Raw genomic sequence first — 115,343 nt, forward strand, 5'->3', positions numbered from 1 at the left:
GGCTTGACCGGGTGGGCGGGCTTGGCCGGGTAGGCGGGCTTCATCGGCTTGACCGGGTGGGCGGGCTTGGCCGGGTAGGCGGGCTTCATCGGCTTGACCGGGTGGGCGGGCTTGGCCGGGTAGGCGGGCTTCATCGGCTTGGCCGGGTATTCGGGTTTGACGGGCTTGGCGGGGTACGCGGGCTTGGCCGGGTATTCCGGCTTGACGGGCTTGGCCGGGTACGCGGGCTTGGCCGGGTATTCGGGTTTGACGGGCTTGGCGGGGTACGCGGGCTTGGCCGGGTATTCCGGCTTGACGGGCTTGGCCGGGTACGCGGGCTTGACCGGATACTCCGGCTTCACCGGCTTGGCGGGGTACGCAGGCTTGACCGGATACTCCGGCTTCACCGGCTTGGCGGGGTACGCAGGCTTGGCCGGGTATTCCGGCTTGGCGGGGTACTCGGGCTTGACCGGATAGGCGGGCTTCGCTGGGTAGTCGGGCTTCACCGGCTTGGCGGGGTACGCGGGCTTGGCCGGGTATTCGGGCTTGACGGGCTTGGCGGGGTACTCGGGCTTGACCGGATACTCCGGCTTGACCGGGTGGACGGGCTTGACCGGGTATTCGGGCTTCACCGGCTTGTCCGGGTACGCGGGCTTGACCGGGTGCACCGGGTACTCGGGCTTGACCGGGTGGACGGGCTTGGCCGGGTACTCCGGCTTCACCGGCTTGTCCGGGTACGCGGGCTTGACCGGGTGCACCGGGTACTCGGGCTTGACCGGGTGGACGGGCTTGGCCGGGTACTCCGGCTTCGCCGGCTTGACCGGGTATTCGGGCTTGACCGGCTTGACCGGGTATTCGGGCTTGACCGGCTTGACCGGCTTGACCGGGTATTCGGGCTTGACCGGGTGCACCGGGTAGGCGGGCTTTTCCGGGTGCACCGGATACGCCGGCTTGGCGCCGTGTGCCGGGTGTGCGGGCTTGGCCGGGTACGGCGGGTGCGGGGTGGTGTCGTCCTGGGCGTGGGCCGTGCCCGCGCTCGCCAGTGCGGCTGCGGCGAGCGCGGCAGCCATGGCGGCGGGTGCCAGAACAGATCGCCATTTCGGCGATGTCGTCATCTTCCACTCTCCTCGACTTGGTTCAGGGCCTCGTGACGGTTGGTCAGCACCAAGAGCCGGACAGTGGAATGAATAGGAAATACGGTGATATGAATAACGCCGTTGCGGTCATAAGCCACCGGATGGTGTAGCCCCCGGGGGCCAGTTGGCCCGGAGCCCGGCGAGGCGCAGCGTGGCCCCGGGCCACCGGAGGGAAGCCGGCCAGGGCGAGCGTCAGGACACCGGCCCTCGTCCGTCCCGCAACCCCTCGGCGAACGTCCGCGCGGCGGCCAGGTCCCCGGCGTTCGGCCGTTGCTTGTTGATGCCGCCGACGAGCTTGAAGGGCGTCCAGGTGTCGAACGCCCGGCACGAGAAGCTCCCGTCCACCTCGAAGCCCTTGCCTTGGAGAAGCTGGACGAGGGGGCGGGTGAAAGGCGCCGGCGCAATCTCGGGCAGCCCGCTGGTGGCGAACACGAACGCCCGGCCCCGTCCGGCGGGAAGTGCCTTGACGAACTCGGCCAGCCGGGGGTGGAGCCTGCCGTAGAAGACACCCGAGCCGAATCCCACGAGGTCGGCCCCGGCCAGCTCCGCCAGGTCGGCCTGCTCGGGCGCGACGACCTCCGCGCCGAGTACTTCGGCGATGCTGTCGGCGACACGACGCGTATTGCCGTGCGACACGGAGGCGCACACGATGACGGTCCTCATCCTCACGATCCCTTCCCTTCGCTCGCTTCAGTAGTGAGGACCACGCAGCGGCGCTCAGACGTGACAGCAAACAGAATGTGACGCAGCGTCATCGCCGCTACGACCGTGGCCGTGTGCGTGTTGAGCCTGCTGCTGAGGCGCTTCGAAAACCGGTGGCGCGGCGCTGCCGTGCGTCACTACCGTGCCGCTGATCCAAGTCATCCAGGCAAGGACGTGCCGTTGTACACCGTGTGAGACCCCCCGAGAGCTGATGTGTCGCGCGTCGCGCATGTGCGCCGCGCTCCTTTTTGCTGCGGACTTCTCACTGAAACCGGTGTACTGCTGTGCTCAATCGCTGGGTGGTCATGCCCACCTGCCTGCCGCTCGTTCTCCGTCGTTGCCACGCGTGCGCGTCCGAGCGCTTCCGGGCGAACGGCAAGTTTCGTGTCAACGCAAACCACAAGCTTCTCGACGCCTGGCTCCTCGTGCTCTGTACCGCTTGCGGGGAGACCGCGAAGCTGACGGTCCTGGAGCGGATGAACGTGCGTTCCGTACGACCTGAACTGCTGGACCGGATGCACGACAACGATCCCGGCCTGGCAGCCGAGTTGCTCCAGGATCCGGCGGTGCGGCGCCGTAATCGCATCGCCCTCGACTGGGACAACGCCTGGCGCCTCGACACCGGCGGATCGGATCATCTGGACCGTGAGGTGATCGACGTGTCGGTCCGTTTCGCGGCACGGATCCCCGTCCGGCCGGTACGACTGATCGCTGAAGGCTGCGATCTTTCGCGGGCCGAGGTCGAGAGACTGATCGCGGAGGGGAAGCTCGTTTCGGCGGTCCGGCTGAGCGGCAAGCTCTCCGGCGACTTCACCTTCACGCTCAAGCGCTGAGCCCTGCGGCGCGAAGTCGAGCATCTCCAGGGTCTGTCCGGCAAGCCGGCCGGACAGACCCTGTCCCGGCCCTCATCCAGACTGCGTCCGCGGCGCCGGCATGCTCTGACCACCCGTCACGCGGTGATCGCGGTGGTGTCGGCGGAGAGTCTTCATGGTGACGTAGCTGGTCACCGTGCCGGGCAGGCCGGCCACCTGGTCGGCGTGGAAGTCCTCGTATGCGGGCAGGTCGGGGACCTCGACCTGGAGCAGATAGTCGGAGTTGCCGGTGATGTGGTGGCTGTGGACCACCTCGGGCAGCCGGGTGACCGCACTCTCGAACGCGATCACGTCCGCGCGGGTGTGCCGCATCAGCCGCACCCCGGCGAACCCCCGCAGGCTGCGGCCGACCGCGGCGCGATCGATGAGCGCTCGGTAGCCGCGGATGACCCCGGCGTCCTCCGGTTGCCGCACGCGCCGCGGGCACGGTGACGGCGACAGCCCGACTGGCCGGAAGCGAGGTTCTAGAGCCAATCCCGCCGCTTGAAGATGACGTACAGACTTGTACAAACGACCCCCATCAGGGCGATCGCGAAGGGATATCCGAACGCCCAGTGCAACTCCGGCATGTGGTCGAAGTTCATGCCGTAGATCGTCCCCACCAGCGTCGGCGCGAACAGGATCGCCGCCCACGACGAGATCTTCTTGATCTCCTCGTTCTGCTCGAACCCCGCCTCCGCCAGCGCCCGCATCTCGGCGTTCTGCTGCTGCGTGACCAGCGTCGTGTTCACCGTGAGGATCTCGGTGAGGGCCTGGCGGAAGCCGTCGACGCGCTCGCTGGTGTGGGTGACATGGTCGGCGACGTCGCGCAGGTAGCGCTGGAGTTCCTCGTCCGTGCCGTACTTGGAGAAGCCGGCCATCAGGGCGTGCAGCATGCCGACGAGCGGGCGGGTGGCGCGCTGGAACTCGACCATTTCCCGGGAGAGTTCGTAGATGCGGCGGGAGACCTCGGGGTCGCCCCGGAAGACCTCCGTCTCGATCTCGTCGATGTCGTTCTGAACGCCCACCACCACCGGCTCGTAGCCGTCGACCACGGCGTCCAGTATCGCGTAGAGCACCGCCTCCGGACCGAGTTTGAGCAGTTCCGGAGTCTCCTCCATGCGTTGGCGTACCGCCGACAGATCGGGGGCCGCGCCATGGCGGACCGTGATCACGAAGTCGGGGCCGACGAAGACATGCAGTTCGCCGAAGTCGACCTCCTCGGGTGCGTCCAGGTAGCGGGCCGCGCGCAGGACCACGAAGAGTGTCTCGCCGTAGCGCTCCAGCTTGGGCCGCTGGTGCGCTTCCATCGCGTCCTCGACTGCGAGCGGATGCAGGTCGAACTCGGCAGCCAGGGAGAGCAGTTCCGCCTCCGTGGGACGGGCCAGGCCGATCCAGGCCATGCCGCAGGACTGGTCGCGCAGCTCGCGGTAGGTCTCGGCGAGCGTGGCGGGGGCGGACACCCGCACGCCGTCCCGGTACAGCACCGCCTGCACGACGCTCGCCACCTCGGAGGAGTCGGAGGCCGTGGTGCGCGCCGCGGGCGCCGGCTCCGGTTGCTCCGGTTGCGGCGGGGGAGTGACGGCTCGGCGCCAGGCGGACTTCACGGGATTCTTCGAGGCGGGGCGTGCGCGTCGCTCGGACATCGCGGCTGCCTCCCGGTCTGGACGACGACTGCGTGATCTCCGATGCAGGATATACGGGGCGAATGGCATCGGAGGGGTGAGGGGATCCGGGATTCCGTGAGAGTTGCGGACCGAAGGTGTCCGCAAGTCTCGCTAGCGTGCGGAGCATGACGAAGCGCAGCACAAAGAAGACGGCGGCCGCGGCCGGCCCCGTGCTCGGCACCCGCGCCCTCAACCGCGCCACCCTCGACCGGCAGTTGCTGCTGCGTCGCTCGCCGATGTCCGCCCTGGCGGCCGTGGAGCATCTGGTCGGCCTCCAGGCCCAGGAGGTCAAGCCGCCCTACTACGCGCTCGCCGCCCGCCTCGACGGCTTCACGCCCGGTGAACTGTCCGGCCTGCTGGCCGACCGCGCCGCCGTGCGGATGGTCACCATGCGCTCGACGATCCACCTGCACACCGCCGACGACAGTCTCACCCTGCGTCCGCTGGTCCAGCCCGCCAGGGACCGCGAGATCAACTACTTCCGCAAGGGCCTCGTCGGCGTCGACCTGGACCGGCTCGCCGCGCTCGCCCGCGACCTCGTCGAAATCGAGCCCCGCACCATGAAGCAGCTGCGCGAAGCCCTGATCGTCGAGTGGCCGGACGCCGACCCGCAGTCCCTGGCCGTCGCGGCCCGCTGCAAGCTCCCCCTCGTCCAGGTCACCCCGCGCGGACTGTGGGGCCGCAGCGGACAGGTCACTCTCACCACCGCGGAGAACTGGCTGGACCGTCCCGCCGAACCGGCCGCCTCACCCGATGCCACGGTGCTGCGCTACCTGGCCGCCTTCGGGCCCGCCTCCGTGAAGGACATGCAGACCTGGTGCGGCCTGACCCGGATGCGCGACGCCTTCGAACGGCTCCGCCCCGACCTGCTCACCTTCCGCGACGAGAACGGCGTCGAGCTCTTCGACCTTCCCGACGCCCCGCGCCCCGATCCGGACACCCCGGCCCCGCCCCGCTTCCTGCCCGAGTTCGACAACCTCCTCCTCTCCCACGCCGACCGCACCCGCGTGATCCCGCCCGCGAACCGTGGCCGTACCTGGCAGGTGAACACCGTCTACTGCCCGCTCCTCGTCGACGGCTTCCTCGTGGGCGTGTGGCGGATCGTCGGCGACGAGCTCGTCATCGAGGAGTTCACCCAGCTCACCATGGCTCAGCGCGGGGAGGTGACGGAGGAAGGGGAGCGCATGCTGAAGGTGATGCACCCGGACGCGGCGTACGACATCCGCTTCGGGACCGTGATCCCCTAGTCGGCAATCCCGGCCATGGGGCATCGGCATGAGTGTGGAGTCGGGTGCCGACGTGGATGCGCACATGGATAGGGGGCGTTGCGGGCCGCTCGTGGAGGCCCGCAACGCCCCCCGGTCTTTCACCTGGGGTGTGCTCAGGAGACCTGTTCGCTGACCTCGTCCGAGAACGTGGTCAGCCGGGTGTAGATGCCCGGGTACCCGGCTTGGGCGCAGCCCTCGCCCCAGGAAGTGATGCCTGCCAGGACGCCCCCGATGAGCAGGGGACCGCCGCTGTCGCCCTGGCAGGTGTCGACGCCGCCGGAGGTGTATCCGGCGCAGACCATGTCGGACGAGATGAAGTCCGCACCGTAGGAGCTCGCGCAGCTGGAGTTGGACACGATCGGCACGGTCGCCGTGCGCAGCTGGTTGGAGGAGCTGCCGCCCGAGGAGGTGGTGCCCCAGCCGATGATGCGGGCGGTGGCGCCGGTCGCGTACACGCCGGTGTCCGAGGAGTCGACGTACGAGGCCGGCGTGTACGGCATCGACGTGGACAGGGTCAGCACGGCGACGTCGTTACCCTCGGTGACGTCCGAGTAGTCCGGGTGGATCCATATGTCGCTGACCTGGCTGACGGTGCCGTTCGTGCCGTTGAGGTAGGTGCGCCCGCCGACGACGCGGACGCTGCCGTTGCTCTCGCCGACCATGCAGTGGGCCGCGGTGACCACCTTGGTCGCGGAGACCAGGGTGCCGCCGCAGAACTGGTTCTGCGAGGCGTCCGTGATCTGCATCATGAAGGGATACGAGGTCGTCGTGGTCGTCGTACCGCCCACGATGCGGGAGGACGCAGCCTCAGCGGTGGGGGCGCTGAGCAGTGCGGCCGCGGCGGCGGCAGCGGTCGCCGCGACGGCGGCGGTCTTTCTGGCACGGGTGAGCCCGAACATGAGACTCCTCATTGGGGGTTGCCGGTGGGGGGTCGCGCGGGTGTGGGGGGTATGCACGAGGGTCGCGGGACCGGCCCCCGTGTGCCCGAGCGAGCGGCACGAACTCAAGGTAGGTCCCGGAAACTTCCCTTCCCAATGAGGGAACCCCCTAAGGGAGTTGGGCAGGGAAAACCCTCGGTCCGCCCCGATAAACCCACGCGGACCGACAAAGACGGGTGAACTCACCTCGTACGGCGCCGAGATCCCACGTCGTACGGCGCCCCGACCTCAGGTCGTGCGGCGCCCCGCCGCCAGTCTGACGATGTCGACCCGCGATCGGATCCCCAGCTTGCGATAGACGCGGGTGAGCGTCGCCTCGACCGTCTTGACGCTGATGAACAGGCGTGCGGCGATCTCCCGGTTGGTCGCGCCCTCCATGACGAGCGCGGCGACCTGACGCTCCATCGAGGCGAGCCCGTCCAGGCCGTCGAGCCCGTCCGGGGCGGAGGCGGCGGGGGTGGGGGCCGCCTCCACGGGCCGCGCGGCCGCGGCGACCTCGACCTGCCGCAGCCAGGGCAGTGCCCGGCAGCGGCGGAACAGCCGGGCCGCCTCGTCGTACGACGTCGGGCCCGCGGTATCGGAGCGCAGCTGGGCCAGGGCGAAGGCGGCCCGCGCCTCTTCCAGGCTGTAGCCCAGCTTGCCGAGCCGGTCCTGGGCCGACGTCAACTGGGCCGCGGCGGCGTCGTGTTCGCCCCGTGCCGCACGGATCAGCGCCTCGGCCCGGTCCAGTACGGCCAGTACGCTCTCGCGGTCCAGCCGCAGCGCCGGCTCACGCGTGCCGTCGATGACGTCCTGCGCCTCCGCGATCTCCCCGCTGCGCACCAGGGCCTCGGCCAGGTCGCCGTGCCACCGGCCGCGCGCCGGGTCGGTGATGCCTAGGCCCTGCTCCACCTCCCGCACCCGGCGCAGCGAACGGACCGCCGCCGCCACGTCCCCGGCCACCAACTGGGCGTGCCCCAGGGCGGCCAGGGCACGCGACACGTACATCTGGTCGCCGTCCTCCTCGGCGTGCGCCACCGCTTCCCGCGCCAGCTCCAGCGCCCGGTCCACGTCCCCGCCCGCGGCCTCCGCGAGCGAGGTCAGCACCGCTGATGCCACCTCGCCGATCCCGGTGTCCCGGGCCAGCCGCAGGCTCTCGCGGGCCAGGTCGAGGGCGCGTGAGCAGTGCCCGGAGTGCAGTTCGGTCTCGGCCACCCCGCGCAGGAAGTGCACCTCGCTCTCGACCGACCCGCGCCGCCGCACCTCCCGCAGCAGGGCGGTGACCGTGGCGCGCGCCTCGGCCAGCTGGTCGCTCATGATCAGCCAGCGGAACCGGGAGTAGCCGGCGCCGTTGTGATGGCACGCCACCCTCGGGTCCTGGGGCTCTTCGAGTGCCCGCCTGATGGTCGCGGGAGCGTCCGGGTGGCCCATCAGGGTCTCGATCTGGGCCTGGAAGGCGAGCGCCATCAGCTCGGTGTACCGGTCGCCGGCCCGCGCGGCCAGCTCTGCCGCGTACGCCGCCTCGCCGCGGGCCTCGTCGAAGTCGCCCTCCACGAGCAGGGCGCGCCAGGTGAGTTGGTAGTGGACCAGGGCGAGCAACCGGGGGTCGTCGCCGGCGTCGGCCAGGGCCTGCGGGAAGATCTCGTCGACCTCCGTCATGGCGTGGCCCGCCGTGTCGATCACGATGATCCAGGCCCGCACCCGGTCCTCGGGCACGGTCGTGCGGCTCAGCACCTCACGGGCGATGTCCCGGGCGAGGTCCAGTTCCCCGGCGGTGATCGCGTCCTCGGCGGCGGCCAGGCGCATCAGTTCCGGGCTCGGGCGGCCGTCCGCCGGAGTGTGCCGGGCGGCGAGCAGCCCCAACTGCGCGGCCACCGACGGCGCTCCACGGTCCCGGGCCAGGGCGGCGGCCTCGGCGAGCCGGGCGGCGACCTCCGGGTCGGTGCCATGGGTCGCCAGGGCAAGGTGCCGGGCGCGCTCGATGGGGTCGGACGCGGCGGTGGACAGGGCGGCGTGCGCGGCCCGGCGGTCCTGCGCGGGCGCCTCCGCGTACAGCGCCGCGGAGATCATCGGGTGCGCGAACCGTACGGCGGGACCCTCGGGTTCGGTGGCGAGCAGTCCGAGTTCGGCGGCCTGGGCGGTCTCGGCCTCGGCGTCGGCACGGCCGGCCTCGTGCAACAGGGCCAGCGTGGGGCGGGCGCCCGCGCTCGCCACGAGGAGGGTGCGGCGGGCTTCCTCCGACAGCATCTCCAGGCGGTTCAGCACCAGGGCGCGCAGCGAGGTGGGCACCGGCAGGGGCTCGCCGGGGCGGGGCGGTGTGGGGTTCTCCGCGAGGGCGCGGCCCAGTTCGAGGGCGAACAGGGCGTTGCCGCCGCTGGTGCGGTGGATGTCGCGGACCGTGGAGCGGGGCAGGCCGGTGTAACCGCGGTGGTCCAGCAGGGCGGACAGCTGGGCGCGGGAGAGCGGGCCCAGCCGGACGGCGAGGGTGTCCGGCGGAGACGCGCGCAGGTGGCGGTCGTACTCCTCGCCCTCGGTCCGCACCGCGCACAGCATCCGCACCGGGGTGTCGCCGAGGCGCCGGGCGGCGAATCCGAGGAGTTCGGCGCTTGCCGGGTCGAGCCATTGAAGGTCGTCGGCGACGACGAGGACGGGTCCGGTGTCGGCGAGGGCGCGCAGGGCGGACAGCACCGCCAGGCGCAGGGCGAGGCCGTCGCGCTGGAGGGTGGACTCGCCGCGGCCGGTGAGGGCGGACTCCAGGGCGGTGCGCTGTGCGGCGGGCAGCCGCTCGGACACCTCGTCCAGGACCAGGCCGAGGAGGTCGGCCAGGGCGAGGAAGGGGAGGTGGGATTCCGACTCCGTGGGCGAGCAGCGCAACACGGTGCGTGCCGCGCCGCCGTATTCCCCGGCCAAAGCCCGCAGGACCGTCGACTTCCCAATTCCGGCAGGGCCGTGAAGCAGCACGCTGCCGCCCCGCCCGAGCTGCTCACGCGCCGCCGTGAACAGCTCCTCCCTGCCGATGACCTGGTCGGGGCGGCAGCCGGCAGGCTCCTTGAAGTCCCGTCGCACGGTCACCGCTCCCCTCCGTGTGTCGTGTTCGGGCCAATATTAGGCAACAGGTCTTTGAATTTCGGACCGACGACATGGTGAGGCAAATAACAGCGACGGGCATAGGGAAATTCAAAGCATGGATGAATGAATGGAGGGTCGTCGGGGTGGGCCGGCCTACGGCAGCAACCCCGCCCGGCGTGCCGCGACCACCGCCTCCCCGCGCGTGTGGGTGCCCAGCTTCCGCATGGCCGACCGCAGATAGCTCCTGACCGTCTCCACCCGCAGCCCCAGCCGCTCGCCGGCGACCGCGTTCGTCGAGCCGGCGGCCACGCACGCCAGCACGTCCAGCTCGCGCGGGGCCAGCCGGACGCCGCTCGGCGCACGCGCCGGGCCCTCCGCCAGCAGGCCGCAGGCGTCCAGCAGTTCCGCGCGCAGGGCGGGGTCGCCGATGCGCGGGGCCAAAGCCCGCAGCGCCGCGTGTGCCTCGCGGACCTGCTCCCAGTCGGCGCCCCGGTCGAGCGGCGTCTGCACCGGCGCCGCCTCCGCCCGTGCCGCCTCCAGCAGCCCCCGGACCTCGTCCCGCACCACCAGTGCCTGTTCGACGTCCCGCGCCGCCTCTACGGCCGCCGTCAGCGTGCGGTCGCCCAGAGGCTGGGCCGTGCGCAGGGCGCCGTACAGGACTCCGCGCACCCGGCGTCGTACGACGACCGGGACCGCCAGCACCGATCGCAGTCCCTCCACGGCGACGGCGGCGTCGTACTCATGGGTGATCTGCCGTGAGGCGGAGTAGTCCGTGACCGCGCACGGGCGGGCGAGGGCCACCGCCTTGCCGCCCAGGCCGTTGCCGGCGGTCACCGCGAGCCTGCTCAGGGACTCGGTGGCCGTGCCGTTCAGTTCGCTGATGCGCACGCGCGGACGCCCGGGCTCCACCAGGCCGCCGAAGGCGACCGGCAGCCCGGTCGAGCGGCGCAGGCGCAGCAGCGCGCCCCTTATCTCCACCGATGCGGCCGCGTCCACTGCCACCTGCTCGCCCTTTCCTGCGGCTTTCCCGAGCGCACACCCCCGTTCGGGGGTAGTGAGACCCACGTCACGGATTACACGATGGCAGAGGGCCGCCCGGCAAGGTTCCGGTAACCAGGAGGAAAGATGACGACGGGGACGGAGGAGTTCCGCAGTGCGCGGGACTTCCTGCTGGAGCACCGCGAGGACTACCCGACCGCCTACGAGGGCTTCACCTGGCCCCGGCCTAAGCGGTTCAACTGGGCGCTCGACTGGTTCGACGTCATCGCGGAAGGAAACGACCGCACCGCGCTGCACATCGTCGAGGAGGACGGCAGCGAGGTCCGTCTGTCCTTCGCCGAGATGTCGGAGCGCTCCGACCGCGTCGCGGGCTGGCTGCGGGCGCGCGGCGTCCGCGCCGAGGACCGCGTCCTCGTCATGCTCGGCAACCAGGCCGAACTGTGGGAGATCGCCCTCGCCGCCATGAAGCTGCGCGCCGTCGTCATCCCGGCCACCCCGCTGCTCGGCCCCGCCGACCTGCGCGACCGGGTGGAGCGCGGACGGGTGCGGCATGTGCTCGTGCGCGCCGAGGACACCGGCAAGTTCGACGAGGTGCCCGGCCGCTACACGCGCGTCAGCGTCGGCGGCGCACACGAGGGCTGGCAGACGTACGAGGACGCGTACGCCGCCCCGGCCGGCTTCACCCCCGACGGGCCGACCGCGTCCGACGACCCGCTGATGCTCTACTTCACCTCCGGCACCACCGCCCGCCCCAAGCTGGTCGAGCACACCCACGCCTCGTATCCGATCGGGCACCTGGCCACCATGTACTGGATCGGCCTCAAGCCCGGCGACGTGCACCTGAACATCTCCTCGCCCGGCTGGGCCAAGCACGCCTGGTCCAACCTCTTCGCGCCGTGGAACGCGGAGGCGACCGTCTTCATCCACAACTACACGCGCTTCGACCCGGCCCGCCTGATGGCCGAGATGGACCGCGCCGGCGTCACCACCTTCTGCGCCCCGCCGACCGTCTGGCGCATGCTCATCCAGGCCGACCTGAGCGCCCTGCGCACCCGCCCGCGCGAGGTGGTCGCCGCCGGTGAGCCGCTCAATCCCGAGGTCATCGAGCGGGTGCGCGAGGCGTGGGGCGTGACCATCCGCGACGGGTTCGGGCAGACCGAGACCGCGGTCCAGGTCTCCAACAGCCCCGGCCAGCCCCTGAAGACCGGTTCCATGGGCCGCCCCAGCCCCGGCTTCCGCGTGGAACTCCTCGACCCGGTCTCCGGCGCACCCGGCGCCGACGAGGGCGAGATCGCCCTCGACCTGTCCGGCCGCCCCGTCGGTGTGATGACCGGCTACCACGGCGACGCCGACCGTACGTCGGAGGCGATGGCCGGCGGCTACTACCGCACCGGCGACATCGGCTCCCGGGACGCCGACGGCTACATCACCTACGTCGGCCGCGCCGACGACGTCTTCAAGGCGTCCGACTACAAGATCTCCCCGTTCGAGCTGGAGAGCGCCCTGCTGGAACACGAGGCGGTGGCCGAGGCGGCCGTCGTGCCCGCGCCGGACGCGCTGCGGCTCGCGGTGCCGAAGGCGTACGTCGTCCTCGCGGAGGGCTGGGAGCCCGGCCCCGACACGGCCAAGGTGCTCTTCGAGCACTCACGGGAGGTGCTGGCGCCGTACAAGCGCATCCGCCGCCTGGAGTTCGCGCCGCTGCCCAAGACCGTCTCCGGCAAGATCCGCCGCATCGAGCTGCGCGAGGCCACGGCAGCCGGTTCGGACGCCGAGTACCGCGAGGAGGACTTCCGGTGAGCCCAGAGCTGTCGTACACGCACGGGACGAGCGACACCGCCCTGCTCGGGGACACGATCGGGGCCAACCTGGACCGGGCGGTCGCCGCGTGGCCCGACCGGGAGGCGCTGGTCGACGTGCCGTCCGGGCGGCGCTGGACGTACGCCCGGTTCGCCGCCGACGTCGACGAGTTGGCGTACGCGCTGCTCGCGAGCGGCGTCACCAAGGGTGACCGGGTGGGTATCTGGGCGATCAACTGTCCGGAATGGGTGCTGGTCCAGTACGCCACGGCCCGCGTCGGCGCGATCATGGTGAACATCAATCCCGCCTACCGCACCCACGAGGTCGAGTACGTCCTCAACCAGGCGGGAATCTCGCTCCTCTTCGCCTCCCTGAGCCACAAGACGAGCGACTACCGGGCGATGGTCGAGCAGGTGCGCGGAAAGTGCCCCCAGCTGCGGGAGACCGTGTACATCGGGGACCCGAGCTGGGAGGCGCTGATCGCGCGGGCCACACCTGCCCCGTTCGAGGAGCTGTCCTGCGACGACCCGATCAACATCCAGTACACGTCGGGCACGACGGGCTTCCCCAAGGGGGCCACCCTCTCCCACCACAACATCCTCAACAACGGTTATTTCGTGGGGGAGTTGATCGCGTACACCGAGCAGGACCGGGTCTGCGTCCCGGTGCCCTTCTACCACTGCTTCGGCATGGTGATGGGCAATCTGGCCGCCACCTCGCACGGCGCCTGCATGGTGATCCCGGCCCCGTCCTTCGACCCGAAGGCCACGCTGGAGGCCGTCCAGCAGGAGCGCTGTACGTCCCTGTACGGCGTCCCGACCATGTTCATCGCGGAGCTGAACCTCCCCGACTTCGCGTCGTACGACCTCTCCTCCCTGCGCACCGGCATCATGGCGGGCTCGCCCTGCCCGGTGGAGGTGATGAAGCGGGTCGTCGCCGAGATGCACATGGAGGAGGTCTCCATCTGCTACGGCATGACCGAGACGTCCCCGGTGTCCCTGCAGACGCGGCGGGACGACGACCTGGAACACCGCACGTCCACGGTCGGCCGCGTCCTGCCGCACATCGAGGTGAAGATCGTCGACCCGGCGACCGGTGTGACCCAGCCGCGCGGCACGGCGGGCGAACTGTGCACCCGGGGCTACAGCGTGATGCTCGGCTACTGGAACGAGCCCGAGAAGACCGCCGAGACCGTCGACGCCGGCCGCTGGATGCACACCGGCGACCTCGCGACGATGCGCGAGAACGGCTACGTCGAGATCGTCGGCCGCATCAAGGACATGATCATCCGGGGCGGCGAGAACATCTACCCGCGCGAGATCGAGGAGTTCCTCTACGCCCACCCCAAGATCGCCGACGTCCAGGTCGTCGGGGTGCCCCACGAACGGTACGGCGAGGAGGTACTGGCCTGCGTCATCCCGCGCGACGCGGCCGCCCCGCTGACGCTGGAGGAGCTGCGGGCCTTCTGCGAGGGGCAACTGGCCCACTACAAGATCCCGAGCCGGTTGCAGATCCTTGAGACCTTCCCGATGACGGTGTCCGGGAAGGTGCGGAAGGTGGAGCTGCGGGAGAAGTACGCGGACAGCAGGGGCTGATCACTCACCGGCCGTCCAGGGCGCGGCGCATGCAGACCCGGGGCCACCGGTCGAGGCCGAGCTCCGCCTCGCCGGCGCGGATCTTCCGCAGCCCCGGGGTGAGCTCGGCCTCGTCCAGTACGCGAAAGCCCAGGCGGGCGTAGTACGGCGCGTTCCACGGGACCTCGGTGAACGTGGTCAGGGTGAGGGCGGTGAGGTCCTGCTCGCGCGCGTGGTCGGCGGCGTACGTGAGGAGGGTGCGGCCCACGCCCCGGCGGGCGGCGACCGGGTGGACCGAGACCTGCTCGATGTGCAGGGCGCCGTCGACGGGCTCGCAGATCAGATAGCCGACCGGCCGGTCGCCCGCGTCGCAGGCGACCCAGGCGCGGCCCGCGCTGCGGTAGTGCTCCAGGACGTCCAGGGCGGGCGGCTCGTCGTCGGCGATCGCCGCCATGCCGAAGTCGCGGAAGACGGCTCCGGCGGCGCGTTCGATGTCCTGGAGGACGGGGAGGTCGTCGGCAGTCGCGGGGCGGATGCGCATGGGCCGAGTGTCCGTCGGCGGCGGCGTCGGGCGCGAGCCGATTACCGGGCGCCCGTGGCGTCCAGCTCGTCGGCGAGGCTGTTGACCGGCTGGGGCGTCCCCGTGAGGTCGAGGACGAAGAGGGGGACGCCCAGCCCGTCGGCGCGGACGCGGGCGTCGGGGGCGTACCCGGCGAGAGAGAAGTAGACGCAGGCCGCGGACTCGGACATGGCGGTCAGCCACAGGCACTCCACGTCCCGCAGGGAAGCCGGGCTGACCGTCGGGTCGATCTGCGCGAGCAGCCCGTGGGCGGCGATGCCGACCCCCGACGTGGGCCGCTGGTCGGCACGGCGGATGTCCCGGTAGCCGAGCCACCGCAGATAGACGGCGGCCGCGGTGACCGCGTCACGGGCGGTGCGGATCGTGACGGGCTGAAAGGCGCGGCGCGCCGCGGGCGGCGCCTCCGGCCGCTCGGCCCCCGCCTCCGCCACCGGCACCCGCACCGTCGTCCCGCAGGGGCATCCCACCTCCGGACGGGGCCAATGGCTCTCCCGGCCGCACGCCCGACAGCGCACACCGATCCACTCGTCGTCCCAGGCCCGATGCGCGACGGCCGTCGCGGTGCCGTGCGGATCGAGTTCCGGTGCGACGGGCGCCCCGCACGCGCACGGATAGGCGGGTGCCTCGTAGAGATGCTCGCGCCGGCAGGCCGGGCAGCGCACCGACACGCTCTCGGACATGGCCCACTCCAGGACGACCTCGCATCGGGACAGCGCTCCCATCGTCCTCCACGCGGTGCCCGGTTGTCCGCCCGTTGCCGGTCTTCGCCTCTTGACGCTCCTCAGCTGCCCCACTTACATTGCTTCCAGATAGTAGAAAACAGTTTCCGCTATGTGGAAGATGCAGGCGGAATCGACATCGTCACGGAATTGCTCACCGCGGGGCGCGACGGGAGTGCGAATCCGACAGCCGAAGCAGGAGTACTCAATGGCTCGTATGACCGCTGCCCGAGCGGCAGTCGAGATCCTCAAGCGCGAGGGCGTCAGCAACGCGTTCGGCGTGCCGGGCGCGGCGATCAACCCCTTCTACGCCGCGCTCAAGGCCTCCGGCGGGATCAACCACACCCTTGCCCGCCATGTGGAGGGCGCCTCGCACATGGCCGAGGGCTACACCCGTACGCACCCGGGCAACATCGGCGTGTGCATCGGCACCTCGGGCCCGGCCGGCACCGACATGATCACCGGCCTGTACTCCGCGATCGGCGACTCCATCCCGATCCTGTGCATCACGGGCCAGGCTCCGACCGCCGTGATCCACAAAGAGGACTTCCAGGCCGTCGACATCGCCTCGATCGCCAAGCCGGTCACGAAAATGGCGGTGACCGTCCTGGAGGCCGCCCAGGTCCCCGGCGTCTTCCAGCAGGCGTTCCACCTGATGCGCTCCGGCCGTCCCGGCCCGGTCCTCATCGACCTGCCGATCGACGTCCAGCTGACGGAGATCGAGTTCGACCCGGAGACGTACGAGCCCCTCCCGGTCTACAAGCCGGCCGCGACCCGCGCCCAGATCGAGAAGGCGATCGGACTGCTGAACGCGTCCGAGCGGCCGCTGATCGTCGCGGGCGGCGGTGTCATCAACGCCGACGCCGCCGACCTCCTCGTCGAGTTCGCCGAGCTGACGGGCACGCCGGTCGTCCCGACCCTGATGGGCTGGGGCCTGCTGCCCGACGACCACGAGCTGAACGCCGGCATGGTGGGCCTGCAGACCTCGCACCGCTACGGCAACGCGACCTTCCTGGAGTCCGACTTCGTCCTCGGCATCGGCAACCGCTGGGCCAACCGCCACACCGGCAAGCTGGACGTCTACACGGCCGGGCGCAAGTTCGTCCACGTCGACGTCGAGCCCACCCAGATCGGCAAGATCTTCGCGCCGGACTACGGCATCGCGTCGGACGCGAAGGCCGCGCTGGAGCTGTTCGTCGAGGTGGCCAAGGAGCTGAAGGCCGCCGGCAAGCTGCCGGACCGCTCCGACTGGGCGGCGTCCGCGCAGGAGAGGAAGGCGACCCTCCAGCGCCGTACGCACTTCGACGACATCCCGATCAAGCCGCAGCGCGTCTACGAGGAGATGAACAAGGCCTTCGGCCCGGAGACCCGGTACGTCTCCACCATCGGCCTCTCGCAGATCGCCGGCGCCCAGATGCTGCACGTCTTCAAGCCGCGGCACTGGATCAACTGCGGTCAGGCGGGCCCGCTGGGCTGGACGATCCCGGCCGCGCTGGGCGTGGCGAAGGCCGACCCCGAGGCGCAGGTCGTCGCCCTGTCCGGCGACTACGACTTCCAGTTCATGATCGAGGAGCTGGCGGTCGGCGCGCAGCACAGGATCCCGTACGTCCATGTCCTGGTGAACAACTCCTACCTGGGCCTGATCCGTCAGGCGCAGCGGGCGTTCGAGATCGACTTCCAGGTCAACCTGGAGTTCGAGAACATCAACTCGCCCGAGCTGGGCGTCTACGGCGTCGACCACGTCAAGGTCGTCGAGGGCCTCGGCTGCAAGGCGATCCGCGTGACCGACCCGAGCGAACTGGGCGCCGCCTTCGAGCAGGCCAAGAAGCTCGCTCAGGAGTACCGGGTCCCGGTGGTCGTCGAGGCGATCCTCGAGCGGGTCACCAACATCTCCATGTCGACCACGAACGACATCAGCAACGTCGTCGAGTTCGAGGAGATCGCGACGGAGCCGGGTCACTCGCCGACGTCGATCAGGACGCTGAAGGTCTGACGCGTCCAGCTAGTCCGCTCGCGGGCGAGGGGCGGTCCAACCGAAAGGTTGGGCCGCCCCTTTTTCGCGTGCCCCCGTGCGGTGCCCGCCGCCCCCGTGCCGGCGGGCACCGTGTGACGGGAATGTGCCCGCGCGAGGGTGCGGTTGAAGCCTCCCGGCGCCTGTTCAGAGGTTGATCTGAGGATTGCGTGGGCGACGTACGTCCGATGGCGTACGCGGCGCCTACGCGTCGTGGTGCTCCGACAGCCCCGGCCAGTCGTCGGGGCCGCCGCCCTGCCAGTCGATGAGGTCGCTCTCCGCCACGTCGGTGACGTACAGGTCGGCCAGGCGGAGGATCTCGCTCACGTCGTCCACGTGCGTGGCGATGCCCAGCGTGTCGTCGCCCTCGGTGACCCGCCGGGAGCCGTCCAGGGCCGGCGGGTGCACCACGACGTGCGGATGCTCGGTCGGATGTGCTGCCATGCCTTCAGCGTCCTGCGGACGGGCCGCTCCCGCACCCCGGAGGACGCCGAAGAGCGCCGGGCACAGGACCGTCCGTGCCCGGCGCTCTTCAGCCGGTGAGATATTCGGTTGTGGCCGTCCGACGGTGCGAGGCTGGGCGCGACAGGACGTTCGCGCCGCCGGACGGGGTCTGGAGGGGGTTCGGGACCGCGGCGGTTGCGACGGAACCGGATGCTCCTTCCCTCAGGTCGAAGAAGGAGACCGGGACCTTCACCACCGCACTGGCTCGCACGCCGCCGCGGTCCTCGTGTTGCCCGCGCCCGAGCCGATCGACCACCCCTCATCCGGGTCGATCGGCGTCGATGCGCGAGCGATGCGTCCGGCTCATGACCTCCCGTCAGGAGACGGACGCAGCCTCGGGGTTCAGTCCTCGCGCAGGGCGCGGACCGCCTCCTCCACGCGCTTGCCGTACTCCGGGTCGGCGGCGTGGAAGTGGGCCAGGTTCTTCTCGATCACGTCGTCGCGGGAGACCTGGGACAGGCCGCCGGCGATGTTCGCGATCAGACGGGACTTCTCCTCGGCGGACATCAGGCGGTACAGCTCGCCGGCCTGGAAGAAGTGGTCGTCCTTGGTGTGGAGCGGGGCCTCGTGGGCGCCCGTGTGGCCGGTCACCGCGAGCGGGGCGGACAGGGGGCGGCCGGTCTCGACCGGGCCGTCGTAGGAGTTCGGCTCGTAGTTCTTCGCCCCGCGGCCCTGGGAGTTGGCCGCCATGAAGCCGTCGCGGCCGTAGTTCTGCGCCGTCGTGGCCCTGGGGGCGTTCACGGCCAGCAGGGTGTGGTTGACGCCCAGACGGTAGCGGTGGGCGTCCGCGTAGGCGAACAGCCGGCCCTGGAGCATCTTGTCGGGGGAGGGGCCGATGCCCGGCACGAAGTTGTTCGGGGAGAACGCGGCCTGTTCGACCTCGGCGAAGACGTTGTCCGGGTTGCGGTCCAGGACCAGCCGGCCCACGCGCTGCAGCGGGTAGTCCTTGTGCGGCCACACCTTGGTGAGGTCGAACGGGTTGAAGCGGTAGTCGGCCGCCTCGGCCGCCGGCATGAGCTGGACGTAGAGCGTCCACGACGGGTGCACGCCCCGCTCGATCGCCTGGAGCAAGTCGGTCTGGTGGGAATTGGCGTCCTTGCCCGCGAGCTCGGCACCCTGCTCGGAGGACAGGCAGCGGATGCCCTGGTTCGTCTTGAAGTGGTACTTGACGAAGAAGGCCTCGCCCTCGGCGTTCGTCCACTGGTAGGTGTGCGAGCCGTAGCCGTTCATGTGGCGGTACGACGCCGGGATGCCGCGGTCGCCCATCAGCCAGGTCACCTGGTGCGTGGCCTCGGGGGCGTGCGCCCAGAAGTCCCAGACGTTGTCCGGCTCCTGCTTGCCGGTGAACGGGTCGCGCTTCTGCGAGTGGATGAAGTCGGGGAACTTGATCGGGTCCTTGATGAAGAACACCGGGGTGTTGTTCCCGACGAGGTCGTAATTGCCCTCGGCCGTATAGAACTTGAGCGCGAAACCGCGCGGGTCGCGCACCGCGTCCGCACCGCCGAGGCTGTCGGCCACGGTCGAGAAACGCAGGAAGACCTCGGTCCGCTTGCCCACCGCGCTCAGGAAGTCGGCGTGGGTGAAGCCGGTGACGTCGTCGGTCACCTCGAAGTGGCCGTACGCGCCGGAGCCACGGGCGTGCACCACGCGCTCCGGAATACGCTCGCGGTTGAAGCGCGCCAGCTTCTCCAGCAGGTGCTGGTCCTGGAGCAGGAGCGGGCCGCCGACGCCGGCGGAGGCTGAGTTCTGGTTGTCGGCGACCGGGGCGCCGGACTCGGTGGTGAGCACGCGCTTCGACATCGTGGACCTTCCGTGCGGGTGTCAGCGGAAAACTGTTTCCGCTTTGTGGAGCCTAGAAGTGGGGCGAGCGGGCGTCAACAGTTTGTTGAATTGAATCAACGTTTTGTTGAAGAGGATTCCGGGCCGCGGCGACGCCTGGGCGCGACAGGACAGGTGTCAGCGCCGCCGCGGCCCGGAAGTGTGGGGCGGGCCCGGATCAGACCTGGGCGCCGGACAGACGCTCCACGGCCCGCAGCAGGGCCGAGTGGTCCAGTCCGCCGTCGCCCTGCGCACGCAGCGACGCGACCAGCTGGGCGACCACGGCGCCGACCGGAAGGGCCGCGCCGACGTTGCGGGCGGCGTCCGTCACGATGCCCATGTCCTTGTGGTGCAGGTCGATACGGAAGCCGGGCTTGAAGTCCCGGTTCAGGAAGTTGTCCTTCTTCCGCGTCAGCACGGTCGAGCCCGCGAGGCCGCCGTTGAGCACGTCCAGCGCCGCCTGGAGGTTCACGCCGGACTTCTCCAGGAAGACCACGGCCTCGGCGCACGCCTGGATGTTCACGGCGACGATCAGCTGGTTGGCCGCCTTCACGGTCTGACCCGAGCCGTGCGGACCGCACAGCACGATGGTCTTGCCGAGGGCGTCGAAGATCGGCTTCGCCTGGTCGAAGTCGGCCTGCTCGCCGCCGACCATGATCGACAGTACGGCCTCGATGGCACCGGCCTCGCCACCGGACACGGGGGCGTCCAGGACGCGGATGCCCTTGTCCTTGGCCGCCTTCGCCAGGTCGACCGAGGTCTGCGGGGTGATCGAGGACATGTCGATCAGCAGCGCGCCGGACTTCGCGTTCTCCAGGATCCCGTCGGGGCCGTAGGAGATGGCCTCGACCTGCGGGGAGGCCGGCACCATCGTGAGGACGACATCGGCGTCCCGCACGGCCTCGGCGATCGAACCGGCGACCGTGCCGCCGGCGGCGGCCAGGCGGTCCAGCTTGTCCTGCTCCAGGGTGAAGCCGGTGACGTCGTAACCCGCCTTGATCAGGTTCTCGGACATGGGGGAGCCCATGATGCCGAGGCCGATCCAGGCGATCTTGGGAAGGTTGCTCATGATGGGGGTACCTCTCTGAACTGCTGTTGTGCGTCTAAGAGTTGGTGCCGGTCAGCGACAAATCAGCCCGTCCGGCGTTCGAGGACGAGGCCCGTTCAGGGCCGAAGCGGGGGTCTGGGGGCGGCGGCCCCCAGGGTGTTCAGCGGGCCGAGCGGTGTTCTGCCGGCAGCCACTCGAAGGACTCCGCGCTCGGCCTGTCGCCCGGCTTGTACTCCAGGCCGACCCAGCCCTCGTAGCCCGCCTTCGCCAGCTGGTCCAACAGGTCCTCCAGCGGCAGCGCCCCCGTGCCCGGCGCGCCACGGCCCGGGTTGTCGGCGATCTGGACGTGGCCGGTCTTCGAGGCGTACTGCTCGATCACCGCAGGCAGGTCCTCGCCGTTCATGGACAGGTGGTACAGGTCCATGAGGAACTTCGCGTTCCCCAGCCCCGTCGCCTCGTTGACCCGGTCCACGACGCCGACCGCGGCCGGTGCGCTGACCAGCGGATACAGCGGCGACTCCGGCTGGTTCAGCGCCTCGACGAGGAGAATCGCGCCGATCCGGTCGGCCGCCCGCGCCGCGAGGGCCAGGTTCTCCAGCGCGAGAGCGTCCTGCTCGGCCGGGTCCACGCCCTCGACGCGGTTGCCGTACAGGGCGTTGAGCGCCGTGCAGCCCAGCGAGGCCGCGAAGTCCGCCGCCACGTCGATGTTGGCGCGGAACCTCTCCGACTCCTCGCCCGGGACCGACAGGGCGCCGCGGTCGGGGCCGGGCAGCTGACCGGCGTAGAAGTTCAGGCCGGTGAGCTGGACGCCCGCGTCCTCGATCGCCTTCTTCAGGGCGTCGAGCTCGGACTGCTCGGGGGTGGGGGAGTCGATCCAGGGCCACCACAGCTCGACCGCGGTGAAGCCGGCCGCGGCGGCGGCCGCGGGGCGCTCCAGCAACGGGAGTTCCGTGAAGAGGATCGACAGGTTGACGTTGAAGCGCTGCTCTGCGAATCCCATGTCGCCGGCGCTCCCTTCCGTTGTCGAGATTCCATATAGCGGAAGTTAGTTTCTGCGTACTGGAAGATTGCCGTCGTGTGTCGTGGCTTGTCAAGGGGGCTCGTACCGTCGAAGAGGGGGCTGCCCGAACGTTCGCGCGCGCGTTAGGTTGAGCGCGTGCGATTGAGAGTGGAGTTCACGACCGAGCCCTTCGACCTCGACGAAGCGCCCGCGCATGCGGTGGTCGCCCGTGAGGTCGTCGAGGCTGCCGAGCTGGACGCGGTGGATGTCGGCCCGTTCGGCAACACGGCGGAGGGCGGCGCCGACGCCGTGCTCACCGCTGTGGACGCCCTGCTGCGCAAGACCCTGGAGGCAGGCGCCACCCGGATCTCGCTCCAGGTCAACGTGGTCGGGGAGGGCGAGGAGTGACCGGCACCGGGGACGAGCCCTTCATCGCGGCCGTGAAGCCGCTGGTCGACGCCATGGGTGGCGAGATACTCCCGCCCGACGAGGCCGGACCCGAGGACGTCGTGCTCTCCTGGGAGGGGGCCGACGTCGTCGCCGTACGCCTGCCCCAGCTGGCGGACTCCCTGGATCACATCCTGGCCGCCATGGAGCGCAGGCAGGGCAAGCCACTGGCCGACCTGGACCGCAAGGACAAGCAGGAGGTCGTGCGGATACTGGAGGCGCGCGGCGCCTTCTCCGTGCGGCACGGTGTGGAAACCGTGGCGAGCGCGCTCGGCGTCAGTCGCTTCACGGTTTACAACTACCTCAACCGTGAAAAGGGTGCCTGACGTGGCCTGACTCGGGAGACGGGGCGACTGCGGCGCCCCGCCCGGTTTCGGTACCGCGAATTTTCAACAAAGTGTTGACGTCTCGTCGTCGTAGGGCGTTAGCTATCGGCACGCCCGTTCAGTACGAAGGCCCTTCGCGGCCACGGAGGCTCCCGTGACGTCGAATTCCACGCCCCCGGGCCTGGCCCGGTTCAACGCCCTGGAGGAGCACGCGGCCCACGCCGCGCTCCATGAGGCGTGCGCCTCCAGCACCTGGGCGAAGCACCTGCTGGTCGCCCGCCCCTACGCCACCGCCGACGACCTCTACGCCGCCAGTGACGCCGCCATGGCCGAGCTGACCGCCGAGGATCTGGCCGAGGCGATGGCCGGGCACCCGCCCATCGGCCGCCCCAAGCCCGGCGACCCGACCTCGTCCCGGGAACAGCGCGGCATGGCCGGCGCCTCCGAGGAGCTCAAGGCGGAGATGCTGGAACTGAACCTCGCCTACCAGGAGAAGTTCGGCCACGTCTTCCTGATCTGCGCCACCGGCCGGACCGGTGAGCAGATGCGCGACGCGGTCAAGGAACGGATCGGCAACGCGCCGGAGCAGGAGCGGGAGATCGTCCGCACCGAGCTGGGCAAGATCAACCGTATCCGGCTCGCCCGGCTCGTCGACGAAGACTGATCTTCGAGGAAGACCGAAGAGGACGCCTGACCATGAGCACCAGCACCACCGCCTCCGTGTCCACCCACATCCTGGACACCAGCATCGGCCGCCCCGCCGAGGCCGTCGCCGTCCAGCTCGCAGCCCGCACCGGCCGCGGCGCGGACTGGCAGACGCTCGGCGGCTCCGCGACCGACGCGGACGGGCGGTGCAAGGACCTGCCGGCGCTGCCGGAGGGCACCACACACGTACGGCTCGACTTCGCCGTGGAGCCGTATTTCGAGAAGAAGCAAGCCGATGCGCAGCAGGACGCCCCCGCGAATCGGGACAGCGGTGCCGTGTTCTTCCCCGAGGTGGCGATCACCTTCGCCGTGAAGCCCGGGGAGCATTACCACGTGCCGCTGCTGCTCAACCCGTTCGGCTACTCCGTTTACCGAGGGAGCTAGCAGACATGCCCACGATCCTGGGACAGAACCAGTACGGCAAGGCCGAGAACCGAGTCGTAAAGATCACGCGGGACGGCGCCACCCACCACATCAAGGACCTGAACGTCTCCGTCGCTCTCTCCGGCGACATGGACGAGGTCCACTACTCCGGCTCCAACGCCAACGTCCTGCCGACCGACACCACCAAGAACACGGTGTACGCGTTCGCCAAGGAGTACGGCATCGAGTCCGCCGAGCAGTTCGGCATCCACCTCGCCCGCCACTTCGTCACCTCGCAGGAGCCGATCCAGCAGGCCCGGATCCGTATCGAGGAGTACGCGTGGGAGCGGATCGAGGCCGCCGACGCCAACTCTCGGTTCATCGGCTCCGACGAGGTCAAGCACTCCTTCGTCCGCAAGGGCCAGGAGACGCGGGTCACGCAGATCACCTACGACGGTGAGAAGTGGGAGGTCGTGTCCGGCCTCAAGGACCTCGTCGTGATGAACTCGACCAACTCCGAGTTCTGGGGCTACGTCAAGGACAAGTACACGACGCTCAAGGAGGCCTACGACCGCATCCTGGCCACCCAGGTCTCCGGTCGCTGGCGGTTCAACTGGACCGACGACGAGCAGCGGATGCCCAACTGGGAGAAGTCCTACGAGCAGACCAGGAAGCACATGCTCCAGGCCTTCGCCGAGACCTACTCGCTCTCGCTGCAGCAGACCCTGTACCAAATGGGCTCGCGCATCATCAACAACCGCAGCGAGATCGACGAGGTCCGCTTCTCCCTCCCGAACAAGCACCACTTCCTGGTGGACCTGGAGCCGTTCGGGCTGAAGAACGACAACGAGGTGTACTTCGCCGCCGACCGCCCCTACGGCCTGATCGAGGCCACCATCCTGCGGGACGGCTGTGAGCCGAAGATCCCCGTGGACCTCACCAACCTGTAAGCCAGCAAATCCATTTCGGCACCCGCGGCCGGAGGAGCGAGCCTGAGGACTCCCCGGCCGCGGTACTCAAATCCCCCAGGGTCCTGCCGTGCCCTCCGCTTCAGCACACCTCGTCGAAAAGGGACGAATCATGGCAGCAGCCCAGCGCATCGTCATCGAGAACTGTTCGATCGCGACGGTGGACGCGAACGACACCGAGTACGCCACGGGCCACCTCGTCATCGCGGACAACCGCATCGAGTCGCTCGGCGCGGGCAAGGCACCCGAGGGCCTGGAGAACGTCGTACGCCGCATCGACGCCACCGGGCATCTGGTCACTCCCGGCCTGGTCAACACCCACCACCACTTCTACCAGTGGATCACGCGGGGCCTGGCCACGGACCACAACCTCTTCAACTGGCTCGTCGCCCTCTACCCGACGTGGGCGCGCATCGACGAGCAGATGGTGCGCTCGGCCGCGCAGGGCTCCCTGGCGATGATGGCCCGCGGTGGCGTGACCACCGCCATGGACCACCACTACGTCTACCCGCAGGGCTCCGGCGACCTCTCCGGCGCCATCATCGGCGCCGCCCGCGACATGGGTGTCCGCTTCACCCTCGCCCGCGGCTCCATGGACCGCAGCGAGAAGGACGGCGGGCTGCCGCCGGACTTCGCCGTCGAGACCCTCGAAGGCGCGCTGGCCGCGACCGAGGAGACCGTCAAGCAGCACCACGACTCCTCCTTCGACGCGATGACCCAGGTCGCCGTCGCCCCCTGCTCCCCGTTCTCCATCTCCACCGAGCTGCTCAAGCAGGGCGGCGAGCTGGCCCGCCGGCTCGGCGTGCGCATGCACACCCACGGCTCGGAGACCGTGGAGGAGGAGAAGTTCTGCCACGAGCTGTTCGGCATGGGCCCGACCGACTACTTCGAGTCCACCGGCTGGCTCGGCGAGGACGTGTGGATGGCGCACTGCGTCCACATGAACGACTCCGACATCGCCGCCTTCGCCCGGACGAAGACCGGTGTCGCCCACTGCCCGTCCTCCAACGCCCGCCTCGCCGCCGGTATCGCCCGCGTCCCCGACATGCTCGCGGCAGGCGTCCCGGTCGGCCTCGGCGTCGACGGCACCGCGTCCAACGAGTCCGGCGAGCTGCACACCGAACTGCGCAACGCCCTGCTCATCAACCGCCTCGGCGCCCACCGCGAGGCCGCCCTGAACGCCCGGCAGGCCCTGCGGCTCGGGACGTACGGCGGTGCCCAGGTCCTCGGCCGCGCCGCCGAGATCGGCTCGCTGGAGCCGGGCAAGCTGGCCGACCTCGTGCTGTGGAAGCTGGACACGCTCGCCCACGCCTCCATCGCCGACCCGGTCACCGCGCTGGTCTTCGGCGCGGCCGCCCCGGTCACCGCGTCCTTCGTGAACGGCCGGCAGATCGTGGAGGACGGACGCCTGGGCACGGCCGACGAGGACGCGATCGCCCGCTCGACCCGCGCAGAGGCACAGCGCCTGGCGAGGATCGCCGCGCAGTAGCTCCGCGGCACCGGCTCCGAGTCACCGCGGAGTGCTCCGTATCGCCGATACGGCACCTGAACACCGGCCGGGAGGGACGGCTCCCGGCCGGCAGCCGTGGACCCGAGCGGGGTCCATGGCGGCCGTCTCCGGGGCGCACGCCCATGCGTGCGCTCCGGAACGGTCACCGTTTCCCCCGGAACGGGCCCGTCCCCGGTCCCGCACGACCGCGCACCACCTCCCTGAAACCCACGTCAGAGCCGCCGTGTAACCGACCGGAGGAGAGCCGCAGTGTCCGCCCAGTCCGTTCATCCAGTCGACGAGAAACTCCCCGCCCTGAAAATGGCGACCACCGGCCTTCAGCATGTGGCCGCCATGTACGCGGGAGTGGTCGCCCCACCCCTGATCGTCGGCGCGGCCATAGGCCTCTCCGCGACCGATCTGACCTTCCTCACCGGCGCCTGCCTGTTCACCGCGGGCCTCGCCACCTTCCTGCAGACCCTCGGGATCTGGAGGATCGGCGCCCGGCTGCCGTTCGTCAACGGCGTCACCTTCGCCGGCGTCGCCCCCATGACCGCGATCGTCGCCTCCACCGAGGACAAGTCCGACGCCCTGCCGATCATCTTCGGCGCGGTGATCGCCGCCGGCCTCCTCGGCTTTGTCGCCGCCCCCTTCTTCAGCAAGGCGGTGCGCTTCTTCCCACCGGTCGTGACGGGCACGGTCATCACCCTGATCGGCATCTCGCTGCTCCCCGTCGCCTTCGGCTGGGCGCAGGGCCCCAACCCGGTCGCGGACGACTTCGGTTCGGCGACGAACCTGGGCCTGGCGGGCGGGACCCTGCTGATCGTCCTGCTCCTGCGCCGGTTCACCACGGGCTTCGTCAAGCAGATCGCCGTACTGCTCGGCCTGGTGTCGGGCACGCTGATCGCGATCCCGTTCGGTGTCACGGACTTCGGGCCCGTCGCGGACGCGGCCGTCATCGGCTTCCCGACCCCGTTCCACTTCGGTGCCCCGCAGTTCCAGCTCGCGGCGATCATCTCGCTGTGCGTGGTGATGGTGGTGTCGATGACCGAATCGACCGCCGACATGCTGGCATTGGGTGAGATCGTCGACCGCCCGGCCGACGAGAAGACCATCGCGGCGGGCCTGCGCGCCGACACCCTCGGCTCGGCGATCAGCCCCCTCTTCAACGGCTTCATGTGCAGCGCCTTCGCGCAGAACATCGGCCTGGTCGCCATGACCAAGATCCGCAGCCGGTACGTCGTCGCCGCGGGCGGCGGCTTTTTGGTCCTGATGGGCCTGTGCCCGATGGCCGCGTCGCTCATCGCGGTCGTACCGCGCCCGGTGCTCGGCGGTGCGGGCGTGGTCCTGTTCGGCTCGGTGGCGGCCAGCGGCATCCAGACCCTGGTCCGGGCCGGCCTGGACCGGGACAACAACGTCCTGATCGTCGCCGTCTCCCTGGCCGTCGGCATCGTCCCGATCACGGCGCCGGAGTTCTACCACGCCTTCCCGGAGACGGCGCGGATCGTCCTCGACTCCGGCATCTCGACGGGCTGTGTGGCGGCGGTGGCGCTCAACCTCGTCTTCAACCACCTCGGCAGGGGCCGCGACGCGCAGGACGTCACCCACCCCATGGAGGCAGGGGAGGAGATCACCGGCGTGACCCGGGCCCCGGCCACGCCATGAGGTCGCCGAACAACTCGGCCTGCTCGACGGCGTCGTCCCACGCATGGTGCGTGTGACGCCGCCTCGACAGCGGCGGACCGCCCTGGCTGGCCACGCTGTACGCGCCCGGGCCCTCCCTGACGGAGGCCGTCGCCCGGCGTGGCCCGCTGCCGGTGCCCGCGGTGCTGTGGCTGATGGCGGGGGGTGGCCGAGGCGCTGCAGGCCATCCACGGCGCGGGAATCGTGGGTTCGTCGTGCACGATCCGGTACAGCACACCGGGCGCGGAACCCTCCCCGTAGAGCGGCCGGCCCAGCGCCGCGAACGCCGCCGTCTGGCCCAGCGCGAAGACATCAGTCGCAGCCGTGACCTCGCCGAGCGAGATCTGCGTCAAGGACTCCTCCGGGACATCGCGCTGCTCGTGGTCCAGACGAAGTCGACGGCGCTGCCGGAGCTCGCCTCGGTGAGTCTGGACATGACGGCCTGGAAGGACGCGGCCTGGTCGCCCCGTGGCGACATGCGATCGCCCCGGCAGAACTGCGGGAGTCCTGCCGGGGCGAGCGGTGTCCCTGCGGGGCCGGATCAGCGGGTGAAGGTCACCCGGTTCTCCTTCAGGGAACCGCAGTTGGAGCCGGTCACCTGCACGTACACGTTCTTGATGTGCCCGCCCCAGTCGACGCAGTGGCCCTTGCCGGTGACGTAGGTCGGTCCGGCGTACGACGTGAAGCTGCCGTTGTCCTCGTGGAACTCCTCGGTGTCGGGGACGTAGATCCACGCGGACATGTCCTGGACGGTGCCCGGGTTCTTGCGGATGGTCACGACACAGTTCTCGCCGTTGGAGGCGTTGTACGTCAGGTAGACGGTGCCCAGCGTGCCGACGGGCGCCGAGTTCACGGTCTTGTAGGCGCTGCCGCAGACCTTCTGCGGGGTGGTGTTGGGCGCCGCGGAGGCGGGCGAGGCCAGAGCGGCCGTGCTCCCCACCATCAGGGCCGCCACTGCGGCGCCGGACAGAACAGAACGGGTGTATCGCATATTTCCCCCTGGTAACCATTGGAGTTGGTTGCTCCTGCATGATGTGACCCACGGGGTATCCGAATGGTTGTGCTCAGTTCTGCCGCGATCGGAGGGCGACCGCCGCCAGTGCCAGCGCGCTGATCGCGATCAACGTCCCTACCTGGAAGGCGAGTTGATAGCCCGCTGCCGTGGCGGCCACCAGTTCCGTGCCGCGCTCGCGCAGGCCGTCGGTGCGGCTCGCGGCCAGGACCGAGAGCACCGCCAGGCCCAGCGAACCGCCCACCACCTGTGTGGTGTTGAAGAGCCCGGACGCCAGCCCCGCGTCCTCCTCGCGGGCACCCGACATCGCGAGCCCGGTCAGCGCGGGCATCGCCGCGGCGAAGCCGGCAGCGAGCAGAAGCAGCGGCGGGAGTACGTCGGTGAGGTACGAGCCGTCCACCGGCGCACGGCTCAGCAGCGCCATGCCCGCGACGATGAGGGCCAGCCCCGCCAGCAGGACCCGGTACGCCCCGTAGCGCTCGACGGTCCGCGCCGACAGGCCCAGCATCAGCACGCCGATGGCGATCGGCGCCGGCAGGAACGCCGTACCGGTCAGCAACTCGCCGTAACCCAGGACGCGTTGGAGGTACAGCGCGCCGATGAACTGGAAGCCGTACATCGTCGCGATCATCAGGATCTGCACGGCGTTCGCGCCGCTCAGCAGCCGGGAGCCGAACAGGCGCAGCCGCAGCAGTGGACGAGCCGCCCGTGCCTGACGGAGCGTGAACGCCACGAACAGGGCCAGGGCCAGGGCGGCCAGCAGCCAGGTGGCGGTCAGTTCACGGTCGCCGGCGCCGACGATGACGTACACCGTGAGCATCAGCGCGCCGGTGACCAGCGCCGCGCCCGGGTAGTCGGCACCCTTGCCGAGCCCGGCGCCGCGGTCCGGCTCCAGCACCCGTAGCGCCGCGAGCAACGCCACGATCCCGATCGGCAGGTTGATCAGGAAGATCCAGTGCCAGTTCAGAGCCTCGGTCAGCGCCCCGCCGAGGAAGGTGCCGAGTGCGCCGCCCGCCGCGCCGACCGCGCTGAACACCGCGATGGCGCGGGCCTGTTCACGCGGCTCGGGGAACAGCGCCACCAGCATGCCCAGCACCACGGCCGAGGTCATCGCCCCGCCCACGCCCTGCAGGGCGCGCGCCGCGATCAGCACGCCCTGCTCGGTCGCCACCCCGCACAGCACGGAAGCCGCGGTGAACACGGCGAGCCCCGCCGTGAACATCCGCTTGCGGCCGGCCAGGTCGCCGAGCCGGCCCGCCAGCAGCAGCAACCCGCCGAACGGGATCAGGTAGGCGTTGACGACCCAGGCGAGGCCCGGCCCCGAGAAGCCGAGGTCGGTCTGGACGGCGGGCATGGCGACCGTGACGATGTTGCCGTCCAGGATCGTCATCAGCGTTCCCGCGCACAGGACGACGAGGGACGCCCAGCGGGAGTACGTTCGGTGTGATGTCGGCGTCGGGGACTCGACGATGGCCGTCATGGCGGTCCTGCCTCCGGCTTCTCCAATGGTGCACGACTTGTAACGGGGTACATCGTGAGTGACCATGGGAGAGCGGCATAAGGAGGCAGTTGGATGTCCCAGAGGAACACCGGTGTAACCGTCCAGGCAGTGAACGCGCACGCGTGCCCGGTCCGCGAAGTTCTTGACAGGGTCTCCGGGAAGTGGAGCGTCCAGATCCTCGTCGCCGCCGCGCACGGACCCATCCGCTTCACCGAACTGGAGCGCAGCATCGAGGGCATCAGCCGCCGGATGCTGACCCTCACCCTGCGCAATCTGGAGCGCGACGGCCTCGTCACCCGCACCGTCCATCCGACGGTGCCGCCGAAGGTGGAATACGAACTGACGCCGGTGGCACGGGAGTTGCACGAGACCCTGCAGCGCCTGACCGACTGGGCCGAGCGGAACAGGGTCTACATCGCCGAGTCGCGTGCCACCTACGACGAGGAGCACGACAAGGAGCAGGTCTGACTACAGCCCGAACAGGCTCGGGTCCGTGGACAGTTCCTTGAAGTAGTCCTGCGGGTTCGCCACCAGCTTGCGCTCCTGAAGGTCCAGCAGCCCGCCGACACCCTTGAGTTCGGCCGCCACCGTGCCGTCGGCCTTGCTGATGGTCTGCAGGACACTGAACGTCCGGCCGCCCGACCACTCGAAGGCGCAGGTGATGTCCACCTCGTCACCGGCGAGGAGCTCACGCTTGTAGCGGATGGTCGTCTCCAGTGCGACGGGACCCACGCCCTTGCCTATCAGCCCCGTCTGGGTGATGCCCGCGGCCTGGAGCAGCGACCAGCGCGCGTGCTCGGCGTAGTTGATGTACACGCTCTGGTTGACGTGCCCCTGGGTGTCGGTCTCGTAGCCGCGGACGGTGACCCGGACGGAAAACTGCTCGCTCACTGCTTCCCCTTCTCGCCTTCGGTGCCCAGTGCACCGATCTTGGCACGCACGTCATGCCCGTCGTGGTGACGCAAGCAGATAGCGTGCCCTGGTGCGCGGCTCGGTGTGCTCGCCGACCTGCCAGCCCGCCTCTTCCAGTGTGGCCGCGCAGGCCCGCAGCCGCGCGCCGTCGCTCTCGTGCACGGCTGCGGCCTCCGGCTGCGGGGTTGCCCGCACCCGGTACCCGTCCGCGGAGTCCGGCCCGGCCGGAGGGTGGCCGGCCGCCTCCAGCGCAAGCGCGGCGGCCTGCACCAGATGCGTACGCTCCCAGCCGCACGGCCGGTCCACGGCCCCGTCCGGGCTGGTCATCCGGCGCAGCTCCAGCAGACCCTGCCAGGCCCCGCGCACCTCGCGCAGCCGGGCCGGGCCCGAGAGCGGGGCGTCCTCCTCACCGCCGATCCGCGCGGCGAACACGCCCCTGGCCGCGGTGTCCTCGGCCGGTGCGGGTGGTGCCGGCTCGGCCTCCCGTATCCGATGCCCCGCCGGCGTCAGAAAGTGGTCGTGCGGCGGCCGCGGGTGCCGGAAAGCGAGGCCCCGCTTCACCAGCGCCGCGAGCTGGGATTCCGTGCCCCTGAGCCGTCCCGTGTCGGGATCGGCGGCGTCGATGACACGCCGCTGGGCGGCGGTCGGCGGTCTGGTCACGGCGTGCTCCTCCCCGGGCGCTCGGGCTGCCCGCCCCGCCTGCCGGCCGGGCAGTCGGCCCCTCTGCTGGGAAGGCTACGACCCGGGTCTGACATTCCACCCGGCGATCACGGGCCGACCGTGCTCGGTACCCAGCCGGCAGAGCGTCCCCGTCGCCAGCTGGAACAGCGCCCCGTCCGCCGCCGGCAGCCCGAGCCGCCGGGCCGTGAGCACCCGCAGGAAGTGCCCGTGCGCCACGAGCACCACGCACCCCTCGGTGTTGGCGAAGGCGGCGTCCACCTTGGCCAGCATCCGGTCGGCGCGCTCCCCGACCTGTTCCGGACTCTCCCCGGGACGGTCGGGCGGCCCCGGCGCGACCCCGTCCGTGAACAGGAACCACCCCGGCCGCTCGCGCTGGATCTCGACGGTCGTGATGCCCTCGTACCCGCCGTAGTCCCACTCCCGCAGGTCGGCGTCGACCCGCATGTCGTGCAGTCCGATCAGCTCCGCGGTCTCCCGCGCCCGTTGCGACGGGCTGACGAACGCCGCCCCGATCCGATGCGAGCGGATCATCGGCACCAGCCGCCGCGCCTCCTCCCGCCCGTGCTCGGTGAGCGGTACGTCCGTCCAGCCCGTGTGCCGCCCGGACCGTGACCAGGCGGTCTCGCCGTGCCGGACGAGAAAGAGATCACTCATGTGTCCAGGCTAAGAGCCCAGCGCTCCAACTCCGCGAAGTCACGCTCGCGCAGCCCCTTGCGCGCGTCGACCGGTACGAGCAGCGCGGCCGCGTCATGGCGGGCCGCGACATGCCGTACGTCGAGGTCGGTGATCATGTCGTCGACCCAGACGAAGGGCCGTCCCGCCGCCCACGCGACCACGTGCCGGGTCTTCCAGTACAGCCCGTCGGGGTCCGTCCCGAACAGCTCGGGCCACTCGATGACCGGCAGCTCACCCGGCAGCCCGATCACCGGCCCGATCAACTCGTTGGCCTGGTGCTGCCAGGTGGTGGCCCAGGCCAGCTCGTACGGCAGGGCCAGCAGCCGCTCCCCGTGCCCCGGATGCAGGCGCACCTTCAGGCCCCGGCGCAACCGCCGGGACCCCGGAGTCTGCCGGGCGGACCAGTTGGCGGGGTGCAGCCGGCACGTCACATAGCCGCGATGGCGGAGGTACGGGGCGCGGAACGGGTTGAGAGGACCGTCCACGTCGAGCAGCAGCAGAGGGCGGGTACTCATGCACGGGTTCTACCCACCCTGGACGCTCAGGTCTGCCGATAGCCGCTGAGGAAACGTCCGATCCGCCCGATCGCCGCCTCCAGGTCGTCCGCGTACGGCAGGGTCAGGATCCGGAAGTGATCGGGGGCCGGCCAGTTGAAGCCCGTGCCCTGCACGACCTGGATCTTCTCCCGCAGCAGCAGGTCCAGGACGAACTTCTCGTCGTCGTGGATCTTGTGCACCTTGGGGTCGATGCGCGGGAAGGCGTAGAGCGCGCCCTTCGGCTTCACGCAGGACACGCCGGGGATCTCGTTGAGCTTCTCCCAGGCCACGTCGCGCTGTTCGTGCAGGCGGCCGCCGGGGGTGGTGAGCTCTCGGATGGACTGGCGGCCCCCGAGGGCGGCCTGGATGGCGTACTGGGCGGGCGCGTTGGCGCACAGCCGCATGGAGGCCAGCATCGTCAGGCCCTCCAGATAGTCCTTCGCGTGCTGCCTCGGGCCGGTGACGACGAGCCAGCCGGAGCGGAAGCCCGCCACCCGGTACGTCTTCGACAGGCCGCAGAAGGTGAGGACCACCAGGTCGGGGGCGAGGGTCGCGACCGAGTGGTGCACGGCGTCGTCGTAGAGGATCTGGTCGTAGATCTCGTCGGCGAAGACCATCAGACCGTGGCGGCGGGCGAGGTCGAGGATGCCCTCCAGGATCTCCTTGGGGTACACCGCGCCGGTCGGGTTGTTCGGGTTGATGATGACCACGGCCCGCGTGCGCTCCGTGATCTTCGACGCCATGTCGTCCAGGTCGGGGTACCAGTCGGCCTGCTCGTCGCACAGGTAGTGCACGGCCTTGCCGCCGGCGAGAGTCGTCACCGCCGTCCAGAGGGGGAAGTCCGGGGCGGGGATGAGGATCTCGTCGCCGTCCTCGAGGAGCGCCTGTACGGCCATGGAGACCAGCTCGGACACGCCGTTGCCGAGGAAGACGTCGTCGACGTCGACCTCCAGGCCGAGCGTCTGGTAGCGCTGGGCCACGGCCCGGCGGGCGGAGAGGATGCCGCGCGAGTCGGTGTAGCCGTGCGCCTGGGGGAGCATCCGGATCATGTCCTGGAGGATCTCCTCCGGCGCCTCGAAGCCGAAGAGCGCGGGGTTGCCGGTGTTCAGGCGCAGCACGCTGTGGCCCGCCTCCTCCAGCGCGTTCGCGTGCTCGATCACCGGACCGCGGATCTCGTAACAGACCTCGCTCAGCTTGCTCGACTGCCGGAACTCCATGCGCGCTCGCCCCTCCGGTTTCGTGTGTTGCTTGGTTTTACCAAGTTCACGCTTGGAAAGTCCAACAACATGTCTAGACTGCGTCGCATGTCACCTCGCCGAAGCTACGACCAGTACTGTTCCGCCGCCCGTGCGCTCGACGTCGTCGGCGACCGCTGGACCCTGCTGATCGTCCGGGAGCTGCTGGCCGGCCCGCGGCGCTACACCGACCTGCACGCCGACCTGCCCGGCGTCAGCACGGACGTACTCGCCTCGCGGCTGAAGGACATGGAACGGGACGGCATCACCACGCGGCGCAAGCTGCCCCCGCCGGGAGCGGCGTACGTGTACGAACTCACCTCGCGGGGGCGGGAGTTGCTGCCCGTTCTCCAGGCGCTGGGGCAATGGGGGCAGCCCGAGCTCGGCGAGCGGCGGGCCACCGACGCCGTGCGCGCGCACTGGTTCGCGCTGCCTCTGCTGAGGTCGCTGGAGGGGGAGGGCCTGGTCGAAGTGCGACTGGAAGAAGGCGACTTCCACCTGTACGTCGGCGCCGAGGCCGGGCCGGTCCACGGCGACGGGCCCGCCCCCGGTGAGCCCGACGCGCGGCTGGTCCTGGACTCCGCGACGTGCGAGGCGGTCGCGCGGGGGGAGTTGAGTGTGGCGGACGCCGTACGGGACGGCCGTATCGCGGTGAGCGGGGACGGGACCCTGGCCAAGGCCCTGCTGGACGTCTGACCACCGACAGGCCCGCCGTACGGTCATGTACGGCGGGCCTCGTCGATCGGCGTGACGAGCCGTCAGGCGCCCGGCGGCACCCGCGACGGCCGCCCCGGCCCGCGCGTCAGCGTGTACCCGCCGACACCCGCGAGCGCGGCCAGCGCGCCGCCGATCGCCGTCCACACCCAGCGGTCGGACCACCAGCCGGACGCCCAGCCGTCCTCGGGCTCGATGCTGGACAGCGCGGCCGAGGCGGACGAACCTGCCTCGTCGTCCTGCGACTTGACGGCGACCCCGGGCACGAGCGGCTGCGCCAACGCCCCGTCGACCGCAGCCGAACCGCCGATGTCCTCGGAGTCGACCCGTACCTCGGCGCCGACCGGCAGACCGAGGTCGGAGGTGGGCACGTCCACGACCGACAGACGGATGTAGTACGTACCCGGCAGCGGGTCGTTGGCCCAGGGCTCCGACCAGCCGCGGACGGTGCGCAGGACGCAGGCCAGCTCGACCGTGCCCGCGTTCGCCGCCGCGGTGCGCGTCTGCGCCCCGTACTGGCAGGCCTGACGGCGGCGCAGGCCGTCGTACACGTCGATCTGCCAGGACTCGGCGGCATGCGTGTCGGGCAGCTTCACGGTCGCCTTGACGGTGGGGCGCAGGCCCGCGTCCGCGGGGAACGACCAGTACAGGTAGTCGCCCGTGGAGGCTCCCCCAGAGGGGGGACCCCCAGCGGTGGCCGTCTGACCCTGCTCGATCTCGGTCGCGGTCCGGAAGGAGGTGCCCGCCTGGGTCGGCGCGCCGCCGTCCTCCGAAGCGCTGGGGGACGGAGAGGTGTCGGCGACCGCCGGGGTGACCGCCGGCCCGAGCATCAGCAGGGCCGTGCTCAACACACGTGTGATCCACATCAGTTGGTCCTCCAGACCGCGACGCGCCAGCGCGACAGCCAGCCCCAGACGAGACCGGCGAGGAAGCCGGTGAGGATCAGCGCGCCGAGCAGCCACCAGCCGCGCCCGAGGCCGAAGGAGGCCACGTCGCTCGACTGCGACGGCCCGTCCACGACGTCGATGGTCAGCTCCAGCGGCAGCCCTGGCGTGCTCTGCACGTCGGAGCCGGCCGAGAAGGAGTGGGTGACCTGGAGACACACGGCCTCGGCCGCGTCGGTCTCGTCCTCGTCGCCGGCCTCCGCCTTCGGGTAGCGCAGGCCGGTGGACACGACATCCGTACGGCCGTTGCCCGCTGCCTCGCCGCGCACGATCTCCCGGCCCGGTGCGGTCACCGCCCGCAGCAGGACGCCGTACGAGGGGTTCACGGCCCGGTCGGCCGCCACGCTCACCGAGGCGCGCAGCTCCTGGCCGGGCTCGACGTCCACCCGGTACCAGCGCTGCTGCCCGAACTCCGCGCGGTCGGTGTACAGGCCGGACTTCAGCGTCGGCGCCTTGGCGCACTCGTCCGCGCCCGTCGTTGCGACCGGCGTCACCACCGGATCGGCCGCCCGGTCCACCAACTGGTTGACCTTGTCGGTGAGTTCCTCGGTGTGCTCGACCGACGTGAACGTCCCGCCGGTCGCCTCCGCGATACAGCTGAGCTGCTGCCGCATCCTGGTGTTCGGGACCAGGCCGAGCGTGTCGATGGTCAGACCGATGCCCTTGGCGGCGATCTCCCGGGCCACCTCGCACGGGTCGAGCGGCGCGCAGGTGTCCTCGCCGTCGCTGATCAGCACGATCCGCTTGGAGCCCTCGCCGCCGTCGAGGTCGTCGGCGGCCTTCAGCAGCGCGGGACCGATCGGCGTCCAGCCGGTCGGCGTGAGGGTCGCCACCGCCGTCTTTGCCTCGGTGCGGTCCAGCGGGCCGACCGGGTAGAGCTGCGCGGTGTCCTTGCAGCCCGTCCTGCGGTCGTCGCCCGGGTAGTTGGCGCCCAGGGTGCGGATACCGAGCTGAACTTCTTCGGGCGTCGCGTCCAGCACCTCGTTGAAGGCCTGCTTCGCCGCGGCCATCCGGGACTTGCCGTCGATGTCCTTGGCCCGCATCGAGCCGCTCACGTCGAGGACGAGATCTACCTTGGGCGCCAACGCGCTGGTCTCATCGGCAACCGCCCCGGCCGGGAACGCCATCCCGGCCGCGAGCGCGGCGAGCAGGGCGCAGGCCCCGGTCGCCAGCCGTGTTCTTGTGATCATCGGCGGATCTTATTGATCAGAGGTGTCCCGCTTCAAAACGAGGTCAGAACACCTCGCCGACCAGCGGATTGGGCAGCTCCGCCCACTGATCCCCGGGCGTCCCGGGCGACAGCCGCATCAGCGTCAGCGCCTTCGTCGGCAGCGGCTCCTCGCACAGCGCGGCGAGATCCCCGGTGTCCGGCAGCTCCCGTACGACCGCCTCCAGTGCCCCGCGCAACGCCGCGCCCGAGCCCGCCGTACCCGCCAGCGCCCCGGCCACCAGCGAGCCGAACAGCTTGCGGCGCAGGGTCGGCACGTCGTCCGTGACGATCCGGCCGGTCAGCTCCGGCAGCGGGATGCCGTGCCGGGCCAGCCGTGCCGGGCTGACGCGGATGTCAGCGAGGTCGCGGTAGACCAGCCTGACCGGGGAGCCGTCCGCCGACAGCACCACGAGCAGGTTCTGGCCATGGGCCTCCAGCGCCACGCCCAGCTCCAGCAGCCGCAGCCCCACGGTCAGGGCGAGACGCGTGAACCCGGCCAGCCACGCGGGCGATTCGGGCAACCCGGTGGTGGCCAGCGCGGCCACCGGTACGACCCGCTCGCCGGACCCCGCGTACACCTGCGGCGACTCGCGCAACACCGCCGCCAGATCGGGGGAGCCGGCCGTGGCGGCACCCAGCGTGCGGGTGACGTGAAGCAGCCCGTCCATCCGTGCCGCCGGCTCCGCCGCGAAGTCCGACAGGGTGGCCGACAGGCCGATGGAGTACACCGAGATGTCCCGCACCGAGGACGTGAGCCGCGCGCTCAACGCGGTCTTCACATGCGGTCCGTCGGGCAGGGCGAGCGTACGCAGGGACATCAGCGGATGGGCGGCGATCCCGTCGCCGTAGGGGGCACAGGGGCGCTTGAGCACATGCTCGGCCTGCCACGGATGCACCGGGATCAGCAGCCGCTCCCCGTCCCGCAACTCCTCCGGCCACCGGCCCGTCACCAGGCACTCCGCCGCCCGCACCGGCACCGGCCCCAGCGTCACCACCGGCCGGTGCTCGGGCCCGTACGCCAGCTGCTCCGCGACCGAGAAGCCCGGCCGGGAACGGCAGTTGGGATGGAACGGATGCCCGTCGACCACCCGCTGCTCCCACCCCCAGTCGGAAACCGGCCACTCCTTCGGGCGACCGCCCTGTCCGGCCCGCGACAGTGCCAACGAGGCGACACCGTGGCCGAGTTCGGCGGCGAAGGACGTGCCGTGCGGCACGGAGAGGTCGGTCAGCAGCCGGGCCGGATCGTCGTACGACGTGTCGTCGAGCCGTACGGCCGTGACATACGCGGCGGTGGCGTACGGGTCCGCACGCGGGCCGTGCAGCCGGCGCCCGTCCGAAAGGCACAGGGTGAGGCCCTCCCTGCCCGGTTCACGGCGGGCGACCCAGGGCAGGGGCTCGTGCGCGAGGGCACGCCACAGCCGGGTCAGCACGGCAGCCCGGGCCCCGGGCAGCTCGGCGGCGTACCGCGACGCGAGTTCGGGACGTACGTCGGCCAGATCGGCGCCGACCTCGGCCTCGGCGCTGGGGAGACGGTGCACGGGCGGGCTCCTCGGGTACGAGTAGGACGTCGGCCCAGGTGCCGACGACAGACATACTGATCGTCTTCCCTCCGGAACGGACCGTAGAGAACGAGTGGAGCGAGTGCACCTCAACCCCTTGTCAGCCGCTGCCGACGCCCACGCGGTCGCGCCCTTGCTGAACTGCCTCCTCCGGGAGGTGGCCGAGCCCGTTCCGGGCCCGGGCGAGCGGCGCGTCCACCGGCTGTACGGCACGGGCCGCCTGCTGCGGGTGCTCGGCGAACGCCGGCCCGCCGAGCCCGAGGTACGCGCGGACGGGACCTGGCAGCGTGTCGGGCACACCGAACTCGTCAAGTTGGTCGCCGAAGAGCTGCGCCGCCACACCGGTCTGTCCAACCACGAACTGCCCGCCGAGATGATCGACAGCCGGGACACGGTGGCCGCGCTGCTCACCGCACGCGCGCGTGCGACGCCGCCGGAGGATCCCTTCCTCCGCTCCGAGCAGTGCCTCCTCACCGGCCACCCCTACCACCCCGCCCCCAAGGCGCGCGGCGGCGGCCCGCCCGCGGCCTGGCTGCCGTACGCCCCCGAGGCGCACGCCCGCTTCCCGCTGACGCTGCTCGGCCTGCGCGAGGACGCGGTCGTCGAGGAGGGCGACACCTCCGCCCTGGACGCCTTCGGCGAGGCGCCGCCCGGTTACCGGCTGCTGCCCGCGCACCCGTGGCAGCTGGACCTGGTCGGCCGGGAACTCGCGGAGGCCTTCGCCGACGGCCGGCTGATCCGTCTCGGCACGACCGGCTTCGACGCGTGGCCCACGGCCGCGATCCGCACGCTGTACGTCCCCGAGGGTGCCCCCGAGCCCGCCTCCGCGGGCGACCTCTTCCTCAAGTTCAGCCTCGACGTCCGCATCACCAACGACATCCGTCGGCTGTGGCGCCACGACCTGCTGAAACTCCGCAGGACCGATGCGGCGGCGTCCCGCGCGGTCGCGACGGGCCCCGCGGCCTGGCTCTCCGACCGCGGCTACCGCACCGCCGACTTCGCGTTCGAGGAACTGGCGGTCCTGGTGCGCGACGGCTTCCACGGCCACCTGATGTCCGGTGCCACTCCGATTCTCGCAGCGGGCCTGGTGGAGGGCTTCGAGGGCAGTCCGCTCGGCGACGCGGCCTGGTGGGAGGCGTACCTGCGCGCCGTCGTACCGCCCGCCCTCGCGGCCTTCGCCGATCACGGCGTCGTCCTGGAGGCCCACCTGCAGAACACGCTGGTCGCCGTCGACACCGACGGCAACCCGGTGCAGGCCCTCTTCCGGGACGCCGAGGGCGTGAAGCTGCTGCCGGAGATGTCCCGTGAGGCCGGCTGGGAGCGGCTCGTGTACACGCTCGTCGTGAACCACCTCCGCGAGGTCGCTGCGGCCCTCGCCGAGCGTCACCCGGGCTTCGACCCCTGGCCCGCCGTACACCGCGAACTGGCCCGCCACGACCTCCCCGAGATCCCGGCCCTGCTGTCGTCCCCCACCCTCCCCGGCAAGACCAACCTGCTGCTGCGCTGGACGGGCGCGGACGGGGCCGACGCCCGGTACCTGCCCCTCCCGAACCCGCTGGCCGGGTGAGCGCTGACTTACCCTGGCGGGTGTGCTGCGTGATGTGACTGCTGTTCGATACGTGACCCCGCTGCGGTCCGGCGGCTCCGTGCCCGGAGTCGTCGAGGCCGACGACCTCGGCACGTACGTCGTGAAGTTCACCGGTTCCGCGCAGGGGCGCAAGGCGCTGGTCGCCGAGGTGATCGTCGGCGAGCTGGCCCGCGCCCTGGGGCTGCGCTTCCCCGAGCTGGTCCTGGTCCACTTCGACCCCGCCGTCGCGGACAGCGAGCCGCACCAGGAGGTGCGGGACCTGCACGCCGCCAGCGCGGGGGTCAACCTCGGCATGGACTTTCTGCCGGGCGCCCGGGACTTCACCCCGGAGGTCGCGAAGACCTTCCCCGTCGACCCGCTGGAGGCGGGCCGGATCGTCTGGCTGGACGCCCTGACCACGAACGTCGACCGCACGGTGCACAGCTCGAACCTGATGATCTGGCCCACCCTCGGCACGGTCCCGCCGCGCCTGTGGCTGATCGACCACGGAGCGGCCCTCGTCTTCCACCACCGCTGGGACGGCGCGGACCCGGCGAAGTCCTACGACTTCCGCCACCACGCCCTCGGTCACTACGCCCCCGACGTGCGCGCCGCGGACGCGGAGCTGGCGCCCAGGGTGAGCGAGGAACTGCTGCGCGGGATCGTGGCCGAGGTGCCGGACGCCTGGCTGGCGGACGAGCCCGGCTTCGAGACGCCCGACGCCCTCCGCGAGGCCTACGTCGGCCACCTCCACGCACGCGTGCACGCGTCCTCCGCCTGGCTCCCCACCGACTTCCCCACCCGGGAGGAACTCGCCGCCGAGCAAGCCCTGCGGGCGGTGAAATCACAGGAAGGCCGGCCGAAGTGGCTGAAGCAGGTGCCCGACCTGCACGGCAAGCCGGCCGCGGAACAGGATTGGTCGGTGCACCTCGGATGAGTGGCCGTGTCGAGATCGAGTACTGCACCCAGTGCAAGTGGCTGCCCCGGGCCGCGTGGCTGGCGCAGGAGTTGCTGACGACCTTCGAGGCGGAACTGGCCGAACTCGCCCTCAAGCCCGGCAAGGGCGGGATCTTCGTCGTCCGCGTCGACGGCGATGTGGTCTGGGACCGCCGCGAGCAGGGCTTCCCCGAGCCGACGGCCGTCAAGCAGGTCGTACGCGACCGAGTGGCCCCGGGAAAGTCCCTGGGCCACTCGGACAAACCGGCTTCCTGAGGGCTCAGCCCCTCAGCTGCTCGTACGCCGGCAGCGTCAGGAAGTCCGCGTAGTTCTCGTCGAGGGAGACCTCCAGGAGCAGGTCGTGGGCCTGCTGCCAGTGGCCGGCCGCGAAGGCCTCCTCGCCGATCTCGGCGCGGATGTTCGCCAGTTCCTCGGCGGCGACCTTGCGGGCCAGCTCCGGGGTGGCGTGCTCGCCGTTCTCGAACTCGACGCCCGCGTTGATCCACTGCCAGATCTGGGAGCGGGAGATCTCGGCGGTGGCCGCGTCCTCCATGAGGTTGAAGATGGCGACCGCGCCGAGGCCGCGCAGCCAGGCCTCGATGTAGCGGATGCCGACCTGCACGGCGTTGACCAGGCCCGGGTACGTCGGCTTGGCGTCCAGGGAGTCGATGGCGATCAGGTCGGCCGCCTGCACGGAGACGTCCTCGCGCAGGCGGTCCTTCTGGTTGGGCTTGTCGCCGAGGACCTTGTCGAAGGACTCCATGGCGATCGGGACCAGGTCGGGGTGGGCGACCCAGGAGCCGTCGAAGCCGTCGCCGGCCTCCCGGTCCTTGTCGGCGCGGACCTTCTCGAAGGCCACCTTGTTGACCTCGGCGTCCCGGCGGGACGGGATGAAGGCCGCCATGCCGCCGATCGCGTGCGCACCGCGCTTGTGGCAGGTGCGGACGAGGAGTTCGGTGTACGCGCGCATGAACGGGGCCGTCATGGTGACCGCGTTGCGGTCCGGGAGGACGAACTTGGTGCCGCCGTCACGGAAGTTCTTGACGATGGAGAACAGGTAGTCCCAGCGGCCGGCGTTCAACCCGGCGGCGTGGTCGCGGAGTTCGTAGAGGATCTCCTCCATCTCGTACGCCGCCGTGATCGTCTCGATCAGGACGGTCGCGCGGACGGTGCCCTGCGGGATGCCGACGTAGTCCTGCGCGAAGACGAAGACCTCGTTCCAGAGGCGGGCCTCCAGGTGCGACTCCGTCTTCGGGAGATAGAAGTACGGGCCCTTGCCGAGGTCGAGCAGCCGCTGGGCGTTGTGGAAGAAATACAGGCCGAAGTCGACGAGGGCGCCGGGGACCTGCTCACCGTCGATCTGGAGGTGACGCTCGTTCAGGTGCCAGCCGCGCGGGCGCATGACGACGGTCGCGAGCTCGTCGTCGGCGCGCAGGGCGTACGACTTGCCGGACTTCGGGTCGGTGAAGTCGATGTTCCGGGTGTACGCGTCGATCAGGTTGATCTGGCCGAGGACGACGTTCTCCCAGGTCGGCGCGGAGGCGTCCTCGAAGTCGGCCAGCCAGACCTTCGCGCCCGAGTTGAGGGCGTTGATGGTCATCTTGCGGTCGGTGGGGCCGGTGATCTCGACCCGGCGATCCTGCAGCGCGGGCGGACACGGGCCCACCGTCCAGGAGTCGTCCGCGCGGACGGCGGCGGTCTCCGGGAGGAAGTCGAGTGTGGAGGTGCGGGCGATCTCGGCGCGGCGCTCCGCACGGCGGGCGAGGAGTTCGTCACGCCGGGGCGTGAACCGGCGGTGCAGCTCGGCCACGAAGGCGAGGGCCGCTTCCGTGAGGACCTCCTCCTGCCGGGGCAGGGGCTCGGCGTCGACGATGGCCAGCGGGGACGGCGCTGGTGCGGACATGAGCTGTCACTTCCTTCAGCGAACTACGGAGACGAGCGGTCGAGCTTTGGCACCGGGTGCCAGTCTTCCCGGATACGGCTGGGAGCGCCCGTGGAGCAGTCGGGCGCTTCTGAACAGTGGATACTAGTTTCCTCATGGTGGAAGTTCAATGGTTTGTTGATGTCGAGATTCTCTGAGTCGAGGCAAGGTGGCTCTGGGTGCCACCGCCTTCACTCAAGGTGGGTGAGATCGGCCTCCGTGTCGATGTCGTACGGCCGGGCCACGTCCCCGCACTCGACGAGCCCGATCGCGTCCTCGTGTGCCTTCAGATAGGCGCGTGCCCCTCGATCGCCGGTCGCAGTCGCCGCGATGCCCGCCCAGTGGGCGGCGCCGAAGAGCACGGGATGCCCGCGTACGCCGTCGTAGGCGGCCGAGACGAGCGACGCCTCGTCCCCGTAGGCGGCGAGCACGCGCGCGACCGCTTCCGGTCCGATGCCGGGCTGGTCTACGAGCGACACCAGCGCCGCCCGCGCGCCCGTGTGCGCGAGCGAGTCGAGCCCGGCGCGCAGGGAGGAGCCCATCCCGTCGGCCCAGTCGGGGTTGTCCACCAGGACGCAGTCACCGAGTTCCGCCTGCTCCCGTACGGTGGCGGCCTGTGCGCCCAGAACCACGTGCACGCGGGCGCAGCCGGCCGCGCGCAGTACCCCGACCGCGTGCTCGACGAGCGGTCGGCCGCGGTGCCGGAGCAGGGCCTTGGGGCGTCCGCCGAGCCGCCGTCCACCCCCGGCGGCGAGCAGCAGGCCCGCGACCAGGGGGGCTTCTTTTTCAGTCATGCGTCCTGCATACCTGACGCCCGCCGCCGCAGCCGGTGTCGTTGGGCTGAATTTCGGTCCGTATGGTGGCGCGCCCGGCAGCGGTGGCGTTTACTGACCCGCGTCCCCGGCGCCCGACCACCGTCAGGGGGGCTCGACGGGGGATGCGTGACTACTGGCGCACAACGGCGTGCGAGGGGGAGCTTTGTTGCGAAGCTTGAGGCAGAGGCCGGTGACGGGCAGCGACGAGGACCTGAGGGTGGCGGGACTGCGGACGGCCGTGTCCCGTCTGCGCCGCGAACTCGCCGCGCATCCCGGCGAGTTCCCCGACCGGGGCATCGCCGAGGACGAACTCGCCGCGCTGGCCGCTATGACGATCGAGGGCGCTCCCGAAATCCCGCGCCTGCGCCGGTCGTTACTGCTGATCGCGGGCGCGATCGGTTCGGTGAGCGCGCTGTCCCGGGGCCTGTCGGCCGTGCGCGACGCGGTGGAGCTGTTCGGGGAACCGCCGCGTCGTTGAGGCCTCGGATCTCGACGCCCCGTCGGTGGCCGCTTGTCCGCATGTCCCTCGCACGAGGCGTGGACGATGCTGAAGCGCCCCGCCGAGTGCGCCGCTCTTCGGCGCGGTAGTGGCTGGAATCCCGCGGACCCCAGCGGGAGCTAGGCGGTCGGCGTCGAGGTGGCCAGGGCCTCCGACAGTTCGACGGCCACCTGCTGGAGCATCGGCACGATCTTGTCCGTCGCCGCCTCGGTCACCCGTCCTGCCGGGCCGGAGATCGAGATGGCCGCCGCGGTGGGGGAGTCGGGGACGGGGACGGCGAGGCAGCGGACGCCGACCTCCTGCTCGTTGTCGTCGATCGCGTAGCCGTTCAGACGTACCTCCTCCAGGGCCGCGAGGAAGCCGTCCGGCGTGGTGATCGTCTTCTCCGTCGCGGCCGGCATGCCGGTGCGGGACAGCAGTGCCCGCACCTCCTCCGGCGGGAAGGAGGCGAGCAGCGCCTTGCCGACACCGGTGGAGTGCGGCAGCACGCGTCGGCCGACCTCGGTGAACATGCGCATCGAGTGCTTGGACGGCACCTGGGCGACGTACACGATCTCGTCGCCGTCGAGCAGGGCCATGTTCGCCGTCTCGCCGGTCTCCTCGACCAGCCGGGCGAGGTACGGGCGGGCCCAGGTGCCCAGCAGCCGGGACGCGGACTCGCCGAGGCGGATCAGGCGGGGGCCGAGGGCGTAGCGGCGGTTGGGCTGCTGGCGTACGTAACCGCACGCCACGAGCGTCCGCATGAGGCGGTGGATCGTGGGCAGCGGCAGCCCGCTGCTCGCGGACAGCTCGCTCAGGCCGACCTCGCCGCCCGCGTCCGCCATCCGTTCCAGCAGGTCGAAGGCGCGCTCGAGGGACTGGACGCCACCATTGGAGCTGGACCTGGCGGAGTCGGTGGTGCTGGCGCTGGACGTCGGCACGGCGTTCCTTTCGGGACCGGTAGGAGCTCAGAAGCCTACCCGTCGGGCGGTTGACTCCCTGCTTGTACGTAGCTACGTTCTGCTTGCCGGAATTGTAATTCCGCTTTGTGGAAACGTCCAGAGTGCGGCGGGTGGGTGCACTGTGGAGAAGTGTGCCCTTGACGGCGCGGGAACGGGAGCGGAGACTCCTTCAACAGAAAGTTGAATTCCGTTACGCGGAAGTAAACGGCGGCAGAGAGGGGTCCGGGTGTCCGACGCTGAACTGGTGCTGCGCTCGACGCGCGTCATCACCCCGGAGGGGACACGGGCCGCCTCGGTCCTGGTCTCCGCCGGCAAGATCACGGCCGTACTCGGGTACGACGCCGAAGTCCCGTCCGACGCCCGCCTGGAGGACCTCGGAGACGACGTCCTGCTGCCCGGCCTGGTCGACACGCACGTGCACGTCAACGACCCGGGCCGCACCGAGTGGGAGGGCTTCTGGACCGCCACGCGCGCCGCGGCGGCCGGCGGCATCACCACCCTCGTCGACATGCCGCTCAACTCCCTCCCGCCGACCACGACGGTCGACAGCCTCCGCGTCAAGCGGGAGGTCGCCGTCGACAAGGCGCACATCGACGTCGGCTTCTGGGGCGGCGCCCTGCCCGACAACGTCAAGGACCTGCGGCCGCTGCACGAGGCCGGCGTCTTCGGCTTCAAGGCCTTCCTGTCGCCGTCCGGCGTGGACGAGTTCCCGCACCTCGAGCGGGACCCGCTGGCCCGCTCCATGGCCGAGATCGCCGCGTTCGACGGCCTGCTCATCGTGCACGCCGAGGACCCGCACCTGCTCGCCTCCGCGCCGCAACAACCGGGACCCAAGTACACCGACTTCCTGGCCTCCCGCCCCCGGGACGCCGAGGACACGGCCATCGCCCAGCTCATCCGCGAGGCGAAGGCCCTGCGCGCCCGCGTGCACGTGCTGCACCTGTCCTCCAGCGACGCCCTGCCGCTGATCGCCGAGGCGAGGGCGGACGGCGTCCGGGTCACCGTCGAGACCTGCCCGCACTACCTGACCCTCACCGCCGAGGAAGTCCCGGACGGCGCCAGCGAGTTCAAGTGCTGCCCCCCGATCCGCGAGTCCGCCAACCAGGACCTGCTCTGGCAGGCGCTGGCCGAGGGCACGATCGACTGCATCGTGACCGACCACTCCCCGTCCACGGCCGACCTGAAGACCGACGACTTCGCGACGGCCTGGGGCGGCATCTCCGGACTCCAGCTGAGCCTGGCGGCCGTATGGACCGAGGCCCGTAAGCGCGGGCACGGCCTGGAGGACGTGGTCCGCTGGATGTCCGCGCGGACGGCGGAGCTCGTCGGACTCGACGACCGCAAGGGCGCCATCGAGGCGGGCCGTGACGCCGACTTCGCCGTCCTCGCGCCCGACGAGACGTTCACCGTCGACCCGGCCGCCCTCCAGCACCGCAACCGCGTGACGGCATACGCGGGCAAGACCCTGTACGGCGTCGTGAAGTCCACCTGGCTGCGCGGCGAACGCATCGTCGCGGAGGGCGAGTTCACCGACCCGAAGGGGCGACTGCTCACCCGGACCAACTGAATCCCACCCATCGAATGCGAAAGGCAGACCTGATCACCGTGACGGCGCAGCATCCATCCGGTTTGGCCAGCTTCACCGGCGACGCGAACCCCTACGGCGGCGGCGACCCCTACGCCGACCACCGCACCGCCGACTTCCCGTTCACCCAGTACGCCAACCTCGCCGACCGGGGGCTGGGCGCCGGTGTCATCGCCGCCAACGACGAGTTCTTCGCCCAGCGCGAGAACCTTCTGCTGCCCGAGCGGGCCGAGTTCGACCCCGAGCACTTCGGCCACAAGGGCAAGATCATGGACGGCTGGGAGACCCGGCGGCGGCGCGGCGCCTCCGCCGAGCACCCGTGGCCGACGGCCGAGGACCACGACTGGGCGCTGGTCCGCCTCGGCGCGCCCGGCGTGATCCGCGGGATCGTCGTCGACACGGCCCACTTCCGCGGCAACTACCCGCAGGCCGTGTCCATCGAGGCCACGTCGGTACCGGGTTCGCCGTCGCCGCAGGAGCTGCTGGCGGACGACGTGAAGTGGACGACGCTGGTGCCGCGCACCCCGGTGGGCGGGCATGCGGAGAATGGTTTCGCCATCGCCGTGGAGCAGCGCTTCACCCACCTGCGCGTCAACCAGCACCCCGACGGCGGCATCGCCCGCCTGCGCGTGTACGGCGAGGTGGCCCCGGATCCGCAGTGGCTGGAGGTGCTCGGCACCTTCGACGTCGTCGCCCTGGAGAACGGCGGCCAAGTGGAGGACGCCTCCAACCTCTTCTACTCGCCCGCCACGAACACCATCCAGCCCGGCCGCTCCCGCAAGATGGACGACGGCTGGGAGACGCGCCGACGCCGCGACCAGGGCAACGACTGGATCCGCTACCGCCTCGTCGCCCAGTCCCGGATCCGGGCGATCGAGATCGACACCGCGTACCTGAAGGGCAACAGTGCGGGCTGGGCGTCGGTCTCGGTGAAGGACGGCGAGGACGGTGAGTGGACGGAGATCCTGCCGCGCACCCGCCTCCAGCCCGACACGAACCACCGCTTCGTCCTGCCGAACCCGGCCGTGGGCACGCACGCACGCGTGGACATCTTCCCCGACGGCGGCATCTCCCGGCTGCGGCTGCACGGTTCGTTGACCGAGCCGGGCACGGCCGGACTGGCGGCGCGGCACCAGGAGCTGGGCGGCTGACACCGGTGTGGCGCACCGGATCTCCAACTCCGGTGCGCCTCGCTATCGTTGACCTGGTTGCCGTAGAAGGGCCAGGGGGACGTGATGGGCGTGTTGCTGTACTACCCGACGGTGAATCCGCCCACCGAAGTCGTCCACCAGGCCCTGCTCTACTGGGACGGCATCGCCTCGGTCGTGCCCCGCGACCCCCGTGTGTACGAGGCGCTCGTCGGCGCCGATCTGCGGCGGCTGGAAGAGCGTGAGCTGTACCGGCCGCTCGCCTTCACGCCCGAGACGCTCGATGTCCTGGACGGCTACGGGCCCTCGCCCCACGCGGGCCAGAACTGGTCCGTCCTGACCCATGAGCTCCAGCGGCTCGCGGCCCGCCCGGATCCGCCCGGGCCCACCTCGCCGCCCGAAGCGGTCCTCTACACGTCGAAGATCAGCCACCGGCTCAAGCAGCAACTCATGGAACTGGGGCTGGCCACCAACCTCGTGCCCTGGGAACTCAGCGCGCAGCTCTCCGTCTCCAAGGAGGTCCAGGCCCTGGTCGTCGGCGTGCTGGCCCGCGAGCTCGCCGCCGCCACGGACATCGCCCTGTTCCCGTACACGGACAGCGAGGACGCGTACCGCAACACCCTGCGCCCGGTGTCCCCGACCCGCAGTCTGGCCTGGGAGGTGGAGCTGGGCCGGCTGTTGCCCGTCCCGGCGCCGGACACCCCCACCGAGGACGTCCTCGCCTTCCGCGAGAAGTACGCCGACGAACGACGCCGCCTGATGCGAGCGCTGCACGGAATGCTGGGCGATCTGCGCCGCGACTACGAGCACCCGGCGGACGTCTTCGCCCAGTTGCGGGTGGAACTCTCCGAGGCGGTCGAGGACTACCGGGCGGCACGCCGCGGCAGCCGTATGGCCTGGGTGCACCGTTCGGTCACGGTGTCGGTCGCGCTGGCCGCCGCGGCCGGCGGCGCCCTGCTGCTGCCGGACCTCGGCTGGTTGCTCGGCACGATCGGCGGCTACGCCCTGAACGTGGCCACCCGGGAGATCCGCCCGCTGGCCAGGGCCCGGGACGACCACGACTTCAGCTATCTGCACCGGGTGCAGAGCGGGCTGGTCTGAGGGAGGACGGACGGTGGCGCTGGCGACGAAACGCCCGGGCAGTGCGCGGCTCGAGGAAGGGCGCCCTTGGAGGGTCGCGATCACCTACGCCAACGGATGGCATGCCCTCCGCCTTTCGTCGGGGGCCGCCGCACCGACGTGGGACGAGATCGACCGCTCCCTCGCCGAGAGCGGCTATGCCCGCACACAGGCGGCGCCTCGTCGGGCTCCCCGAGCCGGTGACGAGTTCGAGGTCGTGGGCTGGAGCTCGTACGTTCCCGGAGGCCGGCTCCCTTGGGACGAGGACCGCGAGTGGGCCGGACCGGCCCAGGACGTCACCGTGGCGCTGCCCTCGGCTCAGGTGGGGGAGATCCGCCGGGCCCTGGACACGTTGCGAGCCCACTTCTCGCGGCCCGACCGGACAGAACGGGTCTCCGCGCTGCTCGCGGGCCTGGACGCCGTCGACACGGTGGCGGTGACGCTCCCCGCCGCCACCGCGAGGGACCTCCACTACGCCCTGTCGGCGATCGGTCCCTGGACCGAGGGGCTCGACGGCGACACCGTGCGCGTGGCGGGGGACCTCGCCCGTCACCTGGCCGGGGCGCAGCCCGCCGGCGGCCCCTGGCCCCACGTCCGGGAGACGGTGCAGGACGCCCTGCGCGAGGCCCTGTCCCGCCCGGGCGCCGAGGGGTTGGCCGCCCGGGACGAACTGCTGGTCCTGCTCGGCAGATTCGCCGGCGCACACCGGACGGCGACGGCGGCGGACGACGCGGAGCAGGGGCGTCTCCAGGCGGAGCGGACCGCAGGGGAGGGGACGCACCCCTAGGCCGTGTCCGCAAAGTCCCGCCTGCCCCGCGGGCGAACGACGGGACTTTGCGGACACGACCTGGGCGACGTCGTCACACCCGGCAGGCGCTAGGCGGCGTGGCCGCCGTCCACCGCGAACTCCGTGCCCGTCACGTAGTCCGCGCCCGCCAGGTACGCGACCATCGACGCCACCTCGTCGGCCGTGCCGAAGCGGCCCAGGGCGGTCATCGCAGCCTGGTCGGGCGCGTAGGGACCGTCGGCCGGGTTCATGTCGGTGTCGATGGGACCCGGGTGGATGACGTTCGCCGTGATGCCGCGCGGGCCCAGCTCGCGCGCCAGGGCCTTCGTCAGGCCGATCAGGGCCGACTTGCTGGTGGCGTAGAGCGTTCCGCCGGGGCCCGGCACCCGCTGGACCATGCAGGAGCCGATCGTGATGATCCTGCCCCCGGCACTCATCCGGGCGGCCGCCGCCTGCGAGGCCAGGAAGACGCCCCGGACGTTCACCGCGAGGACCCGGTCCACGTCCGCGAGCGACAGGCCCTCCAGCGGGCCCAACACGCCGACGCCGGCGTTGTTCACCAGCACGTCAAGGCCGCCGAGTTCCTGCGCCGTGCGCTCCACGGCACCCGCCGCCTCGTCCGCGTCCGCGGAGTCCGCCCGCAGGGCCACGGCCCGCCGCCCCAGCGCCTCGACGGCCCGTACGACCTGCTCGGCGGCGTCCTTGCCGTTCACATAGGTCACGGCGACGTCCGCGCCCTCTCGGGCGAGCCGCAGGGCCGTGGCGGCGCCGATGCCACGGCTCGCGCCGGTGACCAGGGCGACCCTGCCGTGCAGGGTCGCGTCAGTGGTTGTCAGGGATGCATGCGTGGTTGTCATGGGTCCATCCCAGCGCCGCACGGGCCGAAGTGCTGGCGGCGAACGGACACCGACGTGCCGGGCGCCGGCTCTGGGGAGACGGTCCAGCGATGAGTTGCGGGTGCCGACGGGGTCTGAGGTGATGACAGCAGATCCCACCCCAAAACCGGAAAGAGGCACTCCTCATGGGCAAGCTCGTTTCCACCCTCTTCATCACGCTCGACGGCGTCTACCAGGCGCCCGGTGGCCCGGAGGAGGACACCCGCGGCGGCTTCGAGCACGGCGGCTGGAGCTTTCCGTACGCCGACGACGACTTCGGCCAGTTCATGAACGGAGTCTTCGCCCGCCCGGCCGCCTTCCTCCTCGGACGCCGTACGTACGACATCTTCGCCGCGTTCTGGCCGAAGGTGACCGACCCGGCCGACCCGGTCTCCTCCAAGCTGAACGCGCTGCCGAAGTACGTCCCGTCCGCCACGCTGACCGACCCCGCCTGGGCCGGCACCACCGTGCTGAGCGGCGACCTCGCCAAGGAGGTCACCGCCGTCAAGGAGCGCGTCGACGGCGAGCTCCAGGTCCACGGCAGCGGCGCCCTCGTCAGGTCCCTGCTGGCCCTCGGCCTCGTCGACACCCTCCACCTGCTGACCTTCCCGGTGGTGCTCGGCACGGGCCACCGCCTGTTCACGGAGGGTGCCGTGCCCACCGCCTTCAAGCACAGCGGCGGCAGCGTCACGAGTACCGGTGTCGTCATCGGCTCCTACGACCTGGCGGGTCGCCCCGAGTACGGCGCGTTCGGACTTCCCGAGGAGGCCTGATCAGCCGTCTGCGGCGTTCTCGCACGATCTCTCATGGAGATCGGGTGAGGACGCCGGGGCGCACGTTAACTTCCCGAAAACTCATCGGACTTGCCGGGAAAAACTCCGCCATTGACATTGACATGCCACTGTCTACGCGCGTCATCATGAAGCCATGAGATTCCCCCCACGAATCACTCGCATCGGCGCCGCAGCCGCCGTCCTGTCCGCCCTCCTCGTCGGCGGCACCGTCACTGCCACGCCGGCGGCCGCCGCGGTCGGCAGCATCTGCTACAGCAACCTGCCGTCGCAGGCGCACGACACGCTCGACCTGATCGAGCAGGGTGGCCCCTTCCCCTACGACCAGGACGGCACCGTCTTCCAGAACCGGGAAGGCATCCTGCCGAGCCAGTCGTCCGGCTATTACCACGAGTACACGGTCATCACGCCCGGTTCCTCCAACCGTGGAGCTCGCCGGATCGTCACCGGTGAGGAGAACCAGGAGGACTACTACACGGCCGACCACTACGAGTCGTTCGACCTGGTCGACTACGGCTGCTGACCCCCCACGGTCACAGCCTGCGCCGAGGAACGGTGCCACCGGCCGGAGGTCCGGTCCGCGTTCACCCGGACTTCCGGCTCCCGGCGGCTGCGAACAGCGCGACCGCCAGCACGAGCATGGCGACGCTCGCGTAGATCTCGAAGCCGTCGAGGAAGTCGAGCCCCTGTACGAGACCCCAGTCCCACTCGGTGAACTCGTTCAGCAGGCCCATGACGCCCTGCGCCAGGGCGATGACTCCCAGGAACTCCAGCAACTGCTTCATGCCATGACTCTCGCCCCGCGGACCCCCCACTCCAATCGGCCGCGGGGCGAGCCATGGCCGACGGAAGGCCCCGTTCCGGGTGGTCCGCCGCGACCAAGGTCGCCGATGCCGCGACTTTGGTCGTCGCTCCCGCCCGCAGGGACGCGCCGGCACCCGGCACTGCGTAGATTTGTCGACCGTGAGTGGTGACAAGCAGGTGCCCGCACCCCAGGCGTTCGAGGGGCGGCGCTGGCTGCTGCCCTCGGCCCTGATCAAGGAGTTCGACCCCGACCCCGAGCGCCCCGGGCGGCCCCGGCGCACCGCGCGGGACTGGGTGGTCGACTTCTCCTGCTTCCTGCTGGCCGTCATCATCGGTTTGCTGGCCGCCGACACGATGCAGGACGAGGACCTGCCCGCCGGATACGCCGTCTTCGACCAGCTGGTCGGCGCGCTCTCGTGCGCCGCGGTGTGGCTGCGTCGCCGCTGGCCGGTCGCGCTCGCCGCCGTGATGGTCCCGGTCGCCCTCCTGTCCAGCACCGCGGGCGGCGCGAGCCTGGTCGCCCTGTTCACCCTCGCCGTGCACCGGCCCTTCCGGTACGTGGCCTGGGTCGCCGGGACATATGCGGTGCTGAACCCGCTGTACTTCCTGGTGCGGCCCGAGCCCGACATGCCGTACGGCTGGTCGGTCGTCCTGGCTTCGCTGCTGACGGTCGCGGTGGTCGGCTGGGGCATGCTCGCGCGGTCCAAGCGCCAGCTCCTGCTGAGCCTGCGCGACCGGGCCCGGCGTGCCGAGAACGAGGCGCGGCTGCGGGCCGAACAGGCGCAGCGGCTCGCCCGTGAGGCCATCGCCCGGGAGATGCACGACGTCCTCGCGCACCGGCTGACGCTGCTCAGCGTGCACGCCGGCGCCCTGGAGTTCCGGCCCGACGCACCCCGCGAGGAGATCGCGCGGGCGGCCGGCGTCATCCGGGAGAGCGCCCACGAGGCCCTCCAGGACCTACGGGAGATCATCGGCGTGCTGCGGGCCGCCGAGCCCGACGACTCCGGCCGTCCGCAGCCGACCCTCGCGGCGCTGGAGGCGCTGGCCGCCGAGTCCCGCGAGGCCGGCATGAAGGTCACCCTCGACCAGCGCGTCACCGACCCGGCCGCCGTCCCCGCCTCCGTCGGCCGCACCGCCTACCGCATCGCCCAGGAGGGCCTGACCAACGCCCGCAAGCACGCGCCCGGCACGGAGGTCACGGTCATGGTGACCGGCGCACCGGGCGACGGCCTGTGCGTATCGGTGCGCAATCCGGCGCCCGAGGGCGAGGTGCCGCACGTACCCGGCTCCGGACAGGGCCTGATCGGACTGACGGAACGGGCCACGCTGACGGGTGGCCGACTGGAGCACGGGCCCACCGGGGACGGCGGGTTCGAGGTGCGGGCCCGGCTGCCGTGGGGGTGAGCACCGTCGGTACCGGAGCGGGGCAGCTCAACGGCCGCCCCGGTGTGCGCCGTCCGTCCCCGCCACGCCGTACAACCGTGATTACGTAAGGCACATGACTGCGATCAGGCTCCTCCTCGTCGACGACGACCCGTTGGTCAGGGCCGGGCTGTCCATCATGCTGGGCGGCGCCGACGACATCGAGATCGTCGGTGAGGCGGCCGACGGCTCCGAGGTCGAGGCGCTGGTCGACCGCTCCCGGCCGGACGTGGTCCTCATGGACATCCGGATGCCCTCGGTCGACGGACTCACCGCCACGGAGCGGCTGCGCGGCAGGAAGGACGCGCCACAGGTCGTGCTGCTGACCACGTTCCACGCCGACGACCAGGTGCTGCGCGCCCTGCGCGCGGGCGCCGCCGGGTTCGTCCTCAAGGACACGCCGCCCGCCGAGATCGTCGACGCGGTGCGCCGGGTCGCGGCCGGCGATCCGGTGCTGTCGCCCACCGTGACACGCCAGTTGATGGCCCACGCGGCCGGCACCGCCGCCGACACCCGCCGCTCACGCGCGCGTGAGCGGCTCACCGCCCTCAACGACCGCGAGCGCGAGGTCGCCGTCGCGGTGGGCCGGGGGCTGTCCAACGCCGAGATCGCCGCGGAGCTCTTCATGAGCGTCGCCACCGTCAAGACCCATGTCTCCCGCGTCCTGGCCAAGCTGGACCTCAACAACCGTGTGCAGATCGCCCTGTTGGCGTACGACGCGGGACTTCTGGAGGAAGTCGAGGAGGACGGGCACTAGCGCGGGCCCCCATGCGTTGGCGAAGTGTCGAAGGGGGAGTGTCATGACGGAAGTGATCGAACTGGGGGAGTTCGGACCGGGGTTCCGCGACAATCCGCATCCGGTGTACGCCCGTCTGCGCGAGCGGGGTCCCGTCCACCGGGTCCGGCTGCCCGAGTGGCAGTCCGAGGTGTGGCTCGTCGTCGGGCACAAGGAGGCACGCGCGGCGCTCGCCGACGAGCGGCTGTCCAAGGACGGCGCCAAGGTGGGTATGAGGTCGCTCGACGAGGAGATGATCGGGAAGAACCTGCTGGACGCCGATCCGCCTCAGCACACCAGGCTGCGCAGCCTCATCTCGCGAGCCTTCACCATGCGCCGCGTGGAGGAACTGCGGCCGAGGATCCAGCAGATAACCGACGACCTCCTCGACGCCATGCTGGCGCGGGACCGCGCCGACCTCGTGGAATCCCTCGCCTACCCGCTGCCGCTCACCGTCATCTGCGAACTGCTCGGCGTGCCCGAGATGGACCGTGTGGCGTTCCGCGAGATGTCGACGGAGTCGGTCGCGCCCACCAGCCCGGGCAAGGAGGTCGAGGCCTTCGGCCGCCTCGGCGAGTACTTCACCGACCTGATCGAGGACAAGAGGTGCGCCGGACCCGGCGGTGACCTGCTGAGCGACCTGATCCGCACCACGGCCGAGGACGGCGACCGGCTCTCCCCGGACGAACTGCGGGGGATGGCCTTCATCCTGCTGATCGCCGGCCACGAGACGACGGTCAACCTCATCACCAGCGGCGTGCACGCGCTGCTCACCCATCCCGGTCAACTGGCCGCCCTGCGCGCCGACATGACCCTGCTCGACGGTGCGGTCGAGGAGATGCTGCGCTACGAGGGCCCGGTGGAGACGGCGACGTTCCGGTACGCCGCCGAGCCGCTGGAGATCGCCGGCAGCCACATCGAGAAGGGCGAGATGGTGATGGTCGGCCTGACCGCGGCCAACCGGGACGCGGGCCGCTATGCCGCCCCCGACACCTTCGACATCCGCCGCGACGCCCGCGGCCACGTCGCCTTCGGCCACGGCATCCACTACTGCCTGGGCGCCCCCCTGGCCCGCCTCGAAGCCCGCACGGCCATCCGGTCGCTGCTGGAGCGCGCCCCCGGCCTGGCACTCGACGGCCCGCCCGGGGAGTGGCTGCCGGGGATGCTGATGCGGGGGATGCGCAGTCTGCCGGTGCGCTGGTAGGGGGACGGCCGGCGAGGGGCCCCCGAGCCCGCTCCGGTCACATGGCCGTCGCCGGGGCCCCGCCGGGAATCTCCCCGAGCGCGACCGGTCTTCGCTCGCGTCTCGACAGCTCGCACGCCTCGGCGATCCGCAGCGCCTGCAAGGCCTCCCGCCCGTCGCAGGGGTTGGCCCGCTCCCCGCGCACCACCTCCACGAACGCGTTCAGCTCCGCCTCGTACGCGGGCCCGAACCGCTCCAGGAACCCGGACCACGGCTTGTCCGCGGCGGGGGGCCCGGTCGGCTCGGTCGACGCGATCGGCGTACGGTCGTCCAGCCCGACCACGACCTGGTCCAGCTCCCCGGCCAGCTCCATGCGCACGTCGTACCCGGCGCCGTTCAGCCGCGTCGCCGTCGCCGTCGCGAGCGTGCCGTCGTCGAGCGTGAGCACCACCGCGGCCGTGTCGACGTCGCCGGCCTCACGGAACATCACCGGCCCGGCGTCCGAGCCGGCCGCGTACACGTCGACGATCTCGCGCCCGGTCACCCAGCGCAGTACGTCGAAGTCGTGGATCAGCGTGTCCCGGTACAGCCCGCCGGACAGCGGCAGCCAAGCGACCGGCGGCGGCCCCTGGTCGCTGGTCAGGGCCCGCACGGTGTGCAGGCGCCCGAGCCGCCCGGACCGCACCGCCTCACGCGCGCCCGCGTACCCCGCGTCGAAGCGGCGCTGGAAGCCCATGTGCAGAACCGTCCCGGCCGTCTCCACCTCCTCGATCGCGGTCAAGGTGCCCGGCAGATCCAGCGCGATGGGCTTCTCGCAGAAGACCGGGAGCCCCGCCCGTGCTGCCCGACCGATCAGTTCGGCGTGGGCCGAGGTCGCGGTCGTGATCACCACCGCGTCCACGCCCCACCTGAAGATCTCGTCCACGCCCGGCGCCGCCGTCTCGCCGAGCCGGCGCGCCAGATCCAGCGCCCGCGTGCCGTCCGCGTCCGTGAGGATCAGGGAGCCGACGTCGCGGTGACGACTGAGCGTGTTGGCGTGAATGGTGCCGATACGGCCCGTACCGATGACCCCGATGCGCATGGAAACAAAGTGGGGGTTCGGTGCGTAGGCTGTCAATGCGTATGTCCGGACAATCGAACTACACGACTTCCCGTCAACAACGCGTAGAGCTACGCTCGGCCCGTGCCGAAACCAGAAGTGGACCCGACCGTGGAACTCGAGCTCAGTGTGGACCGGAGCAGTCCGGTGCCTTTGTACTTCCAGCTGTCCCAGCAGCTCGAGGCCGCGATCGAGCACGGAGCGCTCACGCCCGGCAGCCTCCTGGGCAACGAGATCGAACTCGCCGCACGCCTCGGCCTGTCCCGGCCGACCGTCCGTCAGGCCATCCAGTCGCTGGTCGACAAGGGTCTGCTGGTACGCCGCCGGGGCGTCGGCACACAGGTCGTGCACAGCCAGGTCAAGCGGCCGCTGGAGCTCAGCAGCCTCTACGACGACCTGGAGTCGGCCGGCCAGCGCCCGGCGACCAAGGTGATCGTCAACACCGTCGTCCCGGCGTCCGCCGAGGTCGCCGCCGCGCTCGGGGTGGCCGAGGACAGCGACGTGCACCGGATCGAGCGGCTGCGGCTGGCGCACGGCGAGCCGATGGCGTACCTGTGCAACTTCCTGCCGCCCGCCCTGATCGATCTGGACACCGCGCAGCTGGAGTCCACCGGCCTGTACCGGCTGATGAGGACCGCCGGCATCACCCTGCACAGCGCCCGCCAGACCATCGGCGCGCGCGCCGCCACCGGCGCCGAAGCCGAACGGCTCGCCGAGGAGGAGGGCGCCCCACTGCTCACCATGCAGCGCGTGACGTTCGACGACACGGGCCGAGCGGTCGAGTACGGCACCCACACCTATCGCCCTAGCCGTTACTCCTTCGAGTTCCAGCTGCTCGTCCGCCCGTGAGATCCGCAGACGTACGGTCCTGAGCGAGGGGCTGCGGGACCGACCTGGTCGCAATGTCCGGACAATTTACTGTGACGCGTGCCCCCCTTTGTCGCCCCGTTCGGCACCCAGCATGAGCGTGCGGCAGAATCGGGCCTGATGAGCACCTACCGCGACTTCACCGCCCCCATCGGCTCCCGGCGAGCGCCCGTGCTGCGCACGGTCGGCCCGCGGGAGCGCCGTTCGCACCTGACCGCACCCCGCGTGCCCACTGTCGGGATCGACATCGGCGGCACCAAGGTGATGGCGGGCGTCGTGGACGCCGACGGGAACATCCTGGAGAAGCTCCGCGCGGAGACCCCGGACAAGTCCAAGAGCCCGAAGGTCGTCGAGGACACCATCGTCGAACTGGTCCTGGACCTGTCCGACCGGCACGACGTGCACGCCGTCGGCATCGGCGCGGCCGGCTGGGTCGACGCCGAGCGCAACCGCGTCCTGTTCGCGCCCCACCTGTCCTGGCGCAACGAGCCCCTCAGAGACCGCCTCGCCGGGCGGCTCGCCGTGCCCGTGCTGGTCGACAACGACGCCAACGCCGCCGCCTGGGCCGAGTGGCGCTTCGGCGCCGGCCGGGGCGAGGACCACCTCGTCATGATCACGCTCGGTACCGGCATCGGCGGCGCGATCCTGGAGGACGGTCAGGTCAAGCGCGGCAAGTACGGCGTCGCCGGCGAGTTCGGCCATATGCAGGTCGTGCCCGGCGGCCACCGCTGCCCGTGCGGCAACCGCGGCTGCTGGGAGCAGTACAGCTCCGGCAACGCGCTGGTCAGGGAGGCGCGCGAGCTGGCCGCCGCCGACTCGCCCGTGGCGTACGGGATCATCGAGCACGTCAAGGGCAGCATCGGCGACATCACCGGCCCGATGATCACCGAGCTGGCCCGCGACGGCGACGCCATGTGCATCGAGCTGCTGCAGGACATCGGCCAGTGGCTCGGCGTCGGCATCGCCAACCTCGCGGCCGCCCTGGACCCCTCCTGCTTCGTGATCGGCGGCGGTGTGTCGGCCGCGGACGACCTGCTGATCGGCCCCGCGCGGGACGCTTTCAAGCGCCACCTCACCGGCCGCGGCTACCGCCCCGAGGCCCGGATCACCCGCGCCCAGCTCGGCCCCGAGGCCGGCATGGTCGGCGCCGCCGACCTGGCCCGCCTGGTCGCCCGCCGCTTCCGGCGCGCCAACCGGCGCCGGGTCGAGCGGTACGAGCGCTATGCGCGGTTCGCCGAGGCCCGCCGAGCGTCGCAGGGGTCGGCGTGACCATGTCCGTACCCCGCCAGGCCGACTCCCCGGACGAGCAGCAGCCGACCGAGGACCGTCGCCACAAGATCCGGCGCAGGGCGCTCACCCTGCTCATCATCGTGCTGCTCATCGGCGTGCCGGCCGGTTACCTCGTGATCTCCGCCAACCAGAGCCGCGACAGCGGCAAGGACAAGGAGGAGAAGTACTCGGCGACCGGCCTCACCGAGGGCTGGCCGTCGAAGGTCCAGCGCCGGCTGTACCAGATCCCGGTCCCGGACCCGTCGGGCAAGGTCGCCTACTACGAGACGAACAACTGGCGGACCAGCCGTCTCTACGTCCAGTTCCAGACGCCCGACTGGACCTTCGACTGGTTCCTGAAGACCATGGGCGTCAGCCGGGCCGAGCTGAAGCCGGACGCCATCACCATCAGCACCCGCGATCAGAAGGTCACCGGCTGGGACTTCAAGCGCCCCGGCCCGTGGTACGGCTTCGTCCACAAGCAGAAGGACCCGGCCCCGACCCAGGACGTCGTCGTGAACATGTCCGACCCGGACAATCCGTTCGTGTACGTCGTCTCGCGAACCACCCCTTGATGATCCCGCCGACGACTCAGTGAAGTCCCGGCCCGGAGCGGTTGCCCGGACGGATCGCCAGGACGGATCGCCAGGACCGGTCGCCAGGACGGATCGCCAGGACCGGTCGGCGGGGCCGATTGTCAGACCCCGCCCGTAGAGTCGAAGACGGTTGATCCGACTCATGGGCGGGAGGTGACAGGACGTATGAGCGACAGGCTCGCGCACGGCGGCGGCACCGCGGTGGCCGAGCGGTCCGGCGACACCGTCCCCGTGCGCCTCGCTGCCGTCTTCCTGCCCGCCTCCCTGCCGCGCGAGGGGCGGATCGCCTTCTGGGACCCGGAGGGTGGCCCGCTGCCCGCCGAGGACACCGAGCTCACCGTCGTACGACGCCATGGCGCCGGAGTCCGCCGGCGGACCACCCCGGCCCTGTCCCTGCCGCTCGGCGAGGCGCTGCCGCTGCTCGTGCGGGCCCGGCGCGACCCGGCCGCCCACCCCGCCACCGCCTGCTGGGGCGCGGCAGCGCTGCATGCGCTGCGGCTCACCGCGCGCGGCCGGTTGCTGCCCGGCCTGACGCCCACCGGCCGCGACGCCTGGCGGGCCGGGCCCCTCGACCCGGACGACATCGCACACCTGCGAGCGGTCGCCGCAGCCCTGCCGTACGAAGGCCACGCGGTCCCGCTGCCCGGCTCGGGGACGCTGCTGCTGCCCGAACCCGAGGCGCTGATGCGCTCCTTCCTGGACGCCGTCGCGGACACCCTGCCGCGCACTCCCGCCGCGCCGCACACCTCCGGCAAGCCCTTCGCCGCGCGCGAGGCCCAGCGCCTCCCCGGCGCCAACGACTGGGCGGCCGAGGTCGCCGCCGGCATGGACGCGGGCGTGCGGGTCTCGCTGCGGCTGGACCTCTCGGCGTACGACCTCTTCGACGACCGGGACGGCGGCGTCCGCAGCGCGGGCGCGGCGATCGTCCAGGTGCACAGCCTCGCCGACCCCACCCTGGTGGCCGACGCGGCCGCCCTGTGGTCGGGGGAGGCGGACGCTGCCTTCGGTCCACGCGCGCGTGTGGACGCGGCGCTGGCGGTGCGGCGGGCGGCCCGGGTGTGGGCCCCGCTCGACCGGCTGTCCGAGCAGGACGTGCCCGACGTGCTGGCCCTGTCCGACGACGAGTTGGGCGACCTGCTCGGCGTGGCGGCGACCCGCCTCGCGGCGGCCGGAGTGGCGGTGCACTGGCCCCGGGACCTGGCCCAGGACCTGAGCGCCGCCGCGGTCGTACGGCCCGCGCCGGGCTCGGCGACCGACGGCACCGGCTTCTTCGAGAGTGAGGAACTCCTCCAGTTCCGCTGGCAGTTGGCGATCGGCGGCGATCCGCTGAGCGAGGCCGAGATGGACGCGCTCGCCGAGGCGCACCGCCCGGTCGTCAGGCTGCGGGACAGCTGGGTGCTGGTCGACCCGGCCCTGGTGCGCAAGGCCCGCAAGCGCGAACTGGGCCTGCTCGACCCGGTCGACGCGCTGTCCGTCGCCCTCACCGGCAGCGCGGACGTCGACGGCGAGCCGGTCGAGGCGGTACCGGTCGGCGCCCTGGCCGCCCTGCGCGACCGGCTGACGTCGGGGGTGCGCCCGGCCGAACCGCCGCCGGGACTGCGGGCGACGCTGCGGGACTACCAACTCCGGGGCCTGGCATGGCTGGACCTCATGACGTCCCTAGGGCTCGGCGGCTGCCTGGCCGACGACATGGGACTCGGCAAGACGATCACGGTCATCGCCCTGCACCTGAAGCGCGCGCGGACGGCCCCGACCCTGGTCGTCTGCCCGGCCTCGCTGCTGGGCAACTGGCAACGGGAGATCACCCGGTTCGCGCCCGGCGTCCCCGTCCGCCGCTTCCACGGCCCGGACCGCACCCTGGAGGACGTGGACGGCGGCTTCGTCCTCACGACGTACGGCACGATGCGGTCGACGGCGCCGACGCTGGCCCAGCACACCTGGGGCATGGTCGTCGCCGACGAGGCGCAACACGTGAAGAACCCCTACTCGGCCACGGCGAAGGCCCTGCGCACCATCCCGACACCCGCGCGCGTGGCGTTGACCGGCACTCCGGTCGAGAACAACCTCTCCGAGCTCTGGGCCCTGCTCGACTGGACGACCCCCGGCTTGCTCGGTCCCCTGAAGTCCTTCCGCGCCCGGCACGCACGCGCGGTGGAGAACGGCGAGGACGAGGAGGCGGTGGACCGGCTGGCCCGCCTGGTCCGGCCCTTCCTGCTGCGCCGCAAGAAGTCCGACCCGGGGATCGTCCCGGAGCTCCCGCCCAAGACGGAGACGGACCACCCGGTCCCGCTCACCCGTGAACAGGCGGCGCTCTACGAGGCGGTGGTGCGTGAGTCGATGTACGTCATCGAGACGGCGGAGGGCATGGCGCGCAAGGGGCTCGTCCTGAAGCTGCTGACGTCCCTGAAGCAGATCTGCGACCACCCGGCCCTCTACCTCAAGGAGGCCGAGGCGGCGGCGTCGGACCGTCTGGCCGCCCGCTCGGGCAAGCTGACCCTGCTGGACGAACTGCTGGACACCGTGCTGGCCGAGGACGGCTCGGCGTTGGTGTTCACCCAGTACGTCGGGATGGCCCGGCTGATCGCCGCCCACCTCGCAGCCCGGGCGGTCCCGGTGGAACTGCTCCACGGCGGCACCCCGGTCCCGGACCGCGAGCGCATGGTGGACCGCTTCCAGAGCGGCGAGACGCCGGTCCTGGTCCTCTCCCTGAAGGCGGCGGGCACCGGCCTGAACCTGACCCGCGCGGGCCACGTCGTCCACTTCGACCGCTGGTGGAACCCGGCCGTGGAGGAACAGGCCACCGACCGCGCCTACCGCATCGGCCAGACCCAGCCCGTCCAGGTCCACCGCCTCATCACCGAGGGCACGGTCGAGGACCGCATCGCCGAGATGCTCGAATCCAAGCGCGCCCTGGCCGACGCAATCCTCGGCACCGGCGAATCGGCCCTCACGGAACTGACGGCCCGCGAGCTGTCCGACCTCGTGTCCTTGCGGAGGGAGTCATGACGGGGGTGCGGAGCGGGGGCGACGAGCCGAGCCGGCAGGACGAGCTGAGCCGGCAGGCGGAGTCGAGTCGGTCGGTTGAGCCGAGTCGTGACGAGGAGGCCGTTCCCCGGCCGGCCGATCTGGCACGCCAGGCGTTGCGGGCTGCGCGGGAACGGCGGGAGGGAGGGGCAGGGGGGAACGCGGGCCAGGTGGGGGCGCCTTCCGATGGCCCGGACATGTCGGACGTCACCGGGGACGGTTCCGAGGCGTCGGACGGTGACGGCCCCAAGTCGCGACCTGCCGCACCCCTCGCCTCCGGCGCGGACGGGGACCGCTCCCGTCCCCCGTCGGAGTCCGCATCGCGCGTCCTCGGCATCGAGACCGGCCCACGAGGGTCGCGTCCCGCGGATGCCGCCCGGGAAGCGCTGCGCGCCGCGCTGGGGGAGAGGCGGCGTGCCCAGGCGGAGGAAGCCGACCGGGCAGCCCAGGGCACGCGTCGATCGCGACGAACCGCACCCACCGGCGCCGAGGGCCGACGGAGCCCGGCCGGCGGGACCGAGAACCAGCGTGCCCGCGAGGTACGGCGCTGGCTCGCAGGTGCCTTCCAGATGCCACCCTCCGACTCGTCCGACGAGGACGACTCGGGCGCCGGTGCGACGCCTGGTCCGACGACACAACGGCGGAACACGCCGACGAACCCCATCTCGGCCTCTCCACCGACCCCGTCACGCCCCGCACACCCGGAGGGGGACTCACCCGAACCACCCGTGGCCCGCCCCGGCAGCGATCCCGCACCGACCGATCTCGCCGACCCCCACCCCGACACCGACACCGCGCCCGGACCCGCAACCGCCGTCACCCCCGTTGCCCCCGCCACCCCTCAAGTCCCCCGCTCCATGGCCGCCCCCGGCCGGGACGGTGAACTCCGACGTACGTTCCCCGCCTTCGCGCCCCGCGCGGCGGACGACGCCCGCTTTGCCGAGACATGGTGGGGCAATGCCTGGGTGACCGCCCTGGAAGAAGGCGCGCTCGATACCAAGCGGCTGGCCCGCGGGCGCGGTTACGCGCAGGAGGGCCACGTCGATGCCATCACCGTGACGCCGGGGCTCGTGCTGGCGTATGTGCGGGGCAGCCGTCCGCGGCCGTACCGCGTGCAGGTGAGGCTGCGGACGCTGGAGGACGCCGACTGGGCACGGTTCCTGGACGCCGTGGCCGAACGGCCGGGGCACATCGCGGCGTTGCTGGACAAGGAGATGCCCCAGTCTCTGGCCGACTGCGGGGTGCCGTTGTTGCCGGGGCCCGGGGACCTCGACCCCCATTGCAGTTGCCCCGACCGCGGCCACCCCTGCAAACATGCCGCTGCGCTCTGCTACCAGACCGCACGCCTGCTGGACGCCGACCCCTTCGTACTTCTCCTGCTGCGCGGCCGAGGCGAACGCGCCCTGCTCGACGCCCTGTCCCGCCGCAACGCGGCCCGCGCGGCCCGCGCCGCACAGGAGAAGGAACCGGCCCCACAGGTGGGCGTACGGGCAACCGATGCCGTGGCCCCCGACCGCCGACTCCCCCCGCTGCCCGCCCCGTTGCCCGTGCCTGCGCACCCCGAGCAGCCGCCCGCCTATCCGGCGGCCCCGGGCGGCCCGGACCCCTTCGCGCTGGATCAGCTGGCGACCGACGCGGCAGCCCGGGCGCACGCCCTCCTCGGCACCGGCCGCGACCCGGTGGCCGACCTGACGCTGTGGCAGGACGCGGTCCGGCTCGCCGCCGCCCGTCCCGGTTCCGGCCTCACCGCCGGCACCCGCGCCCTGTACTCCTCCCTGTCCGCCGCAGCCGACCGCACCCCGGCCGAGCTGGCCCGCGCGGTCGCCGCCTGGCGGCAGGGCGGCCTCGAAGGGCTCGCCGTGCTCGAAGAACCCTGGGATCCGCCGGCCGGCCGTTTCGACCGCGCCCGCCCGCTCCTGCTCGCCGCCGACCTCCCCGCCTTCCGCCCGTGGCGTAACCACCTCACCCACCCCCGCGGCCAAGTCCAGCTCCGCCTCGGCCGGGACGGCCTCTGGTACCCGTACGAATCGGAACCGGGCCACGACGACTGGTGGCCCCGTGGCACCCCCGACCTCGACCCGGTCGGCGCCCTGACAGGCCTCGGTGCCTCGCCGGAAGAGTGACCGATTTGAACCGGCTTCCCGTGAAGGTCGTGTGAGAGTTCCTCGCTGATGTGAGGGAGCCGGGTGTAAGGACCTGGGGCCCAGGGGTCCGGCGCTCGGAAAGGGCGGTTAGCGTGGAGCAGTGAGTGAGACGAAGACCCCAGCCCTCCAGTACCGCTTCGACGGCCCGGAAGACGCCCCGGTCCTCATCCTCGGCCCCTCGCTCGGCACCACCTGGCACAGGTTGTAGAGACCGTCCGGGGGCGTCTACGTCGGTCCAGCGTGGGCACGAAGTACCAGGTCCGGGCATTCTGGTCCGGGAGGGGACGCCCAGTTGGTGATGGCTGTGTGATAGGCGAGTGATACGGCGTGGCCCCGCCCGGGTCCGTCCTACCGGGACTTTGAGCCGAGCCGTGAGACGACGAAGTCATCGGAGCGCTCCGGTGCGGCTTCGTCTGAGATCGGCTGCGCTGGCGTGCACGATGCGGTTGGCGCTTCATGCGGTCCGTGTTCCTGTGACGCTTCCAGGGTGCGCCTACTTTGCGATTGCACTCGTTGGGACAGCAGCCCATGTATTCCTGGCGTGCGTTGTCAGTGCCCCCTTGTACCGTCCGGATGTGCCACGCAACCAGCGCTCCTTGAGCGACCAACAAGCCCAGTGGGTACTCCAGTCCATCGCCGGCGGCCACGTCACGAGGGCGGAGGCTGCAGAAGAACTGGGTGTATCCCGCGCGGTGATCGACGGCATCGTCGGGGGCCGGAGCTACCGTCACCTTTCCCGGCCTACGCCTCTGCCGTTACCACGACCGCGCACCTACCGCGGCAGCGCAGAGGCACCAGAGCGCAGAGCCTTGCGGGAGGCGCAATTCTGGACATCAGTGGACACGTCACCGGGCGAAGCTGAATGCTGGCCCTTCCTCGGCCCGCTCAATATCGACGGCTATGGCCAGTACTACGCCGGACGGACCCTGATCGGTACCGTCAGTGCCCATCGAGTTGCGTATGTGCTGGCTCATGGCCTGGCCTCGAACCTTCCCGCACAGGCTCGTCCGGCATCTATGCGCCAACCCCCGCTGCTGCAATCCGGCACACCTGACGGTTGGCTCGCAGCGCGACAACATGACGGACCGCTTCCGCCTTCATCGGAACCGGCCCGGCCCGCACCCGGTGCGAACCTTGACTCCACCGCCCCCCGGCGGGTGGAGGGTGATGAGCGGCGACCTGAAAGAGCTGGCACGAAAGGCACTCGAGGCGGAGTTCTGGCGGAAGATCGACCGCAGCGGCGGCGACACGGCGTGCTGGCCCTGGATGGTCGCGAGCCGGCATGACTTCGGATACGGCTTCGTGTATTGGGAAGGTCGCCACACACAGGCTGCCCGGGTCGCCTATGTCCTGCACCATGGTCTGACCCTGGCGTGTCTTGGCAGCGATCTTGTTGTCCGGCATCTGTGTCCGGGAGGCAGTAATCCGGGCTGCTGTAACCCGCACCATCTCAAGGTGGGGACACAGAAGCAGAACATGCATGATCGTCTGGCGGAGGGCAAGTACGAACGGGGAGACGACCACTTCGCGACCAAGGTGTCCAACCGGGAGGTCAGGGCGTTACGGGAGGAGTACTGGAACGCTCCTCATGGGAAGCGGCCTAAGCTCGAAGTCCTTGCCCAGCGGCATGGCGTGTACTGGGGGACCATTCATCGTTGGTTGCGCGGAGCCGGCCGCCAAGAAGCAGGTGGCCCCACCGGCGAACTGGAGCCCGAGGCGGAGGCACGAACAAACCATGCACGCGGCGAAGCTCACCGCATGGTGAAGACCTCAGACGCCCGGGTGCGCGAACTGCGCGAGACTTACTGGAACATGCCCACGAAACAGCGGCCGTCCACCGTGTCGCTAGCCGCACGGCTGGGCACAGACTCCAAGACCGTGTGGAACTGGTTGCACGGAAAGTCGCGGCTTTCGGCGGGTGGCCCCACCAGCGACTCTGTGGAGAACAGCGGGCAGCAATCCGGGCAAGAGCCCCTACCTGATCGGCAGTCGTGACGAGCTGTACCAGTGTCAGCGGGATCCCTCGGGTTCGATCACCGCCGTTCGGCTCGGAACAGTCAATGGGCTGGTAATAAATCGTCGGCCAATCACTCACCAGCCGGTCACTGGGCCTGCGAAAGCCCACGCGCGGGCGGGTCGGGGCAGGCATGTCTCCGAGCAGCGGCTGACGGCAGGCGCAATCCGAGCGCGGTGCGGGCAGGTAAGCGAACAACAACCGTCGTACGGCGCCGGAACCCTCTGGCCTACCTCAAATCAGCACGGCCGACCGGTGCGGTCTCACACAGTGGGCCCATGACAACGGTCCGCACCGTGCGCACCTACAAGCAACTCGCTCTGCTTCCCCTCGGGTTCGCGAGCATCATGTACGGCGACCTGCTCTTCCGGGACGGCCAGCGGGGGCTGGGTAAGTTCCTCTTCATCAGCGGATGGGTCGTGGCACTTTCCGGGATGCCAGCCCTGAACCGCTACCTGAAGGCGAACCATCTCCGTGAGGGCATCCTCAAAATCTTCGCGATCCTGTTCATCGTCGGGAGCTTCGCGGTCCCCGGCCCGATCGTCAGTCTGGTCAAGGTCTTCGACGGCACGGCGCAGCCGGTCAACTACCGGCAGGCCGCGCTCTCGCTGGCACTGATCTACATCGCGCTGACGATCCTGTCTCGGATCGCCGAGCCGAAGGACCACGTCCTGGAGCGGCTCGCGAGCCGTATCCAGCGAGCGGCTGTCTTCCGGGCGCTGGCGAACGTGACCGGCATCTTCGCCGTGGTGGCCTTCCTGGGGGCACGGTTCGTCGCCACGCACCCGGTGCCTCTGATTTCCACTGGCCTGACGCTCGTGGTGGCCGCCGCGGTGGTCACCCACAAGACATTCGCCCGGGCGCGGAAGCTGTGCACGCAGATCCACGCCGACACGCAGACCCTGCTGAGAGAGCTCGACGAGCTCGACCAGGCACGCCGTCGCAGCACGACGAGCATGGCGAAGCCCTGGATCCGGCGGCTGCGCGGCGAGCGGCAGGCGGGCGGCGGCCACGCCGACGAGCAGAAAGCGGCGCTGCGGGCTTGGGACGCCGTCAAGCTCGACCTGTCCACGCCCGTGGACACCGGCTACCGCCGCATCGGCCTGCCGTTCCTCACCGACGAGGTGGTGGCTGAGATCGAGGCGAAGGTGCGGACAGCCGTCCACGGCGGAAGAGCCGGCCCTGCGCGGGCGGACCTGCAGGCCATTCAGCGGGCGTGCTCGGGGCGCGTCGACGTCCTGGCCTAGACGAGTAGTTCCGTATGTGGGGGAGGGTGTCCAGCATCGGGTTGTGACGACCGAGCTAGACACCCTCTTGACCGCACTGTACGTGCATGTCGACGACCGCTTGAAGACCCCGCGATGGCGGGGCCGGCCGCCCCGGCTGACCGACGCGGAACTGGTCACTCTGGCCGTGGCCCAGGCGGTGTTGGGCTTCCACGGCGAGGCCCGCTGGCTGCGCTTCGCCCACGCCCATCTGCGGGCCCAGTTTCCGTATCTGCCCAGCGCCCGGCTTACAACAAGCGTCTGCGGGCCGCACTGCCGCTGGTGTCGGCGTACACGTGAACGTGGCTCTGGCAAGATTCTCGTAGTCGGAGATCATCTCGGCGCAGGGGCCGGCCGGTCCGCGTAACGGCGGCGAAGATGGGCGATCAGGACGACCTGGTGGCGGAGGAGGGGGACGCCGACGCGTCCGGCCATCAGGCGTTTTTGGAGTTTGAGGTCGGTATCGTGGCAGCCGATCCCGGCAGACGGCCGCCGAGATCCGCGAGCCTTGAGAGCGATCAGGGCTGAGTTGGTTCGCTGGCCGAGCCTCTAGCCCCTCGCGCACCAGGCTCTACAGCGTGACGTCCTCTGCCGGCGTGGTGTGAGTGCCAGTGAGGTCTTCGACCACGGCGAGGTCGAGTTCGGCGGCACGCTCCCACATATACATCTGCTGCTCAGGGGTCAGGCCCAGCGCCACGTCAGAAGCGATGAGTTGGAGAGCGGCGGCGGCTAGTCCTGCCGCAGCCGCAGCCGCAGCCGCAGCCGCAGCCGCAGCCGCAGCCGCAGCCGCAGCCGCAGCCGCAGCCGCAGCCACGGCCTGGCGCATGGCCTCGTCGGCGGCTTCGACCGCAGGCAGGTCAGCGGCGTAGCGCGCGGCCATCCCGTGGACCTCGACCGCCCGAAGGGGCGCCCGTGTGCCTGTAATTCTCTAGGGTGCCTGACTTGCGATCGCACCCGTTTATCCGCCCGCACCGGGGTGCGTTCTCCACCTAGCGCGACCGGGACGCGTGAGTGCGGGAGCGGTTACGGCCGGATCGACTGGCTGGCCACCGGCAGCTGAACTGGCCATCTCGGCCTGTGGCCAGGCCACGGCTGCATCGCTGTCGCGTGTGACGTCAATATGGGCGTCGATCCGTACTCCCGTAACTACTACGAACGCCGCGTCGGGGCGAGAGAGTCACATGCGTCTCGATTGCTACTTTGCCCGAGGCCAGCCACTTGGTCAGGCTCACGGCCATGATGCCCACTAGAGAGGCGCAGTCGTAGGCTACGAAGCATGAAGATCAGGGTCCGGGACGCTCATCCAGCGGACGTCAAATGGATGAGCAACAACACCGAGGGCTGGACGGTCACCGTCGAGAAGCAGGAGGGGGCCGCCTCCCTGGCGGAGGCGCTGCACTCTCTGATCGCAGAGGATCCCGACCAAGGCGTGCGTATGGGATGGCTTCACTCAAGTCTGCAGCGCGCGGCAGGCGGCGAGCCCGGCTACGTCAGGCTTTATGAGCTCCACGTTTCTCCCGAGTTCCGACAAAGGGGAGTGGCACGAGCCTTGGTAGATGAGTTGTTCGCTCGGGTGCCCGATCAAGAGATCATCTTGTCTGCGTGGGACCGGGAGCTGTACGGAGTGTGGCTTAAGCTCGGATTTACATACGTCCCTGAACCCGACGAAATGTCAGGGGATCACAGTTACCCCGGTGACATGGTGCGCCCACCGGTAGAAGCTTCGTCCTGAAGAATCAGGCATCGTCGTGCAGACTCGCTTCCTGCGGGAACGAATGTCCAGCCTGGGCAATGCCGAGTTTTTCCGCACCTGCGCGACCCTCGGCCCACTCGACGGTGGCGGAGATGAGGACGGAGGGGCCCATGCCGCCCACATGACGTTGCGCATGCTCGCTGAGCGCATCGAGCAGCTCACCGGACAGATCGATGAGCTGAATCGACGCCTGACCCGGCTCGTCGAACGTCACGCCCCACAGCTGCTCGCGCCGGTGGGCATGTGTTCGGACAGCGCCGTCACTCTCCTGATGACCATGGGGGATAATCCCGAGCGACTGAGCAGCGAGGCGTCTTTTGCTGCCCTTTGCGGAGTCAGCCCCATCGAGTGCTCCTCCGGCCGGCGGAGCACACGTCGGCTCAACTACGGCGGCGACCACCGGGCCAACGCCGCCCTGCACCGCATCGTGTTCACTCGCCTACGCGTCGATCCCCGCACCCCAGGCGTACTAAGCCGTCGCTGCCTGGAGGCCGACAACGCAACATCGCGGACGCAAGAGTCGGAGCCTCCCAACCTGCCCCGAAACCCTATCGGCCCAAACGAGTCTGGTGCCGCCGCTCACTCTCGCCCGCCACTACTACGAGATCCGCTGGAAGATCCTGGGCACTGCCGGACCGGTCTACTGCTGGGCGATGGCCGCGCGAATCCGGTGGTCGACGCGGAGGTCGTGCGCCAGGTGACCGAAGTACGTCACGCACTCTGGATGCTGTCGCAGCATCGCCGCCACCGAGCTGGCGGCGTCCGCGCTCAGGGTCGTCCACCAGGAGAAGACCTCGGCCTGGCCGCTTTGGTCGTCCAGGAGAGGGATCCATTCGAACGCGCCACCGCAGCACGCTTCCAGGAGATCGAGCTCCCTCACGCGGGCCGCTTCCTCGGCGATACCGGCCAGCCACCTGACGGTGGCGTCGAGTTCCTCGAAACCGTGGGAGACGTCCGAACCGAAGAGTGTCGCCATCGCGGACACGACCTCGACCGCGCGAGCGGCGTCGGCCAGCAGATCCGTCATTATCGAGGCGACGGGGATTTTGATCAGCACGTCGAAGTAGAGAGCCGTGTCGTCGGGATGCGTAGCGGCCAGCGTCAGGAGTTCGGCCCCCGCTTCCGTTGACCCGGCGAACAGTTCCTCCTGGAGGTGCTCGCCGCGTAGGGCAACGGGCTCCGTCGGCCCGTCCAGCTCATGTGCGACGAAGTCGAGGAAGGCGGACACCGTGGCCGGGCGTCGCTCCGGGTCCCTCTGGGTCGCCTCCCGGACGATCGCACGCCAGGGGCCCGACTTGGGGAGCAACGGGACGTTCACGAGGGGTGTCTCGCCCGTTACGGCCCACCCGATGAGCTGTCCCAGGCTGTAGATGTCGGCGGCGGGGCCCACATGATGGGCGTCGCTGTAGTGCTCAGGGGCCGCGAAACCCTCAGAGCCGAGGAAGACCCCCACGCGGGTCCGCTGCGGATCGGTTGTCTGCCCCAGGGGCCGCCGTACGATCCCCCAGTCCGCCAGAACCCAGCGGCCGTTCAGACGTAGGACGTTGGCTGGCTTGATGTCCCGATGGATCCATCCGATACGGTGCGCCACCGCGAGGACCGAGCATAGGGATTCCAGTAGCTCTCGCAGGGCCGCATCATCAAAGAATTCCTTCAGGCAGCTTTCGGCGGTGGCCTCTGCGTACGGCATGACGAACCAGGTGTGTTTGGGATCGAAGTCCAGGACCGGCATCGCGTGAGGGTTCCCGACCAGACTGCGCCCGCATTCGATCTCCCGTCGCATGCGGGCCACTTGACGTCCGGTCGGGTACTTGCTCTTAAGCTTCTTGAGGATGACGACCTCGCCGCTCGGCTTATGCACGGCCTTGAAGACGTCTGCCTGGCCGCCGTCGGCGAGGGGCAGCCGTTCACACCGGTAATCCTTGCGCTCGCCCCGCCTGGATGGGCCTACCAGCTCTCTCGTTCGTGGCGCGACCAGCGGCTTGCCAGCGAGCTCCTCCAGTTCCCCGGCTTCCGAGAAGAGGGTGATCCGGTCGCTCGTGTGGGCGATGGCGTCCGCGATGCTCGTCGAAGCCTTCGAGTTAGCGTCAGCCGGTTGCCGGGGAGCGACGACGTTCCGGAAGACCTCCGCAGGATCGAACCCCTCCGCGAGGTACTGGAGCACCTCGCTCTGGTCCTCGGGAAGTAGCGGCTGGAAGGCGTCGAACTGTGCTCTATCCGCGATGGTGCGGATGGCTTCCAAGGTCTGGCCGTCGATACCCAGCTTTGTGAGTTCGGTGGCGGAGAACCGAGCGAAGAGAGTCGTCGGAGCGTGGGAAGCGGGGCGTGAAGTGACCAGCCGCTCCATGGCCGCGACGTCCCGCAACTCCAGACTTCCCATCGCGGAGTTCACAGAGGCGAGTCTGGTGGCGGCCCACTGCAGGGCCTCGTCGTGCGGCAACACCTTGAGGAGGAGAAAGGTCTCACTTCCGTCGTCGGGCGCGAGGAGCACGCCCCTCCAGAAAGCCGTGATGCGCATCGTCCTCATCCGCGGATCGCGGGCCGTGCGCGCGACGGACAACCCCAGCCCCTTGTCCGCGTACAGCTCGGCCACCGTCAGCGACTTGAACTTGGCCATCGCCTTGCGAACCGCGGCCCGGACGGGCTTGTCCAACTGCTCGTAGTCGGTCCAGAAGGTGTGCACGAAGGCGAGCTGCGGCAAGGGTAAGTCTCCTACGGGAGTGGCTGGTTGTGGCTCTTCAGCGTATCGCCGGGGCGTCCACGGGAAGTCCCGTCGTGCGCGATATCCGCGTTCGTGGGGAGTAGAGCGCCAATCCGCGCGCGTGCCAGCACCATCCCGTGCCTCAGCTGCCCAAAGCTTCCTCGTCCAGCCCGGGTCCGGCTCTTCCGACATGACGTCAGCGGCAGCCCGGAGTGCCGGCTGGCCAGTTCGATGGCGAGCTCCCCGTACCCCCGTCGTCAGCGAGGAAGATCTCCACGCCCCCGGATGGTCCTGCGTCAGGAGCGAGGGGCTTTGCGGGACACTCGCCCGACGCTTGATTGCGGCGATGGGGTGTGGGGTCGATCTCGTGGGTGGCAAGCTGATCTCCACGGGAGACAAACCCGAGTGGCTGAACACTGAGGCGTCCCTCGCCGCTTGGTGCGGGGTCAGTCCCCTCGAGTACTCCTCGGGCCGTCGTAGTACGCGTCGGCTCAGCCAGGGCGGTGACCGGCTGGCAAACGCCACTCTGCGCCGCATCGTGTTCACCTGGCTGCGCTTCGATGGCCGCAGCCAGGCGTATGACGAAGCGCCGCACCGAGGGCGAGACCCGGCGTGAGATCATCCGTCGGATCGCTCCGGCGGGGGTCCTGCGTAGACGGGGACCTGATACGACGACGCCCCGCTGGCTTGCTGCGGTGGGGCGTCGTCGTGCAAATATTCCGTTGATGTTGCGGGCGTCAGGCACTCAGGCCGGGCGGGTGTCAGTCCGAGAAGTCGAGGCTCTCCTGACCAGGGCCGGGGGTGCGTCGAGACTTCCGCGGCGGTTTCGGTTCCTTGGTTGCGTAGGCAGGTACGGGCAGGATGCCCTCGCCCCGTAGGTCGTCGGTGCTGATGAGCGGGCCGCTGCTCACGGCGTCCAGCAGCCGGGCCTGTCGGGGTTCGAGGGCTACGAGGAGCCCGAGCGCGTTGATGAGGTCAATAAGGTCAACGGTCCACCGAGCAGGCCAGGTCAGGGGCAGGATGTCGTTCAACGGGGTCTGTCGTTCCACGTCTGGCTTGCGCTTGCGGAAGCTGAACCACTTGCGGATCACCTGCACCCCGCCGATCCGATAGTCCCAGACTTCCGGCGCCACCGGACGTATGCAGCCCTTGCCCACGGTGAGGGTTCGTGTGGAGGCGTCGTAGGAGATGTCCTCAGGTAACCCGTCGTGCTCTCCGATCACGACGACGCATTCCGGTTGTTCCTCCGGGGGAAGCCTCGGGGACGAGCCAGGTGAACTGTCGTGGTGGGAGGCGAAGCGCTGGCCGTACGTGTGGATCCACACCGTGCGCCTGCCCACTTCCACGAGCTCCGCCCATAGAGCCGGGTCACGTGTTATAGGGATACGGGCACCGCGCTCGGCGAGGTTCGCGGCGAAGCGGCGGGTGTAGCCGCTGTGGCCGGCTGTTCCCGCGATGTACGCGAAGAGGTCCTCGGCGGTGACCGTCACGCCGTGCGTGTTGGTGAGCAGCCGCAGCAGGCCAGGGGTGACGTTTGGTTCAGCCTGGTGGGGGTGGCGGTAAAGAGGGGCGACGCGGCCGCCTTCGGTGCCTTTGAAGTGATGAATGTCGGGCAGAAGGGCGGTGAAACTCACCGCCGGCCCCGGACGGCCTGATTCCGTGTGGAGTTCGGACAGGTAGATCTGACGCTGGTCGTTGTGGGCGAACCACAAGGCCGGCCGCGGTCGGTCGATCACTCTTCGGTCCGCGATGAGGTACTGCCCGTCGAACGTCATCCGTCCGTACTTGACGATGACCGGAACCCTCTCTTTCTCTGCGGCAAGACTGCCCGTCTCCTGCTGGCCGGGCAGTGGCGGTTCCAGCTTGTCCGGGCGGCGGTCTCCGGTGCTCTTCATCAGCTCCGCTTTGGCGTCTGCCGGAGCCTGGACGAGCCTGTGCCAGCGCCTCTCCAGAACGTCCCGGCTGGGTGAGACGGGCCAGTTGCGGTTGTTCTTGTTGCCGGAGCTCGTCCAGGGCAGCAGGGCGTCCACCGGTGGCATTGCCGACCACTCGGAGTCGGACGTGACGTGAAAGGGCGTGGTCCACTGTGTGGGGCAGAGCTGCCAGGAGGTCCCTCCGCGATGGCCGTCGAGGCCAAGCCCTTCCAGCCAGTCGAACTTCTCCTCGCGTGTGCCCGCGGGGACGTCGAGTCGCCAGACCCGTGCCGGTGTACCCGCGTCCGGGGCGTCATGGCGGACGAAGACGGCGATGCAGATCTCCCGCTTGACATCCTGGAAGACACGGGTGCGCGTGTCGGAGTAGGCGCCCTCGGGGGAGAGACCGATGACCCAGCCCTCGTCGGCGACCTCGCGCAGGTAGTGGCGCATGCCGGCCGAGCCCTCGCTGTCCAGGAATCCGGAGTTGGTGATGAGGGCAACGATCCCGCTGGGGGCCTTCGGCGCTCCCGAGGCGGTCGACTGGTCGAAGACCTTCCAGGTGGACCACGCCCAGAAGTAGACGTAGAGGTTGTCGAGGGCGTATCCGACGCGTCCGTTGTCCTCTGGGTGGAAGCGGGCGAGGATCGGGCCCTGGCCGTTCGGGTTGCCCTCGGTGACCCAGCGTCCGACGCCCGACTGTCTCGCACCCCGCAGGTAGGGCGGATTGCCGATGACCACCATGACCTTCTCGTCCGCCTTGATCTTGTTCGCCATCCGGCGGTGGCGGGCGATCGCCTCGTACATGAAGCCCAGGTGGTGCTCGACGGCGGGATCGTCGAGTGTGTCGGCCACCAGAAGCCTCGGCGGGCGGCGCGTGATGTCGGCGTCGTGGGACCGGAAGGCGTGGTGCACACGGAGTTCGGCGACGGCGTACGGCCCGGTCTGTTTCTCCAGCCCGACCAGTCGGCCCGAGAGCTCCCGGAGAAGCCCGGACTTGAGCGTGCTGCCGTACTTCAAGGACAGGGACTTGGCGACGTGGTCGATGATGTTGATGAGGAAGGTCCCGGTGCCCATGGCCGGATCGACGACGGTGACGTCCTTGCTTCCGTAGCCGTCCTCTTGGCCGAGCCGGTCACGCAGCACCTCGTCAGTGAAGCCGACCATGAAGCGGACGACCTCGCCAGCCGTGTAGTAAGTACCCGTCCGCCGTCGCAGTTCCGGGTCGTAGGCGCCAGAAAGCCCTCGTACAAGTGGAGGTAGGCGTCTCCGGTCTCGTCCTTGAACATCTCGGGGTCGACGGCCGATAAGACGTCGATCAGCGGGTCGATGATGCCCCGCAGATCGTCGAGGGCGTCGTCCGTCAGCACCGCCAGCGCCTTGCCCATCAAGGAATGCCGCTTGCCCAGCCGGATCGCGACCTCGGGAAGCGTGAGCCTGCCCAGATCAATGTGCTCAAGACGAGCCAGCAGCATGGCAAACGTCAGCGTCTGACTGTATTGATCCGCGAACTCCTCCGGGCGAGCATCGGGAAAGAGCAGGTCCTTCCAGTTGTCGGCCAGGATCGAGAACGCAGCGTCAGCCTCCCCGTGCTCCTCGCGGGTGAGACGCTCGGTGACCTCGTCACGCAGCAGGGCGCAGATTCCCGCGATGCGCTTGACCAGTTCGTTGATGCTGTCGTGGACGATGGGCGCCGGCAGGAAGAAGTGCGTGAGGGCACGCTCGAACCCGGTGTCCGCGACGACGAGTTGCCGACTACCGGAATCAAGGTCTCCGACCAGGATCCCGGTCGGGCCGACCTGTACGCCGAAACGGTAGACCGCCCATTGGTATCCGTCGGTGTACAGCACATTGTGGAGTGCCTTGATCTTCTCCCACTGCTTGCGGTCGTGGCTCTTCACCGACCACTTCTCCGGATCGGCCCCCGAGCCCGGCTGCTTCAGCTCGACGTGCCCTATGGTCCTGCCGCCGCAGGCGATGGCGAAGTCGGGCCGGATGCCGAGTTCCTTGATGCGACTCTGACCGTGGACGATGAGCTTGAGGCGTTGCCGCGAGGCCATGCCGCGCAGCAGATGCTCCACCGGCGCGGTCAGGCTGTCCTCCTTACTGCTGACCGCCCCTGCGGGACCTTGAAGCTTGGCCCTGACCTCCTCGCCGAACTGGGCAACGAGGTCCGCTACCGATCCGGTCGTGCCCTTTCCCGCCCAGACGTCCCCTCCTGCCATCGGCCCCCCAAGGTTGCACCCACGCCGACGATCAGACCCATACAGAATGCCCATGACATCTCAAGCAGCAAACACCAGCGGATGTAAGTTGATTGCTGACAAGCCGCCAAAGCTCCGCGTACGGAGGTTGGTTGGAGCGTGAGCCGGGAGTGCGTCCTGGGCGTGCGTCAACGTGCGGAGCGCAATCGGTGGACGGTACGGCGATCTTGCAGGCACGCTGGGGCGATTGCGGGGGCAGCGTGCGTGCGTCAAACGAAGCCATCATGGCTGCGGGGCTCCTGGTATGTCCCCGCTGCTGCTCTCGGAGATCGACCACGTCGCCACCCGCAAGCTGGGCCGTGCAGCGGCGCTCAGCGCGGTCGACGACATCCGACATTGGGTGCGACGAGGCCGTGCCGTTCTGTCTGAGATCACGGATGATCATCTGAGCGCCACCCAGTCGGTGCGCGCCCGCTATCGCGGCTCACGGGCCGTAGGGGCTCCAGTGCCCGAGGAAGGGCCTGAGGTCGTCGGCTCGTGGTTCGGGGATGTCGGGCAGTCGGGGTGGTGTGTGCAATGGGTCGAGGCGCTCGACGGTGGATGCTGCCCAGCTGATCCATGCTTCGGCTTCGGTTCTGGTCTGCCCTGGGGTCATGGCCTCGACTCGTTTGCGTACGGCGCTCAAGTACTCCGTCAGTCCGGTGGCGTGGCGCCATGCCGCTTCTTGCGCTTCAAAGTGTCTGAAGCGGTACGCCTCGGCGTACTGGATGCGGGCGTCTTCCATGGCGGCTTCCCAGCGGATGCGTTTCTGGCGTGCGGCTTCGATCTCGTCGAGACGTCTGCGTTCGGCGGCTTCGCCGCGGAGGGTGACCTCCTGTGCGATCTCGGCGAGCTGCTCTTCGAGGGGGTGGCCGGTCCCGTCGGACCATTCGCTTGCCCGGTGCGGTTGGCCGCCGCTGAGGACGAAGCGGAGGCGTTCGGATGGGGTGTAGTCGAAGCGGGGGATCCTGATCCAGGAGTTCTTCTTGGCGTCGGCGAGTTCCTTCTCGGTGGCGACGTGCTCGGTCCGGTCCTGTTCCTGGAGGACGAGGAACCCCACGGTCTGGCCCTGTGCGGTGATGGTGAAGTGGGGAGACGCTCTGCGGCGGCGATGAGACGGGGGCGCGAAGCCGGTCGCTCCCGCCGAACAGGAGTGTCCTTCGGCCTCGGCAGCGGTGATCAGCGCCTGGATGAGCCGGAGAGCACGTCCTTGGACGGACCTGGTCAGGCCCAGCGGCTGTTGTTCGCTCTGCATGGCCCGGACCACGGTGTGCGGGCGGGTGAGCCGGGCGGGCACGGGGACGGGTTCGAGGACGGCAAGGCACCAGGCGGGGATGTCGACGAGCTTGATCTCGTACCCGCCACGGCACCAACCCCCGTACAGCTCCTTCGTCTCCGGAATCTTTCCGGATCTGCGCGCCGCGGCGATCCGGGACGGCCACTTCTCGGAGTCTGGACCGCTGCCGGGCTTGACGATCTGGCCGCCTGCCTCTGCGAGCTCTTGCAGCAGTTGCTCCGTGAATGTCACGCGACGCTGTGGAGGAGGGCTTGGCTTTCGCGCGGAGGCCGGAGTTTCCTGCGCTCGGGGGGACGGGGGTTGCGGAGCGGCGGTCTGGGTCTTCCGCGGGCGCGATCCACTGGGAGGGTATGTGCCTTGCGCCAGGTAGTGCCGGCCAGCGCTTGTCAAGGCGACGTTCCACTGCCCACCCTTCCGGGAGACCAGGACCAGGCCCCGGTTCTGCAGCGCCTGACAGGTGGTCTTGTAGGAGCTGGTCTCCCAAACGCCAGCAGGGCACCCGTCTTCCACCCACTTCAGCACCGAGAGTTGCCGCTCATTGACCTGCCGTTCCAATGGCCCGCCTTCGACTCGAGGTTGACGTACGACGGCGGCATGGTGTCAGTTCCGTTTGCCAGCGGCGGGTGCTTCGAAACCATTTCGCTCGAACGAGCGGGGGCTGACGTGGACCGTGTCTACGCGGCGATGGCGCGTATCGCCGACCGGTGCGCGGCCGGGTCTTCGCCGAAGGGAGCGATGAGCTGCCATTGTGCGGGCGAACTGGGTGTCCGTGTAGCGGCGATCTTCGCCGTTGCCGTCAGCTCGGTCTCCGTGCACTGCTGGCGAGTCAGCCCGGTGGCTTTGGTCGGGGCCTTCAGCCACTGAGCTTCGTACGCAAGCGTTTGTTCTCCTTCTCGTCGATCTGGGAGTCCAAGTACTTCGGCGAAGTCTTCGACCGACCGTTCCCCGAACCTCTGCCCCGGTGGGACAACACCGGAGAACGTGGCGCCGACATGTGGGCGACCGAGCAGGAGACGAGTGAGGAGATCATCGACCATTACCGTCGCGTGTGGGAGCACTCAGACGCGATGATCACCGCCCTCGCCATCGACTCCCTCGGCTACGTGCCCTGGTGGCCACGCCCCAACGTGAAGCTGTTCAACATCCTCGTCCACATGCTCACCGAGACCAGCCGGCACACCGGTCACGCCGACATCCTGCGCGAACAGCTCGACAACTCGACAGGGAAAACAGCCGAATACGCGACTCAGCAGCACGACGACGCCTTCTGGGATGCCCACCGAGCGAAGATCGAGCGAGCTGCCAAAGCAGCCGTCGCCAAGCCTGATCACGCTAGTTCTACCAAGAGCTCGTAGCACGGGTGTCCTCGTCGCCTGTCGGCTTTTTGAGGGCTTGTTGCTCGCCTGTCTCAGGGCGCGGCTAGGTGGCGAGGTCCCAAACCGTCGCTGTGAGCCTCATGGTGTGCCCACCCGGTGCGGCCGACACGACACGTACGAACGCAATACGCCCCTCGGTGGTCTGAACACAGAACTGCGCATCCTGAGGCGGGTCCTGCAGCATGGGGTCGCCGTTGCTCCGCAACGCCTCCGCGCACTGCGCCTCGGTTGGATCAGCATCACTTCCCGAAATCGGCGCGATGATCGCCGCGAGCCGGGGGCCGCCATGGAAGTTGGTGGAACCAGCCGTCCCGCTTCCATCAGTGACGGCCGACACGTCGGCGCCCTTGAGGTCATCCGCAACAAGCGGCTTGCGCGTGTCGAAGTCGATGTCAACCCCGTATGCGCTGGTCCGGAACTGAATGTCGTGTGGACCGAACATGGCGCGGGACGCCGTGTTCTCCGGGCTGGCCGGATCCGCTGATGCGGTTGGCTTGGCTTGATCATGCGTGGCAGACGGTGCCCCCGCGACGGCGGGTGGCTTCGAGTCGTCAGCAGAGCTGTGCCGGTTGCTGACGAACACCGTGGCTGCGATGCCAACGACGGGCACGACGATGCCTACGACCCACCAGGCCCAGCGCGGCTGCCCCGGCGCAGACGTGCCCGGACCCGCTGCCGACGGATTGCTACCGCTGCTGTTCGTCACAACTTCCCCACCACTTCACTGGCATCACGGCCGTTCACACTATGACGGACTCCGTAGCTCGGTGATCAGTTCCCAGCTGTGTCACGGAGTCGTCGGTCGCACTCGGGTGGGCTGACCGCGCACAGCGCCGCGAACGACGCCTCGTTGCACAGACGTTCCGCAGAGGTTGGCCGGCGCAACGGTGGGGCGCAAGTGAGATGATCTCTCATGCCGTCAGTGTGCTCGCGACCACTGGCAACGCCCGCGGCGGCCCAGTAACGCCCATCTGGACCTGCCCCGGGCGGGCGGCGACCTCCGGCGGGTGCTGGCGGTGCTGAGAGTCCCGGAAGGAAACAGCTGCCCCCCGGGCGCTCGCCGAAGGCCCGGCCGACGCCGGGGCGGCGAAAAGTTGGTGTGCGGGGCCGAAGGAAGCGGGTAACGTCTTTGTCATGTTCTTCCAGACGCCGATTTACGAGTGAGAGCGTGATGGGCCCCTGCTGACGTCCTTCGACGTCGCCGCCCGTCCCCCACCGATGAATCCGTAGATCACTTCACATCAATACCGGGAGAACCCGTGACCGTGAGCAAGAACATCAACAACCCCGTGGGCATGGGCGGCGGCCAGCGCAAGAAGCTGTCCCGCGCCGAACGGCAGAACAACGGTCCGTACCGCAACCTCGACCGCCAGGGTGCAGCCGACCAGAAGGCGGAGCTGGTGCGCAAGATGCGCGAGAAGGCAGGCGCAGCCGAGGGCGCCGGGCAGACGAGCGACGACACCGCACAGAGCTGACGCACCGCCGCCGCAGGGCGGCACCGCATGGGGCAGTGCCCCGGACCGCGACGCGCGGTCCGGGGCACTGCTGCCGTACCGGGCGCGGCCGGTCCCGCTCAGCTCTCGGCCAAGCACCCGCGTCTCAGCCGACCGCCCGGGGCGGCCGCAGCTTCAGCAGCCCCGTCACCGCCAACACCCGAGCTGCACCAGCAGCATCACCACCAGCGCGGTCCACGTGCTCAGCCCGGGCGACACTGTCAGGAAGAGCGTGCAGGGCGTCCTTCGCCGCTTTGTGCGGGGGCAGTCCCGTCGAGCGTCCCTCGGGACGCCGGCAGTTCCGTCGCCTCAACCGTGGCGGCGACCGGCAGGCCAACGCAGCGCTCCACCGCATCGTGTTCACCCGTCGGCGGGTCGACCCGCGCACTCCGGACTATTACGAGCGCCGGATCAAGGAGGGCAAGACCCGGGCGCGAAATCGTCCGTTGCCTCAAACGCTACGCGGCTCGGGACGTCTTCCACCTGGTCGGACAGCTACAGCCAGGACCCCGCTCATAGGGGCTGTGATACGGCTAGGCCCCGCCGGGGACCATGCTTACGGGACATCCGCGCGGAGCCGTGAGACGACGAAGCCGCACCGGAGCGCTCCGGTGCGGCTTCGTCGTGAGATCGGCTGCGCTGGCGCGCACGATGCGGTCGGCGCCTCATGCGCTGTGTGCCTGTGACGCTTTCGGGGGTGTGCCTGATTTGCGATCGCACCCCGCTCACTCGTCCGTACGAGGGATGCGCGCTCCTCCCGGTGCGGCCGGTCACGGGAGTGCGGGAGCGTATGGCTGGATCGACTTAGCTGGCCACCGGCAGCTGAATCGAACCGTCGGCGCCGGAGCCTCCGGACCTGAGCGGGGTCTTCGCTGTTCTGCCGAGGGCCGGGCGGTCGTGGACGCTGCTGATGCCGTACGGGGATCTCTATGACCGCGAGTACTGAGTGACCGAGGTGCGGTAGGTCAGAACTCCACGCGGGGTCGTTCGCTGATATCCCGACTGAGCAGGGTTCGAACATCGGCTTCCGGAAGACCGGAACGATTGATGAAATCGGCGAAGGAGATACCCGTTGTCTCCGTGAGTTCTAGTGCGCGCTGCAGGAGTACGGGAGCCTCTGGATTTCCCAGGGGACCAGGCTCTACTTTCCTCCACCCTCGGACGGACAACGCTTTCCATCCCTGAGCGTAGGTGTGTTCGCTTATGGCACCGAGCGTTTTGGCCCTGACCAAAAGGGCGGCTAGTGAGACGTGCCATTTCGCCTTCAAGCGGAGAAAAGCGGGCCAGTCGAGCCGCTCCGGAAGTTCGGATCGGATGTCGTCGGCTGGCATGAGGAACGCGGCGGCGAACTCGTGGGCCTGACTCTCGGTGACCTTGTCGCCAATCTTGCCAGCGACGCCATGCAGGACCAGGTGCCCTAGTTCGTGGGCCGCATCGAAGCGTGAGCGGTCGCGTAGACCCTTGTCGGCGCCGAGAGCAACAACGGGCCTGTCGGGGAAATCGACGCAGAATGCATCAACCTTTTCGATGCCGACACGGAAGCGAACGACAACAATTCCATTCATTTCCAGCAGTCGCACAACGTCTTGAACCGGGCCGCGGGGGACGTTCCAATGTTGACGGACCTGGGCTGCCGCTTGTTCGATATCGGCGGACTGAAGAGGCTGCCCTTCGTCGATCGACATGCGCGGCAGATTGAGGTCGGGCAACGCGACGTGTTTTTCGAGCTCAAGCGCGAGTTCCCGTGCGAGGTGCACGTAGGCGAGCGCTTGTTGCCGATCCCGGGGGGAGGTGGATCGAAGGCTGCGGAAGAACCCATTGAGCTGATCTTGAGCCGGGGGGCGGGCGGGAGCGGCGAAGAACGACAGCGGTACCCGCAACGCGACCGCGAGCCGGCGAAGCGTCGATGTGGCGGGCTTGGTGTGTCCGTTCTCGAACTGGCTGATCGAGGCCGCGGTGACGGAGCCGACTTCCCGGGCCAGCTGCACTTGGGCGAGCCCCCGGAGTTCGCGCGCCATTCGCAGTCGGGCGCGATCGAACAGGGCCGCGATGTCGCCGGGGTCCAGTTGCGGGTCGTTCACGTCGCTCGTCTCCGCGCCAGTCGACGTCCACCGATCAGCGGACGATTCTCGATCTTGAATGTTCCGCTCGCATCTTAGGCACACCTTGGTTACCGGTCGGTCAAATCACCCGGCTCCAGCGGAACACGCCGGAGTGAAGTGTGTCGAGTTGTATCTCCGCATTGTCGTGTACTCTACCGAAAACTCGGAAGATGATGTTCGGATCTGAGGTAGCCCACCGCGCGTGGGGGGATGGAGTTGAGGGGATGAGGGTTCAGGAGTGCGTGTTGTCGGACGAGGTGATCACCGCCGACTCGGCGGAGGCCGCGTTGTGGGACGCCATCGTGGTGCCGGAGGAGATCAAGGAGCGGTTGCGCAACCAGACGGTGTTGTCGCTGTTCGTGCGGCCTGACCTGCCGTTCGCGGTGACTGCGTTGCACGGCTTGTGCACGCTCTACGGTCCTCCCGGTACCGGCAAAACCACGCTGGCACGGGGTCTGCCGGCGCAGATCGCCCGCTACGTCGGCGGAGGCAAGGTCCGACGGATCGAGATCAACCCGCACGGGCTAATGAGCGCCGAGCACGGGCAGTCGCAGCAGCGGGTCAGCGAGTTGCTCGGCGAGTACGTGCCGGGTCTCGCGTCGGATGGCGTGCCGACCGTGGTGATCCTCGACGAGGTGGAGTCGATGGCGGTCGCCCGTTCGGCGGCGTCGCTGGCCGCCAACCCGGCCGATGTGCACCGTGCCACCGACGCGGTGCTCACGGCCTTGGATCTCAACGCCGCCGAGCACCCGCACCTGTTCTTCGTTGCGACCAGCAACTTCACCACCGCGCTGGACGAGGCGTTCCTCTCTCGCTCCGACGCCGCCATCTTTGTCCCGCTTCCCGAGCCGGAGGCGCTGCGGGAGATCCTGACCTCGACGCTGCTGATGCTGGCCGACAAGTATCCGGCCTTGGGTGAGCTGGCGCGCTCCTCGGCGGTGGTCCGCATCGCGGAGGCGGCTCAGGGGCTGGACGGCCGTCGTACGCGCAAGGTGGTCTTCGAAGCCTTGGCGCAGCGATTGGATACGGTGCTCGATCCCGGCCGCCTCAGTGAAGACGACCTGGCCGCCGCAGTGCGCAACGCCGTCGGGCAGACGGGCCAGCCGGAGGTGTCCCGTGCGGCGTACTAGGCAGGTGGCGGCCTCTCCCGTGCGCAGCGCCAGCGAAACCTGGAAGGTGATTGCGGACGTTGTGGCCGACACCGTGGAACAGTCCTCCGCGCTGTCCCGCGACGAGGCGGTGCAGGCGATGTCGGCCGCCGAGGCGGTCGGGCGGATGCTGATCGCGGCAGGTCACCTGCAGCAGCACCCGATCACCCTGGTGGCTGGCAAGGTGCACTGCGAGATCACGACGGTGTCCGGCACGGCGGCGCTGACGTTGGAGGAGAACCTCAACCCCGTCCCCGGCGCGGCGGGCGCTGGCGATTTCACGATCCACCTGCCGTCGCCGGCCCCCCTCCAGGAGCAGGTGAAGGCGGCCGCCGAGGGTCACGCCCGGTTGTCCGACGTTGTCCCGCCCGCTCTGGAGACGACGGCTGCCAACTCGGGTCCGCTGATCGACCATGAGGCTCTGCGACGGGCGGTGACTCAGCGATGACCTCTACCTACACCTACAGCTACACCCGGACCCACACCGCCACGCATCTGACGGACGTCATCCTCGGCACCATCACCGATATCCTCGCCGACCTGGGGATCAACATGGACCGGCTGCGTCGCGACTGGGTGCAGAACGAGAACGCGATCAAGGCGTGGATCGAGGAGGGTTCCCTCGACACGGTCGTCGTGGAGTGCCACCAGCCCTCGGGCGCCGTGGCGCCGGTGATCGAGTTCCCGGTGTCCTACACCACCTCTGGCGACGGCAACGCCGAGTTCACTGCCTCCCGTGCCCGGGCCGCCCGGTTCCGCGCCAAGTTCGACCAGGTGCCCACGGGCACCACCCACCGGCTGTTCTGCACCTTCAACGGACCCCGTACCCCGCAACCGGGTTGGGGCCCCGGCCAGCGGGCGAGCACCGACGGCCTGCGCGGCATCACCTTCGGCACCCTCGGCTCCGCCCCGCACGCCTCGACCGGCATGCGGTACTACCACAACTGAGACCACGAGCAGGGACACACCGCTATGGGATACATCGACGACGCCTTCACCAGGCTCAAGCACAACCTGGAGATCACCCAGACCGAGCAGGACCTGGCGAAGGCACGGCACGAGGCCATCCGCGACTTCGTCCGGTCGCACTGGGACCTCGCCGACGACTTCCTCACCGGCAGTTACCGGCGCGACACCAAGACGAAGAAGCTCAAGGACATCGACATCTTCGTGGTCCTCGACGCCAACGGCTCCCAGGCAGGCTTCCGCGATCAAGCTCCCATCCAAGTGATCAACGCCTTGGAGACCCTGCTCCGTCAGAAGTGGAGCTCCGCCGCCCGTGATGGCATGGCCGTCGTCATCCCCTACGGCCCCGACGACGACGTCATGTCGATCGACGTAGTCCCCGCGTTCGAGCGAGCCGACGGCGGCTACTACATCCCCAACCCCTCGGCAGGCGACTGGATGGCGACCAACCCCAAGCGCCACCACGAGCTGAGCATCGCCAAGAACGCCAACTGCGACGGCAAGTACGTACCCTTCGTCAAGATGATCAAGGGCATCAACCGCGAACTCGGCGAGCCCGTGTCGCCCTCATTCCTGCTGGAGGTCATGGCCCAGTCACTGGTGAAACCGCCGATCGGGCGCTACCAGGACGAGATCGTGCTGTTCCTGGCCACCGCCGCCGAACGCATCGGCGACGAGTGGCCCGACCCCGCCGGGCTGGGCGGGGACGTCAACGCCGTCATGAACGCGACCCAAAAACTCACCGCGGCCAACGCGCTCAATCAGGCCCGCGCCATCGCAGAACAGGCGGTCGACCTGGAGGATGAGGGCGAGGAACGCGCTGCCTACGACGAGTGGAAGAAGCTGTTCGGGAACCGGATGACCAGGCCATGACCTTCTCCACCGACTCCGGCGGCGTCCACGGGATACCGCCTCGGGCCATCCACGAGCGGCAGCTCGATGACGACATGCTGCTCCTCCAACGCGCTGCGTCGGCAAGCCACCAACGCGGCCAGTTCCTCGAAGCCGTGCGCGTCACAGCCGCCGTCGTGCTCGCCGCCGCAGGCGTCCTGATCACGCTGATCGGCCACGGCCGGACGGTCGTCTCGATCGTCGGGTTCTTCTGGTTCGTCGCCTCCGCGTTCCTGCTCAAGGGCCTCGCTGGGAACACCGCTCGCCAAGGCGCCTTGCTCCAAGAGATGTTCGACATCGCCCTGTTCCACTTGCCCTGGCGCGCCACCGTTGCAGGCGACCCCATCCCCGACCCCGACGTCCGCCGTCTGGCGCGCAAGCTCACCAGAGGTGGCGCGAAGGACAAGCGCATCACCGACGGCTGGTACGACCCCACCCACGACGTCCATCATCCCTACGACGTGTTCATCGCCCAGGAGCAGAATCTGGCCTGGGACACCCGCCTCCGCCGCCGCTACAGCCACCTCATCGCCGCTACCGCGATGCTGTGGGCCGCAGTCGGCCTCGTCGCGGGTCTGGTGGTCGCGGACGCCACTCTGGGCGACACCCTCCTCAGCTTCTTCGTCCCGTCCCTGGCGGCCTACCAAATTGCCTACGAGATCTGGTCCGGCCAACGCAAGGTGGCCGACGAACGCGACCGACTCACCAAGGTCGTCAACACCGAGCTACACAACGGATGCCCCGGTCCCGTCCCTGACGACGAGTGGCACCGCCTACGGAACGTCGCACGGGACGTACAGGACGGCGTACTCCGCACCCGACTGGACACCACCCGAGTACCCGAGTGGTTCTACAAACGCTTCCGCGACGACGACGAACGCGACTTCGGCGACACTGCAGAAGGCCACCGTCTCCGCCTCGCCCAAAACGCACCCCCACCGACATAGATCGCCGAGCGGGATGCTTCAAGTTCCCCCCGCAAACTGGGCCGCCCTTGGCGGCTTCCCCTGGGTCCCGGACCGGCCGCGGGCCCTCGCGGAGGCGAGCCCGTCATTGGTGTTCGCCTCGATCAGCTCGCGCTGGGTCCGGCGAGCACGGACAACATCCCGAAAATCGCCTGCCCTTCCATAGTGGAGATGACGATGCTGCCCTGCTCGATGACCTGCAGAACTCGCCAGCCCGCTGGCTGGGCTGGACCCGCGATCGGCATTCGACCACGCGCGCGGAAGCTGGTGGACGTATGTGGGCGGCGCTGCCCGGCCGTGGTGGAAGGCCGGACGCAGGGCCAACGAGAGCGAGTCGGTGTCAGAGGCGTCGCCGATACTCGGATGGTTTATCAGGTGAGAGGGTGTCGGTGTGAAGAAGTTGCAGGACGACATAACCCGCCTACTGCCTGACGTGGTCAAGGCGGAGATTGAACCAGAGAGCTGCCCGCCCTGGTTGCGGCGGCCAGGGCGGACCGAGTGCGTCGGCATGTGGGAGACGGTCGCGGCCATCTACGGGGCGCTCACTGGGCTGGTCCTGCCGGAGCAGGCCCCTTCTCGCGAGCGGCGGAGCCTGGACGTCCTGCTGACCTACGAGAACGGGCAGCAGCAGATCCTGGAGGTTGACGAGAAGCAGCACTTCACCGCTGCCCGCGCTCTGACTCTGGAGTACTACCCGGCAGGCGTGAAGCTCGGCTTCGACGCCGCTCGATGGTTGGCCCGCTCGCAGGCTTTGACCGGGCGTGAACCCGGCGGCGGCTTCGGCAAGTCAAAGCCGCCGTTGTTCCCTGGCGAGGGCGGGCGCCATCGGCAACGCGCCTTCCGGGACGCACTGGCGGATCTGCTGCCGCCCGTGCACGACTGGCTCCCGACCATCCGGATCAGTGATACGGAGGTCACCGCCATCACCGCTGCACCGGATCCGGTCTCGTCGCTCAGGACACTGCTTGGTGAACGCGGGGCACCGGCTGGGTGTCTCGCCTCTGAGTGAGACGGCGCGGCGGCCCCCGCCGTTCAATGGCAGAAGCGAAGCGCCCGGCCAGCTCATCTGCCGGCCGGGCGCACTGCTGCCGTCTTTAGGACGACGAAGCCCACCGGAAAACTCGGGCGGGGCGTCTGCGCACGGCGGGCTACGACGGCGTGCAGTGTCCGGCGAGGGCACCGTTGTACTCCGGCTCTCCGCTTTCCAGGACGCGGAGCAAGGATGCGGTGACGACACGTGTTGTACGGCCGATGCGTAGCACGCGGCACGGGAACTCCCCGCGACGCACCAGGTCGTAGCCTTTCGCCCGAGAGAACCCCAACGCTCTGGAGGCGTCTTGCACGCTCCCCGTTCCCTCCCAGGTGGCGCGGATGTGCGTTGGGCTGTAACGGGTGCCTTGCACCTCGTTGGTCTGTCCGTGCAATTCGGATTCTCCGGTTGTTAAGACGGTGCTTGTGGATCACGGTGCCGACCCGACAATTAATTAAAACAACACGTGACGTAAGTGAGGTCACCTGCATTGCGGGCTGCGGCTGATGGCGATGAGCAAGCCCCCCGGTGCAAGGTCGACTTTATGCCCGGGTGTACTCGGGACGCTGCTACGCGCCTTACAGGACCTTGAGTGCTCCACGGCACCTGTTCGCAGGAGCTCTGCGGCAGCGCAGAGCGCTGACAGACGCGCGACGCTTGGAAACGACAGCCGTCTTGGCGGTCCCTTTCGACGTAGGGGCAGGTAGCGGCGGTGGACCATCAATGATCCGCGGGATCGCCGGTTTGGCTAACCGGCGATCCTGGGCTATGTTGCTTCGCTTCGAAGCTGTCTGGGCCCATATGCGTCCACTCGTGTGGACCGGCTGTTGCAGCCCCGGCCCGTTTCGTTGCTGCCCTCTCCCGGGAAACACCTGGAGCTCGGCGCCGTAATGCCCCGGCCCTCCGCTACTCCGTCGGGGCAACGGCACCGACACCCGGCCTCGTCGGCGCACGGTGAGGCTGGTGCCGGCCCGACGGCAGGACGGCGCGATAGCGGAGCTGGCCGAGGTGGTCGACGAGGCATTGCTCGGCCTCGGGGGACCGGGTGAATCCGTAGAAGGGCATGCCGTCGTGGCGCATGGTGCGCCACGAGTAGTCGGGGTACCAGACATCGTCTGTGTGGTCGGCCCGTCCTGATGGGCCAGCAGCTTGTTGGCGACGCAGCTCGGGTGGGTAGGCGACGCATGGTTCTCACAGAGGGGCTCCGGAAGGCCGCTCTGCGAGACGTCAAGACATCCGTTCGTACAGGGCGCCCTCCGCCTCGCGCAGCTCGCGCTCGACGGCTTCGGCGAGGTTCGGGTTGTCGATGAGGACGCCGAACTCGACGTTGTTGTTCTCCGCGCTCCACGAGAAGTTCGCGCTGGTCACCAGGAGAAGATGGTGATCGATGGCAAGGAACTTGGCGTGGTTGCGGACGTATGTGCCGTCGAACTGCTTGGTTCGCCAGACTTCGGCCGGCGCTAGGTGCGCAGCGACTTCTGCAGTCGTCGGGGACCGTTGCTGTCCGACGCCGTCCGCGGCCCGGGCGTCCATATAGACGCGGACGGCGATGTCGTCACGCTGTGCGGCTTCTCGTAATGATTTCCAAAGCGCTGAAGTCCTTTGGAAGTTGAAGGTTGAGCACGTGATTGCATGGCGTGCGCTGTCCACGAGGCGGGTCACCGAGGTGGTGAGCGGTCCGCTCTTGACGAGGTGTCCGGGCATGGTCCAGAGCGGGGACAACGTGGTCGGCAGAGCCCGAGCCCCCTCGATTGCGCGCAGGGCCAGGACCTGTTGGTGCCTTGGCCCGGTGCCGCTGGCAACCGCCTCCAGAAGGCGTCGGACCTCTGCACGCTGGCCGACTGCGACGACCTTGAGGGCCGCGGTGAGGGTGTCACCGTCAGCGAGCCGGTCCGCTATGCCTTTGGCCTCGGTCCCGGTGAGGAGTTGGCCAAGGCGTCGTGGCGCGTCCGCCTCACTCATGGACCTGGAAGAACCCGAGGTTGCTGCCGGGCAGATCGAGGAGGAAGCGGCGGTCGAGGAAACGGTTGGCGCGTTCGCAGGAGGTCTCCGAGGCCATGACACAGCAATGGCAGGCGGCACCGTGGAGGAAGTCCTCGGGGTCCTGCGGGGTGCGCTTCGAGCAGATGGGGTCGGAGGAGCAGCGGGCGGCCTTGCGTAGCGCGCTGTCGACGACCCTTTGGAGGCGGGAAGGCTCGCTGAGCTGGACGAGGCCGCCGAGAGTGCCGTCGCTGTCGGAGGCTGTTGTGCAGATCAGAAGGCCGGCCGACGGATCTCGGCCCTCCGCGGCGGGCCAGGCGTAGAGGCGTTCGCTGAGACTTGCCGCCGAGTAGCCACAGGTGAGGGCGAGTTCGCGGATCAGGATGTGGGCGAATGTGTGGATGAGCCAATAACGCGGGGGCTTCAGGCGGGTGTCGGGGTCGACCTGGTCGGCGGTGTCGGAGAAGCGGCGTCTGAAGTTTCTGACGTGTGCCTCGCGGTGGAACCTCCACATGTCGGTGTCGAGGACGCGTTTTTCCCATGCGGCAACTGCGTTCTCGTCGAGCTGGAGGAAGATGCCTTCGCCCCGGTCCTCGGTTGCTACGGTCCAGGCTGGTCGTGGTGTACGGGTCAGTGGGGCCAGGCGGCGCGGGAGGTCGCCGACGCGGTCCATGTCATCAATGCGGGTGAAGCCGACCAGGGCATTCACCTTGCGGAGACGTTCGACCGCGAGGACGCGGGTGATCTCCGGCTGCAGGGTGTCGCCTCGCTCGCGGGTGGCGAGGGTGAGGCCGCTCTTGGGGTCCTCGACGCGGGTGCCGACGATGTCGCGCAGCAAGTAACGCCATTCAGGGACGAGAAGGTCGACCGGATCCCAGTCGCGGAGCTTCTCTTCCTGCTCCTCCGGAGTGTCGGTGGGTGCGGAGGCGGCCTGAAGGATTTGTTCCAGGTCGTGGTCAGACAGGCCGGTGACGTCTACGCCGCCGTCCATCCCGAGCAGGTCCCTGATCAGGTCTAGGTTGGCGCGGTACTTGGCGAGCTTGTCGCCGAGCGCGGTGCGGACCCGGTCGGCCAGGTCACTGGCTTTTTCTTCCTGGGACTCCGGCATGACGATGATCGACTGGGTTGCCGGGAACCACAGGTTGGAGGCACCGACGAGCATCAGTCGGGTGTCGTTGCCACACCCCCTAGGCTCGAAGGCGTCCAGGTGCGGGTGACGTCCGCGGCACTTCGGCAGTTTCGCCTTGCCGGCCTCGCCCTGTGCCTCGTTCATCGGGCGCCGCAAGTCGCAGGATGCGCACTGGATGACGGCCGAGGCACCCTTCCCGGCCGTCCGGTCGACCATCTTCAGGGCGGGCAGTTCTGCCTTGCTGCATGGCTGCCCGCGGTGCACCCACAGGTCGTACGGGAATTCGTCCAGGTGCCCGTCGACGCAGGCCAGCAGATACCGGGCCGGGATGGCGGTGCGCCGCATCGGCTTGCGGGTGCGGCCACCCGCGCGCCCCGTGCACTTGGCATGCTCGAAGACGGCCAGGTCGGTGCGGAAGGGATGCGTATTGCGGTAGTCGAACTGGGTGAGCAACCCGAGCATGTCGCAGCCAGTGCACCGTAGCCACTGCGGGAAGACCCGGGACGGGACGCCGAGGTCGTTGCCCTCGGCGGACCGGCTGTGCTTCTTCGGCTGCCAGGGATACGGCCGCAGCTGCACGTCGGGGGAGCGCAGCATCATCCGGACCACGTCACGCAGCCGTGGAGCGTGGATCTGGGGAGGAGCGGAGTCACGCCGCTGCCAGATGCGGTCCCACTCGTCCAAGCCAGTGGGCATGATCGTGAACTGTGGCAAGTCCATGATCGCGCCGGGACCGTACGTGTAAAGCAGGGAGGAGGGGCGGGCTGAGCCGACCTTGGCGCGGTTGTGCTTGGTGGCCTTCTCCGCCTCCTGCTCCAGATCGCCCAGAGGGTCGACGGCGTGAGCGACGTCGTAGACGAACCGCGTCTCGTCACTCACGAATTCTCCTCCGGCATCTGCCACTTCGGGGCATAGTCAGGTGCTCGGTACACCAGTCGTTCCTTGATTGGGCTCACCAGCAAGTTAATCTCCGGCTGGACCTCACGCATCGAGTTCGCCACGATGAACGGCGGTGCGTCCCGTGTGTCAAGGCCCGCCTTCGCGTTCTCCGCGCTCATCATCAGCGCATCGTGCCGACTGTCGTCCAGAACCCGCTCGTACACCAGTGACTTACGCAGCTCCACGAGGTGCTTGCGCCGCTTGCCCCACTGGTCGAGCCGGTTCTCCAAGCGCAGGCGGGCGCGGTTGGCCGCGTCCTCGTCACCGGCCCGTGCAATCCGCCGCACGAGGGCGTCGATGAGCTCACCGGCGAAGTGCTGCTCGACCTCGATACGGGCCGCGCCGTCCTCCGGGGACAGCCCTTGGCCCTGGCCGGACTTTGCGGCCTGCAAAACCCTCGCCGCGCTGACCAGCACACCGTCCAGGCCGCGTTCCAGCGAGGTCACCGAGAACGGGGTCACGGACAGTGCCTCAACCTGGGCATAGAACGTCTCGTGGTAGTGGCGGAACTGCTCGAAGTGGGCGAGGTCCCTGGGGCGCGCCCAGTTCCCCAGCGCGAGGACCAGGCCCGGCCGGTCTGCTGCCCGGCCGACGCGGGAAGACGCCTGGATGTACTCGGCGGTGTTTTTCGGCTGGCCGACTACGAGCATCAGACCCAGCCGGGTCACGTCGACCCCCACCTGCAGCATGGAGGTGGCCAGTACCACGTCGTACGGGTTCACCTCGCGCGTGGGCTCAGGCTTCTTCGCCTCCCGCAACGCGCGCCGGTTCCGCTTGCCCGCGGTGGAGTCGAAACCTGGATCGAATGACACCGCCATCTGGTCGAGGGTCGCGGTGATGTCGGCGCTGGCCACACGTGACGTCAGCTCGGCGACGTGCAGCGACCCGTAGTTGGTACCCGTGCGGCGGGGAAGCTTCGACCAGGGGCGGCCCTTGGCGAGCGCGGTCTGGATGTCGTCGCTCATATACCGTGCCATGCCGGCCAATTCACGGGTAGCGCTGAAGTAGCCGACCAGGCTCATGTACGGATCGGCCACGCTGCTGGATCGGTCAAGAAGCAGTTGCCCTCCGGCCATGAGAACCTCGGCAACCCTGATCTCCGCCGTGGTCAAGCGCACCCCGGTCGTACTGATCCCGACGTACCGGCGACCCGGCTTGTCCTCGGAGACCGGGATCTCCTTGGAGAAGAAAGTGTTCCCGGCATCCAGGACCTGCGGTGGGAAGATCGTGACGTCCCGCCCGTACAACGCACGTACCTGGTCGGCCGCGTTGCGTGCGGTGGCGGTGGAGGCGACAAGGAGCGGACGAACCGGGCGCCCGTCCTTCGTACGCCAGTCGGTCATCACGTCGATGGCCACCTCGAACAGGCCCACCGTGGTGCCAAGGGCTCCCGTGATTAGGTGCAGCTCGTCCTGGATGACCAGATCCGGGGGCCGGAGCCTGGTGGCTGGGTGCACGGGAGCGGCCGGATGGCCGTCCTTCTTGGGGTGCTTGCTGCCGTCCTTGATATCGCACTGCTGATAGTCGGGGTGCACGAAGCCGTGCCGCTCGCAACGTCGCGAGACATGCCCGAAGAGCGAGGCCGCCTCGCCCTCCCGCGCCAGACGGGCGAACTTGTCCACCGTGGCGATGACGAACGCCGGCGCGAGCCGGTAGATCTCCTCGTCGACCGTGAGGACCGGCAGCCCGTCGGGGACCTCACCGCCGTCAGAGAACGGGCACTCGGCCAGCTCGTCACCGCAGTACACGTACACCCGACGCAGCGCGGGCTCTGTGCGCACATCCCGCGCCTCAACCCGCGTCCCGCACCACGGGCAGCGCTGGATCTGCAGGACCGTCAGCCGATACCCGCGGCCCCCGTGGGCCTTCTGCAACTGCTCGGCAGCCTCGTCATACCGCTTCGGGCTCACATCGGTACCGACCCACAGCCCGATCCGGAACGGCTCGTCTCCCCAGGTCGCCACATCATCGCGCCGTGCCATCTCCGCTGCGCACACCAGGGCGGTGGCGCGCTGGAACTGCTGGGCGGTGAGCAGACGCAACGTGTACCGCATGAGAACGGCCACCCCGGACCGTCCGTCCAATGGCCCCTCAAAGGCATCGACGACGCCTTGGCGGCGCCGGATCGCGAACGTGTAGGCGGCCAGACCCAGATACGCCTCCGTCTTGCCACCACCGGTCGGGAAGAACAGCAGCTGCGCCTTGGCCAGATCCCCCGACCGCTTCTCGGCCGCCGGGTCGGACAGCAACGGCAACTGCATGAGCACGAAGGCGAGCTGGAAGGTACGCCACGAATGCGCCAGGGCTCCCTTCTCCGCGAGGATCGCCTCGCGAGCCTCGTCGATGCTCTCCTCCGGGCGACTCGCTCGCCGCTCCGCGATTTGGGACTGCACACGCTGATCGGCCATCACCCGGTTCATGAACCGGAAGCAGCGCAACGCCTCCTCGTCCCCGAGGAGATGCTTCAGACCCTCCTCAAGCTGGCGCTGCACCCGACGCGCCTCGGTGACCGCGTCCAAACCCTCGGACCGCAGATGCTCCGGAAGCACCTCGGCCCGCTGCTCCTCGCCGTCCAGCCAGGCCGTGTAACCCGCAACGATCGGCTCAAGACCCGTACGCAGTTCGTCGGTCGACGCCTCCTGGAGCTTGCGCATGTCCAGCAGGGCCGCGCCGATCTCCTCGGCGGCCGTCTGAGGCGTCTCACTCACCGGCAGCCACGTCGTCCAGACCTCGCTGGCCCTGCGCGCTCCCTCGGTTACCTTCCAGTCCACCGAGCAGGTCCGGCCATGGGCGAACTCCAGACGGTTGCGGTACTGAAGCCGCAGCCGCCGCAGTTCGTCGTCCGGCTCCTCACGAGTGTCGAGGAGTACGTCATTGACCGGCAGGAAGACGTCAGCGCCACCGGCCGACACCGATAGCTTGGTCTGGTACAGCCACGCCTCGACCGGGATCTTGCGGGGGGTCTCCCGGTCGTTGCACAGCGCGACCTCGATCAGCCGACAGCCACGCTCGGAGTCGTCGTACCGATCCACCCGAAGAAGGATCTTGTCCTTGAGCACGATCTCGGTCGTACGGGACGGCTTCAGGTCGGCAACCTTGATCGTCTTCGCGATGGCGTGCGGGGTGCGCTGGAAACGACGGAGAGCCGGAGCGGGTGCCGCGCCGTCGTTCCAGCCGTCTTCGGTGCCCTCGCCGCGCTTCTCCTTCACCGGCTCGTACGTGCCCCACGAGGCGGTCACCGTGAACTCGTCGAGATCGTCAGGGATCTGGAAGCGCAACCCCATCGACGCCGGGATCATCAACCCACGCTTCTGCGGCTGGTCCTCGACCTCGTCCTCGTCCGAGCTCGCGCTGCTGTCGTCGACGGCGGTGAGCGGCACGCCTCGGCTCTCGGCAGCGTCCACGGCGTCGCCCACGTCGGTCGCAGCGTCGTCCGATCCAGCCTCGCCGGGGTCGGCCTGGCCGGCGGTGAGCCGCACGGGCGCGATCCGGCCGATCAGGTACGCCGAGTCGGGGACGCCGTCGAGGATCTCGTCCGGGCCGTTGGCCGGGCCGAGGAGCTCACGCTTCAGGATGTCGACCAAGTTCTCGCGGGCCGTCCAGGAACGGTCGTCGGGCTCGAAGGCGAGAAGGTAGGCCGGGGCCTGGGGGCCGCCGGATCCCGCTGCGGGCTGGGTGCCGTCGTGCCGGGGGGTGGTCACTCGTCGCCCTCCTCATCCTCATTGTCGCCGGTGGGTGTGACAACGCCCTGCGAGGCGGCACGACGGTGGTTCTCTTCGAGCAGGCGGTCGAGGATCTCTACCCGTGCAGTGGGGCTCACTGTCCAGCGTTGCATTTGGCGATAGGTGTGGAAGCCGTGGTCCAAAGGGACGTCGTCCCAGCCGTAGGCGGCCATGACGGCGTGGTCGAGATCAACGTGGATCTCGCGGAGGCGTGTTACGTCAGAGTCGGCGGAGTCAATGATGGCCGGGTCGTGCACCATGTTGTAGAGCTTGGTCAGGCTGAGGCCACGACGGAGCATGATCTCGCGACGCTCGGTGTCGAGGACATGCCCAGCCTCAATGACACCCTGTGCTTGCCGGGGTCGAGGAAAGGTGACGAAGACGTCCGATGGCGCGTAGCGCGGATCGTTCCTCATGCCGCCCCCATACTTGATGGCCCACATTTGATGGATTGAAGAAGACAGCAATGCTTGGTCAGCCCATGAGTCTGTTGCGAAGATGATGACCTGCTCGCTCGCCACGAGAGTGTTCTTCACCCTCAATGGCATGACGGTCTTGCTGACGCGAGTGAGAACGAGAATTTCGTCCAGGTCGGCAATAGCTTCCCTCATTGCGGGGCGCTTTTCTCCGAACTGCCACCAGTAGTCTCGATATACCTTGCGGTTATTTTTCGCTCGCTCAGGTTTCACGCGCTCCAATACCCGCGCATACGGCAGTTTGTACTCCTGAGCCTGTTGCTCCGAACGGTCGTTGAAGTCGATAACCCATCGTGAAGGTGAGCTGTCAGGCCGGGAGTTCAGGTCCTCGCCGTTGAGGTAGGGGAACAGCACGTCTTTGTTCCGTGGATCGTCTTCGATCCACGCTGCAGCCTCGTCGGGTCCCAGGACGAACCCCATGCCCAACGCGATGCAGCCCTGAAATGCGGTGCCGCTGTTCTCGGCGAGCCGCACCGGGTCGCCGTTCGCCCGCCCCTCTGGCTCCAACAGTGTAGAGATCCGCTCAACCTCGATGTCACCATCGATCTCGGCAACGATCCGGGGCACTGTCGAGTTGATTTGGGTTCGGCTTCCCCACACCGCCGCATACTCCAGGTTGGCGCTGGCAGCAGGCCAGGATCGGCTCTGGATCGCGCGGGTGATGGTGAAACCGCCAGCGGCAAGCTGGTCAAGACCAACGTTACGGGTGTCGCTCTGAGCAACCGAGTTCGTGGCGATGAGCCCAAGTCCACCACGGCGCGAGAGCACCTGATACGCGCGCAGGAAGAAGTACGCCACTAGGTCCGCGCTGCCCTTCCTCCCGCCCGCCAGCGTGTTGACGAACCAGTCACGGACGTTAGTTCCCATTGAGCCGGTGAGCTTTTGCCCACCCAGGAACGGCGGGTTCCCGATCACTGCGTCGAACCCACCCCGCTCCATCACATCCGGCACGGCAAGAATCCAGTGCAGCGGCTTCCAGCGCGTGTAGTCCGTCGCTACCGTCGGAGTGAGTCCGGCCTCCTTGATGCCGTCAAGCATCCGCCGGTCCGGCCCCCCGCCCCCTGCAGGATAGGCGTTCTCCACCGCAATACGCAGATTCTCGTAGGCCGCCTTCAACTGCTTGCCGGGCTTGCCGCCCCACTTCAGCCCGGCCGCGATCACCCCGTCCGCGACGTCGGCGAGCTGCACCGTCAGCTCCTGGTACCGGCGCCACTGCCGCCGTTTCGTAGCGGCCGAACGCTGTGGGTCGCTGTCGTCAACCTCAGTGGCGAGCTGACGGCGCAGACGGCTGGCTTGAGCCAGGATGTCGTCCACGTCCAGGGCGAAGATGCTGAACTGGTCACCGGCCGCAGCGGGGTCGATGTGGAGGCGGCGCAGCTGGTCGGCGTCGGTCAGGCCGAGCAGGGCGTTGCCGTGGAGCACCTTGTCGTCGACGAAGGAGAACGGGAGCTTCGGGTCCAGCGACACCAGCCACAGCGACAGTTTGCACATCTCCACGGCCATGCCGTTGATGTCGGCTCCGTACAGGCAAGTCGCGACGACGGTCCTTATGGCGTGGACGAGCAGGTCATGCGGCGTCCTTCCGTACGCCACGCCCTCGCGCTGCCATGCCTCAACGAGGCGGTCAGCGAGGTAGCGTGCGGCTGCGACGAGGAAGGCGCCCGAGCCGCAGGCGATGTCGGCGATGCGTAGTTCGAGGATCTGGTCGGAGTCGAGCGGCCGCCACGCGTCCTGGTCGACACTCTGGTGGGGGCCATACGAGTAGACGAGCGGCTCGAGCGCGTAACGGACGACTTCCTCGGCCAGCGAGCGCGGCGTGTAGTGCGCACCTGCCGAGGCCCGCGAGGGGGTCTCCACAAGCAGAACACCGCCGGGTTCGACGACGAGGGGGCGGCCTCGCAGGTCGCGGCGGATGATGCCGATGTACGGACGCAGTCGCTCCCGTAGGTCGGGGTCGTCGGTGACGTCACGCAGGGCGGTCTCGGTGTCGTCGAGTGTTTCGCCGGCCTTCAGCGCCTTGGTGAGAGCGGCCTTGCTGGGCGGCTTTGCCGCTGGCTGGTTCACCTTGATCCAGTTGAGGATCGCATCGGCCAGTGCGGCCTCGGTGTGCTTGGCCTGGCTGAACTCTTCGAGGGTGGCCAGAGGTACTTCCGGTTCGGAGCCCGCGCTGCCGGCCAGGCCGACGACGATCTCTTCGGCGGGTTCGCAGGAGTACCCGAGGAGACCCTCGTAGATGTAACCGATCTGCTCGACGTCGATGTCGCGGAAGGAGATCCGCCTAGCGCCGCCCGGCAACTGAGCAATCTGGACGGCGCGCAGGACTTCAAGCATGACGCGGTCGCTGACCGTGATGGCCAGTGTGTCCTGAGAGTCGCAGGCGGTGAGAAAGGGAAAGCGGGCAGGGTCGAAGAGCGAGCCGCCATACTCGGGCAGACGCAGGTCCTCGAAGGACGCGCCACGGTAGAGGGCCTGGGAGGTGGCAAGGAGTCGGTGCCAGGTCAGGAAGGTGGCGTCGAGAGCCAGTTCGCCTTCCTCCTTCTCCCGTGCGTCAAGGAGGTCGAGCTCATCGCTGATGCCGTAGCCCATGGCGAAGAGGCGGCTTTGAGGAAGGAGTCCGCGTTCTTCGGCGAAAAGGAGGAAGACGACGCGCATCATGACAGTGACGGCGGCCTCGTAGACCTCGCCGCGTCGGGCGGGCAGCGGGTCTGCCTCACCGCGCCGCTGCGCGGCCAGGGCGCCTTCGGACAGGGCTTGGACAATGAGTTCGACGGCGCGGCGTACCTGGGTGCCGAGGGCTTCGGTGATCTTTTCGGCTGCGGTGACGGACTCGCCGAACAGTTCGGTCAGCCGGTCCTGCGGCTTGCCGCCGATCAGGCGGCGGCGCTGCAGGAGTTCGATGAAGGCGTTGCGGGTCTGGGGCTCTTCGATCCAGGTTTGGGCGTCGACGATGCCGGAGGCGACCATCGTCTGGGAGCGGGCGCTGACGATCGCCCACCAGCGGCCGTCGGTGACGACGCCGATGGGGACCTCCGAGGCGCGCAGCAGCTCTTCCATACGGTCGATGGGGCTGGCCAACCAGCCGTCGGTGAGCGGGTCGCGAAGGGAGTCCGCAGGGTCGGTGATGAGGACGAGCGCCCCGGTGGTTTCGCCGTGGACGAATGCGCCATTGGCTCGCACGGAGACGGCGTAGTCGGGCGAGTGGACCTCGGCAGTGGCCGGGCCGGGAACGGTATAGGAGGTGCCCCAGCGCAGGCCCTGGCGCAGCACGAGGTCGACCCAGGTGTCGCGGGCCCCACGGTAGAGGTCGAGGGCGGCTTCGTCGTCGCGGTGCTCGTCCCAGTTCTCCCAAGCCTTCTCGAAGGCGGGCTTGGCGTCCTTGATGGCGTCGAGCGCCCGGGCGTCAGGCTGGGGGATGCCCTGAGGCCAGACGCGTTCCAGGGCGGGGACGGCTAGGAACGGGCCGTCGGCGTCGACGAGTTCGAGCCAGGCGCGATGAAGGTCGGCGGATGTCGGGGCGTACATGCGGCTCATGCCTTAACCATTCCGTTCTTCGCGTCTTCGGGGGTCAGGGCGAACACGACCGCGGCGGCCGACACGTAGGGCCTGATGTCGCTGTAGCGCTCCCGGATGGACGCGATCTCGCGCTCTTCCTCGTCGCCCAGGCTCTCCAGGCGTTCGTTCATGTGGTGCAGGTCGCGGCGGCGCTGCTTCTGCTGGTCGTCGGTGAACAGCAGCTCCTCCTCGGCGCGGATGGCCTGCTCCAGACGGTCACGAGACTCACGCAGGTTGATCCGGAACGCGCCGAAGATCTCACGGGCACGTGCGATGTCGGAGTCCCGTCGCTGGGTGAGCGCCTCCGTGACCTTCTCCTGCCGGCTGGCGCTTTTGCGTTCCATCGCGGTCAGCAGGCGGCTGCGCAACCGCGCGCCGTCGTCGTTCCACTGCTCGGCAAGGTGGGCCCGTACCTCCTCGTCCGCGAGGAGCAGCTTCTCGGAGTCGAGCGTTTCATCGAGTACCTGCTCGACCTTGGACTCCGCGAGTGCCTGGCCGCGTAGACGGACACCGGTGAGGAAGACCTCTTCATGGAGTCGTAGCCCGCCGCGCCCGACCAGGACGAGCCGCGAGACGGCCGCGACACACGACTGGGGGAGGTCGGGGGTGATGACGGCGGTGACGCGGTGGACCGGGGAGTCCGTGCTGAACAGCGCGGAGCGCAGGGTGCGGGTGGCCCGCTGCATGAGGGCGTGCCCGAGGTGAATGTGGACAAGGTCGGTGCGCTGTTGTGCTGCTTGGTCGTCGAAGGTGATAGGACGCAGCACGCCCGGTTCAAGCCGGGTGTCCAGGCCGCGCAGCGCCCACTGCCAGGTACGGCCGAGGTTTGGGATTTCGAAGACCTGCGCCTCGGTGTGGTCGTCGCCGATCTCGATGAGCGGGGGCTGGGAGGTGAGGGCGAGTGCGGTATCTACTACCCGGCGCGCATTGGCGGGTGTGAGGTGCATGGCGGCTTTGGACTCGCCGTACGTGGCTGACAGCTGGGTCAGCTTGCGGTTCAGCTCGATACCGCCGGCCAGCACCCGCGTGATTACCTCGTTGCCGTCGTCCGGCGCCGTCAGCCGTGGCTTACGTGTCGTACGAGTGGGGCTGAAGTGCTCCTGCACCTCTGCGTCGATGACTTGGTTGACCTTGCCGAGGTCCTCGGTGGCTTGTCCGACCTTCGTGGCGATGATCCCCATGAACTTCATGTCCGCTTCGTACGTCGTGGAGCTGGAGACGGGCACGAAGTGGAAGATTTCAGGGTTCTGCGTCTGCCCGTACCGGTCGATTCGGCCGATGCGCTGTTCCAGGCGGGACGGGTTGAAGGGGATGTCGAAGTTCACCAGGCGGTGGCAGTGGGTCTGCAGGTCGATGCCCTCGCCTGCGGAGTCGGTGGCAAGTAGGACGCGTACCGGGTGCTTGTCGGGGCTTTCGGTGAACCGGGCGCGGATCTTCTCCCGCTCCTCGGTAGGGGTTGAGCCCTGGATGACTTCCAGTACGTCGTTGTAGCCGCGCTGCCGCAGGATGCCGGCGATCCAGTCGAGGGTGGCCGCGTACTCGGTGAATACCACGACCCGTTCGTTAGTCCAGTGGCGGCCGTCGGGGCGGCAGACGGCGCTCAGGAAGGAAAGCAGTTTCTCCAGCCGGGAGTCTGGTTTGTGCTCATAGCCGCGCCCCCACTCGATGAGCGAGGCGATCTCGCTGCGTGTGGCCGCGACCAGGGGGTCTGACGCTTTCGAGTGGCGCAGCGCGGTGAACTCGGGGTGCTCGGCTGAGCCTTCCTCCTCGTCCGACTGGCCGCTGCCCAGAACCTCCGTGTAGTACTCGTCCTCGTCGTCCATTTGCAGCTGGCGGTCGCCGCCGTCTGCACCCTCGTACAGCTCAAGCGTGCGGGCGAAGGACCAGGGGCTGGACAGGAAGCGCTTCTTCAGCAGCATCGCGACGATGTCGCCGCCCGATCCCTTCCCGTTTGCCCGGGCGCTTTCTGTCAGCAGTCGTTCCAGACGCTCGAACTGTCGCTGCTCTTCTTCCGACGGCGTGAACGGAAGGGTTCCGAGCTTCCGCGCCTTGAACCCCTTCTCCGGGAGATCGCTCTTCAGCCACCGCACCATCACCTCCCTCAGCGCCTTCTCGTCGATGCTTGCGCCGCGGGTGAACCGTCGCCCGTCGATCATTTCCAGGAGGGCGGTGAACGACTCCGAGTAGCCGTTGTGCGGCGTCGCGCTCAGAAACAGCCGGTGCTCGCACGCCTCCGCCAGCTTCTTTGTGGCCGTCGTCCGATGGCTGTCCACTGCGTATCCGCGCTGGCCCGGCGCCGTCGTTGGGCTGGCCGGTGCCACATGGTGCGCCTCGTCGACTACCAACGCGTCGAATGCGTACCGCCGAGCCGTTCCTGAGCTACGCACGTCGGCCAGCACGTCGCGCAGCAGACGCTGCGCTCTCAGCGACGGCAGCCACGCCATGCTCACGATCACACGTGGGAAGAGTCGGAAGGGGTTGGCGTTCAGGCCATGGCTGCGGCGTACCTTCGCCATCAGCTCGCTGTTGACGATGACGAAGTCGAGGCCGAACTTCTCGCGCATCTCGTCCTGCCACTTCAGCGAGAGGCTCGGAGGGCAGACGATGATCACGGATCGGGCGCGGTGGCGCAGCAGTAGCTCCTGCACGACGAGACCGGCCTCGATGGTCTTGCCCAGGCCGACGTCGTCGGCGAGGAGCAGGTTCGTACGCGATGACTGCAGAGCTCGGCGCAATGGCTCCAGCTGGTACGCCTCTACATTCGCGCCGCTGCGGAAGGGAGCTTGGTAAGAGTCCGCGTCCGCCGACGTGACCGCGCCCCAGCGGACCGCGTCCACGAATGCGGCGAGCGTGTTCGGGTCGTCGAATGCTTCGGCGCGCACGGTCTCGGGAAGGCCCTGGTTCGGGGCGACGGTGTGCCCGATCTCCAGCTCCCAGACCACGGTCAGCTCTTGACCGAGCCGGTCCTCGTCGAGCGACTGCAGGCTGACTACATGGGTTAGACCCGGCACTCCCTCGTCGGCAGGGCTGCGGGGGAGACCTTGCTTACGGACATCAGACACGGCCCAGGTGGAGCCTCGGACCTTGACGACCTGACCCGGCTCTGGGAGTGGCGGAAGGGCCGCTGCGCTCGGGGTAGTGCTCGCTGATCCCTGCGGATGCTCCGTAGCGGTCGCCACCTGGGCAGACTCCTTCACCGATGCCGTCATTGCCGGACTGAGATCCCCTTTGCGCTTCGCGCCGCCACGAGGCGCTGGAGGATCACGAAAGCACCAGTATCTACGACCTTGGGTGCGGCCTGCTTCGAGTCGCGCGAACTCGCTGACATCGCTGGTCAGCCGGGTGCAGGAGTGCCCTCACAGACCGTCCCGGGAGGCGTTGGCAGCCACGGGCTCCTGGACCGGATTCCGCTTGATCTCGGGTCAAGCGCGATGCGATCCTCCAGCTAAAGCTGGTGTCTCCCGGCTGGGGAGCAGTACGGGTTCGACACCTGGGGATCGTCTGCCATTCGCCTTGAGAACTGGGCAGATGGCGGACTACTGTCCACGGGTGTCCAGCATCTCCGATCGCGTGAGAAGCCTGATCGACCAGTCGGGCTTGAGCCTCCACGATTTCGCCGACCAGGCTGACCTCGACGCCGAGCAGTTCCGTGAGTGCCTCAGCGGCACGAGCCCCTTCTCAACTGTTGATCTCGCGGTCATTGCCGATGAATTCCACGTCTCCATGGACTGGCTGCTCACCGGAGCCGAGCCCCCACTGGCCGTGGCAGCGAGAACAACCACTGGAAAGGCGGCCGAGGCACTGGCAGCCGCTCGGGACTACGTTGCCCGGCGCGCCGACCTGGACAAACTCGGCTATACGCAGCCCTGGCGGCCCGTCTCCTCGGCAGCGCCTGCTGGCAGTACCTACGCTGCCCAGGGAGAGGCGCTGGCGAAATCCGCTCGGAGGGCGGTGGAGCTCCAGGGACGATCGGTGGTCCAGGGCGGCCTGCCGGAACTGATCGAGGCGGTCTTCGGTGCCGATGTGGCTGTCGAGCCGCTGGGCGACGGCTTTGACGGCCTCGCTGCCATGGGGCAAGGTGCCAAGCTCATCCTCCTGACTACGACATCTAACCCGGCACGTCAGCGCTTCACTCTCGCGCACGAACTCGGGCACCTTCTCGCCGACGACGACCAGGACGTCCACCTCGATCGCGATATCTTCGAACGGGCCCAGAAGATGGACCCGAGCGAGCAGCGAGCCAACGCCTTCGCTTCCGTCTTCCTCTTGCCCGAGCAAACGCTGCGCGAAGCAGTCAGTGCAGTGAAATTGACCCGGGAAAGCTTTGCCGCGCTCTGCTGCGACTTCATGGTCAGCCCTGCGACCCTGGCCTACAGACTGCTCACGCTTCGTGTGATCGACGCCGGCGCCTGCGACTACTACAAGCGCATGACCGTGCGCGAGGCCGCAGTCGTCGCTGACCGCGTGGAAGAACTCGACCGGCAAGTCGCGGCCTCGCAGGAGAAAAGGCTCCCCGGACTTCTTGTACGCGACACGCGCGCTGCCTACGAGGCCGGCAAAGCGACCTTGCGTCCGTACGCGTCGCTACTCGGCGTTGATGTCGACGAGCTCAGAGACCAGTTAGCGTCCGGACAGGACAACGGCGGTACAGCATGAGCGACTTCCTGTTCCCGGACAACACCGTCCTGTGTAACTTCGCCGCCGTTGAACGCCTCGATCTGCTTCGCGCGGTCCTGGCCGGCCGCGGCAAGTGGACCGCGGCTGTGTCGCGGGAGGCCCGCAAATCGGCCGAACAACTGCCCGCTCTTCACGACCTGAGACAACAGGGCTGGCTCGGCGAAGCAATCCGAGTAACGGCTCCGGATGACGTTGAGAACGTCGGGCACCTTCGCACAGCCGTGTTCGGCGGACAAGCCGACCGGTACCTGCAGCACCTCGGCGAGGCCGAGACCTGCCACATCATCCAACGCTGGCCCCAGTTCTCCGGTGCATGGTGGATATCGGACGATAAATCCGCTCTGGAGTATGCGATTGGGCAGGGCATCATGACGGCGGAGACGCTCGACGTGATGCAGCTTGCCGTGAAAGCGGGATTCGTCGCGGCGGAGGACGGCTTCGCCCTGATGCAGAAGATGCGCCAGCTGAACCGCTATCCGCGGCTTCCCCAGTCTGTCGCCGACCTCACCGTCCTCCCGTGGTCGCTCGCTGAACTCTTACCTGGTCAGAGCGACGACGAAGCTACCGCGCACACCACGTAAAAACTGCCTCCCCAGTCCGTAGGACGGCCCCTGCGCAAGGAGGCAGGGCCATGCGAAGCCCCACCAGCGAGAGTCACGGCGAACAATTGCCGAGGGGGAGGCTCACCATCGCCAGTCTGGATCGACGCTGAGTTCGTTCCGGTTGGTTGCTTCCTGCGCGATGCGTTGCCCTTTGGTCAGCAGGACGTGCGCTGCCTGCCGGAGTTCCTCGGGGAGCCATGCCGTCAGGCTGTGGGCCCGGTCGTTGGCGATGATGTCGCCGGCGTTGGGTTCGCGGGCGAGCAACAGGCGGTACAGCCCCGTCGCCGGTTCGATAGGTGGCAATCCGTGCTGGACACCGTTGATTGAGGCTCTGGCTGGGATGGCGATGCCTTCGGCGTCGAGGTCGCCGTAGTAGACGATGCGGTGGATGCCAGGGAGCTCAGCGATGTTTTCTACGGATGCTTCGAAGGCTCTTCCGGAGCCGAAGGCGATGTATCCGATGGGGCCGGGGGCGGCCTTGAGCAGGTTGTGCAAGGTGGCGTAGGTGTCGCTGTTTCCACTACGAGCATGGTGTCGCCGTCGCCGAGCCTGCGGTGGGCCAGCGGTGGCGGTTCGCGGTAGGTGGAGAGCTGTTCGAGGGTCAGTCTGCCGGGGGCAAAGAGTGCTCCGGTGATCAGGGTGTCGAGGCGCTTTTCGTGGCGGAAGATCTCGTGTGAGCGCTCGCGTAGGGGGAGGGGAGCGCGGCGGGCTGGTTGGTTGTGGGTATCCCGGAACCAGCGGTTGCAGGCGAGGAGGTCTTCGGTTTGGGACGCGGTCAACCGAGTGCCGTAGGCCCAGTTGAGCTCTGGCCGCCATGACACATGCTGTCGTGGGGTGGAGGATTTCGCTGGCGGCGCGGTGGGGATCCGGACCTGTTCCGGAAGGGCCGGGCGGCCGGCGTCCCATTTGGTGCGGGAGGTGGGCAGGGCGATGATGCCGTGTTCGGCGATTTCGTACAGAAGTGTGGCGAGCGTGCTGCGTGCGTTCTCGCCGCTGGCGGCGCCCGGTAGAGCGTCGCGGAATGCCTCGATGAGGGTGGCCCGGCCGACCGTGACGCGGTCGGTGCGGGCCTGGAGCGCGGCGCTGAGTTGTGCTGCTGCGGGGGAGAGCGGCACTTGGAGTTGTCCCGTGGGGGAGATCATTGAGCGTCGCCCCGCTTCCTGTACAGCCGGGCAGAGGTGAGGACACCGACGGGTTCGGGGACGTCTTGGTCTGGAGTGATACGGGGGGCGGGGATGAGAGCGTTGCGTACCTGTTCATCGAGCCGGATGAGGGAGAGGCCGCTTCGGGCCTCGGCGTCGTTGCGGAGCTGGATGCGCATGGGGAACCGCGAGATGACGTCCTCGTCACTCAGTCCGGTGGTGTAGATCAGCTGGATTCCGAGGGCGGCGGCCATCTCCATCTGGATGTCGACGAGGTACCCGGCGTTGGCCCGGCCGATGGGGTTGTCGAGCAGGAGCAGTCCGCCGTTGCGGGTGCGGCTGCGAGGACCGGGTGAAGTACGGAGTGCGGCGAGTGCGCAGTACAGGAGGATGGCCCCGGTCAGTTCCTGGCCACCGGAGAAGACGCGGCTCATTTCCTCGACGGGGACGCGGTCCAGGCGGTGGGAGGCGTTGGGCTTCATGACCTCGGCGGTGAATCCGCGGGGGACGGCTGCTACGAGGCAGCGCATGACGACGTCGATGCCCTTGAGCTTGCGAGTGCGTTGATTGCCGGCCAGTGCATCGACGGATTCGTGCATCTGGGCGGCTAGGGCAGTGAGATCCGGTTTCTTGTAGCGGATGTTGAGGAATTTCTGTCCGGACCAGGGAGCGTCCCCCTCAGGGAAGGCGGAGAAGCGACTGGCCTGATCGAGGCGCTGCAAAAGGTCGGTGACGTGGCCGCTGAGTTGTGAGGCGAGGGCCTCGCGGGCCTTGGCCATGCCTTCGAGATCTGAGTTCAGGGCGGCGATGCGAGAGGTCAGTGCATCGGTCCAGGTGGCAGCCATTGCTGGGATGTGACGGCTGTCCAGGGCGGAGATCTGCGTACGCAGCGGGATGTCGAGTCCTTCGAATCGGACATCGGCGGGTACTTCTTTGAGCCGGCTGACGCTTCCTTCCAGGCTTCGCTCTGTCTGGCGGGCTGCGTCCCGGCACGTGGTGTGTGCGGCTGTCACCTGTCGAGCGGCGAATGCGGCTGCTTCCGCAGTGCCGTGGTAGGGCTCCCGGTCCGGAGGAACGGTTAGGCCGTGGACAGCGGCTTCCAGCACCGGGAGGATACGGTCGAATGCCGCAAGCTCCTTGGTGGAACTGGCCTGATCGCGGCGGGCGGTGTTGAAGGCTGCAGCGGCAAGGCGTTCCTTGTCCTGAGCCGTGTCGAGTTCGCCCGTGGCCCGGGCCTCCAGCTCGCGGGCCTCAGTAACGGTGGCAGGTGTCCAGGCTGCGGCGTCTTCGTCGTTCAGCGAGACTGCCGAGGTGAGATGCTTGGAGCGCTCCGCAAGACGGCTCGACTGATCGCGCAGTCGCTGAAGGGCCACGTCGCAGGAGTCGATCTTGGCGGTGAGGGCGCGCAGAATGGCGTCGCGTTGAACGGGGTCACCGGCCCGTCCATCGCGACTGTGGGCCATGGCCAGATCTCGTACCTGTTCGGGGACTTTGTTCCATTCTTCCTGGCTCGCGAGCAGAGCCTTCTGCGCGGCTGTGGCGCGCACTTGCTGGTCCTCGCCGACCTCAACGCCCCTCAGCTCGTCCTGCGCTTGCAGATAGCGATGTTGGAGAGAGGGGAGGGGCAACAGGGTTGCGTTGGAGGCGTCGTGTGCCTGTTGCGCTTGGGACGTGCTGGTGATCTCTTCGCGCGCCCGGGCGTATCGGTCTGCGGCCTGCTCGGCTGATTCGATGGCGCGCGCGAGATACAGGATCTCCTCACCCGCCTGGTCGATCTGGCCCGCCAGTAACTCGAGTTCGTTGGTGCGGGCGACCCTCTCGCCGGCAAGGGTCTTGATCCGGGCCCGTGCTTGGTCGGCAGCGGTCTCCTCCTCCGCCAGGCGAGCCAGATCCTCGGCGATCCTCTGCGCTGCCTTAAGACCTTCGGTACGGCGTTCGCATTCGTCCTCCGCGACCTCCAGCGCAGTCTCCTGCTCACCTGCTGCGGTGCGGGCTGCGGCCAGTGCGGTCTCGGCCTCTTCAGCAGAGGTCTCCAGCAGTTCCAGATGGCCAAGCAGGTCGGACACAGTCCGCACACCGCAGGCATCACGCCAGTTCGCGATCTGGCGCAGAAGGTCTCGTACAGCGGTGATGCGCTGTCCGAGCAAGTTCAACTCGCGGGTGACCTCGGTAATGCGGTCGTCGACCGCAGCGCGCTCGTGTGCGGCGGCTTCTTCGTCGTGGAGGGCGGGGGTAGGTTCGACCACGAATCGTCCGCTGTCGGACGCTGCCTGGGTGCTCAGCATCCGTTCTCCGGTGCCGACGGTGACGGCCGCGGAGGGCAGGGGGCGAAGGCGCTCCACAATGCTCTGGGCTGTGTCCAAGCCGTCGAGACCGCCCACGATGATCCCGCCGACCAGGTCGGGGTGTGTACTGATGACCTGCTGGCGCTCCGTGGTCGGGACGTTGTCGCGCATCCACTGCCAACCGGGCACCGCGTGGATCCCGTGGTCCGACAGTTGGCCGCACAGGTCGCGTACCTCTTCGGCGGCAGGCAGCAGGCCCTCGCTGGTGTCGAGGAGGGAGAGGAGATCCTGATCGTTCTGCAGGTCGATGTGCTTGCGTGTCAGTGCGGTCTCGAGGCCGCCGGTGCGACGCTCGGCGAGCTGGTGCAGGGCGCCGGCATGGTCACCCAGCCAGCGCAATGCGTCGCCGGCGCCAAGCTCGTCGCTGTTGGCTTCCAATAGCTCGGCACACAGCGGGTTGCTGCGGATGGCTACAGCCTGAGCTCGCAGTTGGCTGCTCTCCTCGTCCGCTGCCGTCGCGGCCGCACGCGCGGACCAGGCCAGGGCTTGTTGCTCCGCCAGTGCGGTGTGGGCGCCATCCCGTTCGGTTCGGACGCTCTTGCGGACCTGGTCGGCTTCACGCAGCAGCTGCTTGCTGTGGTGTGCGTGATCCTGGGTGCGGGCGGCGGCATCGGCGGCGCTTTCTTGCGGGGCAAGGAGATCATGTTCCCGGGCGGCGTTCAGGCGTAATGCGAAGACGTCGGTCTGCTTCTGTAGGGTGCGGGTTTCCTCCTGGGCAGCGCCTACCGCGGTGAGTAGCTTGTTGCTGCGGGTACGCCATTCTTCGATCCGTTTCTGCGTCTCGGCTGTGGTGTCTTCGTGCGTGCGGATCGTGTCGCGGGCCTCTTTCTCGGCCCGGGTATAGCCCGCGCGCAGCGCTGCCGCTGCGGCGTCGAGGGCTTGGACGAAGGGGGCGGCGGTTAGTTCGGCCTGGACGAGGGCCCGCTGGGCACGGTTGTTGTTGTCCAGTGCCTGTGTGTGACGCAGCGCGATCGGGACGCTCGCCCACGCCGTCCTCTCATCTTGCGCCTGTTGCCTGTTCTTCTGGGTTTCCTGCTCTTGGGCGGTGATCTCGTCCAGTTCGAGGGTGTGGGAACACGCCTGTACGTGCTGGACGCGGGAGTGGGCGAGTTCGCTGGTGCGCTTCGCGGCTTCCAGCGCGCGGTGCGTGTCCTTGAGGGTGGTGTTTCTCTCGGCCTCGGTGGCGGTGAGGGCGGTGTGACGTGCCCGGATCGCGGAGGTGAGGTGAACGAGGTCCTTTTCGGCGTTCTTGGCTTCATCGGCGTGCCGGTTGAGCGTGTCGTGGAGGCTGGCGACGTCCTCGCATGCGTGCTGCATCTCCACCGCGAACTGCCGTTCCCTTTCCCACAGGGCGCGTTCGTCGTGTGCAGCGGCATAACCGCGGAAGGCCGTGCCCAGTTCGGTGTACCGGTCATCGTCTGTGGCCTTGCGCAGCAGCCATTCGACGAAGGCGTCGGCGGTGTTGGTGGTGAAGGCTGCGGCGGCGTCGCTCTCCTTGGCGTTCATCCTGCGCTGCACGTCGAAGAGTTCGGGTTGCAGGCCGAGGCCGCGCTGGTGTTTCTCCCACTTCTCCTGGCCTTCGACGATGTGCAGTTCGAGCGCTTCCACTCGTTTTTCCCAGTCGCGCAGTTCGGTGCAGTAGTCCTCGTACGGCGTCCAGTGCCCTTCACGGTGGAAGGGGAGCCGGTCGGCGTCCAGGGCTGCGGAAGGGTGGAAGCTGTAGAAGCAGCGGTGCAGTTTGCCGTCGTGTTCGGGGGCCAGGACCTGTGCGGTGACCAGCAGGCGTCCGGTGCGTGCGTCGGCCCATTCGAGTACCACGTGCGATGGCTGGGCCATTGAGACGGTGAAGTTGCGTAGCGTCTCCAGATCGCTGTGCCGGTAGGGGATGGTGGTGCAGGTGATGCCGGTCAGTAAGACACCTTTGCCGCCGCCGTTCTGCAGCATCACCAGGCTGGCGGGTGCCGGCCGCTGGGCGACGTGTCCGGCGTCGGGGATCAGCGAGGCGGTCTCCACTTCGGCGCCGGCGCCGGAGAAGTCCAGGGGTACGTCTTCGTAGCGGGCATCTCGTGGCCCGAAGTTTCGCAGCAGGATGCGGTTGAGCTCATACATGAAGGAGGTCCTTGCAGGAGGGCGGTCAGCTGAACAGGTCGGTTACCGGCGTGTTCTCGGTCGGCGACGGAGGGTCGCCCGGTGATGGCTGGTCGTGGTCGGGTGCGCCGTCCGTGGGGAGGGCTGCGACTCCCAGTGCTGCGAGTTCCTCCAGCATGTCGCGCGCGGCCTGGTCGCGGATCTGCAGTCGGTACTTGACGTTGGTGACATATGTTCCGGCGTCTTCGTCGCTGACCTTGCGTAGGAAGCCGTGGCTCTCCAAATGCGCGAACGCCTTTTTCACCAGGGCTCTCGTCGAGGCTCGTGGGGCCCTGTCGGTCTGCGTCTTTCCCGTGGCGTTGCGGCGCAGGTAGGCCCGCCACAGTCCTTCCAGCTCCGGCTGATCGGAGGGTGGATCAACATCTCCGTCACTCTGTGCAAGGCGGCGTTCGATGGTCGACGCCAGGACCCGGACCTCTTCATCGACCTGCTTGACTGAGATCCGGCCGACATGCTCGTCATCGTCGAGGTCTTCGGGACGGGGGAAGACCATGGCGGCGATGGTCAGCTGGGCCAGCAGGTACAGGGGGCGATCGGTGGTTTGCGGGACGAGGTCGGAGACGGACACCGCGAAGTCGGTCTCAGGCGTGGTGCCCAGGACCAACCCGGTCATGGGATGAACTTCCAGCACCGTCAGGTCGAATCCCTGGGCGACCTTGCGCACTACCTGCGCGAAGTCCGGCTCAGTGTCGAAGCGTTGGACGAGTCGGGCGTAGTCGCCAGAGCGAGCGGGCGCTTTGCGGCGGGCCATGGCGAAGGCGACCATCCGGGCAGCCTCGGCAGCATCCTCGTGACGGTTCATGCACTCTCCTGATCAAGCTGGTGGGCGTCGGGGCCTTGCGGGCGGCGCGGTGCTGGGAAAGTGGGCAGAGGCGCGTTCGTCTGTGACTCCTGCGAGGGACCGATGCCCCCGGTGCGGACCAGGAGGAAGTCGCTGCCGCCAAAGAGGACGTCATCCAGGACTGTGCCGTCGTCGACGGCCACCACGGCAGTTTCACCATCGACGAGTTGGCGCACCGGAATGAGCCGGAAGAGCTGCTGGGTGCGAAGCGTGAGCAACTCATCGGTGCCTGATTCCGGTCCTGTGCCCGGGCCTGGTTGGCGTGTGGCCGCCAGCAGGGTCGAGAGCCGCACGCCCTGGTCCGTGATGGCAGCCAGCAGCGCGTCCACCGCGTAGTGTTGCTCTTCGCTGAAAGCGGGACGGGCGTCGATCTCCGACCAGTCGTACTCGTTCTGAACCGGCACCAGCTCCCCGTCGGCCTCCTCGGCGACCCTGGTGAGCCCTTCCAGAAAGTCGGGCAGGTACATCACACGAGGACGCACGGGCCCCATGACGGCACGAGTGAACGCCTCCAAGGGGCCCAAGCACGCGTTAAGTGAGAGTTCCAGCACCGGCTGAAGGAGCTGCTCATGTAGATGTACGCGGGTGTGAATCGCCGGAGCCACGAACACCTGACGGTCTTGTTGGCGCCGGAACTCCGGACCGACCGTCATCAGCATGTCAATCAGTACCGCGTGACGTTGCCAGCACTCGTGGATGAGCGCCTCCAGGTCTTGCAGCTGTCTGCGCTTGCGTTCATCGGCGGTGGCTTCCAGTAGTTGGTTGACCCGCTCCTTGTGCTTCGTCTCGGCCGCGGACCGGCTGCGCACGTGCTCCAGAGCCTCATCGACCGTGTCCCTGACTTCCGTGTCCCAGTCCACAGCCCGCACATTGCGCTTCATGGCTTCGATGCGCCCATGGATGTCCTTGGCGTACCGGACGCTCTGGATCCGTGCGTTGTGCGCGGCCTGCCACGCCTCGCTGATCCGTGAACGCTTGAGCAGAGCTTCCAGCTTGGCTTCGGCGGCGATCTGTTCCGAGGCAATATCGACGTCGATCGCATGCACCAGCACGGTGATCGCCGCGTCCGTGGCGATGAGAGCTGCCTGCCCCACGTGATCGGGGACTTCCTTGAGGATCTGGAAAGATGCCTCGCGCGTCTCGAACTTGTTGTCTGTCACGTACCCGACGTCGTGGCGGAAAGCGCGGTCACGTTCTTCGGTGTTGATCAGCCGCTCGGTCACCCAGCGGGCGACTGCCCGGTGCTCCTCCCCAGTCCGGCCTGGCTGCTGCAGTGCGGCGAACTCGGCCACGTGTTCCACGACCGTCTCCTGCCGCACGGCTGTCCGCATGTCGGTGCGCAGCGTTACGAAGTCAATCGCGGCCAAGGCCAGTTCAGCCATGCGGTACGGGTCCCACCCGCGCTCCTTCTTGGCCTTGCTGGCATCCAAGGCCAGCACCGGATAGACCACCGCTAGGGCTCGCATCCGCGACGTGATGCTTTCGTAGATCGCGGACGGCTCTTCAAAGATCACCAGGTCTTCCCCTAATTCCCGGTCTCGCGTTGTGATTTGAAGCTAGGACACGGCACTGACAATCACTCAGAATCCGAACTGGTGCGCTATTTATGGATGCGGTGAGGGGCAGCCTGCGATGGCTAGCGTGCCGCTCTCGGGTGACCGTTCCCAGTTCGTGTGGCCGCCATGGCGGAGGATGGGCGCAGATTTGAGCGGCTGGCGCGAAACCTATGGCTCAAAGGCGTTTCCCTGATCTCCTGCTGAGGTGGATGTCCTTGGCGTCCGGTGGTGTTGCGACAGGGCCGTGCTCATCCCGGAGCCGATCGCTCCGAAGGTTCGGTAGCGACTGGATGGTGAGGAAGTGGGCGCAGGCTCCCGTCCGGTGAGGCGATTCTTGCGGATCGGCCGGGGCGGTCTATGCGTGGGAAGGCTGGGTATCCCAGCGAAAGGGGCAGCATTCGAGTCAAGGGCCCATGACCAGGGCGAGGGCTGGTCATGAAGAGCGACCACCGGGCGTTCGCGCCGCGAAATATTGAGGCGCATCGTTCGGCTTCTGCGGCAGACTGGCCGAGCTTATGAGCTGGGTGTATCGCTCCCACGCAGCCCCATAGCGTTGCCGCGGCCAGCCCTCGCGGTGCCATGCCCCAGAGCTTCCTAATGCTGTCCCCTGGGGTGCGGGGGACGCATGGAGGAGCCGTAGATTCCCCGGTGACCGAGAGAGGCGACCGCTCTCCGGCTGGGCCGCACGCAGGGTCTCGTATTATCTTCACGCCTCCGCAGCCTCTCGCGGAAACAATTCCGCACCTCATCGGCGTTGGTGATCTCCGAGTCGAGGAGGGGAAGGTGTCGGGCCTGAAGCTGTTCCGCACGGACACGACGAATAGCGGCATGACCGAGGTCACGCCGCGTCTTGCTGAGGCCGAGGCAGATGTGCAAGGTCTCGTCGAGGCGCACATGGAGACGTTGCTGGGTGTCCGGTTCCTGGCGAGCGAATACGGCACGGGGCCGGTTCACGGGGGCCGCATCGATTCGCTCGGTCTGGACGAGAACGGATCGCCGGTCATCGTCGAGTACAAGCGCGGCGTCGATGCCGGCGTCATCAACCAGGGCCTGTTCTACCTGGCATGGCTGATGGACCATCGCGCCGAATTCGAGCAGCTGGTCCGCGACCGGCTCGGGGTGACGGCCGCGTCCCAGGTCCTATGGAGCGGACCGCGCCTGATCTGTATCGCCGGCGACTTCACGCGCTACGACGCGCATGCCGTTCGCGAGCACCGGCGGTCGATCGACCTGGTCCGCTACCGACTCTTCGGCAGCGACCTGCTCGGCCTTGAGACCGTGGCGTCCGTGAGCGGCGGCATGCAGGTAGCACGCCGACCGCGCCGCCAGGCGGTTGCCCGGGCGGCGGCCGGCGCCGGGGGCGCGTCGATGGTGGAGCTGGCGAACGCTGTCGACGAGGTACTGCTCGGGCTCGGGGACGGTGTGAACCGCGTCGAGCGCAAGACCTACCGGGCCTATCAGCGGCTGCGGAACTTCGCCTGCCTCTGCCCGCCGCAGCGCAGCAAGCTGCTGGTCTACCTGAAGGTCGACCCGCAGGACGTCGGCCTCGTTCCGGGTTTCACCCGTGACGTGTCCGGCCTCGGTCACCACGGGACGGGTGATCTGGAGGTGCAGCTGCGTACGCCGCGAGACGTGGAGCGGGCGCAGGACTTGTTCCGGGCCAGCTACGCGGCGGCGTGATCGTCTGCCGGCCTATGGCTGCTCTGTGGCCGTGGGGTGGCCCCTTTCGACGTACGAGCAGGGCGTGGCGGTGGACTACCCATAATGTGCGGGATCGCCGGTTTGGGCTAATCGGCGATCCCGCGCTATCTTGTCCCGCTCTTGCGTGCTGACGATCAGCGTGTACGGCTGGCAGCGGGGGCGGCCGCGACCGCGGGCGTGACCGGCGGGCTGGTGACGAGGCTCGTTCTGCGTTCAGGGGTTCCGGTCTGTGGGTGGCGAGTGCCGGGTTTGTGGGCGAGGGCCTCGGAGAGATCGGCCAGCAGCGAACTCGGGGTGTGCGGGGACGCGGTGACGGCCCAGGTGGGCCGGTCAGGGCCGGGACCGGCCCAGACGGTCCAGGTGGCCAGGTTGTGGCTCGGGTGCTGGGCGGTGAAGGCGTCGAACTGGACGCCCGCGTCCCCGGTGGGGGACTTCCAGCGGATCCATCGCCCGTCCACGGTGTGCTTCCATCCGGCGTCGGAGAGGGGCTGCGTGGCCACGGTGACCATCTTCTCGTCCACTGGCACGCTGATGGCCGCGTCCCAGCCGTCGCCTTCGGCGAGGTGATTCAGCAGCTCCTCCAACATCGGGGCGGGGGTGGCGCCGGTCG

94 protein-coding genes and 5 pseudogenes (1 of these 99 only partly in view) are annotated in these 115,343 nt (G+C 69.1%); 52 read left to right on the plus strand and 47 right to left on the minus strand.

Annotated elements, in window-relative coordinates; genetic code table 11:
• Together ACZ7L5_RS03295 and ACZ7L5_RS03300 are read right to left on the minus strand one after the other, a co-directional pair.
• Positions 1-1,094: pseudogene (locus ACZ7L5_RS03295) on the minus strand (hypothetical protein); the annotation flags it as partial.
• Positions 1,095-1,307: 213 nt separating this feature from the next.
• A complete protein-coding gene (locus ACZ7L5_RS03300; protein WP_471513964.1) occupies positions 1,308-1,778 on the minus strand; it encodes a flavodoxin family protein in 471 nt (156 codons plus the stop codon).
• 323 nt (positions 1,779-2,101) lie between these two features.
• Between ACZ7L5_RS03300 and ACZ7L5_RS03305 the strand changes: the two genes are divergently transcribed.
• Positions 2,102-2,650, plus strand: a complete 549-nt coding sequence (locus tag ACZ7L5_RS03305) for a DUF1062 domain-containing protein (RefSeq protein WP_471513966.1) — start codon at positions 2,102-2,104, stop codon at positions 2,648-2,650.
• 72 nt (positions 2,651-2,722) lie between these two features.
• Here ACZ7L5_RS03305 and ACZ7L5_RS03310 read toward each other — a convergent pair whose 3' ends face one another.
• Together ACZ7L5_RS03310 and ACZ7L5_RS03315 are read right to left on the minus strand one after the other, a co-directional pair.
• The gene (locus ACZ7L5_RS03310; protein ID WP_471513968.1) at positions 2,723-3,103 is read right to left on the minus strand and encodes an Lrp/AsnC family transcriptional regulator; all 381 of its coding nucleotides are present in this window, start codon (positions 3,101-3,103) and stop codon (positions 2,723-2,725) included.
• A 50-nt stretch (positions 3,104-3,153) separates the two neighbouring features.
• The gene (locus ACZ7L5_RS03315; RefSeq protein ID WP_471513970.1) at positions 3,154-4,314 is read right to left on the minus strand and encodes a magnesium and cobalt transport protein CorA; all 1,161 of its coding nucleotides are present in this window, start codon (positions 4,312-4,314) and stop codon (positions 3,154-3,156) included.
• A gap of 146 nt (positions 4,315-4,460) precedes the next feature.
• Here ACZ7L5_RS03315 and ACZ7L5_RS03320 point away from each other — a divergent pair, with 146 nt between their 5' ends.
• Positions 4,461-5,582 carry a winged helix DNA-binding domain-containing protein gene (locus tag ACZ7L5_RS03320; protein WP_471513971.1) on the plus strand — a complete coding sequence of 374 codons (1,122 nt, stop codon included), beginning with the start codon at positions 4,461-4,463 and terminating at the stop codon, positions 5,580-5,582.
• Between the two features lie 134 nt (positions 5,583-5,716).
• Here ACZ7L5_RS03320 and ACZ7L5_RS03325 read toward each other — a convergent pair whose 3' ends face one another.
• From ACZ7L5_RS03325 to ACZ7L5_RS03335, 3 genes are all read right to left on the minus strand, one after another.
• Positions 5,717-6,502 (minus strand): S1 family peptidase, encoded by a 786-nt coding sequence (locus ACZ7L5_RS03325; protein ID WP_471513973.1) that lies wholly within the window; start codon positions 6,500-6,502, stop codon positions 5,717-5,719.
• A gap of 267 nt (positions 6,503-6,769) precedes the next feature.
• Entirely contained in the window at positions 6,770-9,592 is a 2,823-nt protein-coding gene (locus ACZ7L5_RS03330; protein ID WP_471513975.1) for a helix-turn-helix transcriptional regulator, read from the minus strand.
• 150 nt (positions 9,593-9,742) lie between these two features.
• Positions 9,743-10,585: a helix-turn-helix transcriptional regulator gene (locus ACZ7L5_RS03335; RefSeq protein WP_471514499.1), complete on the minus strand. Its 843-nt coding sequence runs from the start codon at positions 10,583-10,585 to the stop codon at positions 9,743-9,745.
• Between the two features lie 129 nt (positions 10,586-10,714).
• Between ACZ7L5_RS03335 and ACZ7L5_RS03340 the strand changes: the two genes are divergently transcribed.
• Entirely contained in the window at positions 10,715-12,385 is a 1,671-nt protein-coding gene (locus tag ACZ7L5_RS03340) for an AMP-binding protein (protein WP_471513977.1), read from the plus strand.
• Complete coding sequence (locus tag ACZ7L5_RS03345) at positions 12,382-13,980, plus strand: AMP-binding protein (protein WP_471513979.1); 1,599 nt, start codon at positions 12,382-12,384, stop codon at positions 13,978-13,980. Before ACZ7L5_RS03340 ends, ACZ7L5_RS03345 begins: the two co-directional genes overlap by 4 nt.
• A 4-nt stretch (positions 13,981-13,984) precedes the next feature.
• On the opposite strand, the gene ACZ7L5_RS03350 is transcribed toward ACZ7L5_RS03345, so the two are convergent.
• Positions 13,985-14,500: a GNAT family N-acetyltransferase gene (locus ACZ7L5_RS03350; RefSeq protein ID WP_471513981.1), complete on the minus strand. Its 516-nt coding sequence runs from the start codon at positions 14,498-14,500 to the stop codon at positions 13,985-13,987.
• Between the two features lie 41 nt (positions 14,501-14,541).
• Positions 14,542-15,219 (minus strand): hypothetical protein, encoded by a 678-nt coding sequence (locus ACZ7L5_RS03355; protein ID WP_471513983.1) that lies wholly within the window; start codon positions 15,217-15,219, stop codon positions 14,542-14,544.
• A gap of 247 nt (positions 15,220-15,466) precedes the next feature.
• Between ACZ7L5_RS03355 and gcl the strand changes: the two genes are divergently transcribed.
• Positions 15,467-17,251, plus strand: coding sequence for a glyoxylate carboligase (gene gcl, locus ACZ7L5_RS03360; RefSeq protein WP_471513984.1), 1,785 nt, complete (start codon positions 15,467-15,469; stop codon positions 17,249-17,251).
• A gap of 222 nt (positions 17,252-17,473) precedes the next feature.
• Here gcl and ACZ7L5_RS03365 read toward each other — a convergent pair whose 3' ends face one another.
• The 4 genes from ACZ7L5_RS03365 to ACZ7L5_RS03380 form a co-directional block, all read right to left on the minus strand.
• A complete protein-coding gene (locus ACZ7L5_RS03365; RefSeq protein ID WP_328878327.1) occupies positions 17,474-17,713 on the minus strand; it encodes a hypothetical protein in 240 nt (79 codons plus the stop codon).
• Between the two features lie 402 nt (positions 17,714-18,115).
• The gene (locus ACZ7L5_RS03370; protein WP_471513986.1) at positions 18,116-19,573 is read right to left on the minus strand and encodes a catalase; all 1,458 of its coding nucleotides are present in this window, start codon (positions 19,571-19,573) and stop codon (positions 18,116-18,118) included.
• 196 nt (positions 19,574-19,769) lie between these two features.
• A complete protein-coding gene (locus ACZ7L5_RS03375; RefSeq protein WP_328878325.1) occupies positions 19,770-20,660 on the minus strand; it encodes a 2-hydroxy-3-oxopropionate reductase in 891 nt (296 codons plus the stop codon).
• Between the two features lie 139 nt (positions 20,661-20,799).
• Positions 20,800-21,639 carry a TIM barrel protein gene (locus ACZ7L5_RS03380; protein WP_471513989.1) on the minus strand — a complete coding sequence of 280 codons (840 nt, stop codon included), beginning with the start codon at positions 21,637-21,639 and terminating at the stop codon, positions 20,800-20,802.
• A 156-nt stretch (positions 21,640-21,795) separates the two neighbouring features.
• Here ACZ7L5_RS03380 and ACZ7L5_RS03385 point away from each other — a divergent pair, with 156 nt between their 5' ends.
• The 7 genes from ACZ7L5_RS03385 to ACZ7L5_RS03415 all read left to right on the plus strand — a co-directional run bounded on the left by ACZ7L5_RS03385 (position 21,796) and on the right by ACZ7L5_RS03415 (position 27,602).
• Positions 21,796-22,047, plus strand: coding sequence for a YkoF family thiamine-binding protein (locus ACZ7L5_RS03385; RefSeq protein ID WP_328878323.1), 252 nt, complete (start codon positions 21,796-21,798; stop codon positions 22,045-22,047).
• Entirely contained in the window at positions 22,044-22,412 is a 369-nt protein-coding gene (locus ACZ7L5_RS03390) for a helix-turn-helix domain-containing protein (protein ID WP_328878322.1), read from the plus strand. Before ACZ7L5_RS03385 ends, ACZ7L5_RS03390 begins: the two co-directional genes overlap by 4 nt.
• 154 nt (positions 22,413-22,566) lie before the next feature.
• The gene (gene uraD, locus ACZ7L5_RS03395) at positions 22,567-23,076 is read left to right on the plus strand and encodes a 2-oxo-4-hydroxy-4-carboxy-5-ureidoimidazoline decarboxylase (protein WP_328878321.1); all 510 of its coding nucleotides are present in this window, start codon (positions 22,567-22,569) and stop codon (positions 23,074-23,076) included.
• A gap of 32 nt (positions 23,077-23,108) precedes the next feature.
• Positions 23,109-23,501 (plus strand): hydroxyisourate hydrolase, encoded by a 393-nt coding sequence (gene uraH, locus ACZ7L5_RS03400; protein ID WP_471513991.1) that lies wholly within the window; start codon positions 23,109-23,111, stop codon positions 23,499-23,501.
• Between the two features lie 5 nt (positions 23,502-23,506).
• The gene (pucL, locus tag ACZ7L5_RS03405; RefSeq protein ID WP_471513993.1) at positions 23,507-24,430 is read left to right on the plus strand and encodes a factor-independent urate hydroxylase; all 924 of its coding nucleotides are present in this window, start codon (positions 23,507-23,509) and stop codon (positions 24,428-24,430) included.
• A gap of 130 nt (positions 24,431-24,560) precedes the next feature.
• The gene (locus ACZ7L5_RS03410) at positions 24,561-25,937 is read left to right on the plus strand and encodes an 8-oxoguanine deaminase (protein ID WP_471513995.1); all 1,377 of its coding nucleotides are present in this window, start codon (positions 24,561-24,563) and stop codon (positions 25,935-25,937) included.
• Between the two features lie 270 nt (positions 25,938-26,207).
• Complete coding sequence (locus tag ACZ7L5_RS03415; RefSeq protein ID WP_471513997.1) at positions 26,208-27,602, plus strand: nucleobase:cation symporter-2 family protein; 1,395 nt, start codon at positions 26,208-26,210, stop codon at positions 27,600-27,602.
• 559 nt (positions 27,603-28,161) lie between these two features.
• Here the strand turns inward: ACZ7L5_RS03415 and ACZ7L5_RS03420 are convergent.
• Together ACZ7L5_RS03420 and ACZ7L5_RS03425 are read right to left on the minus strand one after the other, a co-directional pair.
• Positions 28,162-28,611, minus strand: a complete 450-nt coding sequence (locus ACZ7L5_RS03420; RefSeq protein WP_471513999.1) for a spore-associated protein — start codon at positions 28,609-28,611, stop codon at positions 28,162-28,164.
• Between the two features lie 73 nt (positions 28,612-28,684).
• The gene (locus ACZ7L5_RS03425; RefSeq protein WP_471514001.1) at positions 28,685-30,112 is read right to left on the minus strand and encodes an MFS transporter; all 1,428 of its coding nucleotides are present in this window, start codon (positions 30,110-30,112) and stop codon (positions 28,685-28,687) included.
• Positions 30,113-30,205: 93 nt separating this feature from the next.
• Between ACZ7L5_RS03425 and ACZ7L5_RS03430 the strand changes: the two genes are divergently transcribed.
• Positions 30,206-30,601, plus strand: coding sequence for a winged helix-turn-helix transcriptional regulator (locus ACZ7L5_RS03430; protein ID WP_362387418.1), 396 nt, complete (start codon positions 30,206-30,208; stop codon positions 30,599-30,601).
• On the opposite strand, the gene ACZ7L5_RS03435 is transcribed toward ACZ7L5_RS03430, so the two are convergent.
• The 5 genes from ACZ7L5_RS03435 to ACZ7L5_RS03455 form a co-directional block, all read right to left on the minus strand.
• Positions 30,602-31,024 (minus strand): acyl-CoA thioesterase, encoded by a 423-nt coding sequence (locus tag ACZ7L5_RS03435; protein ID WP_365054321.1) that lies wholly within the window; start codon positions 31,022-31,024, stop codon positions 30,602-30,604.
• Between the two features lie 51 nt (positions 31,025-31,075).
• A complete protein-coding gene (locus ACZ7L5_RS03440; protein ID WP_471514004.1) occupies positions 31,076-31,705 on the minus strand; it encodes a hypothetical protein in 630 nt (209 codons plus the stop codon).
• Between the two features lie 75 nt (positions 31,706-31,780).
• The gene (locus ACZ7L5_RS03445) at positions 31,781-32,380 is read right to left on the minus strand and encodes a histidine phosphatase family protein (protein WP_328878312.1); all 600 of its coding nucleotides are present in this window, start codon (positions 32,378-32,380) and stop codon (positions 31,781-31,783) included.
• The gene (locus ACZ7L5_RS03450; protein ID WP_471514006.1) at positions 32,377-32,916 is read right to left on the minus strand and encodes an HAD domain-containing protein; all 540 of its coding nucleotides are present in this window, start codon (positions 32,914-32,916) and stop codon (positions 32,377-32,379) included. Before ACZ7L5_RS03450 ends, ACZ7L5_RS03445 begins: the two co-directional genes overlap by 4 nt.
• Before the next feature lie 26 nt (positions 32,917-32,942).
• The gene (locus ACZ7L5_RS03455; protein WP_471514008.1) at positions 32,943-34,154 is read right to left on the minus strand and encodes a pyridoxal phosphate-dependent aminotransferase; all 1,212 of its coding nucleotides are present in this window, start codon (positions 34,152-34,154) and stop codon (positions 32,943-32,945) included.
• 87 nt (positions 34,155-34,241) lie between these two features.
• Here ACZ7L5_RS03455 and ACZ7L5_RS03460 point away from each other — a divergent pair, with 87 nt between their 5' ends.
• On the plus strand, positions 34,242-34,868 hold the full coding sequence (locus ACZ7L5_RS03460) for a winged helix-turn-helix transcriptional regulator (RefSeq protein WP_471514010.1): 627 nt from the start codon (positions 34,242-34,244) through the stop codon (positions 34,866-34,868).
• A 62-nt stretch (positions 34,869-34,930) separates the two neighbouring features.
• On the opposite strand, the gene ACZ7L5_RS03465 is transcribed toward ACZ7L5_RS03460, so the two are convergent.
• The 3 genes from ACZ7L5_RS03465 to ACZ7L5_RS03475 are packed head-to-tail and all read right to left on the minus strand — an operon-like array spanning position 34,931 to position 38,578.
• Complete coding sequence (locus ACZ7L5_RS03465; protein ID WP_471514012.1) at positions 34,931-35,752, minus strand: hypothetical protein; 822 nt, start codon at positions 35,750-35,752, stop codon at positions 34,931-34,933.
• Complete coding sequence (locus ACZ7L5_RS03470; protein ID WP_471514014.1) at positions 35,752-37,020, minus strand: VWA domain-containing protein; 1,269 nt, start codon at positions 37,018-37,020, stop codon at positions 35,752-35,754. Before ACZ7L5_RS03470 ends, ACZ7L5_RS03465 begins: the two co-directional genes overlap by 1 nt.
• Positions 37,021-37,063: 43 nt before the next feature.
• On the minus strand, positions 37,064-38,578 hold the full coding sequence (locus tag ACZ7L5_RS03475) for an IucA/IucC family protein (RefSeq protein WP_471514016.1): 1,515 nt from the start codon (positions 38,576-38,578) through the stop codon (positions 37,064-37,066).
• Between the two features lie 94 nt (positions 38,579-38,672).
• Here ACZ7L5_RS03475 and ACZ7L5_RS03480 point away from each other — a divergent pair, with 94 nt between their 5' ends.
• Genes ACZ7L5_RS03480 through ACZ7L5_RS03490 form a run of 3 tightly spaced genes read left to right on the plus strand, consistent with a single transcriptional unit; the run spans position 38,673 to position 41,378 of the window.
• Entirely contained in the window at positions 38,673-40,166 is a 1,494-nt protein-coding gene (locus tag ACZ7L5_RS03480; RefSeq protein WP_471514018.1) for an IucA/IucC family protein, read from the plus strand.
• A 22-nt stretch (positions 40,167-40,188) separates the two neighbouring features.
• On the plus strand, positions 40,189-41,103 hold the full coding sequence (locus tag ACZ7L5_RS03485; protein ID WP_471514020.1) for a HipA family kinase: 915 nt from the start codon (positions 40,189-40,191) through the stop codon (positions 41,101-41,103).
• Positions 41,100-41,378, plus strand: coding sequence for an Rdx family protein (locus ACZ7L5_RS03490; RefSeq protein WP_365054296.1), 279 nt, complete (start codon positions 41,100-41,102; stop codon positions 41,376-41,378). The genes ACZ7L5_RS03485 and ACZ7L5_RS03490 overlap by 4 nt, the downstream gene beginning before the upstream one ends.
• A 4-nt stretch (positions 41,379-41,382) precedes the next feature.
• On the opposite strand, the gene aceB is transcribed toward ACZ7L5_RS03490, so the two are convergent.
• Together aceB and ACZ7L5_RS03500 are read right to left on the minus strand one after the other, a co-directional pair.
• On the minus strand, positions 41,383-43,005 hold the full coding sequence (gene aceB, locus ACZ7L5_RS03495; protein WP_384182465.1) for a malate synthase A: 1,623 nt from the start codon (positions 43,003-43,005) through the stop codon (positions 41,383-41,385).
• Positions 43,006-43,214: 209 nt separating this feature from the next.
• Positions 43,215-43,817: a nucleotidyltransferase family protein gene (locus ACZ7L5_RS03500; protein WP_471514023.1), complete on the minus strand. Its 603-nt coding sequence runs from the start codon at positions 43,815-43,817 to the stop codon at positions 43,215-43,217.
• 211 nt (positions 43,818-44,028) lie between these two features.
• Here ACZ7L5_RS03500 and ACZ7L5_RS03505 point away from each other — a divergent pair, with 211 nt between their 5' ends.
• Positions 44,029-44,316, plus strand: coding sequence for a DUF5955 family protein (locus ACZ7L5_RS03505; protein WP_328878300.1), 288 nt, complete (start codon positions 44,029-44,031; stop codon positions 44,314-44,316).
• 140 nt (positions 44,317-44,456) lie between these two features.
• Here the strand turns inward: ACZ7L5_RS03505 and ACZ7L5_RS03510 are convergent, their stop codons facing one another.
• On the minus strand, positions 44,457-45,257 hold the full coding sequence (locus tag ACZ7L5_RS03510) for an IclR family transcriptional regulator (protein ID WP_328878299.1): 801 nt from the start codon (positions 45,255-45,257) through the stop codon (positions 44,457-44,459).
• Between the two features lie 247 nt (positions 45,258-45,504).
• Here ACZ7L5_RS03510 and allB point away from each other — a divergent pair, with 247 nt between their 5' ends.
• The 4 genes from allB (at position 45,505) to ACZ7L5_RS03530 (ending at position 49,917) form a co-directional block, all read left to right on the plus strand.
• Entirely contained in the window at positions 45,505-46,845 is a 1,341-nt protein-coding gene (allB, locus tag ACZ7L5_RS03515) for an allantoinase AllB (RefSeq protein WP_471514025.1), read from the plus strand.
• A 14-nt stretch (positions 46,846-46,859) separates the two neighbouring features.
• Complete coding sequence (alc, locus tag ACZ7L5_RS03520; protein ID WP_471514027.1) at positions 46,860-48,014, plus strand: allantoicase; 1,155 nt, start codon at positions 46,860-46,862, stop codon at positions 48,012-48,014.
• An 84-nt stretch (positions 48,015-48,098) separates the two neighbouring features.
• Positions 48,099-49,112 (plus strand): DUF6236 family protein, encoded by a 1,014-nt coding sequence (locus tag ACZ7L5_RS03525; RefSeq protein ID WP_471514028.1) that lies wholly within the window; start codon positions 48,099-48,101, stop codon positions 49,110-49,112.
• Positions 49,113-49,125: 13 nt separating this feature from the next.
• Entirely contained in the window at positions 49,126-49,917 is a 792-nt protein-coding gene (locus tag ACZ7L5_RS03530) for a hypothetical protein (RefSeq protein ID WP_471514030.1), read from the plus strand.
• An 89-nt stretch (positions 49,918-50,006) separates the two neighbouring features.
• Here the strand turns inward: ACZ7L5_RS03530 and ACZ7L5_RS03535 are convergent, their stop codons facing one another.
• Positions 50,007-50,774, minus strand: coding sequence for an SDR family oxidoreductase (locus tag ACZ7L5_RS03535; protein ID WP_471514032.1), 768 nt, complete (start codon positions 50,772-50,774; stop codon positions 50,007-50,009).
• Between the two features lie 164 nt (positions 50,775-50,938).
• On the opposite strand from ACZ7L5_RS03535, the gene ACZ7L5_RS03540 reads away from it, so the two are divergent.
• On the plus strand, positions 50,939-51,565 hold the full coding sequence (locus ACZ7L5_RS03540; RefSeq protein WP_471514034.1) for a dihydrofolate reductase family protein: 627 nt from the start codon (positions 50,939-50,941) through the stop codon (positions 51,563-51,565).
• A 154-nt stretch (positions 51,566-51,719) separates the two neighbouring features.
• Complete coding sequence (locus tag ACZ7L5_RS03545; protein ID WP_363038325.1) at positions 51,720-52,106, plus strand: guanyl-specific ribonuclease; 387 nt, start codon at positions 51,720-51,722, stop codon at positions 52,104-52,106.
• Positions 52,107-52,167: 61 nt separating this feature from the next.
• Here ACZ7L5_RS03545 and ACZ7L5_RS03550 read toward each other — a convergent pair whose 3' ends face one another.
• Entirely contained in the window at positions 52,168-52,368 is a 201-nt protein-coding gene (locus ACZ7L5_RS03550; RefSeq protein WP_471514036.1) for a hypothetical protein, read from the minus strand.
• 169 nt (positions 52,369-52,537) lie between these two features.
• Here ACZ7L5_RS03550 and ACZ7L5_RS03555 point away from each other — a divergent pair, with 169 nt between their 5' ends.
• The 3 genes from ACZ7L5_RS03555 (at position 52,538) to ACZ7L5_RS03565 (ending at position 55,788) form a co-directional block, all read left to right on the plus strand.
• Positions 52,538-53,791, plus strand: coding sequence for a sensor histidine kinase (locus ACZ7L5_RS03555; protein WP_471514038.1), 1,254 nt, complete (start codon positions 52,538-52,540; stop codon positions 53,789-53,791).
• Between the two features lie 94 nt (positions 53,792-53,885).
• Positions 53,886-54,566 carry a response regulator transcription factor gene (locus ACZ7L5_RS03560; protein WP_471514040.1) on the plus strand — a complete coding sequence of 227 codons (681 nt, stop codon included), beginning with the start codon at positions 53,886-53,888 and terminating at the stop codon, positions 54,564-54,566.
• A 43-nt stretch (positions 54,567-54,609) separates the two neighbouring features.
• A complete protein-coding gene (locus tag ACZ7L5_RS03565) occupies positions 54,610-55,788 on the plus strand; it encodes a cytochrome P450 family protein (RefSeq protein ID WP_471514042.1) in 1,179 nt (392 codons plus the stop codon).
• A 37-nt stretch (positions 55,789-55,825) separates the two neighbouring features.
• Here the strand turns inward: ACZ7L5_RS03565 and ACZ7L5_RS03570 are convergent, their stop codons facing one another.
• Complete coding sequence (locus ACZ7L5_RS03570; RefSeq protein WP_471514044.1) at positions 55,826-56,848, minus strand: Gfo/Idh/MocA family protein; 1,023 nt, start codon at positions 56,846-56,848, stop codon at positions 55,826-55,828.
• Between the two features lie 129 nt (positions 56,849-56,977).
• Between ACZ7L5_RS03570 and ACZ7L5_RS03575 the strand changes: the two genes are divergently transcribed.
• The 9 genes and pseudogenes from ACZ7L5_RS03575 (at position 56,978) to ACZ7L5_RS03615 (ending at position 68,573) form a co-directional block, all read left to right on the plus strand.
• Positions 56,978-57,715, plus strand: a complete 738-nt coding sequence (locus ACZ7L5_RS03575) for a GntR family transcriptional regulator (RefSeq protein WP_365054446.1) — start codon at positions 56,978-56,980, stop codon at positions 57,713-57,715.
• Between the two features lie 138 nt (positions 57,716-57,853).
• On the plus strand, positions 57,854-59,002 hold the full coding sequence (locus ACZ7L5_RS03580) for an ROK family glucokinase (protein WP_328878288.1): 1,149 nt from the start codon (positions 57,854-57,856) through the stop codon (positions 59,000-59,002).
• Positions 58,999-59,577, plus strand: a complete 579-nt coding sequence (locus ACZ7L5_RS03585; RefSeq protein ID WP_363038335.1) for a sugar kinase — start codon at positions 58,999-59,001, stop codon at positions 59,575-59,577. Before ACZ7L5_RS03580 ends, ACZ7L5_RS03585 begins: the two co-directional genes overlap by 4 nt.
• A 186-nt stretch (positions 59,578-59,763) precedes the next feature.
• Positions 59,764-62,604: a DEAD/DEAH box helicase gene (locus ACZ7L5_RS03590; protein ID WP_471514047.1), complete on the plus strand. Its 2,841-nt coding sequence runs from the start codon at positions 59,764-59,766 to the stop codon at positions 62,602-62,604.
• A gap of 215 nt (positions 62,605-62,819) precedes the next feature.
• Complete coding sequence (locus tag ACZ7L5_RS03595; RefSeq protein WP_471514049.1) at positions 62,820-64,745, plus strand: SWIM zinc finger family protein; 1,926 nt, start codon at positions 62,820-62,822, stop codon at positions 64,743-64,745.
• Positions 64,746-65,933: 1,188 nt separating this feature from the next.
• Positions 65,934-66,761, plus strand: coding sequence for a helix-turn-helix domain-containing protein (locus ACZ7L5_RS03600; protein WP_471514051.1), 828 nt, complete (start codon positions 65,934-65,936; stop codon positions 66,759-66,761).
• 297 nt (positions 66,762-67,058) lie between these two features.
• On the plus strand, positions 67,059-68,027 hold the full coding sequence (locus ACZ7L5_RS03605; RefSeq protein WP_471514053.1) for a hypothetical protein: 969 nt from the start codon (positions 67,059-67,061) through the stop codon (positions 68,025-68,027).
• A 43-nt stretch (positions 68,028-68,070) separates the two neighbouring features.
• Positions 68,071-68,330: pseudogene (locus ACZ7L5_RS03610) on the plus strand (IS982 family transposase); the annotation flags it as partial.
• A 93-nt stretch (positions 68,331-68,423) separates the two neighbouring features.
• Positions 68,424-68,573, plus strand: coding sequence for a hypothetical protein (locus tag ACZ7L5_RS03615; RefSeq protein ID WP_319594170.1), 150 nt, complete (start codon positions 68,424-68,426; stop codon positions 68,571-68,573).
• 43 nt (positions 68,574-68,616) lie between these two features.
• On the opposite strand, the gene ACZ7L5_RS03620 is transcribed toward ACZ7L5_RS03615, so the two are convergent.
• Positions 68,617-68,925 carry a hypothetical protein gene (locus ACZ7L5_RS03620; protein ID WP_471514055.1) on the minus strand — a complete coding sequence of 103 codons (309 nt, stop codon included), beginning with the start codon at positions 68,923-68,925 and terminating at the stop codon, positions 68,617-68,619.
• A 396-nt stretch (positions 68,926-69,321) separates the two neighbouring features.
• On the opposite strand from ACZ7L5_RS03620, the gene ACZ7L5_RS03625 reads away from it, so the two are divergent.
• Complete coding sequence (locus tag ACZ7L5_RS03625) at positions 69,322-69,777, plus strand: GNAT family N-acetyltransferase (protein WP_471514057.1); 456 nt, start codon at positions 69,322-69,324, stop codon at positions 69,775-69,777.
• 4 nt (positions 69,778-69,781) lie between these two features.
• Here the strand turns inward: ACZ7L5_RS03625 and ACZ7L5_RS03630 are convergent, their stop codons facing one another.
• A complete protein-coding gene (locus tag ACZ7L5_RS03630; protein ID WP_471514059.1) occupies positions 69,782-70,012 on the minus strand; it encodes a hypothetical protein in 231 nt (76 codons plus the stop codon).
• A 27-nt stretch (positions 70,013-70,039) separates the two neighbouring features.
• Here ACZ7L5_RS03630 and ACZ7L5_RS03635 point away from each other — a divergent pair.
• Positions 70,040-70,243: pseudogene (locus ACZ7L5_RS03635) on the plus strand (transposase); the annotation flags it as partial.
• A gap of 195 nt (positions 70,244-70,438) precedes the next feature.
• Here the strand turns inward: ACZ7L5_RS03635 and ACZ7L5_RS03640 are convergent.
• Positions 70,439-72,499 carry a serine/threonine-protein kinase gene (locus tag ACZ7L5_RS03640; protein ID WP_471514061.1) on the minus strand — a complete coding sequence of 687 codons (2,061 nt, stop codon included), beginning with the start codon at positions 72,497-72,499 and terminating at the stop codon, positions 70,439-70,441.
• A 346-nt stretch (positions 72,500-72,845) separates the two neighbouring features.
• On the opposite strand from ACZ7L5_RS03640, the gene ACZ7L5_RS03645 reads away from it, so the two are divergent.
• Positions 72,846-73,115: a transposase gene (locus tag ACZ7L5_RS03645; protein WP_471514502.1), complete on the plus strand. Its 270-nt coding sequence runs from the start codon at positions 72,846-72,848 to the stop codon at positions 73,113-73,115.
• Between the two features lie 145 nt (positions 73,116-73,260).
• Here ACZ7L5_RS03645 and ACZ7L5_RS03650 read toward each other — a convergent pair whose 3' ends face one another.
• Positions 73,261-75,579: a type ISP restriction/modification enzyme gene (locus ACZ7L5_RS03650; protein ID WP_471514063.1), complete on the minus strand. Its 2,319-nt coding sequence runs from the start codon at positions 75,577-75,579 to the stop codon at positions 73,261-73,263.
• 1,303 nt (positions 75,580-76,882) lie between these two features.
• Between ACZ7L5_RS03650 and ACZ7L5_RS03655 the strand changes: the two are divergent.
• Positions 76,883-77,097, plus strand: a pseudogene (locus tag ACZ7L5_RS03655) (VapC toxin family PIN domain ribonuclease); the annotation flags it as partial.
• A 3-nt stretch (positions 77,098-77,100) separates the two neighbouring features.
• Here the strand turns inward: ACZ7L5_RS03655 and ACZ7L5_RS03660 are convergent.
• Complete coding sequence (locus tag ACZ7L5_RS03660; protein WP_471514065.1) at positions 77,101-78,183, minus strand: hypothetical protein; 1,083 nt, start codon at positions 78,181-78,183, stop codon at positions 77,101-77,103.
• A 650-nt stretch (positions 78,184-78,833) separates the two neighbouring features.
• Between ACZ7L5_RS03660 and ACZ7L5_RS03665 the strand changes: the two genes are divergently transcribed.
• Entirely contained in the window at positions 78,834-79,307 is a 474-nt protein-coding gene (locus ACZ7L5_RS03665; protein WP_471514067.1) for a mycothiol transferase, read from the plus strand.
• Between the two features lie 64 nt (positions 79,308-79,371).
• Here the strand turns inward: ACZ7L5_RS03665 and ACZ7L5_RS03670 are convergent, their stop codons facing one another.
• Positions 79,372-80,034, minus strand: coding sequence for a hypothetical protein (locus tag ACZ7L5_RS03670; protein WP_471514069.1), 663 nt, complete (start codon positions 80,032-80,034; stop codon positions 79,372-79,374).
• 553 nt (positions 80,035-80,587) lie between these two features.
• Here ACZ7L5_RS03670 and ACZ7L5_RS03675 point away from each other — a divergent pair.
• Together ACZ7L5_RS03675 and ACZ7L5_RS03680 are read left to right on the plus strand one after the other, a co-directional pair.
• Positions 80,588-80,803: a DUF6243 family protein gene (locus tag ACZ7L5_RS03675; RefSeq protein WP_351918042.1), complete on the plus strand. Its 216-nt coding sequence runs from the start codon at positions 80,588-80,590 to the stop codon at positions 80,801-80,803.
• Positions 80,804-81,060: 257 nt separating this feature from the next.
• Positions 81,061-81,340, plus strand: a pseudogene (locus ACZ7L5_RS03680) (transposase); the annotation flags it as partial.
• A 446-nt stretch (positions 81,341-81,786) separates the two neighbouring features.
• Here ACZ7L5_RS03680 and ACZ7L5_RS03685 read toward each other — a convergent pair.
• Positions 81,787-82,902, minus strand: a complete 1,116-nt coding sequence (locus ACZ7L5_RS03685) for a helix-turn-helix domain-containing protein (RefSeq protein ID WP_471514071.1) — start codon at positions 82,900-82,902, stop codon at positions 81,787-81,789.
• Positions 82,903-83,165: 263 nt separating this feature from the next.
• Here ACZ7L5_RS03685 and ACZ7L5_RS03690 point away from each other — a divergent pair, with 263 nt between their 5' ends.
• From ACZ7L5_RS03690 to ACZ7L5_RS03715, 6 genes are all read left to right on the plus strand, one after another.
• Complete coding sequence (locus ACZ7L5_RS03690) at positions 83,166-84,053, plus strand: AAA family ATPase (RefSeq protein WP_471514504.1); 888 nt, start codon at positions 83,166-83,168, stop codon at positions 84,051-84,053.
• Positions 84,054-84,072: 19 nt separating this feature from the next.
• The gene (locus ACZ7L5_RS03695; protein ID WP_471514073.1) at positions 84,073-84,519 is read left to right on the plus strand and encodes a hypothetical protein; all 447 of its coding nucleotides are present in this window, start codon (positions 84,073-84,075) and stop codon (positions 84,517-84,519) included.
• Positions 84,516-85,019 carry a hypothetical protein gene (locus tag ACZ7L5_RS03700; protein WP_319648435.1) on the plus strand — a complete coding sequence of 168 codons (504 nt, stop codon included), beginning with the start codon at positions 84,516-84,518 and terminating at the stop codon, positions 85,017-85,019. The genes ACZ7L5_RS03695 and ACZ7L5_RS03700 overlap by 4 nt, the downstream gene beginning before the upstream one ends.
• Before the next feature lie 24 nt (positions 85,020-85,043).
• A complete protein-coding gene (locus ACZ7L5_RS03705) occupies positions 85,044-85,910 on the plus strand; it encodes a CBASS oligonucleotide cyclase (RefSeq protein ID WP_471514075.1) in 867 nt (288 codons plus the stop codon).
• Positions 85,907-86,875: an S-4TM family putative pore-forming effector gene (locus ACZ7L5_RS03710; protein ID WP_471514078.1), complete on the plus strand. Its 969-nt coding sequence runs from the start codon at positions 85,907-85,909 to the stop codon at positions 86,873-86,875. The genes ACZ7L5_RS03705 and ACZ7L5_RS03710 overlap by 4 nt, the downstream gene beginning before the upstream one ends.
• Before the next feature lie 409 nt (positions 86,876-87,284).
• The gene (locus ACZ7L5_RS03715) at positions 87,285-87,902 is read left to right on the plus strand and encodes a hypothetical protein (RefSeq protein ID WP_471514080.1); all 618 of its coding nucleotides are present in this window, start codon (positions 87,285-87,287) and stop codon (positions 87,900-87,902) included.
• 139 nt (positions 87,903-88,041) lie between these two features.
• Here ACZ7L5_RS03715 and ACZ7L5_RS03720 read toward each other — a convergent pair whose 3' ends face one another.
• From ACZ7L5_RS03720 to drmD, 6 genes are all read right to left on the minus strand, one after another.
• A complete protein-coding gene (locus ACZ7L5_RS03720) occupies positions 88,042-88,296 on the minus strand; it encodes a helix-turn-helix domain-containing protein (RefSeq protein ID WP_471514506.1) in 255 nt (84 codons plus the stop codon).
• Positions 88,297-89,150: 854 nt separating this feature from the next.
• Positions 89,151-89,885 carry a DISARM system phospholipase D-like protein DrmC gene (drmC, locus tag ACZ7L5_RS03725; RefSeq protein ID WP_471514082.1) on the minus strand — a complete coding sequence of 245 codons (735 nt, stop codon included), beginning with the start codon at positions 89,883-89,885 and terminating at the stop codon, positions 89,151-89,153.
• Positions 89,878-91,911, minus strand: coding sequence for a DrmB family protein (drmB, locus tag ACZ7L5_RS03730; RefSeq protein ID WP_471514084.1), 2,034 nt, complete (start codon positions 91,909-91,911; stop codon positions 89,878-89,880). The genes drmC and drmB overlap by 8 nt, the downstream gene beginning before the upstream one ends.
• Entirely contained in the window at positions 91,908-95,672 is a 3,765-nt protein-coding gene (gene drmA, locus ACZ7L5_RS03735; RefSeq protein WP_471514086.1) for a DISARM system helicase DrmA, read from the minus strand. The genes drmB and drmA overlap by 4 nt, the downstream gene beginning before the upstream one ends.
• A complete protein-coding gene (locus ACZ7L5_RS03740; protein WP_471514088.1) occupies positions 95,669-99,700 on the minus strand; it encodes an Eco57I restriction-modification methylase domain-containing protein in 4,032 nt (1,343 codons plus the stop codon). The genes drmA and ACZ7L5_RS03740 overlap by 4 nt, the downstream gene beginning before the upstream one ends.
• Positions 99,697-102,930 carry a DISARM system SNF2-like helicase DrmD gene (drmD, locus tag ACZ7L5_RS03745; RefSeq protein WP_471514090.1) on the minus strand — a complete coding sequence of 1,078 codons (3,234 nt, stop codon included), beginning with the start codon at positions 102,928-102,930 and terminating at the stop codon, positions 99,697-99,699. Before drmD ends, ACZ7L5_RS03740 begins: the two co-directional genes overlap by 4 nt.
• Positions 102,931-103,270: 340 nt before the next feature.
• Between drmD and ACZ7L5_RS03750 the strand changes: the two genes are divergently transcribed.
• Positions 103,271-104,377 carry a helix-turn-helix domain-containing protein gene (locus tag ACZ7L5_RS03750; RefSeq protein ID WP_471514092.1) on the plus strand — a complete coding sequence of 369 codons (1,107 nt, stop codon included), beginning with the start codon at positions 103,271-103,273 and terminating at the stop codon, positions 104,375-104,377.
• Positions 104,374-104,979, plus strand: coding sequence for a hypothetical protein (locus ACZ7L5_RS03755; protein ID WP_020273724.1), 606 nt, complete (start codon positions 104,374-104,376; stop codon positions 104,977-104,979). The genes ACZ7L5_RS03750 and ACZ7L5_RS03755 overlap by 4 nt, the downstream gene beginning before the upstream one ends.
• Before the next feature lie 102 nt (positions 104,980-105,081).
• Here ACZ7L5_RS03755 and ACZ7L5_RS03760 read toward each other — a convergent pair whose 3' ends face one another.
• The 4 genes from ACZ7L5_RS03760 to ACZ7L5_RS03775 all read right to left on the minus strand — a co-directional run bounded on the left by ACZ7L5_RS03760 (position 105,082) and on the right by ACZ7L5_RS03775 (position 112,990).
• Entirely contained in the window at positions 105,082-105,495 is a 414-nt protein-coding gene (locus tag ACZ7L5_RS03760; RefSeq protein ID WP_471514094.1) for a Wadjet anti-phage system protein JetD domain-containing protein, read from the minus strand.
• A 643-nt stretch (positions 105,496-106,138) separates the two neighbouring features.
• Entirely contained in the window at positions 106,139-110,596 is a 4,458-nt protein-coding gene (locus ACZ7L5_RS03765; RefSeq protein ID WP_471514096.1) for a hypothetical protein, read from the minus strand.
• Between the two features lie 25 nt (positions 110,597-110,621).
• Complete coding sequence (locus ACZ7L5_RS03770) at positions 110,622-111,437, minus strand: hypothetical protein (RefSeq protein WP_471514098.1); 816 nt, start codon at positions 111,435-111,437, stop codon at positions 110,622-110,624.
• Positions 111,434-112,990: a hypothetical protein gene (locus ACZ7L5_RS03775; protein ID WP_471514099.1), complete on the minus strand. Its 1,557-nt coding sequence runs from the start codon at positions 112,988-112,990 to the stop codon at positions 111,434-111,436. The genes ACZ7L5_RS03770 and ACZ7L5_RS03775 overlap by 4 nt, the downstream gene beginning before the upstream one ends.
• An 825-nt stretch (positions 112,991-113,815) precedes the next feature.
• On the opposite strand from ACZ7L5_RS03775, the gene ACZ7L5_RS03780 reads away from it, so the two are divergent.
• Positions 113,816-114,712, plus strand: a complete 897-nt coding sequence (locus tag ACZ7L5_RS03780; RefSeq protein ID WP_471514101.1) for a DUF5655 domain-containing protein — start codon at positions 113,816-113,818, stop codon at positions 114,710-114,712.
• A 155-nt stretch (positions 114,713-114,867) separates the two neighbouring features.
• On the opposite strand, the gene ACZ7L5_RS03785 is transcribed toward ACZ7L5_RS03780, so the two are convergent.
• Positions 114,868-115,343: the final stretch of an SPDY domain-containing protein gene (locus ACZ7L5_RS03785; protein ID WP_471514103.1), read on the minus strand. The gene runs 895 nt beyond the window's last position; 476 of the gene's 1,371 nt are visible here — the last part of the coding sequence; its start codon lies beyond the right edge, outside the window; its stop codon occupies positions 114,868-114,870.

It is taken from the genome of Streptomyces sp. NPDC107528 (genome assembly GCF_055639295.1).

Excerpts from the sequence above, each read along its gene's own strand:
- uraH (WP_471513991.1), top strand. The coding sequence starts at position 23,109 with ATGAGCACCAGCACCACCGCCTCCGTGTCCACCCACATCCTGGACACC.
- ACZ7L5_RS03350 (WP_471513981.1), bottom strand. The coding sequence starts at position 14,500 with ATGCGCATCCGCCCCGCGACTGCCGACGACCTCCCCGTCCTCCAGGAC.
- ACZ7L5_RS03455 (WP_471514008.1), bottom strand. The coding sequence starts at position 34,154 with ATGGAGTTCCGGCAGTCGAGCAAGCTGAGCGAGGTCTGTTACGAGATC.
- ACZ7L5_RS03560 (WP_471514040.1), top strand. The coding sequence starts at position 53,886 with ATGACTGCGATCAGGCTCCTCCTCGTCGACGACGACCCGTTGGTCAGG.
- ACZ7L5_RS03595 (WP_471514049.1), top strand. The coding sequence starts at position 62,820 with ATGTCGGACGTCACCGGGGACGGTTCCGAGGCGTCGGACGGTGACGGC.
- ACZ7L5_RS03380 (WP_471513989.1), bottom strand. The coding sequence starts at position 21,639 with ATGGGATTCGCAGAGCAGCGCTTCAACGTCAACCTGTCGATCCTCTTC.
- ACZ7L5_RS03355 (WP_471513983.1), bottom strand. The coding sequence starts at position 15,219 with ATGTCCGAGAGCGTGTCGGTGCGCTGCCCGGCCTGCCGGCGCGAGCAT.
- ACZ7L5_RS03755 (WP_020273724.1), top strand. The coding sequence starts at position 104,374 with ATGAGCGACTTCCTGTTCCCGGACAACACCGTCCTGTGTAACTTCGCC.
- ACZ7L5_RS03470 (WP_471514014.1), bottom strand. The coding sequence starts at position 37,020 with ATGATCACAAGAACACGGCTGGCGACCGGGGCCTGCGCCCTGCTCGCC.
- ACZ7L5_RS03710 (WP_471514078.1), top strand. The coding sequence starts at position 85,907 with ATGACCTTCTCCACCGACTCCGGCGGCGTCCACGGGATACCGCCTCGG.
- ACZ7L5_RS03535 (WP_471514032.1), bottom strand. The coding sequence starts at position 50,774 with ATGACAACCACGCATGCATCCCTGACAACCACTGACGCGACCCTGCAC.
- ACZ7L5_RS03375 (WP_328878325.1), bottom strand. The coding sequence starts at position 20,660 with ATGAGCAACCTTCCCAAGATCGCCTGGATCGGCCTCGGCATCATGGGC.
- ACZ7L5_RS03465 (WP_471514012.1), bottom strand. The coding sequence starts at position 35,752 with ATGTGGATCACACGTGTGTTGAGCACGGCCCTGCTGATGCTCGGGCCG.
- ACZ7L5_RS03540 (WP_471514034.1), top strand. The coding sequence starts at position 50,939 with ATGGGCAAGCTCGTTTCCACCCTCTTCATCACGCTCGACGGCGTCTAC.
- ACZ7L5_RS03570 (WP_471514044.1), bottom strand. The coding sequence starts at position 56,848 with ATGCGCATCGGGGTCATCGGTACGGGCCGTATCGGCACCATTCACGCC.
- ACZ7L5_RS03625 (WP_471514057.1), top strand. The coding sequence starts at position 69,322 with ATGAAGATCAGGGTCCGGGACGCTCATCCAGCGGACGTCAAATGGATG.
- ACZ7L5_RS03525 (WP_471514028.1), top strand. The coding sequence starts at position 48,099 with ATGGGCGTGTTGCTGTACTACCCGACGGTGAATCCGCCCACCGAAGTC.
- ACZ7L5_RS03565 (WP_471514042.1), top strand. The coding sequence starts at position 54,610 with ATGACGGAAGTGATCGAACTGGGGGAGTTCGGACCGGGGTTCCGCGAC.
- ACZ7L5_RS03605 (WP_471514053.1), top strand. The coding sequence starts at position 67,059 with ATGACAACGGTCCGCACCGTGCGCACCTACAAGCAACTCGCTCTGCTT.
- ACZ7L5_RS03445 (WP_328878312.1), bottom strand. The coding sequence starts at position 32,380 with ATGAGTGATCTCTTTCTCGTCCGGCACGGCGAGACCGCCTGGTCACGG.
- ACZ7L5_RS03615 (WP_319594170.1), top strand. The coding sequence starts at position 68,424 with ATGGGCGATCAGGACGACCTGGTGGCGGAGGAGGGGGACGCCGACGCG.
- ACZ7L5_RS03770 (WP_471514098.1), bottom strand. The coding sequence starts at position 111,437 with ATGAACCGTCACGAGGATGCTGCCGAGGCTGCCCGGATGGTCGCCTTC.
- ACZ7L5_RS03550 (WP_471514036.1), bottom strand. The coding sequence starts at position 52,368 with ATGAAGCAGTTGCTGGAGTTCCTGGGAGTCATCGCCCTGGCGCAGGGC.
- ACZ7L5_RS03650 (WP_471514063.1), bottom strand. The coding sequence starts at position 75,579 with ATGGTCGGCTTCACTGACGAGGTGCTGCGTGACCGGCTCGGCCAAGAG.
- ACZ7L5_RS03450 (WP_471514006.1), bottom strand. The coding sequence starts at position 32,916 with ATGAGTACCCGCCCTCTGCTGCTGCTCGACGTGGACGGTCCTCTCAAC.
- ACZ7L5_RS03410 (WP_471513995.1), top strand. The coding sequence starts at position 24,561 with ATGGCAGCAGCCCAGCGCATCGTCATCGAGAACTGTTCGATCGCGACG.
- ACZ7L5_RS03325 (WP_471513973.1), bottom strand. The coding sequence starts at position 6,502 with ATGTTCGGGCTCACCCGTGCCAGAAAGACCGCCGCCGTCGCGGCGACC.
- ACZ7L5_RS03600 (WP_471514051.1), top strand. The coding sequence starts at position 65,934 with ATGAGCGGCGACCTGAAAGAGCTGGCACGAAAGGCACTCGAGGCGGAG.
- pucL (WP_471513993.1), top strand. The coding sequence starts at position 23,507 with ATGCCCACGATCCTGGGACAGAACCAGTACGGCAAGGCCGAGAACCGA.
- gcl (WP_471513984.1), top strand. The coding sequence starts at position 15,467 with ATGGCTCGTATGACCGCTGCCCGAGCGGCAGTCGAGATCCTCAAGCGC.
- ACZ7L5_RS03370 (WP_471513986.1), bottom strand. The coding sequence starts at position 19,573 with ATGTCGAAGCGCGTGCTCACCACCGAGTCCGGCGCCCCGGTCGCCGAC.
- ACZ7L5_RS03765 (WP_471514096.1), bottom strand. The coding sequence starts at position 110,596 with ATGTATGAGCTCAACCGCATCCTGCTGCGAAACTTCGGGCCACGAGAT.
- ACZ7L5_RS03740 (WP_471514088.1), bottom strand. The coding sequence starts at position 99,700 with ATGAGCCGCATGTACGCCCCGACATCCGCCGACCTTCATCGCGCCTGG.
- ACZ7L5_RS03420 (WP_471513999.1), bottom strand. The coding sequence starts at position 28,611 with ATGCGATACACCCGTTCTGTTCTGTCCGGCGCCGCAGTGGCGGCCCTG.
- ACZ7L5_RS03645 (WP_471514502.1), top strand. The coding sequence starts at position 72,846 with ATGGGGTGTGGGGTCGATCTCGTGGGTGGCAAGCTGATCTCCACGGGA.
- ACZ7L5_RS03425 (WP_471514001.1), bottom strand. The coding sequence starts at position 30,112 with ATGACGGCCATCGTCGAGTCCCCGACGCCGACATCACACCGAACGTAC.
- drmC (WP_471514082.1), bottom strand. The coding sequence starts at position 89,885 with ATGAGTGAGGCGGACGCGCCACGACGCCTTGGCCAACTCCTCACCGGG.
- ACZ7L5_RS03620 (WP_471514055.1), bottom strand. The coding sequence starts at position 68,925 with ATGGCCGCGCGCTACGCCGCTGACCTGCCTGCGGTCGAAGCCGCCGAC.
- ACZ7L5_RS03590 (WP_471514047.1), top strand. The coding sequence starts at position 59,764 with ATGAGCGACAGGCTCGCGCACGGCGGCGGCACCGCGGTGGCCGAGCGG.
- ACZ7L5_RS03365 (WP_328878327.1), bottom strand. The coding sequence starts at position 17,713 with ATGGCAGCACATCCGACCGAGCATCCGCACGTCGTGGTGCACCCGCCG.
- drmD (WP_471514090.1), bottom strand. The coding sequence starts at position 102,930 with ATGACGGCATCGGTGAAGGAGTCTGCCCAGGTGGCGACCGCTACGGAG.
- ACZ7L5_RS03340 (WP_471513977.1), top strand. The coding sequence starts at position 10,715 with ATGACGACGGGGACGGAGGAGTTCCGCAGTGCGCGGGACTTCCTGCTG.
- aceB (WP_384182465.1), bottom strand. The coding sequence starts at position 43,005 with ATGTCCGCACCAGCGCCGTCCCCGCTGGCCATCGTCGACGCCGAGCCC.
- ACZ7L5_RS03460 (WP_471514010.1), top strand. The coding sequence starts at position 34,242 with ATGTCACCTCGCCGAAGCTACGACCAGTACTGTTCCGCCGCCCGTGCG.
- ACZ7L5_RS03315 (WP_471513970.1), bottom strand. The coding sequence starts at position 4,314 with ATGTCCGAGCGACGCGCACGCCCCGCCTCGAAGAATCCCGTGAAGTCC.
- ACZ7L5_RS03500 (WP_471514023.1), bottom strand. The coding sequence starts at position 43,817 with ATGACTGAAAAAGAAGCCCCCCTGGTCGCGGGCCTGCTGCTCGCCGCC.
- ACZ7L5_RS03320 (WP_471513971.1), top strand. The coding sequence starts at position 4,461 with ATGACGAAGCGCAGCACAAAGAAGACGGCGGCCGCGGCCGGCCCCGTG.
- ACZ7L5_RS03700 (WP_319648435.1), top strand. The coding sequence starts at position 84,516 with ATGACCTCTACCTACACCTACAGCTACACCCGGACCCACACCGCCACG.
- ACZ7L5_RS03545 (WP_363038325.1), top strand. The coding sequence starts at position 51,720 with ATGAGATTCCCCCCACGAATCACTCGCATCGGCGCCGCAGCCGCCGTC.
- ACZ7L5_RS03705 (WP_471514075.1), top strand. The coding sequence starts at position 85,044 with ATGGGATACATCGACGACGCCTTCACCAGGCTCAAGCACAACCTGGAG.
- alc (WP_471514027.1), top strand. The coding sequence starts at position 46,860 with ATGCGAAAGGCAGACCTGATCACCGTGACGGCGCAGCATCCATCCGGT.
- ACZ7L5_RS03300 (WP_471513964.1), bottom strand. The coding sequence starts at position 1,778 with ATGAGGACCGTCATCGTGTGCGCCTCCGTGTCGCACGGCAATACGCGT.
- ACZ7L5_RS03430 (WP_362387418.1), top strand. The coding sequence starts at position 30,206 with ATGTCCCAGAGGAACACCGGTGTAACCGTCCAGGCAGTGAACGCGCAC.
- ACZ7L5_RS03490 (WP_365054296.1), top strand. The coding sequence starts at position 41,100 with ATGAGTGGCCGTGTCGAGATCGAGTACTGCACCCAGTGCAAGTGGCTG.
- ACZ7L5_RS03580 (WP_328878288.1), top strand. The coding sequence starts at position 57,854 with ATGAGCACCTACCGCGACTTCACCGCCCCCATCGGCTCCCGGCGAGCG.